Annotated in this window: 105 protein-coding genes and 2 tRNA genes (2 of these 107 only partly in view); 52 read left to right on the top strand and 55 right to left on the bottom strand. The window is 64.8% G+C overall.

All coding sequences use genetic code 11. The annotated features are described in order from the left end of the window. The 6 genes from J6525_RS05385 to J6525_RS05360 all read left to right on the top strand — a co-directional run. Positions 1-495, top strand: partial view of a LysR family transcriptional regulator gene (locus J6525_RS05385; protein WP_225642571.1) — the 3' portion only. Its footprint begins 459 nt before the window's first position; only the last 495 of its 954 coding nucleotides appear in the window; its start codon lies off the left edge, out of view; the stop codon is at positions 493-495. 80 nt (positions 496-575) lie between these two features. Then, a complete protein-coding gene (addB, locus tag J6525_RS05380; protein ID WP_225642568.1) occupies positions 576-3722 on the top strand; it encodes a double-strand break repair protein AddB in 3147 nt (1048 codons plus the stop codon). Continuing rightward, a complete protein-coding gene (addA, locus tag J6525_RS05375) occupies positions 3716-7192 on the top strand; it encodes a double-strand break repair helicase AddA (protein ID WP_225642566.1) in 3477 nt (1158 codons plus the stop codon). Before addB ends, addA begins: the two co-directional genes overlap by 7 nt. A gap of 116 nt (positions 7193-7308) precedes the next feature. Continuing rightward, complete coding sequence (gene trxA / locus J6525_RS05370) at positions 7309-7629, top strand: thioredoxin (protein WP_016847387.1); 321 nt, start codon at positions 7309-7311, stop codon at positions 7627-7629. Between the two features lie 96 nt (positions 7630-7725). Beyond that, complete coding sequence (locus J6525_RS05365; protein ID WP_283848611.1) at positions 7726-8790, top strand: ATP-dependent DNA ligase; 1065 nt, start codon at positions 7726-7728, stop codon at positions 8788-8790. A gap of 83 nt (positions 8791-8873) precedes the next feature. After that, on the top strand, positions 8874-9332 hold the full coding sequence (locus J6525_RS05360; RefSeq protein WP_225642564.1) for a DUF2231 domain-containing protein: 459 nt from the start codon (positions 8874-8876) through the stop codon (positions 9330-9332). A gap of 155 nt (positions 9333-9487) precedes the next feature. Here the strand turns inward: J6525_RS05360 and J6525_RS05355 are convergent, their stop codons facing one another. From J6525_RS05355 to aroA, 12 genes are all read right to left on the bottom strand, one after another. Beyond that, positions 9488-10228, bottom strand: a complete 741-nt coding sequence (locus tag J6525_RS05355) for a metallophosphoesterase family protein (protein ID WP_225642562.1) — start codon at positions 10226-10228, stop codon at positions 9488-9490. Between the two features lie 88 nt (positions 10229-10316). Further along, positions 10317-11561, bottom strand: coding sequence for a bifunctional folylpolyglutamate synthase/dihydrofolate synthase (locus J6525_RS05350; protein ID WP_225642605.1), 1245 nt, complete (start codon positions 11559-11561; stop codon positions 10317-10319). Between the two features lie 95 nt (positions 11562-11656). Beyond that, entirely contained in the window at positions 11657-12598 is a 942-nt protein-coding gene (accD, locus tag J6525_RS05345) for an acetyl-CoA carboxylase, carboxyltransferase subunit beta (protein ID WP_057020415.1), read from the bottom strand. Positions 12599-12702: 104 nt separating this feature from the next. After that, on the bottom strand, positions 12703-13539 hold the full coding sequence (trpA, locus tag J6525_RS05340; protein ID WP_092081071.1) for a tryptophan synthase subunit alpha: 837 nt from the start codon (positions 13537-13539) through the stop codon (positions 12703-12705). Then, a complete protein-coding gene (trpB, locus tag J6525_RS05335) occupies positions 13536-14753 on the bottom strand; it encodes a tryptophan synthase subunit beta (RefSeq protein WP_225642560.1) in 1218 nt (405 codons plus the stop codon). The genes trpA and trpB overlap by 4 nt, the downstream gene beginning before the upstream one ends. Continuing rightward, positions 14750-15409, bottom strand: a complete 660-nt coding sequence (locus J6525_RS05330) for a phosphoribosylanthranilate isomerase (protein WP_225642558.1) — start codon at positions 15407-15409, stop codon at positions 14750-14752. The genes trpB and J6525_RS05330 overlap by 4 nt, the downstream gene beginning before the upstream one ends. A 75-nt stretch (positions 15410-15484) precedes the next feature. Beyond that, positions 15485-15871 carry a LapA family protein gene (locus J6525_RS05325; RefSeq protein WP_225642556.1) on the bottom strand — a complete coding sequence of 129 codons (387 nt, stop codon included), beginning with the start codon at positions 15869-15871 and terminating at the stop codon, positions 15485-15487. 84 nt (positions 15872-15955) lie between these two features. Beyond that, a complete protein-coding gene (locus J6525_RS05320; protein WP_016847379.1) occupies positions 15956-16285 on the bottom strand; it encodes an integration host factor subunit beta in 330 nt (109 codons plus the stop codon). 174 nt (positions 16286-16459) lie between these two features. Next, on the bottom strand, positions 16460-17437 hold the full coding sequence (gene sppA / locus J6525_RS05315; protein WP_225642555.1) for a signal peptide peptidase SppA: 978 nt from the start codon (positions 17435-17437) through the stop codon (positions 16460-16462). A gap of 467 nt (positions 17438-17904) precedes the next feature. Beyond that, positions 17905-19614, bottom strand: coding sequence for a 30S ribosomal protein S1 (gene rpsA, locus J6525_RS05310; RefSeq protein ID WP_028337539.1), 1710 nt, complete (start codon positions 19612-19614; stop codon positions 17905-17907). A 394-nt stretch (positions 19615-20008) separates the two neighbouring features. Then, positions 20009-20638: a (d)CMP kinase gene (cmk, locus tag J6525_RS05305; protein ID WP_057020410.1), complete on the bottom strand. Its 630-nt coding sequence runs from the start codon at positions 20636-20638 to the stop codon at positions 20009-20011. Then, positions 20635-21972, bottom strand: coding sequence for a 3-phosphoshikimate 1-carboxyvinyltransferase (gene aroA, locus J6525_RS05300; protein ID WP_225642553.1), 1338 nt, complete (start codon positions 21970-21972; stop codon positions 20635-20637). The genes cmk and aroA overlap by 4 nt, the downstream gene beginning before the upstream one ends. A gap of 145 nt (positions 21973-22117) precedes the next feature. Here aroA and J6525_RS05295 point away from each other — a divergent pair, with 145 nt between their 5' ends. The 3 genes from J6525_RS05295 (at position 22118) to J6525_RS05285 (ending at position 23162) form a co-directional block, all read left to right on the top strand. Beyond that, positions 22118-22525, top strand: a complete 408-nt coding sequence (locus J6525_RS05295; RefSeq protein WP_057020408.1) for a TIGR02300 family protein — start codon at positions 22118-22120, stop codon at positions 22523-22525. A 95-nt stretch (positions 22526-22620) separates the two neighbouring features. Beyond that, positions 22621-22696, top strand: a tRNA-Ala gene (locus J6525_RS05290). 226 nt (positions 22697-22922) lie between these two features. Continuing rightward, a complete protein-coding gene (locus J6525_RS05285; RefSeq protein WP_225642551.1) occupies positions 22923-23162 on the top strand; it encodes a GIY-YIG nuclease family protein in 240 nt (79 codons plus the stop codon). 6 nt (positions 23163-23168) lie between these two features. Here the strand turns inward: J6525_RS05285 and J6525_RS05280 are convergent, their stop codons facing one another. Then, complete coding sequence (locus J6525_RS05280) at positions 23169-23630, bottom strand: MarR family winged helix-turn-helix transcriptional regulator (protein ID WP_057020441.1); 462 nt, start codon at positions 23628-23630, stop codon at positions 23169-23171. A gap of 168 nt (positions 23631-23798) precedes the next feature. Here J6525_RS05280 and J6525_RS05275 point away from each other — a divergent pair, with 168 nt between their 5' ends. The 8 genes from J6525_RS05275 (at position 23799) to J6525_RS05240 (ending at position 31025) form a co-directional block, all read left to right on the top strand. Then, the gene (locus J6525_RS05275; RefSeq protein ID WP_026192038.1) at positions 23799-24224 is read left to right on the top strand and encodes an organic hydroperoxide resistance protein; all 426 of its coding nucleotides are present in this window, start codon (positions 23799-23801) and stop codon (positions 24222-24224) included. Between the two features lie 189 nt (positions 24225-24413). Then, entirely contained in the window at positions 24414-25619 is a 1206-nt protein-coding gene (locus tag J6525_RS05270) for a CaiB/BaiF CoA transferase family protein (protein ID WP_076833791.1), read from the top strand. Between the two features lie 204 nt (positions 25620-25823). Next, complete coding sequence (gene ugpB, locus J6525_RS05265) at positions 25824-27140, top strand: sn-glycerol-3-phosphate ABC transporter substrate-binding protein UgpB (protein ID WP_225642549.1); 1317 nt, start codon at positions 25824-25826, stop codon at positions 27138-27140. Between the two features lie 157 nt (positions 27141-27297). Further along, the gene (ugpA, locus tag J6525_RS05260; RefSeq protein WP_028337532.1) at positions 27298-28179 is read left to right on the top strand and encodes a sn-glycerol-3-phosphate ABC transporter permease UgpA; all 882 of its coding nucleotides are present in this window, start codon (positions 27298-27300) and stop codon (positions 28177-28179) included. Continuing rightward, a complete protein-coding gene (ugpE, locus tag J6525_RS05255; protein ID WP_225642547.1) occupies positions 28179-29027 on the top strand; it encodes a sn-glycerol-3-phosphate ABC transporter permease UgpE in 849 nt (282 codons plus the stop codon). The genes ugpA and ugpE overlap by 1 nt, the downstream gene beginning before the upstream one ends. After that, entirely contained in the window at positions 29027-30109 is a 1083-nt protein-coding gene (locus tag J6525_RS05250) for a sn-glycerol-3-phosphate import ATP-binding protein UgpC (protein ID WP_092081087.1), read from the top strand. Before ugpE ends, J6525_RS05250 begins: the two co-directional genes overlap by 1 nt. A gap of 170 nt (positions 30110-30279) precedes the next feature. Then, positions 30280-30705, top strand: coding sequence for an Hsp20 family protein (locus J6525_RS05245; protein ID WP_021082592.1), 426 nt, complete (start codon positions 30280-30282; stop codon positions 30703-30705). Positions 30706-30755: 50 nt separating this feature from the next. Next, positions 30756-31025: a BQ00720 family protein gene (locus J6525_RS05240; RefSeq protein WP_016843536.1), complete on the top strand. Its 270-nt coding sequence runs from the start codon at positions 30756-30758 to the stop codon at positions 31023-31025. Between the two features lie 79 nt (positions 31026-31104). Here the strand turns inward: J6525_RS05240 and J6525_RS05235 are convergent, their stop codons facing one another. The 4 genes from J6525_RS05235 to J6525_RS05220 form a co-directional block, all read right to left on the bottom strand. Continuing rightward, entirely contained in the window at positions 31105-31452 is a 348-nt protein-coding gene (locus J6525_RS05235) for a DUF6665 family protein (protein WP_225642545.1), read from the bottom strand. A 106-nt stretch (positions 31453-31558) separates the two neighbouring features. Beyond that, on the bottom strand, positions 31559-33091 hold the full coding sequence (locus tag J6525_RS05230) for an AMP-binding protein (RefSeq protein ID WP_225642543.1): 1533 nt from the start codon (positions 33089-33091) through the stop codon (positions 31559-31561). Between the two features lie 123 nt (positions 33092-33214). Further along, entirely contained in the window at positions 33215-34345 is a 1131-nt protein-coding gene (locus J6525_RS05225; protein WP_225642541.1) for a DUF5938 domain-containing protein, read from the bottom strand. Between the two features lie 36 nt (positions 34346-34381). Further along, positions 34382-35185 carry an SDR family NAD(P)-dependent oxidoreductase gene (locus tag J6525_RS05220; RefSeq protein WP_172646240.1) on the bottom strand — a complete coding sequence of 268 codons (804 nt, stop codon included), beginning with the start codon at positions 35183-35185 and terminating at the stop codon, positions 34382-34384. A gap of 365 nt (positions 35186-35550) precedes the next feature. On the opposite strand from J6525_RS05220, the gene J6525_RS05215 reads away from it, so the two are divergent. Next, positions 35551-36156, top strand: coding sequence for a TetR/AcrR family transcriptional regulator (locus J6525_RS05215; protein WP_026192040.1), 606 nt, complete (start codon positions 35551-35553; stop codon positions 36154-36156). 155 nt (positions 36157-36311) lie between these two features. Here the strand turns inward: J6525_RS05215 and ptsN are convergent, their stop codons facing one another. From ptsN to J6525_RS05175, 8 genes are all read right to left on the bottom strand, one after another. Next, a complete protein-coding gene (gene ptsN, locus J6525_RS05210) occupies positions 36312-36773 on the bottom strand; it encodes a PTS IIA-like nitrogen regulatory protein PtsN (protein ID WP_016843543.1) in 462 nt (153 codons plus the stop codon). A 230-nt stretch (positions 36774-37003) separates the two neighbouring features. Continuing rightward, complete coding sequence (hpf, locus tag J6525_RS05205) at positions 37004-37603, bottom strand: ribosome hibernation-promoting factor, HPF/YfiA family (protein ID WP_028337939.1); 600 nt, start codon at positions 37601-37603, stop codon at positions 37004-37006. A 185-nt stretch (positions 37604-37788) separates the two neighbouring features. Next, on the bottom strand, positions 37789-39444 hold the full coding sequence (gene rpoN / locus J6525_RS05200) for an RNA polymerase factor sigma-54 (RefSeq protein WP_225642539.1): 1656 nt from the start codon (positions 39442-39444) through the stop codon (positions 37789-37791). Positions 39445-39649: 205 nt separating this feature from the next. Next, positions 39650-40630, bottom strand: coding sequence for an LPS export ABC transporter ATP-binding protein (gene lptB / locus J6525_RS05195; protein ID WP_028341724.1), 981 nt, complete (start codon positions 40628-40630; stop codon positions 39650-39652). Positions 40631-40971: 341 nt separating this feature from the next. Beyond that, positions 40972-41694, bottom strand: a complete 723-nt coding sequence (locus J6525_RS05190; RefSeq protein WP_376708432.1) for an LptA/OstA family protein — start codon at positions 41692-41694, stop codon at positions 40972-40974. Positions 41695-41699: 5 nt separating this feature from the next. Continuing rightward, positions 41700-42419 (bottom strand): LPS export ABC transporter periplasmic protein LptC, encoded by a 720-nt coding sequence (gene lptC / locus J6525_RS05185; protein WP_225642535.1) that lies wholly within the window; start codon positions 42417-42419, stop codon positions 41700-41702. Between the two features lie 154 nt (positions 42420-42573). Then, positions 42574-43188: a ribonuclease D gene (locus J6525_RS05180; RefSeq protein ID WP_225642533.1), complete on the bottom strand. Its 615-nt coding sequence runs from the start codon at positions 43186-43188 to the stop codon at positions 42574-42576. Positions 43189-43367: 179 nt separating this feature from the next. After that, entirely contained in the window at positions 43368-43553 is a 186-nt protein-coding gene (locus tag J6525_RS05175) for a hypothetical protein (RefSeq protein ID WP_225642531.1), read from the bottom strand. Between J6525_RS05175 and J6525_RS05170 the strand changes: the two genes are divergently transcribed. Beyond that, positions 43552-44820 (top strand): MFS transporter, encoded by a 1269-nt coding sequence (locus J6525_RS05170; RefSeq protein WP_225642529.1) that lies wholly within the window; start codon positions 43552-43554, stop codon positions 44818-44820. The genes J6525_RS05175 and J6525_RS05170 overlap by 2 nt on opposite strands. A 107-nt stretch (positions 44821-44927) precedes the next feature. On the opposite strand, the gene J6525_RS05165 is transcribed toward J6525_RS05170, so the two are convergent. After that, a complete protein-coding gene (locus J6525_RS05165) occupies positions 44928-48473 on the bottom strand; it encodes an NACHT domain-containing protein (protein ID WP_225642527.1) in 3546 nt (1181 codons plus the stop codon). A 900-nt stretch (positions 48474-49373) separates the two neighbouring features. Continuing rightward, positions 49374-49460: transfer RNA gene (locus J6525_RS05160), tRNA-Leu, on the bottom strand. 146 nt (positions 49461-49606) lie between these two features. On the opposite strand from J6525_RS05160, the gene J6525_RS05155 reads away from it, so the two are divergent. Beyond that, positions 49607-50575 (top strand): complex I NDUFA9 subunit family protein, encoded by a 969-nt coding sequence (locus tag J6525_RS05155; RefSeq protein ID WP_225642525.1) that lies wholly within the window; start codon positions 49607-49609, stop codon positions 50573-50575. 291 nt (positions 50576-50866) lie between these two features. Here the strand turns inward: J6525_RS05155 and J6525_RS05150 are convergent, their stop codons facing one another. Then, on the bottom strand, positions 50867-51673 hold the full coding sequence (locus J6525_RS05150) for an undecaprenyl-diphosphate phosphatase (RefSeq protein ID WP_028341730.1): 807 nt from the start codon (positions 51671-51673) through the stop codon (positions 50867-50869). A gap of 263 nt (positions 51674-51936) precedes the next feature. On the opposite strand from J6525_RS05150, the gene J6525_RS05145 reads away from it, so the two are divergent. The 3 genes from J6525_RS05145 to J6525_RS05135 are packed head-to-tail and all read left to right on the top strand — an operon-like array spanning position 51937 to position 54600. Continuing rightward, positions 51937-52629 carry a glutathione S-transferase family protein gene (locus J6525_RS05145; protein ID WP_092081119.1) on the top strand — a complete coding sequence of 231 codons (693 nt, stop codon included), beginning with the start codon at positions 51937-51939 and terminating at the stop codon, positions 52627-52629. Further along, entirely contained in the window at positions 52578-53768 is a 1191-nt protein-coding gene (queG, locus tag J6525_RS05140) for a tRNA epoxyqueuosine(34) reductase QueG (RefSeq protein WP_225642523.1), read from the top strand. The genes J6525_RS05145 and queG overlap by 52 nt, the downstream gene beginning before the upstream one ends. A 34-nt stretch (positions 53769-53802) precedes the next feature. After that, the gene (locus J6525_RS05135; RefSeq protein WP_225642521.1) at positions 53803-54600 is read left to right on the top strand and encodes an acyl-CoA thioesterase domain-containing protein; all 798 of its coding nucleotides are present in this window, start codon (positions 53803-53805) and stop codon (positions 54598-54600) included. A 106-nt stretch (positions 54601-54706) separates the two neighbouring features. Here J6525_RS05135 and J6525_RS05130 read toward each other — a convergent pair whose 3' ends face one another. Together J6525_RS05130 and J6525_RS05125 are read right to left on the bottom strand one after the other, a co-directional pair. After that, positions 54707-55174: a nuclear transport factor 2 family protein gene (locus J6525_RS05130; protein WP_225642518.1), complete on the bottom strand. Its 468-nt coding sequence runs from the start codon at positions 55172-55174 to the stop codon at positions 54707-54709. A gap of 178 nt (positions 55175-55352) precedes the next feature. Further along, positions 55353-56147 (bottom strand): alpha/beta hydrolase, encoded by a 795-nt coding sequence (locus tag J6525_RS05125; protein WP_092081127.1) that lies wholly within the window; start codon positions 56145-56147, stop codon positions 55353-55355. A 229-nt stretch (positions 56148-56376) separates the two neighbouring features. Between J6525_RS05125 and infC the strand changes: the two genes are divergently transcribed. The 3 genes from infC (at position 56377) to rplT (ending at position 57929) form a co-directional block, all read left to right on the top strand. Further along, positions 56377-56916, top strand: a complete 540-nt coding sequence (gene infC / locus J6525_RS05120; RefSeq protein WP_028337954.1) for a translation initiation factor IF-3 — start codon at positions 56377-56379, stop codon at positions 56914-56916. 378 nt (positions 56917-57294) lie between these two features. Next, entirely contained in the window at positions 57295-57495 is a 201-nt protein-coding gene (rpmI, locus tag J6525_RS05115; RefSeq protein WP_008539890.1) for a 50S ribosomal protein L35, read from the top strand. Positions 57496-57569: 74 nt separating this feature from the next. Beyond that, positions 57570-57929 carry a 50S ribosomal protein L20 gene (gene rplT, locus J6525_RS05110; RefSeq protein ID WP_018269297.1) on the top strand — a complete coding sequence of 120 codons (360 nt, stop codon included), beginning with the start codon at positions 57570-57572 and terminating at the stop codon, positions 57927-57929. Positions 57930-57944: 15 nt separating this feature from the next. On the opposite strand, the gene J6525_RS05105 is transcribed toward rplT, so the two are convergent. Beyond that, a complete protein-coding gene (locus J6525_RS05105) occupies positions 57945-58355 on the bottom strand; it encodes a hypothetical protein (protein WP_176936798.1) in 411 nt (136 codons plus the stop codon). A 207-nt stretch (positions 58356-58562) separates the two neighbouring features. Between J6525_RS05105 and pheS the strand changes: the two genes are divergently transcribed. The 5 genes from pheS (at position 58563) to J6525_RS05080 (ending at position 64666) form a co-directional block, all read left to right on the top strand. After that, positions 58563-59645 carry a phenylalanine--tRNA ligase subunit alpha gene (gene pheS, locus J6525_RS05100; protein ID WP_225642516.1) on the top strand — a complete coding sequence of 361 codons (1083 nt, stop codon included), beginning with the start codon at positions 58563-58565 and terminating at the stop codon, positions 59643-59645. Positions 59646-59827: 182 nt separating this feature from the next. Beyond that, positions 59828-60262 carry an endonuclease domain-containing protein gene (locus J6525_RS05095; RefSeq protein ID WP_225642506.1) on the top strand — a complete coding sequence of 145 codons (435 nt, stop codon included), beginning with the start codon at positions 59828-59830 and terminating at the stop codon, positions 60260-60262. Then, a complete protein-coding gene (pheT, locus tag J6525_RS05090; RefSeq protein WP_225642504.1) occupies positions 60259-62667 on the top strand; it encodes a phenylalanine--tRNA ligase subunit beta in 2409 nt (802 codons plus the stop codon). The genes J6525_RS05095 and pheT overlap by 4 nt, the downstream gene beginning before the upstream one ends. A 242-nt stretch (positions 62668-62909) precedes the next feature. Beyond that, complete coding sequence (locus J6525_RS05085; RefSeq protein WP_050383477.1) at positions 62910-63686, top strand: sulfite exporter TauE/SafE family protein; 777 nt, start codon at positions 62910-62912, stop codon at positions 63684-63686. 35 nt (positions 63687-63721) lie between these two features. Beyond that, complete coding sequence (locus J6525_RS05080) at positions 63722-64666, top strand: MBL fold metallo-hydrolase (protein ID WP_092081131.1); 945 nt, start codon at positions 63722-63724, stop codon at positions 64664-64666. Between the two features lie 363 nt (positions 64667-65029). Here J6525_RS05080 and J6525_RS05075 read toward each other — a convergent pair whose 3' ends face one another. Then, positions 65030-66442, bottom strand: a complete 1413-nt coding sequence (locus J6525_RS05075) for a flavin monoamine oxidase family protein (protein ID WP_225642502.1) — start codon at positions 66440-66442, stop codon at positions 65030-65032. Between the two features lie 199 nt (positions 66443-66641). On the opposite strand from J6525_RS05075, the gene J6525_RS05070 reads away from it, so the two are divergent. After that, entirely contained in the window at positions 66642-67523 is an 882-nt protein-coding gene (locus J6525_RS05070) for a YiiX/YebB-like N1pC/P60 family cysteine hydrolase (RefSeq protein WP_225642500.1), read from the top strand. A gap of 3 nt (positions 67524-67526) precedes the next feature. On the opposite strand, the gene J6525_RS05065 is transcribed toward J6525_RS05070, so the two are convergent. Beyond that, positions 67527-69731: a TonB-dependent receptor gene (locus J6525_RS05065; RefSeq protein WP_376708431.1), complete on the bottom strand. Its 2205-nt coding sequence runs from the start codon at positions 69729-69731 to the stop codon at positions 67527-67529. Between the two features lie 147 nt (positions 69732-69878). On the opposite strand from J6525_RS05065, the gene nikR reads away from it, so the two are divergent. Then, positions 69879-70316 (top strand): nickel-responsive transcriptional regulator NikR, encoded by a 438-nt coding sequence (gene nikR, locus J6525_RS05060; RefSeq protein ID WP_225642498.1) that lies wholly within the window; start codon positions 69879-69881, stop codon positions 70314-70316. A gap of 112 nt (positions 70317-70428) precedes the next feature. Here nikR and J6525_RS05055 read toward each other — a convergent pair whose 3' ends face one another. Continuing rightward, complete coding sequence (locus tag J6525_RS05055) at positions 70429-71376, bottom strand: hydroxymethylglutaryl-CoA lyase (protein ID WP_225642496.1); 948 nt, start codon at positions 71374-71376, stop codon at positions 70429-70431. A gap of 7 nt (positions 71377-71383) precedes the next feature. Further along, complete coding sequence (locus J6525_RS05050) at positions 71384-72553, bottom strand: CaiB/BaiF CoA transferase family protein (RefSeq protein ID WP_225642494.1); 1170 nt, start codon at positions 72551-72553, stop codon at positions 71384-71386. Between the two features lie 170 nt (positions 72554-72723). Between J6525_RS05050 and J6525_RS05045 the strand changes: the two genes are divergently transcribed. From J6525_RS05045 to J6525_RS05035, 3 genes are all read left to right on the top strand, one after another. Continuing rightward, positions 72724-73647 (top strand): LysR family transcriptional regulator, encoded by a 924-nt coding sequence (locus tag J6525_RS05045; RefSeq protein ID WP_225642493.1) that lies wholly within the window; start codon positions 72724-72726, stop codon positions 73645-73647. A gap of 258 nt (positions 73648-73905) precedes the next feature. Then, entirely contained in the window at positions 73906-75318 is a 1413-nt protein-coding gene (locus tag J6525_RS05040; RefSeq protein ID WP_225642491.1) for an MFS transporter, read from the top strand. Positions 75319-75422: 104 nt separating this feature from the next. Next, complete coding sequence (locus J6525_RS05035) at positions 75423-76175, top strand: sulfate transporter family protein (protein ID WP_225642490.1); 753 nt, start codon at positions 75423-75425, stop codon at positions 76173-76175. Here J6525_RS05035 and J6525_RS05030 read toward each other — a convergent pair. The 6 genes from J6525_RS05030 to nth form a co-directional block, all read right to left on the bottom strand. Then, positions 76172-77674 carry a DHA2 family efflux MFS transporter permease subunit gene (locus J6525_RS05030; protein WP_225642601.1) on the bottom strand — a complete coding sequence of 501 codons (1503 nt, stop codon included), beginning with the start codon at positions 77672-77674 and terminating at the stop codon, positions 76172-76174. The two genes, J6525_RS05035 and J6525_RS05030, sit on opposite strands and share 4 nt — an antisense overlap. 62 nt (positions 77675-77736) lie before the next feature. Beyond that, entirely contained in the window at positions 77737-78249 is a 513-nt protein-coding gene (locus J6525_RS05025; protein WP_225642487.1) for an isoprenylcysteine carboxyl methyltransferase family protein, read from the bottom strand. Beyond that, positions 78246-79298, bottom strand: a complete 1053-nt coding sequence (locus J6525_RS05020) for a type III polyketide synthase (RefSeq protein WP_225642599.1) — start codon at positions 79296-79298, stop codon at positions 78246-78248. Before J6525_RS05020 ends, J6525_RS05025 begins: the two co-directional genes overlap by 4 nt. Positions 79299-79451: 153 nt before the next feature. Continuing rightward, entirely contained in the window at positions 79452-81080 is a 1629-nt protein-coding gene (locus tag J6525_RS05015) for an MFS transporter (protein ID WP_225642485.1), read from the bottom strand. Next, the gene (locus tag J6525_RS05010) at positions 81067-82212 is read right to left on the bottom strand and encodes an HlyD family secretion protein (protein WP_225642483.1); all 1146 of its coding nucleotides are present in this window, start codon (positions 82210-82212) and stop codon (positions 81067-81069) included. The genes J6525_RS05015 and J6525_RS05010 overlap by 14 nt, the downstream gene beginning before the upstream one ends. Before the next feature lie 66 nt (positions 82213-82278). Beyond that, entirely contained in the window at positions 82279-83064 is a 786-nt protein-coding gene (nth, locus tag J6525_RS05005; RefSeq protein WP_225642481.1) for an endonuclease III, read from the bottom strand. A gap of 22 nt (positions 83065-83086) precedes the next feature. On the opposite strand from nth, the gene J6525_RS05000 reads away from it, so the two are divergent. Next, positions 83087-83647: a DUF2244 domain-containing protein gene (locus J6525_RS05000; RefSeq protein WP_225642479.1), complete on the top strand. Its 561-nt coding sequence runs from the start codon at positions 83087-83089 to the stop codon at positions 83645-83647. Between the two features lie 112 nt (positions 83648-83759). Further along, the gene (locus J6525_RS04995) at positions 83760-84656 is read left to right on the top strand and encodes a methylated-DNA--[protein]-cysteine S-methyltransferase (protein ID WP_028335763.1); all 897 of its coding nucleotides are present in this window, start codon (positions 83760-83762) and stop codon (positions 84654-84656) included. Positions 84657-84780: 124 nt separating this feature from the next. Here J6525_RS04995 and J6525_RS04990 read toward each other — a convergent pair whose 3' ends face one another. The 8 genes from J6525_RS04990 to dnaK all read right to left on the bottom strand — a co-directional run bounded on the left by J6525_RS04990 (position 84781) and on the right by dnaK (position 91899). Further along, a complete protein-coding gene (locus tag J6525_RS04990) occupies positions 84781-85404 on the bottom strand; it encodes a 2,3-bisphosphoglycerate-dependent phosphoglycerate mutase (RefSeq protein WP_028341753.1) in 624 nt (207 codons plus the stop codon). A gap of 47 nt (positions 85405-85451) precedes the next feature. Beyond that, positions 85452-86264 (bottom strand): 4-hydroxy-tetrahydrodipicolinate reductase, encoded by an 813-nt coding sequence (gene dapB / locus J6525_RS04985; RefSeq protein ID WP_016841511.1) that lies wholly within the window; start codon positions 86262-86264, stop codon positions 85452-85454. A 71-nt stretch (positions 86265-86335) separates the two neighbouring features. After that, complete coding sequence (locus J6525_RS04980; protein WP_057020363.1) at positions 86336-86632, bottom strand: DUF1330 domain-containing protein; 297 nt, start codon at positions 86630-86632, stop codon at positions 86336-86338. Positions 86633-86653: 21 nt separating this feature from the next. Then, positions 86654-87364, bottom strand: a complete 711-nt coding sequence (gene pyrF, locus J6525_RS04975; protein ID WP_225642477.1) for an orotidine-5'-phosphate decarboxylase — start codon at positions 87362-87364, stop codon at positions 86654-86656. A 6-nt stretch (positions 87365-87370) separates the two neighbouring features. Next, positions 87371-87949 carry an NADPH-dependent FMN reductase gene (locus J6525_RS04970; protein ID WP_225642475.1) on the bottom strand — a complete coding sequence of 193 codons (579 nt, stop codon included), beginning with the start codon at positions 87947-87949 and terminating at the stop codon, positions 87371-87373. A gap of 48 nt (positions 87950-87997) precedes the next feature. Further along, on the bottom strand, positions 87998-88600 hold the full coding sequence (locus J6525_RS04965) for a class I SAM-dependent methyltransferase (RefSeq protein ID WP_092081154.1): 603 nt from the start codon (positions 88598-88600) through the stop codon (positions 87998-88000). A 99-nt stretch (positions 88601-88699) separates the two neighbouring features. Then, entirely contained in the window at positions 88700-89827 is a 1128-nt protein-coding gene (dnaJ, locus tag J6525_RS04960; protein ID WP_057020359.1) for a molecular chaperone DnaJ, read from the bottom strand. Between the two features lie 170 nt (positions 89828-89997). Next, entirely contained in the window at positions 89998-91899 is a 1902-nt protein-coding gene (dnaK, locus tag J6525_RS04955) for a molecular chaperone DnaK (protein WP_026192053.1), read from the bottom strand. Positions 91900-92465: 566 nt separating this feature from the next. Between dnaK and J6525_RS04950 the strand changes: the two genes are divergently transcribed. The 4 genes from J6525_RS04950 (at position 92466) to J6525_RS04935 (ending at position 95567) form a co-directional block, all read left to right on the top strand. Further along, on the top strand, positions 92466-93401 hold the full coding sequence (locus J6525_RS04950) for a hypothetical protein (RefSeq protein ID WP_092081157.1): 936 nt from the start codon (positions 92466-92468) through the stop codon (positions 93399-93401). Between the two features lie 84 nt (positions 93402-93485). Next, the gene (gene pncA / locus J6525_RS04945; protein ID WP_225642473.1) at positions 93486-94196 is read left to right on the top strand and encodes a bifunctional nicotinamidase/pyrazinamidase; all 711 of its coding nucleotides are present in this window, start codon (positions 93486-93488) and stop codon (positions 94194-94196) included. 22 nt (positions 94197-94218) lie between these two features. Beyond that, positions 94219-95073 (top strand): AraC family transcriptional regulator, encoded by an 855-nt coding sequence (locus J6525_RS04940; RefSeq protein WP_225642471.1) that lies wholly within the window; start codon positions 94219-94221, stop codon positions 95071-95073. A gap of 68 nt (positions 95074-95141) precedes the next feature. Next, positions 95142-95567, top strand: a complete 426-nt coding sequence (locus J6525_RS04935) for a VOC family protein (RefSeq protein ID WP_028341762.1) — start codon at positions 95142-95144, stop codon at positions 95565-95567. Between the two features lie 49 nt (positions 95568-95616). Here J6525_RS04935 and grpE read toward each other — a convergent pair whose 3' ends face one another. Together grpE and hrcA are read right to left on the bottom strand one after the other, a co-directional pair. Beyond that, a complete protein-coding gene (gene grpE / locus J6525_RS04930) occupies positions 95617-96222 on the bottom strand; it encodes a nucleotide exchange factor GrpE (RefSeq protein WP_028341763.1) in 606 nt (201 codons plus the stop codon). Between the two features lie 165 nt (positions 96223-96387). Next, a complete protein-coding gene (gene hrcA, locus J6525_RS04925) occupies positions 96388-97476 on the bottom strand; it encodes a heat-inducible transcriptional repressor HrcA (RefSeq protein ID WP_092081165.1) in 1089 nt (362 codons plus the stop codon). A gap of 170 nt (positions 97477-97646) precedes the next feature. Between hrcA and rph the strand changes: the two genes are divergently transcribed. Genes rph through hemW form a run of 3 tightly spaced genes read left to right on the top strand, consistent with a single transcriptional unit; the run spans position 97647 to position 100151 of the window. Next, positions 97647-98360 (top strand): ribonuclease PH, encoded by a 714-nt coding sequence (gene rph / locus J6525_RS04920; RefSeq protein ID WP_092081167.1) that lies wholly within the window; start codon positions 97647-97649, stop codon positions 98358-98360. 11 nt (positions 98361-98371) lie between these two features. After that, complete coding sequence (gene rdgB / locus J6525_RS04915; protein WP_092081169.1) at positions 98372-99007, top strand: RdgB/HAM1 family non-canonical purine NTP pyrophosphatase; 636 nt, start codon at positions 98372-98374, stop codon at positions 99005-99007. Beyond that, positions 98994-100151, top strand: coding sequence for a radical SAM family heme chaperone HemW (gene hemW, locus J6525_RS04910; RefSeq protein ID WP_092081171.1), 1158 nt, complete (start codon positions 98994-98996; stop codon positions 100149-100151). The genes rdgB and hemW overlap by 14 nt, the downstream gene beginning before the upstream one ends. A 193-nt stretch (positions 100152-100344) precedes the next feature. Here the strand turns inward: hemW and J6525_RS04905 are convergent, their stop codons facing one another. Beyond that, entirely contained in the window at positions 100345-101550 is a 1206-nt protein-coding gene (locus J6525_RS04905) for a penicillin-binding protein activator (protein ID WP_092081173.1), read from the bottom strand. 323 nt (positions 101551-101873) lie between these two features. Between J6525_RS04905 and rsmI the strand changes: the two genes are divergently transcribed. The 4 genes from rsmI to J6525_RS04885 all read left to right on the top strand — a co-directional run bounded on the left by rsmI (position 101874) and on the right by J6525_RS04885 (position 105334). Next, positions 101874-102827: a 16S rRNA (cytidine(1402)-2'-O)-methyltransferase gene (gene rsmI / locus J6525_RS04900; protein ID WP_225642469.1), complete on the top strand. Its 954-nt coding sequence runs from the start codon at positions 101874-101876 to the stop codon at positions 102825-102827. Further along, positions 102814-103197: a YraN family protein gene (locus J6525_RS04895; protein WP_225642467.1), complete on the top strand. Its 384-nt coding sequence runs from the start codon at positions 102814-102816 to the stop codon at positions 103195-103197. Before rsmI ends, J6525_RS04895 begins: the two co-directional genes overlap by 14 nt. A gap of 30 nt (positions 103198-103227) precedes the next feature. Continuing rightward, positions 103228-104175, top strand: coding sequence for a glutathione synthase (gene gshB / locus J6525_RS04890; RefSeq protein ID WP_225642465.1), 948 nt, complete (start codon positions 103228-103230; stop codon positions 104173-104175). 187 nt (positions 104176-104362) lie between these two features. Then, complete coding sequence (locus J6525_RS04885; protein ID WP_225642463.1) at positions 104363-105334, top strand: MBL fold metallo-hydrolase; 972 nt, start codon at positions 104363-104365, stop codon at positions 105332-105334. Between the two features lie 95 nt (positions 105335-105429). Here the strand turns inward: J6525_RS04885 and fsrB are convergent, their stop codons facing one another. Then, a complete protein-coding gene (gene fsrB / locus J6525_RS04880; RefSeq protein ID WP_225642461.1) occupies positions 105430-106719 on the bottom strand; it encodes a siderophore utilization protein FsrB in 1290 nt (429 codons plus the stop codon). A gap of 26 nt (positions 106720-106745) precedes the next feature. Beyond that, a complete protein-coding gene (locus J6525_RS04875; RefSeq protein WP_225642596.1) occupies positions 106746-108737 on the bottom strand; it encodes a TonB-dependent siderophore receptor in 1992 nt (663 codons plus the stop codon). A gap of 700 nt (positions 108738-109437) precedes the next feature. Between J6525_RS04875 and J6525_RS04870 the strand changes: the two genes are divergently transcribed. The 3 genes from J6525_RS04870 (at position 109438) to J6525_RS04860 (ending at position 113982) form a co-directional block, all read left to right on the top strand. Then, positions 109438-110976 (top strand): YifB family Mg chelatase-like AAA ATPase, encoded by a 1539-nt coding sequence (locus J6525_RS04870; protein WP_225642459.1) that lies wholly within the window; start codon positions 109438-109440, stop codon positions 110974-110976. 131 nt (positions 110977-111107) lie between these two features. After that, entirely contained in the window at positions 111108-111629 is a 522-nt protein-coding gene (locus tag J6525_RS04865) for a hypothetical protein (protein ID WP_176936802.1), read from the top strand. A 103-nt stretch (positions 111630-111732) separates the two neighbouring features. Then, positions 111733-113982 (top strand): PAS domain-containing hybrid sensor histidine kinase/response regulator, encoded by a 2250-nt coding sequence (locus J6525_RS04860; protein ID WP_225642457.1) that lies wholly within the window; start codon positions 111733-111735, stop codon positions 113980-113982. Between the two features lie 167 nt (positions 113983-114149). Here J6525_RS04860 and coaA read toward each other — a convergent pair whose 3' ends face one another. Further along, positions 114150-114483: the 3' portion of a type I pantothenate kinase gene (coaA, locus tag J6525_RS04855; protein ID WP_026192056.1), read on the bottom strand. The gene runs 623 nt beyond the window's last position; 334 of the gene's 957 nt are visible here — the last part of the coding sequence; its start codon lies beyond the right edge, outside the window; the stop codon is at positions 114150-114152.

Raw genomic sequence — 114483 nt, 5'->3', positions numbered from 1 at the left:
AAGCTGGAACGCGGCGAGCTCGATGCGCTGATCGGCGGGCACCTGCCGGAATCGCCGCGCTGTGTCCGGCACCGGCTGTTCGAGGAACGCTTCGTCTGCGTCCGCGATGCACGCACGAACCGATCGGAGCGCCTCGGTCTGGAAGATTACGCGACCTTGCCGCACGCGCTGTTCTCGGCGGCCGGCGGCGACGGCCTGCCGAGCGTGATCGACGCGCTGCTGGCGCGCCATGGACTGAAGCGACGGGTGGCGGTGACGCTTGCGCATGTGGTGGCCGTTCCGTTCGCCGCGGCCGGCACCGATCTCATCGCCACGATGTCCGAGCGCATCGCCCGGCGCTTCACGCATCTGGCCGACATTGCCGTCGTCGCACCGCCGATCGACATCCCCGCCTTCGCGATCGACCTGATCCATACGAGCCGCGCCGCCCGGGATCCGGCGCTGCGCTGGTTCCTGGATGCCGCCGATCGCTGCGCCGGCCGATTGCGATATTGAGCGGTGACGGTTCTCCGACAGGGGTGGCTAACGACGGTCGCCGCTCCCTATATTGGCGCCGGATTCGAATCAGGCAGCCCATGCGCGTCTTCAGTGTTCCCGTTTCTGCGCCGTTCCTGCGGACCGTCATCTCGGCGCTGGTCGATGGCCGGCTGGTCGCGGGATTCGAGGCGCAGAGCGATCCGGCAAGGCTCGCCAACGCCACGCTGTATCTGCCGACCCGCCGTGCCGGACGGCTGGCACGGGAAATCTTCCTCGACGTGCTCGAGTCTGACGCCGCCGTGCTGCCGCGCATCGTCGCGCTTGGCGACATCGATGAGGACGAGCTCGCCTTCGCCGACCAAGGCGAGGACGTCGGCGGCGCCGCTCCGCTGGAGATTCCGCCAAGGCTGGGCGAGCTCGAGCGTCGGCTGACGCTGGCGCATCTGGTCGCGGCCTGGGCGAAGACGCCGGTGTCGGCGCCGCTGGTGGTCGGCGGGCCGGCCTCGACGCTGCAGCTCGCCGGCGACCTGGCGCGGCTGATGGACGACATGGTGACGCGCGGCGTCGACTGGCGCGCGCTCGACCGCCTGGTGCCGGACCAGCTCGACAAATATTGGCAGCACTCGCTCGACTTCCTGCGGATCGCGCGCGACGCCTGGCCCAGCTACCTCAAGGAGATCGGCCGGATCGAACCCGCCGCGCGCCGCGATCTCTTGATCGAGGCGGAAGCGGCGCGGCTGACCGCGCACCACGCGGGCCCGGTGATCGCGGCCGGTTCGACCGGCTCGATGCCGGCGACGGCGAAATTCCTGCACGCGGTGGCGAAGCTGCCGAACGGTGCCGTGGTGCTGCCCGGGCTCGACACCGATCTCGACGAGGACTCCTGGGACACGATCGGCGGCGAGCGCGGCGACGACGGCAGGTTCACCACACCGCCCTCGTCGAACCATCCGCAATTCGCGATGCACGCCTTGCTCGACCGCTTCGGCATCAAGCACCGCGACGTCGAGAGCCTTGCCGAGCCGGCGCCGCTCGGCCGCGAGGTGCTGGTGTCGGAGACGATGCGTCCCTCGACCGCGACCGCGCAGTGGCACGACCGGCTGGAACGGCCGGAGATCGTGGCGCGGATTTCCGCCGGGATGACCAACCTCACCGTGGTCGAGGCGCCCAATCCGGAAATGGAGGCGCTGGCGATCGCGGTGGCGATGCGCGAGGCGCGGCATCTCGGCAAATCGGCCGCGCTTGTGACGCCGGACCGCGCGCTGGCGCGCCGCGTGATGGCGTCGCTGACGCGCTGGAAGCTCGAGTTCGACGATTCCGGCGGCGATGCGCTGATCGAGACGCCGGCCGGCGTGTTCGCCCGCCTGACCGCGGAGGCGGCGGCCAAGGGGCTGGAGCCGCCGACGCTGCTCGCGCTGCTCAAGCATCCGCTGTTCCGGCTCGGGGGTTCGCATGGCGCGCTGCGGCGCGCGATCGAGGTGCTGGAGATCGCGCTGCTGCGCGGCACGCGCCCGCAAGCCGGGACCGGCGGCCTCGCCCGCGACTTCGCGCGCTTCCGCGCCGAGCTGGTCAAGCTGCACGGCGGCGAGACCTCGTCGCTGCATGCCATGGAGCCGCGCGCCCGGCTGCGCGACAACGAGCTCAACCGGGCGCAGGACCTGATCGCCAGATTGCAGGCGGCGCTGGCGCCGCTCGAAGGCATGGCGTCGTCAAAACCCCATGATTTCGCCGAGCTCGCCGCGCGCCACCGCGAGGCGCTGATCGCGCTGTCCGGCGACCAGAACGGCGTTGCCGTCGTGTTCGAGGAGCGCGCCGGTGCGTCGCTGGCGTCGGCGTTCGACGAGCTGCTCGCCAAGCAGCAGCCGAGTGGGCTGATGACGCCGCTCGCCGATTATCCCGAGGTGTTCCAGACCGCGTTCGCCGACCGCATGGTGCGGCGACCGGAATCGGCGCGCGCGCAGCTCAACATCTTCGGCCAGCTCGAAGCACGTCTCACCGAATCCGATCGCGTCATCCTCGGCGGCCTGGTCGAGGGCGTCTGGCCGCCGGCGCCGCGGATCGATCCGTGGCTGAGCCGGCCGATGCGGCACGAGCTCGGGCTCGATCTTCCCGAGCGCCGTATCGGGCTTTCCGCGCACGACTTTGCGCAGCTGCTCGGCCATGACGAGGTGATCCTCACCCACGCCGCAAAAGTCGGCGGCGCGCCGGCGGTCGCCTCGCGCTTCCTGCACCGGCTCGAAGCCGTGGCGGGCGAGGCGCGCTGGAAGGCCGCGACATCGGCCGGCGAAACGTACGTGCAATATGCCGCCGAGCTCGACCGGCCCGACAAGGTCGAGCCGATCCCGCAGCCGGAGCCGCGGCCGCCGCGCGAGGCACGGCCGTTGAAGATGTCTGTCACCGCGATCGAGGACTGGCTGCGCGATCCCTACACGATCTATGCGCGCTACATCCTGCGGCTCGATCCGCTCGACCCCGTCGACATGCCGCTGTCGGCGGCCGATCGCGGCTCGGCGATCCACGAGGCGCTCGGCGAGTTCACGCAGGTCTATGCCGACGCGCTGCCTGCCGACACCCTGCGCACGCTGCGCGACATCGGGGCCAAATATTTTGCGCCGCTGATGGAGCGGCCCGAGGCGCGGGCGCTGTGGTGGCCGCGCTTCCAGCGCATCGCAGGATGGTTTGCCGAATGGGAGCAGGCCCGGCGCGGCAATATTGCTGCGATCAAGGCCGAGATCCGCGGCGAGATCGGCATCCCGCTCGACGATGCCAGGACCTTCACGCTGTCGGCGCGCGCAGACCGCATCGAGCGACGCGATGACGGCAGCTTTGCGATCCTCGACTACAAGACCGGCCAGCCGCCGACCGGCAAGCAGGTGCGCATGGGCCTGTCGCCGCAGCTCACCCTGGAAGCCGCGATCCTGCGCGAGGGCGGCTTCGCCGACATTCCGGCCGACTCCTCGGTCGGCGACCTCGTCTATGTCAGGCTGAGCGGCAACAACCCGCCGGGCGAGCAGCGTTCGCTGGAACTGAAGATCAAGACCAGCGACACGCCGCAGCCGCCCGATGAGGCCGCCGACAGCGCGCGGCGCAAGCTCGAAGCCCTGATCCGCGCCTTCGACGACGAGCAGCAGGCCTACACCTCGCTGAACCTCTCGATGTGGGCGAACCGCTACGGCGCCTATGACGACCTCGCGCGCATCAAGGAATGGTCCGCAGCCGGCGGCCTGGGGATCGAGGAATGGTGAAGGCTATCAGGCCCATCCCGCCCGCGGTGCGCGACGCGCAGGCACGCGCGTCCGATCCGAAAGCGTCGACCTTCGTGTCGGCCAACGCCGGCTCGGGCAAGACCCATGTGCTGGTGCAGCGCGTCATCCGGCTGCTGCTGTCGGGCGTACCGCCGGAAAAGATCCTCTGCATCACCTTCACCAAGGCGGCTGCCGCGAACATGGCCGAGCGCGTCTTCACGACGCTCGGCCATTGGGTGACGCTCGACGACGCCGGGCTCGACGCCGCGATCCGCGAGGCCGGCATCGCGCATCCAGATTCGAAGCTCCGCAAGGAAGCGCGCAAGCTGTTTGCCTGCGCGCTGGAGACGCCCGGCGGCTTGAAGGTGCAGACCATCCACGCGCTGTGCACCCGCCTGCTGCAACAGTTTCCATTCGAAGCCAACGTGCCGGCGCGCTTTGCTGTGCTCGACGACCGCGACCAGAACGAGATGATGGAGCGCGCCAATCTCGCGGTGTTCCTCGAAGCGTCGCGGATTCCCGACAGCCCGATCGGCCGCGCGCTGCGGACGGCGATGGCAAATGCCGCCGACGTCACTTTCAAGGAGGTGGTCCGCGAAGCCTGCCTCAGCCGCGACCATTTCATGGCCTGGACCGATGCCGCCGGCAACGCCGCGGCCGCCGCCGCGCAGATGTCGGCCGCGCTCGGCGTCTCCTCTGACATTCGCATCGAGGAGGTCGAGCGCGAGATCGTCGACGGGCCGAACCTGCCGCGCGCGAGCTGGAAGGAGATGGCGACGCTGCTCGATACCAGCAGCAAGGCGGATCAGAAGCAGGCCGAACGCCTGCGGAGCGCGCTGACCTTCACCGGTGCAGCCCAGGTCGACGAATATCTCGGCGTCTTCCTGACCGATGAACGCGCCCCGCGCGCGTCTGTCGTCACCAACAGTTTCATCAAGAAGAATTCGGTCGCGGGCCATCGGTTCGAGGCGGAGATCGATCGGCTCGGTCCCTTGATCGAACGCCGCCACGCCGTGGTCGCGCGCGACCGCACCGAGGCGCTGATCCACATCGCGACCGCGGCCGCCGCGCACTATCGGCGCGAGAAGCTGGAACGCGGCCTGCTCGACTATGACGATTTGATCGACAAGACGCTGGCAATGCTCGACCGCGTCTCGTCGGGCTGGGTGCATTACAAGCTCGACCGCGGCGTCGATCACGTGCTGATCGACGAGGCGCAGGACACCAGCCCGCGGCAATGGGACATCGTCGCGCACATCATCTCGGAATTCACCTCCGGCGCCGGCGCGCGCGACGGCCTGGTGCGCACCGTGTTCGCGGTCGGCGACGAGAAGCAGTCGATCTTTTCGTTCCAGGGCGCGGCGCCGCGCGAATTCGACCTGCGCCGGCGCGAGCTGAAGCGGCGGTTCGAGGACGCCGGGCTGAAATTCGACCCGGTGTCGTTCACCTATTCGTTCCGCTCGGGGCCGGTGATCCTGCACTCGGTCGACCATGTGTTCCGCGAGCAGGACATCTTTCGCAGCATCCATGCGGTCGAGAATGGCTACCCGATCCACAATGCGATGGCCGATGCCGGCCCCAGCCAGATCGAGCTCTGGGATCTCGCGGTGGCCGACGATCGCCAGGACATCGAGGGCTGGCGCGCGCCGTTCGACGGCGTCTCGGTGACCAGCCCCGAGGTGAAGCTGGCAAGGCGCATCCAGGCCGAGATCAAGCGCCTCGTTGCCAGCGGCACCATGACCGGCAGCGCCGGCGGACGGCGGCCGCTCAGCTATGGCGACATGCTGATCCTGGTGCGGCGGCGCGGCAACGCCTTCGACGCGGTGATCCAGGCGCTGAAGCACGCCGGCATCCCGGTCGCCGGCGCCGACCGGCTGAAGCTGACCGAGCACATCGCGATCATCGACCTGATGAACCTCGCCGATGCGCTGCTGCTGCCGCAGGACGATCTGGCGCTCGCGGTGGCGCTGAAGAGCCCGCTGTTCGGCCTCGACGACGACGATCTGTTCAAGCTGGCGTATCAGCGTCGCGGCTCGCTGCGCGAGGCACTGGCCGCGCAGGCGCCGACCGACGAACGATTCTCGGCCGCGCTGCGCCGTCTCGAACAATGCGAGCGCCGCTTCGCCCAGGAGACGCCGTTCGCGTTCTACGCCTGGCTGCTCGGCGGCGATGGCGGGCGGGCGCGCATCCTGCGCCGGCTCGGCCATGAGGCCAACGACGCGCTCGACGAGTTCCTCGAGCTTGCGCTGAGCTATGAGCGCAAGGCGCCGGCCTCGCTGCAGGGCTTCGTCGCCTGGCTGCGCGCCGCCGACACCGAGGTGAAGCGCGACATGGAGATTTCGCGCGACGAGGTCCGCGTCATGACCGTGCACGGCGCCAAGGGCCTCGAGGCGTCGGTGGTGTTCCTGGTCGACACCACGACCTCGCCGTCGGACACGCAGCGGCTGCGGCTGATCCATCTGCCCCAGGGCAATGCCGCGCCGAACGCGCCCGGCGTCGTGGTGTGGGCCGGCAAGAAGGCCGAGGATCCGCCCGGCGTCGCCGATGCCCGCAAGGCGATGCTCGGCGACACCGAGGACGAATATCGCCGCCTGCTCTATGTCGCCATGACCCGCGCCGCCGATCGGCTGATCGTCGGCGGCTGCATGCCGGGCAACATGAACACGGTGCGGAAATCGTCCTGGTACGATCTGATCACCAAGGGCCTCGCCGGTTCCGGGCTCAAGCTCGAGGAGCTGGAGACGCCAGGAGGCAAGGTGATGCGCTATTCGCGGCCGGATGACGTCGCCGATCTCACCGGCGCGACTGCGTCGGCGGCCGCGGTGCCGATCGCGTTGCCGTCCTGGCTGCGTGCTGCGGCCGCACCGGAAGCATCGGCGGCGAGCATGCTGCGTCCGTCCGATCCGGCTGATGACGACAGCCATCCGATCCGAACCGGCGAATCGGTGCAGCTGCGCGCCCGCGCCCTGCAACGCGGCACGCTGGTGCACCGGCTGCTGCAGTCGCTGCCCGACGTCGCCCTCGAGCGGCGGCGCGCCGCCGCGCTCGGCTACCTCGCGCGCAATGCCGACGGCTGGAACGAACAGGAGCAGGTCGCGCTCGCCGATCAGGTGCTCGGCCTGATCGCCGATCCGCGCTTTGCCGCCGTGTTCGCGCCCGGCAGCCGCGCCGAGGTCTCGATCGTCGGGCGGCTGGAGCGGCCGGGCCAGCCGAAGGCGCTGGTGTCGGGCCAGATCGACCGCCTGGTGGTGACGCCGACCGACGTCCTGATCGTCGATTTCAAGACCAACCACGCTCCGCCCAGGACGGCAGCCGAGGCGCCCAGGGGCTACGTCCGGCAGCTCGCGCTATACCGCGCGGTGCTCGCCAGGCTTTATCCCCAGCTGCTGGTGCGGGCCGCCCTGCTCTGGACCGAAACGACTGAAATCATGGAGATTTCCGCCTCCGCGCTGGACGCCGCCCTGGCATAAGTTCATGTCGGCGTGAGCAAGCTTGACCCGGCAAGGGGGCGTTCATAGGTTTGACCCATGCTCCCGGGCGCGATTCCCAACCGCGCCCTTTTGTCTCAACCGAACGAGGTACTCACATGGCCGTTGGCAAGGTTTCTGACGCCGATTTCGAAGCCGAAGTGCTCAAGGCGACCGGGCCGGTGGTCGTCGACTTCTGGGCCGAGTGGTGCGGCCCCTGCCGCATGATCGCGCCCGCTCTCGATGAGATTTCCGGCGCGATGGGCGACAAGGTCAAGATCGTGAAGCTCAACGTCGACGAGAGCCCGAAGACGGCGTCGAAGTATGGCGTGATGTCGATCCCGACCCTGATGATCTTCAAGGGCGGCGAGATGGCGTCCCGTCAGGTCGGCGCCGCGCCGAAGGCCAAGCTGCAGCAGTGGATCACCGCTGCGGTCTGATCCCGCTTCTTCTGATTAATAAATTCGTGCACGGCCGGCGGATTCGCCGGCCGTTTGCGTTGGGACCGTGTGTGTTGCGTTTGAAGGTCCCGGCACTTGCCCTCCCCGCGTCAAAAGCCCGCTTCCAGGTCCACGCCGCTCGTTGCGATGGAGGCGCGCTCGGTCGATGCCATCCCGCGCGGGAAGGAGTGGCAGTACGAACCCAAGTGGGACGGCTTCCGCTGCCTGCTGAAACGCGAAGGCCGCAAAGTCGACCTGCGCTCGAAATCCGGCGAAGATCTCGGCCGCTATTTCCCGGAACTGGTCGCCGCGGCGCTGAGCGTGAAGGCAACGTCATTCGTGCTCGACGGCGAGATCGTGGTGCCGCACGGCCGGACATTCTCATTCGACGATCTCCTGCAGCGCATCCATCCTGCTGCCAGCCGGGTGACGCGGCTCGCACAGGAAACGCCCGCCTTGTTTCTGACGTTCGATCTCTTGGCCGCGCCAACCATGAAGAAGCTTTCCGGCCAGCCCTTGAGCAAACGACGACCGCAGCTCGAGGCGTTCGCCAAGTCGCAATTGAAATCCAATTCCAGCTTTCGGCTATCTCCCGCGACGACGAGCTACGCGCTTGCCAGGAAATGGCTGGCGCGATCCGGCGGCGGCTTCGACGGCGTAATCGCCAAGCGCCTGGACCTGCCCTATCAGGCCGGCAATCGCGACGGCATGCAGAAGATCAAAAGGTTCAGGAGCGCCGACTGTGTGGTCGGCGGCTTTCGCTACGCCACCAACAGGACCGGCGGCCGCCAAGTGGTCGGCTCGCTGCTGCTCGGCCTCTATGACGACGACGGCTTGTTGCATCATGTCGGCTTCACCTCCGCGATCAGGCAGCAGGAGAAGCTGGCGCTGATCGACCGTCTCGAGCCGTTGATTGCAAAGCCCGGCTTTACCGGGAATGCGCCGGGCGGCCCGAGCCGGTGGTCGACCGAGCGCTCGGCGCAATGGTGTCCGCTGAAGCCGAAGCTCGTGATCGAGGTCTGCTACGACCATTTCAGTGGCGATCGTTTCCGCCACGGCACCTCGATCCTGCGCTGGCGTCCGGACAAGGCGCCGAAGCAATGCTTGTTCGAGCAACTGAAGCAGAAGGCGGCCGATCCGATGAAGCTGCTGAGGGGGTAACGGCACTACTGGTGCGCTGCAGCGAATAGGAACCCGGACAGGTGGTCCATGTTGAGGGGTCAAATGGCCCTCAGGAGGGACCCATGTCGAACCCCAGATCAACCGCGCAGGTCGCGGGACATCCTATCCATCCGATGCTTATTCCGTTTCCGGTCGTATGCTTTGTTTTGACCTTCGTTGCCGATCTCGCATTCTGGAAGACGGGCACTGACTTCTGGGCCAGCGCCTCGCTCTGGCTGCTGGGTATCGGCCTGATCATGGCCGCGCTCGCCGCCGTCGCCGGCGTGATCGATTTCCTTGGAGACGATCAGGTCCGCAACCTCTCCGACGCGTGGCAGCATGCCGGCGGCAACGTCATCGCAGTGCTGATCGAGCTGTACAACTGGTATTCGCGCTTCGAGCACGGCACCTCCGCCATCGTGCCGACCGGTCTCGCGCTATCGCTCATCGTGGTCCTGATCCTGCTGTTCACCGGCTGGAAGGGCTGGGAGATGGTCTATCGCGAGCATGTCGGCGTCTCGGATGAGGCGCATATCCATTAGCGGAGCGTCGTCTCGATCAGGCTGAGGAAACCTGAATCCCGGTCGTCATGGCCGGGCTTGACCCGGCCATCCATCTGCATTCGAAAAATGCCCTTGCGAAGATTGATGGATACGCGGGTCAAGCCCGCGTATGACGAATCGACCTTGGGGCGCGGTTACCGAATCCACCCCGTCGCCAGCGCCGAGGCGAGTTCGGCCTGGCCGTGCTGGCGCGCCAGCGCCGCCATTGCCGCGTGGTCGTAGGGGATGTGGCGGAAGGTTACGTCCCAGCCACCATCGACCTGCTCGAGGATCGCATAGCGCGCATCGGGCGAACCGGCCTCCACGACATGCGGATGCGGCTTGCCGACGCGATAGCCGGGCGAGCCGACGCTGCCGGGATTGACGATCAACCGGCCGTCGCGAAGTCGCACGGCGCGCGCAGTATGCGTGTGTGCGCAGAGGATCAGCGATTGCGGCACGCCGGCCGCTCTCGCCTCGATCGCTTCCAGCGGGGACATGCAGACTTCGCCGCCCGGCAACACCGTCTCGAGCCAGTAGGTCTCGTCATCCTGGGGCGTTGCGTGACAGAGGAATACCTCGTCGCGATAGACCGAATTCGCCGGCAGCGTGCGCAGCCAGTCGAGATGCCGCGGCTCGAGCTGGGTATAGGTCAGCCGCTCCCAGGAGCCCATTTTCTCGTGCGGACGGTCGATCAGATAGCGGTCGTGATTGCCGAGCAGATGGACCGCATCGAGCGCCATCAGCATATCGATCGTGGGCCGGGCGTCGAGCGGCCCGCTCACCATATCGCCGAGGTCGACGATGTCCCGAATTCCCTGCGCGCGGATGTCCGACAGCACGGCTTCGAGCGCGAGATGGTTGCCGTGAATGTCGGCGATCGCAGCAAAACGCATGGTGTGTTGTCCTCCCGTAGCCCGGATGCAGCCAACGGGGCGCGCGTTCGCGCGACCCGTTGGCTCCATCCGGGCTACGACACCGCCATCATGCAGGAGGCGTGCCGTTGGCCGCAAGCACCGGACCGGCCAGATACAGCGAGCCGGTGATCAGGATGCGCGGCGGCACCTCATAGGCCAGCATCGCAAGCCGTTGCAGCGCGGCGGCGACGCCATCAGCGATCTCGACCCGCATGCCGAGCGCCCGCGCGGCGTCAGCCAGTCTGTCCGGCGCCATGCCGTTGTCGCGGCCGGGCACCGGGACCGCGATGATGTGGCGGGTCAGTCCGGCAAAATTGGCGAGGAAAGCGTTGGCGTCCTTGTTGGCCATCATCCCGACGATCACCACCAGCGGCCGCGACACGCGCTCCTCAAGATCGCCGAGCGCCGCAGCCGCGACGCGGCCGCCCTCGGCATTGTGCCCGCCGTCGAGCCAGACCTCGGAGCCCTGCGGCCCCTGTCCGACGAGAGTGCCGGAAACCAGCCGCTGCATTCGCGCCGGCCATTCCGCATTGACGATGCCGGCTTCAAAGGCCGCGATGTTGAGCTTGAATGCGTCGATGGCGCGCAGCGTCGCGATCGCAAGGCCCGCATTGTCGAACTGGTGCCGGCCGAACAGTTTTGGCGCGGCGAGATCCAGCAGGCCGCGCTCGTCCTGATAGACCAGCCGGCCGCGCTCGACGCCGACATGCCATTGCTGGCCGGCCGCATGCAGCGGCGCGCGCATGCGGTTCGCCTGCGTCTCGATCACGGCCATCGCATCCGGCGCCTGCTCGGCCGAGATCACAGGCACCTTGCGCTTGATGATCGCGGCCTTCTCGCCGGCGATCGCCGTCAGATTGTCGCCGAGGAATTCCATGTGGTCCATGCTCACCGGTGCGATCACCGAGGCGAGCGGCGCCTCGACCACATTGGTCGAATCGAGCCGGCCGCCGAGCCCGACCTCGAGCAATGCGACGTCGGCCGGATGCTTGGCGAACAGGCAGAACGCCACCGCCGTTTCCATCTCGAAGATGGTGATGGGACTATCGGCGTTGATGCGCTCGCAGTGCTCGAACGTCTCGCGCAGCTCATCGTCACCGACCAGCTTGCCGCCGCCGACGGCGCCCAGCCGGTAGCATTCGTTGATCCGCACCAGATAGGGCGAGGTGAAGACGTGCACGCGCAGGCCGGCGGCTTCGAGAATCGCGCGCAGATAGGCGATGGTCGAGCCCTTGCCGTTGGTGCCGGCGACATGGATCACCGGCGGCAGCTTGCGCTCGGGATGATCGAGCCGCTCCATCAGGCCGCGCATGCGATCGAGGCTGAGATCGATGCGCTTCGGATGCAGCGCCGATATCCGCGCGATCAACGCCTCGAACGAGGCTTGCGGTGGGGCGACGCTTGCGGTCACGCGTGCGGCGCGGCCGGCACCGTCTCAGGCGCCGTGACGATCTGGGCCGGCTCGGTGACCGCGGCCTTGGGCTTCGATGCGGATTCAAGCGCCGGCGCCTTGGTCAGCAGGCGGCACAGCCGCGCCAGCGTGGCCTTCATCTCGTGGCGGTGCACCACCATGTCGACCATGCCGTGCTCGCGCAGATATTCGGCGCGCTGAAAGCCGTCCGGCAACTTTTCGCGGATGGTCTGCTCGATCACGCGCGCGCCGGCAAAGCCGATCAGCGCACCGGGCTCGGCGATCTGGATGTCGCCGAGCATCGCATAGGATGCGGTGACGCCGCCGGTGGTCGGATTGGTCAGCACCACGATGTAGGGCTGGCGCGCCTCGCGCAGCATCTGCACCCCGACGGTGGTGCGCGGCATCTGCATCAGCGACAAGATGCCTTCCTGCATCCGCGCGCCGCCGGATGCGGCGAACACGATGAAGGGCGACTTCTTCTCGACCGCGAGCTCGAGCCCGCGCACCATGGCTTCACCGGCGGCCATGCCGAGCGAGCCGCCCATGAAATCGAAATCCTGCACCGCGACCACGACGCCGGCACCCTCCAACTTGCCGTAGCCGACCTTGATCGCGTCGTTCAGCCCGGTCTTGGTGCGGGCGTCCTTGATACGGTCGACATATTTGCGCTCGTCGCGGAATTTCAGCGGATCCGCCGTCACCTCGGGCAGCGCGACGTCGAACCAGGTCTCGTTGTCGAAGATCGACTTCAGCCGGGCCACCGCGCCCATGCGCATGTGGTAGTTCGAGCCGGGGATCACGAACTGGTTGGCCTCGACGTCCTTGTAGAACACGAGCTGCCCGGAATCCGGGCACTTGATCCAGAGGTTTTCCGGCGTCTCGCGCCGCAGGATGTTGCGAATCTTCGGCCGGACGACGTTGGTGAGCCAATTCATGGTTCGCTCCGAAATGCGGATCGGTTCCGCACCAGCTGGATATATGGCGGGCCGGGCGAGCCCGGCAAGCCGCCATCGGCGGCCTTGTTGCCGCAAAATGTGGCTTATTCAGCGGCCTGTTTGGCGCCCCGAACCCCCTGCGCCAGCGCCGAAACCAGGTCGGCCACCGCGCTCACGGTCTTCGGCGTCGCACGGCCCTCGGCATCGAGATTGGCACGCACCACATCGACGATCGCAGTGCCGACCACCGCGCCGTTGGCGTTCTCGGCGATCGCGCGCGCCGTCTCCGGGGTGCGGATGCCGAAGCCGACGCAGACCGGCAGCTTGGTGTGCCGCTTGATGCGGGCCACGGCTTCCGCGACCACCTTCGAATCGGCCGTCGCGGCGCCGGTGATGCCGGTGATCGAGACGTAATAGACAAAGCCCGAGGTGTTGGCGAGCACCGCCGGCAGCCGCTTGTCGTCGGTGGTCGGCGTCGCCAGCCGGATGAAGTTCAGCCCGGCCTTCATGGCGGGGATGCAGAGCTCGGTATCTTCCTCCGGCGGCAGGTCGACGATGATCAGACCGTCGACGCCGGCGGTCTTGGCATCGGCCAGGAAGCTGTCGACGCCGTAAATGTAGATCGGATTGTAATAGCCCATCAGCACGATCGGCGTGGCGTTGTCGTCCTTGCGGAAGTCGCGGACCATCGCCAGCGTCTTGCGCAGCGTCATGCCGCCCTTGAGCGCGCGCAGTCCGGCGGCCTGGATCGACGGGCCATCGGCCATCGGGTCGGTGAAGGGCATGCCGATCTCGATGACGTCGGCGCCGGCCTTCGGCAGCGCCTTCAGGATATCGAGCGAGGTCTTGGCGTCGGGATCGCCGGCCATCACGAAGGTAACGAAAGCGGAACGGCCCTGCTGCTTCAGCTCGGCGAAACGTGCGTCGATACGGGTGGTCACTTCTTCCTCGCCTTCAAGATGTCGCCGACCTGCGGCACGTCCTTGTCGCCGCGGCCCGAGAGGTTGATCACCATCAGGTGATCCTTCGGCCGCTGCGGTGCGAGCTCGGACAGTTTCGCGATGGCGTGCGCCGATTCCAGCGCGGGGATGATACCCTCGAGCCGCGACAGCAGCTGGAATGCGGCCAGCGCCTCCTCGTCGGTCGCCGAGAGATACTTCACGCGGCCGGTCTCGTGCAGCCAGGCGTGCTCCGGGCCGATGCCGGGATAATCGAGGCCGGCCGAGATCGAATGCGCTTCCTCGATCTGGCCGTCGGCGTCCATCAAGAGATAGGTGCGGTTGCCATGCAGCACGCCGGGACGGCCGCCGGCGAGCGAAGCGGCATGCAGCTGCGTCAGTCCGTGACCGGCCGCCTCGACGCCGAAGATCTCGATCAAGGGATCGTCGAGGAACGGATGGAACAGGCCCATCGCATTGGAGCCGCCGCCGATGCAGGCGATCAGCGAATCCGGCAGGCGGCCCTCGGCCTCCTGCATCTGCTTGCGTGTCTCGTGGCCGATGATCGACTGGAAGTCGCGCACCATCATCGGATAGGGGTGCGGACCCGCCACCGTGCCGATGCAATAGAAGGTGTTGTGCACGTTGGTGACCCAATCGCGCAGCGCGTCGTTCATCGCGTCCTTCAGCGTGCGCGCGCCCGACTGCACCGGGACGACTTTGGCGCCCAGCATCTCCATGCGGATCACGTTCGGCTGCTGCCGCTCGACGTCGACCGCGCCCATATAGACCACGCATTCGAGCCCGAACCGCGCGCACAGCGTCGCCGTCGCCACCCCGTGCTGGCCGGCGCCGGTCTCGGCGATGATGCGTTTCTTGCCCATGCGGCGCGCGACCATGATCTGGCCGAGCACATTGTTAACCTTGTGCGAACCGGTGTGGTTGAGCTCCTCGCGCTTCAGATAGATCTTGGCGCCGCCGAGATGCTCGGTGAGGCGCTCGGCGAAATAGAGCGGCGAGGGCCGGCCGACATAATCCTTCAGATAGACATTCATCTCGGCCTGGAACGCCGGATCGGCCTTGGCGTCGGCATAGGCTTTTTCGAGATCGAGGATCAGCGGCATCAGCGTTTCCGCAACGAAGCGTCCGCCGAAAATGCCGAAATGCCCGCGCTCGTCGGGACCGCTGCGGAAGGAATTGGGCAGATTTGGATTCATCGAACCATCAGTTCTTGGATTGCGCGCGCGGCGCGGATGAAGGCGCGGATCAATTCGGGATCCTTGACACCGGGCGTGCGCTCGACGCCCGACGAGACATCGACGCCACCGGCGCCCGTGACACGGACAGCTTCAGTGACGTTGTCGGCGTTGAGCCCGCCGGAGACCATGTAGGGCAGCGCGAGATCGAGATTTTCCAGCACGTGCCAATCGAACGGCGCGCCGAGGCCACCCGGCCGCGTGGCATCCTTCGGCGCGCGGGCATCGAACAGGATGCGGTCGGCGACGCCGGCATAGCCCGGCAACGAGGCGAGGTCGGCTGACGTCTCGACCGGCAGCGCCTTCATCAGCGGCAGGCCGAACTTCGCCTTGATGTCGCGCAGCCGCGCCGTGGTCTCCTTGCCGTGCAATTGCAGGATATCCGGCCGCAGCGTCTCGACGATGTTTTCCAGGGTCGCATCGTCGGCATCGACGGTCAGGGCGACCTTGACGGCGCGGCCCTTGGCGCGGCTGCCGAGCTCGCGCGCGGTCTCGAGGCTGATGTGACGCGGCGACGGCGGAAAGAATACGAACCCCACCATATCGGCACCGCCTTCAAGCGCGACGTCGAGCGTCTCGCGCGTGGACAGGCCGCAGATTTTGACGAGCAGGGGCATGGTCTCGAAACGGGTCTCAGAACGGGTTGTCGGGCGACCGGAACCGGGGTGAACCCTGGTCCGGTGGGGCGGGTTCTACAACGTCGCGCCCTGCTTGTCTCGCCCGGCGGCCCCGTAAAAGCCTGATAGCGCCGGGGCCGAACGGCGCTGCGCGTCGTCCCGGGAGGCGGCGGCCTTGAGGTCGGCGAGCTCGGCGCGGACATGGCGGGCGTCAGCCTCGTGCTGCCGGGCCGCGCGGCGCCAGCGCCCTTGCTTGAACCAGGTTCCGATGCCGCCCGCGATCACGCCCAGGATCGCGGAGGCGATGATGACGACGAACAACGGCAGCGTGACCGCAACCGTCGGGGTCACCGAATTGAAGGGATCAAACGACACCGTCACCCAGTGACGGTTAGCGACTGCAAAAATGATGAAGATCAGACCGAGCGGAACGACGACCACTGCCGTGAAGAACTTTCGCATGACCATCTCTCGCAGCGATGGAGCAAATGCGGGCATATCACCCGCAACACGGCAACGCCTGACGTCGCGCCTTAGGCGTCGGCCTTAAGCATCAGCCTTGGGCGCATCGACCTTGGCGGCGCCCGCCTCGGTCACGTCGCGGTTGAGGCGCTCGCGCATTTCCTTGCCGGTCTTGAAGAACGGCACGCTCTTCTGGTCGACCGGCACATGCTCGCCGGTGCGTGGATTGCGGCCGGCGCGCGCCGGGCGGTGCTTCACCGAGAATGCGCCAAAACCGCGCAGCTCGACACGGTCGCCACGTGCCAGCGCCGCGACGATTTCATCGAGAATCGCATTCACAATGTTCTCGACATCCCGCTGATAGAGGTGCGGGTTGTGCTCGGCGATACGCTGAACAAGTTCGGATTTGATCATCGAAAGTGGGATCCGGGCTCTTGCGGAAACCCATTTCCGTGAAAATGCCGTGCACTGTCAAGACGCTAAATCGATTTAGGGCGTCGTGAAATCACGTGACAAATAGCCCAATTGGGGCATGCGGCGATTCCCGCAAAGCGGGAATAGCCTGATGAGCACGCCTTTGGCAGCCGATCAGTTGGTTCCAGCCGGGCTCCACAGCGCCAGCATGCCGTCAAGCCCGAATCGGTCGACTGCCTCGGCCACGCCGCCCTGCTCGATCCGCCGCGCGATGGCACCAAGACCGAACGCATCGAGCGTCACGGACGCCGCCGTGCGCAGGAAGGTCAGGTCGCCGAAGCGCGGATTAAGCTTGTAATTGCGCACCGGCAGGTCGCTTTTGACCTTTTTCTCGGCAACCAGCCAGGCGATCGCGGTCTTCTCGTCCCCCAACTGATCGACCAGCTTGAGATCGACCGCCTGCCGGCCGGTGAAGACGCGACCGTCCGCGACCTTCTCCAGCAGATCATCGTCTATGCCGCGCCGTTGCTTCACCAATCCACGGAACCATGCATAGGAGTCCTTGACGAGACCGTCGATCGCGGCGCGGGCCTCCGGGCTGGTCGGTTCGAAGCCGTTGGGCGCGGCCTTCAGCGGGGAAGATTTGATCTCCTCCATCTTCACGCCGACAGTCTTGAGCAATTCCGAAACGTTCGGATACTGGAACAGAACGCCGATCGAGCCGACCAGCGAGGTCTGCTGGGCGACGATATGATCGGAGGCGATCGCCGTGATGTAGCCGCCCGAGGCGGCCAATCCCTCGACCACGACGACAAGCGGCTTCTTCGCCTTCAGCTGCATCAGCGAGTCGTAAAGCTGCTCGGAGCCCGCGGTGGTGCCGCCGGGCGAATTGATGTGCACGACAACAGCCGCATAGCTCGACTTGCCGAGCCGCTCCAGCGCCTCGACGCGATCCTGGTCGCTGCGGATCAGTCCGTCGATATTGACCCGCGCGATCGTGTTCGATGTCGAAAAGGTGCCGCGTCCGCCGGCGGCGACCACGCCCACGCCGACGATGGCCGCGATCGCAATGACCGCGGCGGCGACGCGCCAGAACGTCAGTTTGCGCCTGATGCGGCGGCGATCGACGATCACGTCTGAATCCAGCGACATCCGATCTCTCCAGAAATGGTCAGCGCGCAATCCGCGCGTTTTGCAGTCGCAGCGTCACTATCAGCTTAGCCAAATACATCAATTGCGACGCAATATGAAGAAAACAAGGCCCGGTATTCGGAGGCACTCGTAGCCCGGGTGCACGTGCGCTTGATCCCGGCCGCGCCCTAACCTCCCCTTGAAAAGGGGAGGTCGCTTTGCTCGCCAGAGCAAAGCGGGTGGGGATCAGCTCTCTCCATGAGCAGCATCGCCTGTGGCTGACCCCCATCCCGTCCTTCCCCCTTTCAGGGGGAAGGGGAAGACAAATCCGTAGCCCGGATGAAGCGAAGCGTAATCCGGGAGGCTTCAGCAGCACAGATAGAAAGTCCCGGATTTCGCTTCGCTTCATCCGGGCTACGGATGCCCCAAAGCAAAGGGCCCCGGCTTGCGCCGGGGCCCCGATTGTTCGCCTCAAATCGCGCGAACGCTTACTTGTCGGTGCCGCGGTTCTTCAGCGCGGTGCCGAGGATGTCGCCAAGCGTCGCCCCCGAATCGGAGGAGCCGTACTGCGCGATGGCTTCCTTCTCTTCGGCGACTTCCAGCGCCTTGATCGAGACCTGCACCTTGCGGGCCTTCTTGTCGAACTGGATGACGCGGGCATCGACCTTCTCGCCGACGGCGAAGCGCTCGGCGCGCTGGTCGTTGCGGTCGCGGGCCAGCTCGGACCGCTTGATGAAGGTGGTGAACTCGGTGCCCGAAATCCGGACCTCGATGCCGCTCTCCTTCACTTCGAGCACTTCGCAGGTCACGACCGCGCCCTTCTTGACGTCGCCCGGCTCGGCGAAGGGGTCGCCTTCGAGCTGCTTGACGCCGAGCGAGATGCGCTCCTTCTCGACATCGACATCGAGCACCACGGCCTTGACCATGTCGCCCTTCTTGAAGTTGTCGATGACCTGCTCGCCCGGAAGCTTCCAGTCGAGGTCGGAGAGGTGGACCATGCCGTCGACATCGCCCTCGAGACCCAGGAACAGACCGAACTCGGTCTTGTTCTTAACCTCGCCCTCGACCACCGAACCGACCGGGAACTTCTCGACGAAGACTTCCCAGGGATTGCGCATGGTCTGCTTGAGACCGAGCGAGATGCGGCGCTTGACCGAATCCACTTCCAGCACCTGCACTTCGACTTCCTGCGAGGTCGAAACGATCTTGCCGGGGTGCATGTTCTTCTTGGTCCACGACATCTCGGAGACGTGGATCAGGCCTTCGATGCCCGGCTCGAGCTCGACGAACGCGCCGTAGTCGGTGATGTTGGTGACGCGGCCGGTGAAGCGGGCACCCAGCGGGTACTTGCCTTCGATGCCCTGCCACGGATCATCCAGCAGCTGCTTCATGCCGAGCGAGATGCGGTGCGTCTCGTGGTTGATCTTGATGATCTTGACCTTCACGGTCTGGCCGATGGTCAGCACCTCGGTCGGGTGATTGACGCGGCGCCAGGCGATATCGGTCACGTGCAGCAGGCCGTCGATGCCGCCGAGATCAACGAACGCACCGTAATCGGTGATGTTCTTGACCACGCCGTCGATCACCTGACCCTCTTCGAGGTTCTGCACCAGCTCCTGGCGCTGCTCGGCGCGGGTCTCTTCGAGAACCGTGCGGCGCGACACTACGATGTTGCCGCGGCGGCGGTCCATCTTGAGGATCTGGAACGGCTGCGAATTGTTCATCAGCGGCGCAACGTCGCGGATCGGACGAATGTCGACCTGCGAGCGCGGCAGGAAGGCCACCGCACCGTCGAGGTCGACCGTGAAGCCGCCCTTGACCTGGTTGAAGATGACGCCGTTGACCTTTTCGTTGTTCTGGAACGCCTTCTCGAGCTTGCCCCAGCTTTCCTCGCGGCGCGCCTTGTCGCGCGACAGCACGGCTTCGCCGAGCGCATTCTCGATCCGGTCGAGGAACACCTCGACCTCGTCACCGACCTTAAGATCGCTTTCACGGCCGGGGCCGGCGAATTCGCGCAACGCGACGCGGCCTTCGGTCTTCAGGCCGACGTCGATGACGGCCATGTCCTTCTCAATTGCAACCACCTTGCCCTTGATGACCGAGCTTTCCTGCAGATTGCCGCCGGCAAAGGATTCATCAAGCATCGCCGCGAAGTCGTCGCGGGTGGGAGTATAGGAAGACGCAGAATTCGAAACCATTTGTTCTCCAGATGCGGGATCTCGCCGGCCGTTCGGGTTGATGGGCGCACCGTGCGTGAAGTGTCGGGGTTCCGCAAACCCTGACGACCGCTCATTGCAGGAGGTGCAACAGCGGGCCGGCAGCAAGACTGCACGTTCGGTACGTATGATTGATCCGGAGCCTGAAACGAAAATATCGACTGCAAGACCTGGGAGCGGGCGTTCCTCCAGATGCGGCGTTGGTTTCGTTTGAGGAATAGCTCAAACCCATCGCCGGCCCGCTCAGACACGGCCTCGACATCGTCGATGCTGCTCCGAACGGCGCTGATATAGCCCTGCATGCGACTTTCGGCAAGCAGGAAATGCCCAATTTTGCTGGGTTTTCGGGCCGAAAGCACCGCGGCGGCCCGCGATTCTAGCGCCTGGCGCGCGCCGCCTCGACGATGGCGATGGCGGCGCGGACGCCGGCCTCAATGTCCAGATTTGAATTGTCCAGCGTGTGGGCGTCCGGAGCCGGCCGCAGAGGCGCAATCGCCCGGTTCTTGTCCCGCTCGTCGCGCTTGAGGATGTCGGCGAGCACCGCCTCTTCGTCGGCGTCCTCGCCGCGGGCGCGCGCCTCCAGCGTGCGCCGCCGTGCCCGCACGCGGGGGTCGGCGACCACGAAGATCTTCACGTCGGCATCCGGGCAGATCACGGTGCCGATATCGCGTCCGTCCAGCACCGCACCGGGCGGATCGGCGGCGAACTGGCGCTGGAAGTTCACCAGCACCTCACGAACCTGCGGAATCGCCGACACCACGGAGGCGGCATCGCCGACCTTCTGGGTCTTCAGGATCGGATTGCCGAACTTTTCGGGGTCGAGCTCGAGCGCCGCAGCCACGGCCAGCACCTCGTTGCTGAGCTCGGCACCAGCTTGAATCATCGCATAGGCCACCGCACGGTAGATCACGCCGGTGTCGAGATGACGATAGCCGTAGTGGTGGGCGAGCCGCTTGCCGAGCGTGCCCTTGCCCGAGGCGGCAGGTCCGTCGATGGCGATGATCATGCGAAATCAGCTCCGAGCGCGCGCATCATCGGGATGAAATCCGGAAAACTGGTGGCGATGAAGGCGGTATCGTCGATTTTCACCGGCCGATCGGAGGCGCAGCCCATCACCAGCGCCGACATCGCGATGCGATGATCCATATGGGTGGCAACGAGACCGCCGCCTGGAACATGGCCGCGGCCCTCGACGATCAGATCGTCGCCGGACACCTCGACCTTGACGCCGTTGACCCGCAGCATGTCGGCGGTTGCTTCAAGGCGGTCGGATTCCTTGACGCGCAGCTCCTGCAGGCCGCGCATGATCGTGGTGCCCTCGGCGAAGGCGGCCGCGACCGCCAGCACCAGATATTCGTCGATCATCGACGGCGCGCGCTCCGGCGGCACCTCGACGCCCTTCAGCTTCGAGGCGCGCACGCGCAGCTGCGCCATCGGCTCGCCGGCATCGCCGCGCACATCGCTCTCCTCGATCGAGGCGCCCATCTCGCGCAGCGTGGTGAACAGGCCGGTGCGCAGCGGATTGGTCATCACGTCGGAGAACACGACATCGGAACCTGCGACGATCAGCGCGGCCACGATCGGGAATGACGCGGAGGACGGATCGGCGGGCACCACGACGCTGGCGCCGTGCAGCTCGGGCTCGCCGTGCAGCGAGATTCGCCTGCCGTGGCAGCCCTCTTTCTCCGAGGAGATCTCGGCGCCGAAATGCTTCAGCATCAGCTCGGTGTGGTCGCGGCTCGCCTCCTGCTCAATCACGGTGGTGATGCCGGGGGCAGACAGCCCCGCCAGCAGCACCGCGGACTTGATCTGGGCCGAGGCGACCGGCGTCTTGTAGACGATCGGCACCGGATAGCGGGCGCCGTGCAGGGTGAGCGGCAGCCGGCCGCCCTCCCTGATGTCGCTGGTTCGGGCGCCCATCAGCTCCAGCGGGTCGAGGATGCGGCGCATCGGCCGCGAGCGCAGCGAGGCGTCGCCGTCGAAAATGGCGGCGATCGGGCAACCGGCCACCGCGCCCATCACCAGCCGGCAGCCGGTGCCGGAGTTGCCGAAATCGAGCGGCGCGGCAGGCTGGGCGAAGCCGCCGACCCCGACGCCGGACACCGACCAGGTAAACGGCGCCGTCCGCTCCACTTTGGCGCCGAGCGCGCGCATGGATTTGGCGGTATTGAGGACGTCCTCGCCCTCCAGGAGGCCGGAAATGCGGGTTTCGCCGACCGAAAGCGCCCCCAGGATCAGGGCGCGGTGGGAAATCGATTTGTCGCCGGGAACGCGGACCGTGCCGGCCAGGGGGCCGCACGCGCGCGATTCCAGCGAGGTCGGGGTGTCAGAATGGGCCAAGATTGTGTCCTCTCGCGTCGCGGCAGGTATCACATAGGCAACACCGCGTCACGCGCCCGTCAAATGCGCGCAGACCGCTATTGACAGCGGCTCCTCAACTAGCCAAGTGAAGCTCCGTTTTTCAGGAAAATTCTGGGATTACCACGTGGCCAAGTCCGAGCTCGGAACCAAGCGCATTTGCCCGACCACGGGCAAGAAGTTCTACGACCTCAACAAGAATCCGGTGATCTCGCCCTATACCGGCGAAGTCGTGCCGATCGCGCCGATCGCCCCGCCGCGGGGCCGTGGCGCCACCGTCAGTTCGCCTGCGACCGCAGCCGACATGCCGGAGCCCGCCGAGGCCGAGGAGATGGTCTCGCTCGAGGAGGCCGATGCCGAGGAGAACACCGGGAAGGTCAAGGCCCAGGTTCCCGAATCCGAGGACGATATCGAGGTCGATGAGACCATCGACGACGATGACGACGACGATTCGACCTTCATCGCCGACGAGGAAGAGGGCGATGAGGACGTCACCGACATCATTGGTGACGTCGGCGGCGACGAAGAGACTTGAGATCGGCGCCGATCTATGATCAACGGTGCTGCCGCGCGAGTCGTCCAGGCCGCGCGGACCGGGATCGATCCCCCAGGATCATCCCAACTGGATAAGGGGCCATAGCTCAGCTGGGAGAGCGCTTGCATGGCATGCAAGAGGTCGGCGGTTCGATCCCGCCTGGCTCCACCACGCTTCGCCCTTCGGGCTACGCGTGGCGCAGCCACGAGTTGCCCGAAGGGCGAAGCGTGGTGTCCGGCGTAGCCCGAAGGGCGAAGACGGACTGGATCAACTGGCCGACTTATCTTATCAGTAACTGCGATGCGCTACTGGTACGCGTGGCGCAGCCACGAGTTGCCCGAAGGGCGAAGACGGACCGCCAAGGTCCTGTTGCCCGTCCGGCCATCCGTGGATGCGAATGTGGTACGTCTACATCATCCGCAGCATCAACTTCCCTGATCAAGAATATGTCGGCGCGACCGAAGATCTGAAGCGCCGGATTCCTGAGCACAACGCCGGCAAATCGGCGCACACCTCAAAATTTATGCCGTGGGAATTGGTCTGGTACTGCGCATTTCCCGACAAGTATAAAGCGTTGGCCTTCGAGAAATATCTCAAATCCCACTCCGGCCGCGCCTTCGCCAAGAAGCGCCTCTAACCGCCCCTACTCCCCCAGCACCGCATTCAGCCGGTCGCGCAGCGCGACGATCTCGTCCTTCATCGCCATCAGTTCGCCGACGGTGCAGTCCGAGGCCGCGAGGATCGACTGCGGCACGGCCTTGGCCTTTTCGCGCAGCGCGTGGCCCTGCGGCGTCAGCGCGATCAGCACCACCCGCTCGTCCGCGGTGCTCCGGGTCCGCTTGATCAACTCCGCCGCCTCCAGCCGCTTCAAGAGCGGCGTCAGCGTGCCGGAATCCAGGAACAGGCGCTCGCCGAGGTCCTTCACCGCGACGTCGTCGCGCTCCCACAGCGCCAGCATCACGAGATACTGCGGATAGGTCAGCCCGAGCCGGTCGAGCAGCGGCTTGTAGACGCGGTTGAAGGCGTGCGCGGTCGAATAGACCGCAAAGCAGATCTGATTGTCGAGCCGCAGCGCCTGATCCGCGGCCGTCGGTTTCCTGGCCATGATTCCCATCGAATCCATCTCGTTTCCGGGTCATTCTGGGCTCACGGGACCGCGGATTCAATTGCGAACAATTAAATGTGAGACCGCATATTTTATATTGCGCGCAATCTATTTGCGTGCAATACATGCATCATCGAATTCAAGCCCAACCCACCAAGGGAGACCACGATGTCTGTGAACGTGCTCTACAAGACCAGCGCCAAGGCAACCGGCGGCCGCGACGGCCATGCGGCGACGCTCGACGGCGCACTCGACGTCAAGCTCACGACCCCGAAGGAGCTCGGTGGCGGCGGCGGTGCCGGCAACAATCCGGAGCAGTTGTTCGCGGCCGGCTATGCCGCCTGCTTCATCGGCGCGATGAAGTTCGTGGCCTCGCAGGGCGGCCCCAAGGTTCCCGCCGACGCCTCGGTGACCTCGACGGTCGGCATCGGCCCGCGCTCGGAAGGCGGCTTCGGCCTCGCCGTCGAGCTCGCGGTGTCGCTGCCCGGCCTTGCGCGCAACGATGCCGAAGCGCTGGTCGAGAAGGCCCACCAGGTGTGCCCCTATTCCAACGCGACCCGCGGCAATGTCGACGTCAAGCTGAGCGTCGTCTAATTGCACATCACGCAATGGTCCGCCGCAACACGTGGCGGACCATTGCTCTTTCAGCGGCTGGTTCGCTTGGCGAACGCATGCGCCGCCTGCTGCATGGGCCTGCGCCGACGGAAGCATTGCTGGGTCGGCTGAAGACCGTTAGCTCTGGGACCCTCGTTATCTGATCCCAACTGAGCGAAGGTTGCTTCCATGAATACCCCAGCGGCTACGGGCGCGATGACCGGCCTGCGCGTGATCGATCTGACGCGCGTGCTCGGCGGTCCGTATTGCACCCAGATTCTCGCCGACCACGGCGCCGACGTGATCAAGGTCGAGCCGCCCGCCGGCGACGAGGTGCGCGATTGGGGTCCTCCGTTCCATGAAGAGGATGCGGCCTATTTCGTCGGCATCAACCGCAACAAGCGCTCGATCGGCCTCGACCTCGCTTCCGAGGGCGGACGCGCGGTGCTGATGAAGATGCTCGAGACCGCCGACGTGCTGATCGAGAATTTCAAGCCCGGCACGCTCGACAAATGGGGCATCGGCAACGACGTGCTGCGCGCGAAATTTCCGCGCCTCGTGCATTGCCGGATCTCCGGCTTCGGCGCCGACGGCCCGCGCGGCGGCAATCCCGGCTATGACGCGATCATCCAGGCGATGACCGGCATGATCGCGGCGACCGGCTCGCCGGAGAGCGGCCCGATGCGGATCGGCGTGCCGCTGGTCGACATCACCACCGGGCTCTACGCCACGATCGGCATCCTGATGGCGCTGTCGGAGCGGCAGCGCTCGGGGCTCGGCCAGTTCATCGAGACGACGCTGTACGAGACCGGGCTCGCGATCATGCATCCGCACACCGCGAACTACTTCATGCACGGCAAGCCGCCGTCGCTCACCGGCAACGAGCATCCCAACCTCGTTCCGTACGCGATCTTCCCGACCAAGACCGACAACATCTTCATCGGCGTCGGCAATGACGGAACCTTCCGCAAGCTCGCCAAGGAGATCGGCAAGCCAGAGCTCGGCACCGACCCGCGCTTTGCCCGCAACAAGGACCGCATCGCCAACCGCGATGCGCTCCGCGTCGAGCTGGCCGCGGTGTTCAGCCAGCACGAGGCCGAGCCACTGTGCAACCGGCTGCTCGCCGCCGGCCTGCCGGCCGGCCCGGTGCAGAAGATCGACCAGGCGCTGACCAACCCGCACACCATTCATCGCGGCGACGTCATCGAGAAGGATTGGTACAAGGGCGTCGCCTCGCCGATCCGCCTCGAACGCACCAAGCCGAACCTGCGCCGCACGCCGCCGAAGTTCAGCCAGCACGCTGCGGAAGTGCTCGGCGAGTTCGGCTACTCGAAGGACGAGATCAACGGCCTGGTTGAAAAGGGCGTGGTCTGCGGCCCCCAGCGCAAGCGCTAGCGCGACCATCCGTTAGCCCTGCGGTGCAACGTCGCGTTTGGCGCTGCACCGCACGGAGCCGGCTGCGGTCTTCGCCTTTTTTACCGCTTCCCTTCGCTTCGGCTTCCCCCCTACCATGACTTTCGTTTATACGGTCATTTGAACGTCATCCGGCGCTGATAACGCGCGCAACGAAAGATGATGTTCCAATTGGGAGGGGTTTTGATGTTCTTTCGACGACTAGGCGCTGCCGCGGCAGCCGCTGCCGCGCTTGCATTCGCGTCGCCCGCGTTCGCGGTGACCGAGATCCAGTGGTGGCACGCAATGACCGGCGCCAACAACGACGTCATCGTCAAGCTGGCCAACGACTTCAACGCCTCGCAATCCGACTATAAGGTGATCCCGACCTACAAGGGCGGCTACGCCGACACCATGAACGCCGGCATCGCCGCGTTTCGCGCCGGCAACGCGCCGCATATCATGCAGGTGTTCGAGGTCGGCACCGCGACGATGATGGCCGCCACCGGCGCCGTCAAACCGGTCTACAAGCTGATGGCCGACGCCGGCGAGAAGTTCGATCCGGGCGTCTATCTGCCCGCGATCACCGGCTACTACTCGACCTCCAAGGGCGAGATGCTGTCGTTCCCCTTCAACTCGTCGTCGACGGTGATGTGGATCAATCTCGATGCGCTGAAGAAGGCCAACATCGCGGAGATTCCGAAGACCTGGCCGCAAGTGTTCGACGACGCCAAGAAGCTGAAGGCAGCCGGCTACAACACCTGCGGCTTCTCCGGCTCGTGGGTCACCTGGGTCAATCTCGAACAACTCTCGGCCTGGCACAATGTGCCGCTCGCCAGCAAGGCCAACGGCCTCGACGGCTTCGACACCGTGCTCGAATTCAACGGCCCGCTGCAGGTCAAGCATCTCGAGAACCTGGTCGAGCTGCAGAAGGACAAGACCTACGACTATGCCGGCCGCACCAACACCGGCGAAGGCCGCTTCACCTCGGGCGAATGCCCGATCTACCTGACCTCGTCGGCGTTCTTCGGCAACGTCAAGGCGCAGGCCAAGTTCAACTTCACCGCAGCCCCGATGCCGTATTATCCCGACGTCAAGGGCGCGCCGCAGAACTCGATCATCGGCGGCGCCTCGCTCTGGGTGATGGGCGGCAAGTCGGCCGAGGAATACAAGGGCGTGGCCAAGTTCCTGACCTTCCTCTCGGACACCGACCGCCAGGTCTGGATCCACAAGGCCTCGGGCTATCTGCCGATCACCAAGGCCGCCTATGCCAAGGCCAAGGAAGAGGGCTTCTACAAGGACCAGCCCTATCTCGAGACCCCGCTGCTCGAGCTCACCAACAAGGAGCCGACCGCGAATTCCCGCGGTCTGCGCCTCGGCAACATGGTGCAGCTGCGCGACATGTGGTCGGAGGAGATCGAGCAGGCGCTGGCCGGCAAGAAGACCGCCAAGCAGGCTCTGGACGCCGCCGTCGAGCGCGGCAACCAGATGCTGCGGCAGTTTGAAAAGACCGCCGTCCGCTGACATGATGCCTTCGGGCATGAACCGGAAAAGCGCGAAGCGGTTTTCCACCATGCCCAGACGACAAGCTAAGGCGCGATGACGATCCAACCTCATCTCATCGCGCTTTAGGGCGATCAACCGGCAGGCCGCATCCGCGGCCTGCCCTTCTTCCGAGCCCATGCAAAAGCAAGCGATTTTCCAGTCAAAGCTGTTGCCTTACGCGCTGGTTGCTCCGCAGCTCGCGATCGTGCTGATCTTTTTCTACTGGCCGGCCGTGCAGGCGGTGATCCAGTCCTTCCTGCTGCAGGACGCCTTCGGCCTCTCCACCAGCTTCGTCTGGTTCGAGAACTATCTCGATCTGTTCAAGGAGCCGGCCTATTTCGCGGCGATCGTCCGGACCTTCGTGTTCTCGTTCGCGATCGCGGTCTCCTCGCTGTCCTTCGCGCTGCTGCTCGCTGTCATGGCTGACAGGCCACTGCGCGGCTCGACGCTGTATCGCACGCTGCTGATCTGGCCCTATGCGGTGGCTCCGCCGGTGGTCGGCGTGCTCTGGGTGTTCATGCTGCACCCCTCGCTCGGCGTGCTATCGCGCTATCTGCGCGCCATGGGCATCGACTGGAATCCGCTGCTCGACGGCGACCAGGCGGCGGCCCTGATCATCCTCGCCGCGGCATGGAAGCAGATCTCCTACAATTTCCTGTTCTTCCTCGCCGGGCTGCAGAGCATCCCGAAGAGCGTGATCGAGGCCGCCGCGATCGACGGCGCCCGGCCGATGCGGCGGTTCTGGACCGTGATCTTCCCGCTGTTGTCGCCGACCATCTTCTTCCTCTTGGTCATCAACATCGTCTACGCCTTCTTCGACACTTTCGGCATCATCGACACCATGACCCGCGGCGGTCCCGGCAAGGCGACCGAGACGCTGGTCTACAAGGTCTATACGGACGGCCTGCTCGGCGGCAATCTCGGCTCGTCGGCGGCGCAGTCGGTCATCCTGATGGTCATCGTCGTCATGCTGACGGCGATCCAGTTCCGCTTCGTCGAACGCAAGGTGACCTACTGATGGTCGAGGAGGAAGGCTTCCAGCGCTATCTGGCTCACGTCATCCTGTGGATCGGGATCGCGATCGTCGCCTTCCCGGTCTATCTCGCGCTGGTCGCCTCGACCCAGGACAACGCCGTGATCGCCAACGGCCAGATGTCGCTGCTGCCCGGCGGCCATTTCCTCCAGACCTACTACCAGACGCTGTTTGTCGGCACGAGCGGCTCGACCCGCGAGCCGGTGCTCAACATGATGCTGAACTCGCTGATCATGGCGCTCTTGATCGCGGTCGGCAAAATCGCGATCTCGATCATCTCGGCCTATGCGATCGTGTATTTCCGGTTTCCGTTCCGGATGGCGATCTTCTGGATCATCTTCATCACCTTGATGCTGCCGGTCGAGGTACGCATCTACCCGACCTACAAGATCGTCGCCGATCTGCATCTGCTCGACAGCTATGCCGGCCTCTCGCTGCCGCTGATTGCGTCGGCGACCGCGACGCTGCTGTTCCGCCAGTTCTTCATGACCGTGCCGGATGAATTGCTGGAGGCTTCCCGCATCGACGGCGCAGGCCCGTTCCGCTTCTTCTGGGATACGCTGCTGCCGCTGTCGCGCACCAACATGGCCGCGCTGTTCGTGATCCTCTTCATCCTCGGCTGGAATCAGTACCTCTGGCCGCTGTTGATCACGACGCGCGACGACATGCAGACCATCCAGGTCGGCATCCGCAAGATGATCACGACGACGGACGCGCTGACCGAATGGCCGATCGTGATGGCGACCGCGTTGCTCGCGATGCTGCCGCCGGTGTTCGTCGTCGTCGTGATGCAGAAACTGTTCGTGCGCGGATTGGTGGAGACGGAAAAGTAATGGCTAACGTCACGCTGCGCAGCGTCCGCAAGACCTATCCCGGCGGCTTCGAGGCCATCAAGGGCGTCGATGTCGACGTCGGCGACGGCCAGTTCTGCGTGCTGGTCGGCCCATCCGGCTGCGGCAAGTCCACGCTGCTGCGCATGGTCGCGGGGCTCGAGACCATCACCGGCGGCGAGATCGACATCGGCGGCCGCGTCGTCAACCAGGTCGAGCCCGCCGATCGCGACATCGCGATGGTGTTCCAGAACTACGCGCTCTATCCGCATATGAGCGTCTACAACAACATGGCCTACGGCCTGCGCAACCGCGGCATGGCCGAGGCCGAGATCAAGACCCGCGTCGAGGAAGCCGCGCGCGTCCTCGAGCTCTCGCCGATGCTGGAGCGCAAGCCGCGCCAGCTTTCCGGCGGCCAGCGCCAGCGCGTCGCGATGGGCCGCGCCATCGTGCGCCAACCGAAAGTGTTCCTGTTCGACGAGCCGCTGTCGAACCTCGACGCCAAGCTGCGCATCGCGATGCGGGTCGAGATCCGCAAGCTGCAGCGCCGGCTCAACACCACGTCGATCTACGTCACCCACGACCAGCTCGAGGCGATGACGCTCGCCGACATCCTCGTCGTCATGAACGGCGGGCAGGTCGAGCAGATCGGTAATCCCCTGGACATCTACCAGAAGCCGGCGACCACCTTCGTCGCCTCCTTCATCGGCGCGCCGCCGATGAACCTGATGCCGCTGCGCGCGGACGAGCTGAAGTCCCAGATCACGGGCGCCGACGGCGCCGGCATTGTCGGGATCCGGCCGGAGGATTTCGTGATCTCGAGCGAGACCGGATCCGGCGGCGTCGCGCTTGGCCTCACGGTCGAGGCGATCGAGCATGTCGGCGCCGAGACCTTCGTCTATGGCAGCCGCCAGCGCGAGGAGCAGGGCGTTGCCACCAATCCGGGCGAGCTGCCGCCCGGCGAGGTGATCGTCCGGGTTCCCGGCGTCTCGGGTCCCGCCATCGGCGAGCGGATCCGGGCCGTCGCCCCCCGCGACAAGCTGCATCTTTTTACCGCCGACGGCCGCAAGCGCGTCGGGGAGTAACCGATCGGGAAGAATTTACCCTCATGTTGCGGGCGCTTAGGCTGGTTTCGGGGCTGCTTGAACGCTATCCAGATCGCCCCCATATCCCTCACTGACCGGAGGCCAGACGGCCCGCCGGTTGCATGGGGCGCCGCAAGGGCCCCTCAAAGTCGCTTCGAGAGGACTTTGTAATGTCTCGTGTTCCATCGTTGTCCAGTCCGTTCCTTCTGGGATTCGACGAGATCGAGCGTGCGCTCGACCGCGTCGTGAAGGGCGCCGACGGCTATCCTCCGTATAACATCGAGCGGTGCGACCGTACCAACGGGCAGCCTGAGCGGCTGCGCATCACGCTGGCGGTGGCGGGCTTCACCCGCGACCAACTCGATGTAACTATTGAGGAAAATCAGCTCGTCATCCGCGGCCGCCAGCAGGACGACAAGGCTCGGCAATACATCCATCGCGGCATCGCCGCGCGCCACTTCCAGCGCACCTTCGTGCTGGCGGAGGGGATGCAGGTGCTGGGCGCGGATCTGAAGAACGGGTTGTTGTCGATTGATCTGGCCAGGCCGGAACCTGAACGGGTCATTAAGACAATCGCGATCAATGAGCACGAATAATAGAAACAACGAGCGGACTCGACCGCTTATCTGACTGAGGAGTCGAGACCATGAGTGAACTGAGTACCACCACCATCGAATCCGAGAGCGTCACGCCGGAAGCGCTGGCCCATCTGGGCGAAGGTCATATCGCCTACGTGAAGCAGGTCCGCTCCGAGGACGTGCCGGATCTCTTTCCGCAGGCGCCGAAGATCGCGCCGGGCCTCAAACTGTTCGCACTGCACGCCGCCGACGGCACGCCGATCATGCTGACCGACAGCCGCGAAGCCGCGGTCGCGAACGCATGGAGCAACGAGTTGCAGGCCGTCAGCGTCCACTGACGCAAATCTACGGCTGAATTCAGCATCCGCGAATTCAATGCGCGGGCCTGCTTCGTCACCGAGGCGGCCCGCGCATTTTTTATGGCGATGTGGTCGACGTGGCGAGCAGAGGGCCCATGCTGAGCTGCACCTCGCCGGGCACGTTGTAGTCGCGCATCAGCATGCGGTTGTTGCGCAGCCCGCAGGCCTCCCGCTGCACCACGAACATCCAGAGCGCATGGCCGGCCTCCCGCACCAGGAGGCGCCGTGCCTGCTGTGTGGGCGCAGGTGCTTCAGTGTGCGGATGGGCGGCATCGAACTCGCGCAGCCTGGCGAGCGCCTGTTCCAGCGCGCGGCCCATGCGGCCGAGCGCACTCGCCCTCTCTTCGGCGAGCTCGTAAGCGAGAACGTCGACGGGAACGCGATCAAGGCGAAAATCGCGGGACATCAGTCATCCCTGGTTCGCACACGCGATGTTGCGCGCGTCCGTCTTCCGGCGTCATCGGCTGGTTGTCAATACATGTTCAGGACAAGGCACTTTCGCGCGAAGCGGATCAGAACCGCGGCTCGAGTCGCTTGCGGATGTCCGGCTTCAGCACCTTGCCGACCTTGGAACGCGGCAGATCGTCCCAGACCTCGATCTGCTTCGGCGTCTTGATGCTGCCGATCTGCTGCTTGACGAAGGCGGCGAGCGCGGTCGCATCGACAGTGTGGCCGACGCGCGGCTGCACCACGGCGACGATCCGCTCGCCCCATTTGTCGTCGGGCAATCCGATGACGGCGCAATCCTGCACCGCCTCGTGGGCGCGCAACGCGTTCTCGACCTCGATCGAGTACACATTGAAGCCGCCGGTGATGATCATGTCCTTGGCGCGATCGACGATATAGAGATAGCCGTCGCCGTCGATGTAGCCGATATCGCCGGTGTGGTGCCAGCCATGCGCCGAAGCCTCGCGCGTGGCCTCGGGGTTCTTGTAGTAGCCTTCCATGACCAGCGAACCGCGCACCACGATCTCGCCGCGCGATCCTGCCGGCAACAGCTTGCCGTCGCCATCCATGATGCCGGCCTGCACAAGCGGGCCGATCCGCCCGGCCGACGAGAGTCGTTCCATCGCGATGGTGCCGTCCGGATTGTAGTGATCGGCGGGCGGCATCATCGAGATCATCATCGGCGCCTCGGTCTGGCCGAACAGCTGCGCCATCGGCCCGATCCGCTTCAGGGCTTCGGCGAGCCGCGTCGCCGAGATCGGTGCCGCGCCGTACCAGAAACATTGCAGCGAGCTGCGATCGGCCGCGTCGAGCCCGGGATGATCGAGCAGCATGTAGATCACGGTCGGCGGCAGGAAGGTATGGGTGACGCGATAGCGCGCGATCAGCGCCAGGAACGCGCCGATGTCAGGGTGGTGCATGATCACGACGCGGCCGCCCAGCGTCATGATGGGGAAACAGAGCACGCCGGCGGCATGCGTCAGCGGCGCCAGCGCGAGATAAATCGGACGGCCCTTGAACGGGTAGCCCATCAGGGTCAGCGCGGTCATCGCCTCGATGTTGCGTCCCGACAGCATCACGCCCTTCGGCTTGCCGGTGGTGCCGCCGGAGCCCGGGATCATCGCGAGATCGTCGATCGTGGCGCGCTGATAGACATCGTCGGCGAGCCCACCGAGCCAGCGGTCGAATGACGGCGCGAACGGCAGCTCGGCGTCGAGACAGACCAGCGCACGCAGCTTGGGCAGGTCCTGCCGGACCGCTTCGACCATCGGCGCAAAGCTCGAATGAAACAGCAGCAGGCTGCAATCGAACTGATCGAGGATGAACTTGTTCTCAGGCGCCTCGTTACGCGGATTGATCGGACACCACACGGCAGCCGCGCGCGAGATGCCGAACACGCAGGCGAAGGCGAGCGGATCGTTGCCGGACAGGATCGCGACCTTCTCGCCGGGAGCGATGCCCGACCGGTCGAGCCCGCGCGCGATCCGGTAGCTCAGCCGCTGCACCTCGCCATAGCTGAGGTCGCGTCCGTCCATCGTGAGGCATGGCGCGTCAGCGCCGAGCGAGGCACCCTTGTCGAGATAATCGATGAAGCGCATGGCAGGTCTCGCGCAAGAGGCGGGTGACGCGCTACTGCGTCACCCGCGGAAGGTGCGTTTTCGAGCAAAACGAAAACGCTTCAGGGAAGGAGTGTCGAGCCCCGATCCGAGCGGGGCTCAAGCTCAATCATGCACGGTCAGGACCGGCTTGCCGACCAGCCCAAAACTGCGCAATTGCCCGAGCAGCTCGCGATGGCCGAACGCCTGACAGCCGGAGGCGAAGCCTACACGCTTGGGCGGCTGCTGCAGCAGATGCGCGGCAGCATAGGCCTGCAACATGCCGGTCTGCTTGTAGTTGCTGTTGCCGTAGATGACGCAGTGCGCGCGCCCCAGCGGGCCGGAGGCATACACCGAATCCAGCGACTTGTTGACGCGTGGGTTCTCGCGCGGCGGCATGGTGTTCATCACGCCGGCAGCGGTCTGCGCCAGCGCGGCGTAGCGGTCGTCGGGCTTCATGTCCTTGGTCGCCTCCAGCGCGGCGGCGACGATCTGCGGCACGCCCAGCATCAGCGCGCGATTGAACACGCCGCCCAGCACCTTCACGTTGGCGACGCGCGGATCTTGCTTGAACCACACCGGGTGCGAGGTGCCGCCCCACGGCAGCGCCAGCGCCAGCTCGTGCTGGCCGGGGATGGCGAGGTTGTAGAGGCCGGCGTCGGGCTGATGCTCGACGTACTTGTTCTGCTCCAGGTAGTAGGCCTTGGCCATCGCGGCGTTGACCAGGATGGTCTGCGTCGAGGCGATGGTCGGGCTGCCGCCCCAGAACACGGCGATATCAAGCGTGTCGAGGCCGGGCGTTTCCAGGCACAGCTGCGCAGCGATCTCGCCGGTGGTGTACATCTGCGCGATGCCCGGCGCCAGCAGCAGGCCGGCATTGGCGAACCTCGTGCCAAACTCATGTTCGAGCGTGATCAGCCAGTCCTGCTCGCCGGTCGTATCCGTATAGTGGCACTTGGCAGCTAGGCAGGCCTGTACCACCTCGCCGCCGAACTTGGCGAAGGGGCCCACAGTGTTGAGCACCACGGAGGCGCCCTTGAACAATTCGGTCAGCGCGGCCACGGTGTGCGGCACCGACACGACCTCATAGTCGGCGGTCTCGATGCCGGCCACGTTCGACTTCATCGCGGCGTTGAGCTTCTCGGCGCTGCGGCCGGCGGCGATGAAGGGGATGTTGTACTCGCGCAGATATTCGCAGACCAGCCGGCCGGTATAGCCGGATGCGCCATAGACGATGACGGGCTTCTTGTCGCTCATTGCGATCCTCCGAAATGCTTGTTGTCGGCTTTGTTGCTACATGCCCATGCCGCCATCGACCGGCAGGCCGATGCCGGTGATGAATCGCGCATCGTTCGAGCACAGGAACACGGCGGCGTCGGCGATGTCGGAGACCTCCGCGAGTTTGCCGAGCGGCGTCTGCTCCACCACCGAGCCGACAGCGGCGTTGACGTCGGGCGCGAGACCGATCTTCACGATGTCGTTGGCGAGCTGCAGGCCCATGTCGGTCGGGATCAGGCCTGGATAGATGCAGTTGACGCGCACGCCATAGCCGAGCTTGCCGGCTTCCATCGCGCCGACCCGCGTCATGCGGTCGACCGCGGATTTGGTGCCGGAATAGACTGCGATGCTCGGGAAGGCGATCGTCGCCGCGACCGAAGCGATATTGACGACCGCGCCGCCCTTGCCCGCGGCGCCGCCCGGCCGCATCGCGCGGAAGGCGTGCTTCATGCCGAGCACGGTGCCGACGATGTTGACGTCGCACATGCGGCGCGCGTCCTCGGCCTTGATGTCGGCGACCAGCGAGGTGATCTCGATGCCGGCATTGTTGATCAGGATGTCGAAGCCGCCGAGAGTTTCGACCGTCGCTGCGGCGGCCCGCTCCCATTGCCCATCGTCGGTGACGTCGAGCTTGACGAAGCCGGTCTTGACCCCGGCCTTGGCGATCTCGGCGGCGCTGGCCTTGCCGGCGTCATCCAGAATGTCACCGATCATCACCGCGGCGCCGGACCGCGCCAATGCCTGCGCGATCGCCGCGCCGATCCCCCGGGCGCCGCCGGTGACCAGGGCTTTCCTGCCTTCAAGGCTCTTCCCACTCATGACGTAGTCCTCCCTTTGCTTGCCGATTGATGGTGGTGCTGACAGAGGCAGCGCGGGCCGGGGCCTGCGCATTTGGAGCGCAATGGTGATCGCGGCCGGCGTCGGCAGGGCGCAGCGTTGGCGCGCCCCGGCGGTGCATTTCCTCCTAATTTGTCGATTGGTCAGCCGTCTTGACGGTTGTCCAAATTATTTCGCCAACCCTCGTCCAGGAACTTGACACTTGTCAAGTCTGAATTTGACAAGTGTCAAAGAGGATGGTTGTGAAGAGATGGAGCGCGCCGCGGTCGTCGCGGTATAGTTGCTAGAGGGAAGAAGCAGAGGAAAGGCACGGAATGGCGCGGCAAGCGACAGGAGCGGCCCAACGCGTGGCCGTAGCGGCCGAGGCGCTGCGCGACGAGAAGTTCAACGCGCGGCGCGTCGAGCTCGCGGAGGCCGCGCTGGAGACGCTTGGCGAGCTTGGCTTCGCGCGCACCAGCCTGCGCGAGATCGCGCAGAACTCCGCATTCACGCACGGCGTGTTTCACTACTACTTCAGCGACAAGCTCGATCTGATCTGCTGCTGCGTCCGCCACTACAAGGCGAAATGCGTGACGCGCTATGACGAGGTGGTGACGACAGCACGCAGCCGCGACGAATTGACCGAAGGCTTCCTCGCCAAGCTCGCGGCAACGCTCGAGAACGAAGCGCGCATGCATCGGCTCTGGTACGATCTGCGCTCGCAGGCGATGTTCGAGCCGGCGTTCCGCAAGGACGTGCTCGAGATCGACAAGAGCCTGGAAGCGATGATCTGGCGCATCGCCACGCGCTACGCCGAGCTCGGCAACAAGCGGCCGGCATCGTCCCCGGCGGCGCTGTACGCGCTGTTCGACGGCCTGTTCCAGAGCGCGCTGCTCCGGCATCTCGCCAATGACGAGAAGGCTATCCCCGATCTGCTCGACGAGGTCCGCCGTCTGCTGCCGACGATCTGTTGAGAGACTTGCGAACGCTCCGTAGCCCGGATGGAGCGCAGCGTAATCCGGGCTACGGGGCCTGAACGATCGACAACGCATTGGCGCACGGCAGCGCGTGACGCACTGGCTACGCCCTGATGACAATGGCGCGAAAACGAATTCGCGAATTCGGATGATTACGCCGCGCTCGCCGGCGGCAGTGCGAGCACCGAGTAGATCGCCTGGGCGTCGCGTGAGGCACGCAGCTTCTTGGCGACGTCCTGGTCGCGCAGCAGACGGGCGATCCGCGCCAGCGCCTTGAGGTGGTCGGCGCCGGCGCCTTCGGGTGCGAGCAGCAGGAAGATCAGATCGACCGGCTGGCCGTCCATCGCCTCGAAATCGATCGGGCGCTCGAGGCGGGCGAAGAAGCCGAACAGCTTCTCCAGCTTGGGCAGCTTGCCGTGCGGAATGGCGACGCCATAGCCGACCGCCGTGGTGCCGAGCTTCTCGCGCTGCAGCAGCACCTCGAAGATGGCGCGCTCATTCTGCCCGGTCAGAGCGGAGGCACGCGCGGCGAGTTCCTGCAGCGCCTGCTTCTTGCTGATGACTTTCAAAGCCGGGAGAATCGCCTCGGGTGCGACCAAATCGGTAATCGGCATTGGGACGTTCCGAGGTGAATGACCGTCAGGTTGCGAAATAGGCTTTACAGCGGCGGCGTCAAGAAGATGAGGTGGGATGCGGGCTTAGCCCGGGTCCGTTGGCAGGGCTTCTACTCCAACGTATCGGCGGTGCCAACACCTGCGAACCCTGTTCCGCCCCCCTTGTTCCTGGAGGCGGCGGACCATAAGCAGGGCCGGCTTCGGACGTCAATGCCATCTGCCAACTATCCTCAAGGGCTCACCGCCGGCGGATCGACCCAGCCGACATTGCCGTCCGTACGACGGTAAATGATGTTCAACCGGCCGCTGCCGCCATGCTGGAACACCAGGCAGGAGGCGCCGGTCAGATCGAGCTCCATCACGGCTTCGCTGACCGACAGCCGCTTTAGCGCGGTGGTTGCCTCGGCAATGATCACCGGGCTGTATTCGGTGACCTCGTCCTCGTTCTCGGGCGCCTCGATGACGTAGCTCGGCGCGTCGAGCCCGACGCCGTTCAATTCGGCAAGCGCGGCAGTCGCGGCATAGGTCTTGCGGGCGGAGCGATCCTTGAGCCTGCTCTTGTAGCGACGCAGGCGCTTCTCGATCATCAAGAGCGCGGCGTCCGCGCTGGCATAGGCGTCGGTGGCGTTGGATTCGGCTTCCAGCGTGATGCCGGAATCCAGATGCAGCGCGCAATCGGTTCGAAAGCCGAAGCCATCCTTGCTCAGCGTGATGTGACCCGAATAGTTGCCATCAAAATACTTTCGCAGGACCTCGTCGGTGCGCTCGCTGACGCGCGCGCGAAGCGCCTCGCCGATGCTGATGCTCTTTCCCGAGATTCGAAGGGTCATTTGATGCCTCAATTGCTGGATGCCTCGATCACTCTTGCAGGAGCATGATGCTTGCTGGGCTTCCGGTTACCTCCCTTTCTGGACGACGCTCGACCTGGAAAGATTGAGACTATCCCGATTTGGCGCGAACGCAACGCGCGCATGGCCCGATCCGTACCCGAACGGGGTCACGCTCAAGAAGTAACCTAAACGGAGGCTGTGTCGCGCGACCGGTCGGACGAGGAGGCAGGAGCCGAAAGGGCATTACCGAGCATGCTCTGTTTGTCACGGCGGCGCTGCACCGAGGATGGTATCCGCATCGCCTCGCGATACTTCGCGACGGTACGGCGGGCGATATCAATGCCCGAGGCGCGCAAACGTTCCACGATCGTGTCGTCGGACAGGATCGCCGACGGGGCCTCGCCGTCGATCAATTGCTTGATGTGGTGACGCACCGCCTCGGCCGAATGCGCCTCGCCGCCGTCGGCCGACGCGATCGAGGCGGTGAAAAAATACTTCAATTCAAAACTGCCGCGATTGGTCGCCATGTATTTGTTGGCGGTGACGCGCGACACCGTCGATTCATGCATCTGGATCGCGTCCGCGACCGCCTTCAGATTGAGTGGCCGCAAATGCGCGACGCCATAAGTGAAGAAACCATCCTGCTGGCGGACGATTTCGGTCGCGACCTTCAGGATGGTGCGGGCGCGCTGATCGAGCGCGCGGACCAGCCAGGTCGCATTCTGCAGGCAGTCGGTGAAGTACGACTTGTCACCGTCCTTGCGGATCGTCTTCGACAGCTCAGCGTAATAAGTCTGATTGACCAGCACGCGCGGCAGAGTGTCGCTGTTGAGCTCGACATGCCAGCCGCCGTCGGGACCCGGACGCACATAGACGTCGGGCACCATGGTCTGCGTCCGCGCGGTGCCGAACTTCAGCCCGGGCTTCGGGTCGAGCCGGCGGATCTCGGCGATCATGTCGGTGATGTCTTCGTCGTCGACGCCGCAGAGCTTTCGCAAGGCCGCGATGTCGCGCTTGGCGAGCAGGTCGAGATGCTCGACCAGTGCCTGCATCGCGGGATCGTAGCGATCGAGCTCGCGCAGCTGGATTGCGAGGCATTCGCTCAGGTTTCGCGCGCATACGCCCGGCGGATCGAACTTCTGCAGCACGGCGATGACCTCGTCGACCGCTTGCTGCGACGCACCGAGCCGCTCGGCGGCCTGGCCGAGATCGGCCGGCAGGTAGCCGGCGTCGTCGACCAGGTCGATCAGATACTGCCCGATCATGCGCTGCGCCGGCGCCGAGAACGCCACCGCGAGCTGTTCGGCGAGGTGGTCGGCAAGCGTCAGCTCGGCGGCCACGAAAGCTTCGAGATTGTACTCGTCGTCGCTGGAGGCGCCGCCGCCCCATTCGGTGTAGACCGATGGCGGCGCATCCTGCGCGGCACGCGCCGCGGCTTCCGCCGGCTCCTCGGAAAACACGTTGTCGAGGCGGGTATCGAGCGTCTGCTCGATCTCGGCACGGCTGCCGAGGTCGCGGTTCAGCCATTCCTCCTGGTCGGGCTCGAAGCCGGCCTCACCGCCCGGGCCTGCGGCCATGTCGGAGGCGTCGCCGTCGTCCCCATAGCTACCGGAACCGTCGGAATCGCCGTAGTCCGGCCGCTCCATGGCGGGCTCGCCGGCCACCGGCGGCTCCGGTCCGTCGGCGGCCCGCTCCAGCAGCGGATTGCGCTCCAGCTCTTCCTCGACAAAGGCCGACAGATCCAGGTTCGACAGCTGCAGCAGCTTGATCGCCTGCATCAGCTGCGGCGTCATCACCAGCGACTGAGACTGGCGGAACTCTAGTCTTTGGGTCAGCGCCATGGAGGCAAGAACGATCCTAAAAGTTGGCTCGATTCTTGCTTATATTAGTCCGAAGCCCTTGTACACGGCTTGACGGATTGGAAAATAGCGATAAGCGCGATCAGCAAAAGTGGACGCCCCGGTTTTGCGTCCGATCGCGCGTCAAATTCTTTAATTAGCGCATGATCTTATCGCCAAACCGCTTCACACTTTGGCGGATCATGCGCTACAGGCGGAATTCCTCGCCAAGGTAAAGCCGACGTACATCGGGATCATTAACGATCTCCTCCGGGCTTCCCTCAGTCAAGATTTCACCGGCATAGACGATATAGGCGCGGTCGGTCAGGCCGAGCGTCTCGCGGACATTGTGGTCGGTGATGAGCACGCCGATGCCGCGGTTGGTGAGATGGCGGACGAGGTCCTGGATGTCGCCGACCGCGATCGGGTCGATGCCGGCGAACGGCTCGTCGAGCAGCATGTAATTGGGGCGCGTCGCCAGCGCGCGCGCGATCTCGACGCGGCGGCGCTCGCCGCCGGACAACGCGATCGACGGGCTCTTGCGCAGCCGCGTGATGTTGAACTCGTCGAGCAGCGAATCCAGCTCGTGCTCGCGCTTCTTCTTCGAGGGCTCGACCACCTCGAGCACCGCGCGGATGTTCTGCTCGACCGACAGGCCGCGGAAGATCGAGGCTTCCTGCGGCAGATAGCCGATGCCAAGGCGCGCGCGCTGATACATCGGCAGCTTGGTGACGTCGTGGCCATCGAGCTCGATCGCGCCGCGATCGGCCTTGATGAGCCCGGTGATCATGTAGAACACGGTGGTCTTGCCGGCGCCGTTGGGCCCGAGCAAGCCGACCGCCTCGCCACGGCGCACATAGATGCTGACGCCGCGCACGACCTGGCGGCTGCCAAAACTCTTTTCCACGCTATGCACAGCCAGATAACCCGGCCGCTTGATCAGCTGCGGCGCGGCGGGAGCGCTGTTCCTGGCCGGCCTCGCACGCGCCGGCGCTGCTGCCGGTTGGGATCGCGGCAGCTCGACGCCGGGAGCCGACGCGGCGCGCGCCATCGGCGGCGCGTCACGCACTGGAGACGTCAGCATCTCGCCGAACTGGTCATCGAGCGCCGTGATGTCGTCATGCGAGCGCGCAAATCCGGTACTGCGTTTCGCAGAGCGCCGCCGGAACATGCCGAGAAAATCCACCATCCCCGCTTCGCTTCAGCCTTTCACGGTGATCCCGCGACCTCGCCTGCGCATCGATCGATTCGCGTGCGAAGCCGCAAGCATGAGCCGGAAATCTGAATACCGGCCTTCCCGCGCGACAAAAGCGGACGCGTTTGCGCGGAGATCATGCTCGAACAACACGGCAAAGCGCGATCACCCGCGCCTTGAATGAATGGATGCCCCTGTCCCGGCCAACATATTCCCCTCGAGGCGCATTGTTCGGCCGGGCCGCTGCAGTAGATACAGTCTCGCCCCGCCGGCTTCAACCACACGACCGCAGAATATTATCTAACTGATTGATTCTGCTTGACCTTACGTGAGGCTTACTTGGACTTGCTGCCGGGAATCAGCTGCAGCGGCGACGGGGCCGGGGCTGAGCCGGGGGCGGCCGGCGCGCCGCACTTGCCGCTCTGTCCGCCTGGCGACTGGATGAACAGGCCCTGCACCTTGCCATTGTCGGCTTCGACGCGCGAGACGCCAGTGGTCATGTCGACCAAAAGGCGGTCGCCGCGCAGCACATTCTGGCACTGGGTCAGCACCACCTGGCTGCCGCCGCCGCCGAGCATCGTGATCAAATTGGTCTTGGTGTCGAAGATCGCGGTCTCGCCGGTGACGACCTGATCCTTCTGGGTCACGACGACATTGCCCTTCGCCTCCAGCCGCTTGATCGAGGAGGCGCCGCCGGGACCCGGGGTTGCCGTCTGCATCGGCGCGGCGCCCTTGGCGGCTGCCCCCTTGGTGCCGGCCGGGGCGGGCGCCGGCGCCTGGGTCGATTTATCCTCGTAGAACACGACAAGCGTCTTCGACGTCATGGTGGTGTCGCCCTGCACGACCTTCACATTGCCGGCGAAGGTCGCCTCCTTTTTCTTGTCGCGCATTTCGAGCGAAGCAGCCTCGATCTGAATCGGCTGGTCGCGGTTCTGCGAGAAGCCCTGCATGGCGTTGGGCACGCCGCTCATCGAGCCTTGCGCGGACGCAGCGCCCGCGGCGAAAAGCGCGAGCAGGAACGCCGCAATTGCCATGCCGTGCGGAAAACGTCTCATCATCAAAATCATTTCGTGTTGGCGGATTTGCGCGGCTTCGGCGGCGGTGGAGCGGGCTCGGCAGGCGGGGCAGCATTGTTGTCGCCAAGCTTGTCGAGATTCATCACGACATTGCCTTCGAACCGCACCAGCTCGCCGCTGTTGTAGATCCGGAGCCTGTCGGCGGTCAGCGTGCCGTCGAGCAGCTTGACGTCGACATGCTCGTCCGACGACACGTTGCCCTTGTTGATGTCGACGAAGGCCTGCGTCAGCCTGGCCTCATAGCCGGTGGACGACTGCAGGAAGATGTCCTGGCGCAAGTCGAGCAGCTGCTTCTTGTTGTCGAAGAAGCCGGTGCGCGCATCCATCGTCACCGTCGACTGATCCTGTTGCGCCACCTTGGCGCGGATTGTCTTCAGCTCGACATGGTCGGGATCGGTGACATCCTGGATCGCCGCCTTGGCCCACATTTCGTAGGGCCGTCCGTCGTTGGAGAAGCCGGCGATATGCGGCGCTTCCATCGTGATCTTGGTGCCGGACACGACGAGATTATCCATCTCGAGCGGCAGCTTGGGGATCAGGTCGTGGAACGGATTGAAGAGCGCGATGTAGATGATCACGGCCATCGCCAGCCCGACCATCGCGGGAACCGCGACGCGCAGGATCCGCACCATGCGGCTGTGCCGCGCGGCGGCGGCAAAGCGCGCCTCGAGGCCCGTGACATAGGCTGGATTCTGAACCGAATTCACCTGAGCTCCAGAGGCGCGAAACTGCCCCTATTCTAGCCGGAGCCGCCCAAATATGCAGCCCGGACCTCACCTCGCGCCCCCGCACCGGACCACGCGTGAACAGTTTGGCCGAAACGGGGCGGAATTGCCCCGGCCGCGACGAATTCGGCGCTCATCATGAATGGGCGAAAATGTCCTCGGCCTCCCAGCCGTCGAGATCGAGCCTGGCGCGGGCGGGAAGGAAATCGAAGCAGGCCTGGGCGAGATCGGTCCGTCCCTCGCGCGCGAGCATGACATTCAACTTGTCGCGCAGCGCATGCAGATGCAGCACATCGGAGGCGGCGTAGGCGAGCTGGGCTTCACTGAGGCTTTGCGCGCCCCAGTCGCTCGACTGCTGCTGCTTCGACAATTCGACGTTCAGCACCTCGCGCACCAGATCCTTCAGGCCGTGGCGATCGGTGTAGGTGCGCGACAGCCGCGAGGCGATCTTGGTGCAATAGACCGGCGCCGGCATCACGCCGAAGGTGTTGTAGAGCACCGCGACGTCGAACCGTGCGAAATGGAAGATCTTGGTGATCTTGGGATTGGCGAGCAGCGCCTTCAGGTTCGGCGAATCGGTGTGGCCCTTCGGAATCTGGATCACGTCGGCGGTGCCGTCGCCGTTCGACATCTGCACCACGCAGAGCCGGTCACGGTGCGGATGCAGCCCCATGGTCTCGGTGTCGATCGCCACCGAGTCGGTGTAGCGGGACAGATCGGGCAGGTCGCCGCGATGCAGGCGGATGGTCATGAAATAAGGCCTCGGGTCTCGGTTCGATTCGACTGGCGACACTAGCCCCCAAACGCCCGGGATGCGAGCGGATAGGCGGTCTCCGGGTCGCTCAGGTGCGGGTTTTCCGCCCAGTTCTGCCATACCCGGACGCGGTCCGGCAGCGCACGACCTCTGTTGCATTTGGATCACGCTGCAATTCAAACGATCAGAGACGGGATGATCAGACGCCGTGCCATTCCTATATGGAAGAGCAGGAAATTTCGCGGTTCTTGATCACACTTCTGCGCATTTTTTTGCGTTTCGGCGACGATGAAATCCACGAATGGCGATCCCATCTGTGCCCAGCCGCTCGCACCCTTCGCATCATCACGAATGAGCCTCATGTCGGAACAGACCATCGCCGCGCCGATCAATGACGAGCCGCAGGAGCGCGGCTTCTCGCGCTACCAATCGTTCCTGATCGCGCTGCTCGCCTTCACGCAATTCACGCTGATCCTCGACTTCATCATCATGTCGCCGCTCGGCGCCATCCTGATGCCGTCGCTGAACATCACGGCCGGGCAATTCGGCGTCGCGGTCTCGGCCTACGCGTTCGCGGCCGGGATTTCCGGCGTCCTCGCCGCCGGCTTTGCCGATCGCTTCGACCGCAAGCGGCTGCTGCTGTTCTTCTATGTCGGCTTCATGCTCGGCACCGTGCTCTGCGCGCTGGCGCAGAATTTTCACGTGCTGCTGCTCGGCCGCATCGTCACCGGCGTGTTCGGCGGGGTGATCGGCTCCGTCGTGCTTGCCATCGTCACCGACCTGTTCCCGCTGCAACAGCGCGGCCGCGCCATGGGCATCCTGCAGACGGCGTTCGCCGCGAGCCAGGTGCTCGGCGTCCCGGCCGGCCTGTTCCTGGCCAATCACTGGAACTGGCACATCTGCTTCGTGGCCATCGTCGGCCTGTCGATTGCCGCGATCGCGGCGATTGCGATCGCGATGCACCCGGTCGATGCCCATCTCAAATTGCAGCACGACAGCAATCCGTTCCGCCATCTGATCGCGACCGTCGGCCAGCCGCGCTACACGCTGGCCTTCCTGGTGACCACGCTGCTCGCGACCGGCGGCTTCATGCTGATGCCGTTCGGCAGCGCCTTCACGGTGCATAATCTCGGCATCGACATCGTCCACCTGCCGACGATCTATCTCGTCTCGGGCCTGTTCAGCATCATCATCGGGCCGCTGGTCGGCCGCGCCAGCGATGCGTTCGGCAAATATCCGACCTTCGTGTTCGGCTGCGTGGTGTCCGTCATCATGGTGCTGATCTACACCAACCTCGGCCACGTCTCGCTGCTGACCGCAATCCTGGTCAATGTGCTGATGTTCATCGGCATCTTCTCGCGCATGATCCCGTCCCAGGCGCTGATGTCGGCGATTCCCGACGCCAGCCAGCGCGGATCGTTCAGCGCGATCTCGGCCTCGGTGCAGCAGCTGTCGGGCGGGCTGGGCTCGGTCTTTGCGGCGGCGATCATCGCGGAAAATCCCGACGGTTCGCTGCTGCATTTCGACCGGCTGGGCTACATCGTCGTCGCAACGACCATCATTTCGATGATCGCGATGTATTTCGTGCAGCGGCCGATCGCGCGACGCGCGGGCCGGCGCGTCGTCTGAGGGGGCTGCCGGACGCGAACCGGATAGCGAATCTTAGTCGGCGCATCGAAGCGCGAAAAATCCTCGAGAACTTGAAATTTACGACCCTCTTCGGCGACACTTAAGGCTCATGCGACTTCCGTCCCAAAAATTAGCCCGCCCCGCTTCTGTACAGGAGCCCGAGACTCTTCCCGCCAGCGCGAAAGCAATCCGTTTAGCCGGTACCGCCCTTCAAAATCCCCCATCCCGATTCGGATCATCCTGCCCATGGCGCCGACCGCGATCGGATCATCCACTAAGATTGCCGAATCAAGAGCGACGCCAGCCGCTCTTAGATACCAATTGTTCAGCTTGGGCCGATAGCAGTCGACAATCGTATCAATGAATTCAAGCGATTGAGTCTCGTCGCATTGTGGATGCAAGAGAGCCATCATGGCCGCTGCACCGCGAATGCTTTCGTTGAATTGATCACTTCTGGCAATCGCGCATAGCGAAGAAACATCGGGTGAAAACTGCTGAACAGCAAGTTGGGCGGGTGGTTCATTCACGCTAGTTTCTGAAGAGCTGACGAAAGGTAGGCATGCCATAAGGGGAGGAAGCATTGCAGCTTCTCCCGGCAAATCCAGCAGGAATGCATCATAGTCATCCCCACCGATAGACCAATCTCCTTCCGATCCTGCTGCTCTCAAGATCGCCGGTCTAATGTCCTGCCCCACCTTCTCTGTCAATTTGATCAGCCTGCCCCAGTTCCCGACCACTCCCCTAAGCACCTCAGGTCGTTCCAGACATGCTGCCACCAAGACAGCGCTGCCTTCGGGCGTCTCGAGAAAGTCCGACAGGCTGCCATCGTCGAATCGTACATCGAAGGAGTATAGAGCCAACGTGGGATGAGCTCTGATTACACCAGCGAGATCGGCACCTTGAAATTCTGGTTTCACATCCCTGTAATATCCTGGTTTGTAGCGCCACACCGGCGTTATGGGTCCATGCTGATTGTCACAGCCGGTTCCAAAGAAATCTTCGGATTGCAGATCGCTCGGCAAGAACGCGGCCAGCCCAGTGGGTAGGCAAGTCAAGAATTCACGACTGGGACCTTCAAGAAGGTCCTTCACTTCGCCCGACACTTCCTTCTCGTAGGCAAGTTTAAGGATCGGTTTAATGAGTTCGAATACCCCGGTTGCGCCATCTAGCGCGTTCCACTCATTGTCGGTCCAATTCTCAAGCCGGAGCGACGCCTCGGGCGGATAGTAGGCCGTCGGAAAGAACTTCTCGATCGTCTGATGTTCAGGTTCTGCCTCCATTGAACGGCTTAGTATCGCCGTAACTATCTCCGATAAGGCCTCGTTGAATCCGACAGAACGCGCCGCATCAGGCAGCAATTCGCCCTTGAATTGAAGGAGGGTGAAAGCTGTTCGAACTCCCTCAGAACTCAGCTCGCGCCAACCTGGCGAAGCAAGTAACTTCATCAGCCAGCAAGCGACCCACGACGTCGCCCCTGGGCTTTGCGGCCTGCGAAAATCTGCGAGGTGATATTTGTGCCAGAGGAGATCGAGCAAACAACAAACATAACCAGGACTCTTAGTTGCCATGCTCGCAATGACTTCAGCAGTCCGAGGATGGTCATCAGGCATAGCGACGCATAAGAGATAGGCGGCGCCGACACTTTCACTTTCGGTCTGTTCTCCCAAGCAATCCGCAGCTATGTCGAGAAGCCAAGCGAGAGACTCTCCGGATAATACAGTCGCAAGAGGCTCAAGAAGCTCGACTTCAGTCGAGCCAAATATTGGCTCGATGCAACGACGAAACTGATGTCGAATTCGCCGATCCTGCTCCAGGACCCCCTCGTTGAGCAGCCGTGCTGCTACCATTCCGCCAACGCATAATCGGCGATAAAGGGAACGGCTTGCGCCATCACCACGATCGTTGGCATTCGAAAGATTTTCAATTGCGACGACCAACTCGGTCTGCCGCGAGTTTTCGATTAACGCACTGAGTAGGAAGTGCACGACTTCCCGCCAATGAGCATCCGCCGAAATTATCTCGAGCCGTTGTCCAAGCACCCCTGCTTGAACGTCTTCGTAAAGATACTCCGCCGCAAAGAACTCTTGAAGGGGTCGAATGTCGAACCGCACTTGATCGCTCGTCTCTGGCGTTGTCACCAACACAAGGCGATCCGTTGTAGCCGTCATCAGAGTTCGTATGGTCTCATCTACATTCGATTCTTGGAGCTGTCTTACAGTCTGATCTACGACTTCGCCCAACTCTTTTCTAGCAAGTGACGTCTGAGCGCCGGACTTGGTCTCCGCTCGAAAGTGCAGTTCGAACCCCAGGCGATTGTGGAGTGACTTAAGGAGCTTTTCGCCCGCCCTCAAAAGCACCGACAGCCGCTTGTCGGGTAGATTTCTGTTGGCCTCCCTTCGCTTGATGGTCTGATAGAAATTGGTGAAGAGTTTCCACTTGCGATCGGGAGGTCTTCCACCATCCCGAACGACGACTGCCATAATATGAGCCTGCAAGGGCGTTCTCATGATTTCGGCAATGGCAGGAGTTTGCAAGGCTTCGGCAAGGGTCTCCGAATATTGCTGCGCCTCTTCTTCAGTTCGATCGATTCTGAGAACTGGTCCAGCGCATTCAAGCGCTAGTTTAGGCCAAAGAGAAACAAGTTCGACGGCTGCCATGGACAGCTCGTCGAATTGGCCGGAGTAGCCTTGGGGTCGGGATGAACAAATGACAAGGGCGTCGGAGTTTTGGGCGATAAGGAGATCGTCAACGAAAGAAACGACCTCCGCTGCTACCAACCCTTTCACGTCACTAGGAACCTCGTCCAATCCATCGAAGACAAACAACCAGCGAGCTCGCGCGAAGGCCCTCTTGAGGGTACCCGACTGGACCGGCTGCTCAATTCGTTGCGATAGGCGCTCGGACAAATAAGTCAGGACGCCTTTTGGTTGTGTTTCGTTTCTATCGCCAAACCACTTGGCAAATTCTTTGAGTTCGACTGAAACTGGAATTCGCGGTGCAGCTGGCCAAAATCCCGCCGATTGAGCGACGGTTGCAACTTCACGGGCTACATCTCTCTGCTGAGGCGTAGTTGAGGGCGAGTCCGGCAAGAGCATAAGCGCTGCTCGCTGTATCTGGCAAAGGAATTGCGAAATCGTGGATTTGCCATTTCCTGGACCGCCTTTGATGAACCAAGCTCTAGCGCGAGGCGGATGGCGCTGCCAGGTTGTCCAATGCTTACCTTCGGGCCAATCGCTTTTTACAGTGTGATTTTGCGCAACCGCTCTGGAAAGATCGCGAACCGCAAAGCCAACGTATCCTGTCTCCCGACAAAGAAACGGAAGATCGGTGAAAAGCTTCTGTATACCTGGACGCTGATCTGACGGCGAGCCCGCTTGCTCCAGTTTCGTGTGCTGTTGCTCGGTAAATTGAGTTACAACAAGATGACGTACGATCGCCTCAACACTCGCTTGCGAGTCATGAAGCTGATCGTACATCTGTTTGAGAACGTGGCCGGGCGTCAAAAAGTGGCCATAATACCCCGCGATCTCTGGATAGTCCGCGAGTAGCTGCACCACCTTTGCGCCGCCCCAAATATGGAAACGTTCGGCTAGTTGAGGCCGTGCATCCAAGACAATTTGCTTGGCAGAGTCGAACGCCCCCGTTTCCGGCACACCTGATGGATCTATATTGGTGACGATGATCCAGTTGTCGGGCCATTTGCGATTGGTTTCAGGTTTACCGAATTCCTTCAGTTCATCCTTGATCTTCTCAATCAGCCATTTTTGCGCGTCGTGTGTTAGGTGCCGGCCTGTGGAACTTGCACTGAATGTACCATTTCCCGCGCCAGCGGTTCACTACGCTTGGATACGGTGCCTCTCCCTCGAAAAATCCATCCCGCCCTCCGTCGCTGCCCGGCCCGAAGCCGGTATGTCCAGCGCCTAAGACCTTGAGAGCTAGGAAATTTGCGAGATGTTCAAACGAATGCTCGTCAAGCTTAGTTAGATCATAGCTGTGTGACACACATGCTCCCGAACTCAAGTTGCGGAGTTCATAACGACACAGCTTGTAGTTGGGATCAATTCCTGTGCAGCGGCGCCAGACCAAAGTAGTGGGTAGGCAGCTATGGAAAGGCCTCAAGCGAACAGCGCGTCAGTCTTTGCCCACAAGTGTTTTACCGACATCCCGCGAACCCTGTGGGCGCTGAGCGATCTGCCCGCCGTCACGCAGCGATTTGGTGACATCGGCCCCACGCTGGCCATGGGTCAGGGGTTCGGGCTGGGCTTTGCCGTCCGGACCGAGACGGGGGAAAATCAGCTCCCGGGCTCAACCGGGTCGTATTACTGGACAGGGATCTTCGGCACGACGTTCTTCGTCGACCCCCAAAGGCACCGTCTCCCGCGAACGCATTCTACCGCCACACGGTACGACACCTCGCCTACCAGACTCTCTTGCCACTGAGAGCCATTGCCGAGTCGGATCGGGCGCGCTCCGCCGAGATCCGGCTTCACGCGCCGATCGGTGGCCCTATCCCGTTGGAGATACTGAGCGATTTCAATCGCTTAAAAAGGGGGTGGTGCCCAGGAAAGGACTCGAACCTTCACGGCCGTTAAGCCACTGGCACCTGAAGCCAGCGCGTCTACCAATTCCGCCACCTGGGCATGTGGAGCGGCTTAGTAAGGATCGGTTGCGCGCTTGTCAAATTCGCGATTGGAAATTCAAATACCCTGTACAGGATAAGGCCGATGGCGTATCGCCAGACGGTTAACCTACGTCAATCGCTCTCGAATCCCACAGGAATCACCCCATGGCATCGAACCTGGACACGCTGGTCACGGTCTTCGGCGGATCGGGTTTTCTGGGGCGGAACGTGGTCCGGGCGCTCTGCAAGCGCGATTACCGCGTCCGAGTCGCGGTGCGGCGGCCCGAGCTGGCCGGCCATCTGCAGCCGCTCGGCCGGGTCGGGCAGATCCATGCCGTCCAGGCCAATGTGCGCTACCCGGCCTCGGTCGAGGCGGCGATGCGTGATTCGCATATCGCCATCAACCTGGTCGGCATCCTGGCCGAGGGCGGCGGGCAGAGCTTCGATGCCGTGCAGGTGAAGGGCGCCGAGACCATCGCCAAGGCGACGGCCGCCGCCGGCGGGCGGATGGTCCATGTCTCGGCGATCGGGGCCGACGCGGATTCGCCCTCGAGCTATTTCCGCGCCAAGGCGGGCGGCGAGGCAGCGGTGCTGGCGGCCTTGCCGTCGGCCACCATCATGCGGCCGTCGCTGCTGTTCGGGCCCGAGGATCAGTTCACCAACCGCTTTGCGGCGCTGGCACGGATGTCACCGGTGCTGCCGCTGGTCGGCGGCGGGGTCAACACGGTGCAGCCGGCCTATGTCGGCGATGTCGCGGACGCCGTTGCCCATGCCGTGGACGGCAAGGCGAAGCAGGGCGCAGCTTACGAGCTCGGCGGGCCGGAAGTGCTGACCATGCGCGAGGTGATGCAGATCATCCTCAAGATCACCCAGCGCGATCGCATGCTGGCGCCGCTGCCGTTCGGCCTCGCCAAGTTCCAGTCGTACTTCCTGCAGTTCGCGCCGGGGCCGTTCACGCTGACGCCGGACCAGGTCGAGATGCTGCGTTCGGACAATGTGGTGTCCGACGCCGCCAAGGCCGCCGGCCTGACCTTCGCAGGCCTCGGCATCTCGCCGGATTCGATGGAAGCGATCGCCCCGCAATATCTCTGGCGCTTCCGCGCGACGGGTCAGTTCCAGAAGAAGAGCGCGTAGGCAGCTCTCTCATCCCGGCGAAGCCAGCGGGTCGCGCGAACGCGCGCCCGATGACAGGCTCCGCGCGAGCCGGCACGGCACCACTACGTTTTTCCCACGCTACCAAGCCCTTCCCCGTCATCCCCGCGCAAAGGCTTTGCCTTTGTCGCTGGAGGTGCGAGCCTTGCGGCGCAATTGCGCCGCTGGGCGAGCCTCGAAGGATGAACGGCCGGGATCGGGGCCGTCGCCCTTCGAGACGGCCGCTTTGCGGCCTCCTCAGGGTGACGGTGATGGGATGGTGTCCGTCGCGCCTTACCGTCCCATCGCCAGCGCGATCAGGCCGAGCGTGCCGACGATCACGCGCCACCAGGCGAAGAAGGTGAAGCCGCGTCGGGTGACGAAGTTGAGGAAGGCCCGCACCACGATCATCGCCGTGATGAACGACACCACGAAGCCGACCGCGATGACGCTGAGATTGTCGGAGGTGAAGTCGGCCCGGTTCTTGTAGAAATCATAGGCGAACGCGCCGACCATGGTCGGGATCGCGAGGAAGAACGAGAACTCCGCCGCCGAGCGCTTGTCGGCGCCGAGCAGCATCGCCGCGACGATGCTGGCGCCCGAGCGCGACACGCCGGGAATCATCGCCAGGCACTGCGCGACGCCGATCCAGAAATACATCAGCAGCGGGAAGCGCGTCGCATCGTCCTCGTAGACCTTGAGATCGAGCTGATCGACCCACAGCAGCACGGCGCCGCCGACGATCAGCGTGAAGCAGACCACCCACGGATTGAACAGGAACTCCTTGATGTATTTGCCCGCGATCAGGCCGATCACGACCGCGGGCAGGAACGCCACCAGCACGCCGATCACGAAGCGGCGGTCGTCGGGATTGGTGAACATGCCGAGCGCCACGCGCCACAATTTGACGAAGTAGAGCGCGAGGATCGCGAGGATCGCTCCGAGCTGGATCAGGATCGCAAAGCTCTTCCAGAAATTGCCTTCGCCCAGATTGAAGAAGCGCTCCGCAAGCAGCAGGTGGCCTGTCGAGGAGACCGGCAGGAACTCCGTGACGCCCTCGATGATGCCGAGAATCACCGCCCGCAGCATATCCGTCATCATGTTGTGGCCTGCCCTGTGTGGAAAACCAGATTCTTCTCGCTTATTCGCACATTGGCCGCAATCGCAAAAAATCGTCAAACAATGGGTTACCCGACTGATTTGCTGAGCTATAGCGTTTTTGTGACCCGCACCATCTGCGGGGGTGGCTACCGGTTTGCGTGCTGACGCGACATAGAGACGACCGGAACTGGTCTGGCCAAAGCACAGGTCCAGGCCGCACAGGTTGATGATTTCTTAAGCGCCGCGAAACTACCAAGGGCTTCATGTACACGCTGTATCACCATCCGTTCTGTCCGCATTCGCGCTTCATTCGGCTCGTGCTCGGCGAGTATGGGCTCGATTTGCGTCTTGTGGAGGAACGGGTGTGGGAACGGCGCGAGGCGTTCCTGGCGCTCAATCCGGCAGCCACCACGCCGGTGTTGATCGCCGAGAGCTTTCCGCCGATTCCGGGTGCGCCTGTGATCGCCGAATATGTCGACGAGGCGCACGGCCTCGATGCCGGCGACCGGCGGCTGTTGCCGACGTCGACGGCCGAGCGCGTCGAGGTGCGGCGGCTGATGGCGTGGTTCAACGAGAAATTCTTCGAGGAAGCCTCCAACCCGCTGGTGACCGAGCGGATCTACAAGCGCTTCATGAGCGAGGACAATGGCGGCGGCCCGCCGGCGCCCGACATCATGCGCGCCGCCAAGGTCAATGTGCGCTATCATCTGAGCTATATCGGCTGGCTGGCGAAGACGCGGAACTATCTCGCCGGTGACCGTCTGACCTACGCGGATCTCGCCGCCGCGGCGCATCTCTCGGCGATCGACTATCTGGGCGACGTGCCATGGAGCGAGGACGACGCGGCAAAGTCGTGGTACGCGCGGGTGAAGTCCCGCCCGTCGTTCCGCCCGCTGCTCAGCGAATGGCTGGCGGGGGTGCCGGCGTCGCGCACCTATGTGGACCTCGACTTCTGAACCCGGCGCTCAGGCTCTCCCCTTCCGATCTCAAGGCAGCGCTTCAGCGCGAGGCGCATGCGCTCGGCTTCGACGCCATCGGCTTCACCGCGCCTGATGCGACCAGCGAGGCCGGAAAATATTTCCTCGAATTCCTCGGCTCCGGCGGCCATGGCGACATGGACTGGCTCGCGGCCAATCCGGAGCGGCGCGCCGACCCGCGCGTGCTGTGGGGCGGCGTGCGCTCGATCATCATGCTCGGCGTCAATTACGGGCCCGACGACAACCCGCTCGACATCCTCGCGCGACGGTCGCATGGCGCGATCTCGGTCTATGCGCAGGGCGACGACTATCACGACGTGATCAAGAAGCGGCTGAAGGTCCTGGCGCGCTGGCTCGCCACGATCACCGGCGATGAGGTGAAGGTGTTCGTCGACACCGCCGCAGTGATGGAGAAGCCGCTCGCCCAGGCCGCCGGCATCGGCTGGCAGGGCAAGCACACCAACCTCGTGTCGCGCGAATTCGGCTCGTGGCTGTTTCTCGGCGCGATCTATTCCGCCACCGAGCTGCCGCGCGATGATGCCGAGGCCGATCATTGCGGCAGCTGCCGCGCCTGCCAGGACATCTGTCCGACCGCGGCGTTTCCCGCGCCCTACAAGCTCGATGCGCGGCGCTGCATCTCGTATCTGACGATCGAGAACAAGGGCCCGATCCCGCACGAATTCCGCAAGAGCATCGGCAACCGCATCTATGGCTGCGACGATTGCCTCGCGGTGTGTCCGTGGAACAAGTTCGCGCAAGCGGGGCGCGAGCAGAAGCTCGCCGCGCGCGATACGTTGCGGGCGCCCGCGCTCGCTGATCTCGCACGGCTCGATGATGCCGCATTCCGCGCGCTATTCACAAAGTCGCCGGTCAAGCGCATCGGCCGCGACCGCTTCATCCGCAATGTGCTGATCGCGATCGGCAACTCCGGTGACGCAAGCCTTGTCGGCGAAGCGCGGCGTTTGCTCGACGATGTGAGCCCGCTGGTGCGCGGCGCCGCGGTGTGGGCGCTGTCGCAACTGATCGCCCGCGATGCGCTCGCGGCGCTGGCATCGCGCGCCGGCGGCGAGCCCGACCTCACCGTGCAGCAGGAGTGGCACGCCGCGGCGGCCTCTTGATTTCATCGCGCCATTCCCGTCATGGTCGCACGCCATGACAAACCAGCCCTTCTTCACCAGGCACGGCGACGGCTTCATGCCGACGGCCGTTGCGAACGGACCGTGGAGTCCGGAATCCCTGCACGGCCGCGTCGTGATCGGCCTGCTCGCCTTTGTCATCGAGGAGCGCCACGGCTCCGACGAGTTCGTCCCGGCGCGGCTGACAATCGACATGTTCCGGCTGCCCAACATCACGACGCCGATCGAGGTGACGACCAAGCTGGTGCGCGACGGCATGCGGATCAAGATGATCGAGGCCGAGTTTGTCTCCGGCGGCACCAGCATGGCGCGCGCCTCCTGCCAATTGTTGCGCCGGACGGAAAATGCCCCCGGCAATGTGTGGTCGCCGCCGAACTGGCGGGTGCCGGCGCCGGCGGAGATTCCAAAGCCGACCGATCCGAGGCTCGGCATGAACGGCAAATGGGAGACGCGGCCGATCGTCGGCCATATGGGCTCGCTCGGCGAGCGACGGCTCTGGATGAGCGAGGTGCGCGAGCTCGTCGCGGGCGTGAAGATGACGCCGTTCGTCCATGTCGCGACCGGGGCGGATTTCGCCAGCCCCTTCGCCAATGCCGGCGACCAGGGGCTCGGCTACATCAACAGCGACGTCACGATCTATCTGCATCGCTTGCCGGTGACCAACTGGATCGGCTTCGAGGTGGTCAACCATCACGCTACGGACGGCATCGCGATCGGCGAATGCTGGCTCTATGACGAAAAGGGTCCGATCGGCACCTCCACGGTGGCGGCGATCGCCCAGCGCAAGCCGATGACCAATCCGCCGCCGCCGTAGGCTGTCACCGTCGTCATTGCGAGCGAAGCGAAGCAATCCATGTCTCGGCTTGCCGAGGCGTGGATTGCTTCGTCGCTTCGCTCCTCGCAATGACGACGGAGAGTCCTCACGCCAGATGCCGCTGCATCTCCGGCCGCGCTTTCAGCTCCGCGCCCTGCTTGCCGACAATCTTGGCGATGCGCTCCGGCGCGAAGTTCAAATCGACGAAGGCCGGCGCGGTGTTGGCGACCTCGTGGTATTCCGTGATCTTGCCGTCGCGCAGCCGCATGATCGCGACACCCTCGAACATCGCACGCGCGCCCCTGGCTTCCGGCAAGGTCGAGCGGTAGCTAAACGTGTAGCGCGCGTAGAGCGTCGTGCCATCGCTCACGGGATCATGCATCACCCAGCGAAAATCGGTCGCGGTCCGGTAGAACCAGTCGTCGATCATCTCGCCGATTTTGCCGTGGCCCTTGAAGGCACCGTAGAACACATCGTGATAGACGCCGTCCTCGGTGAAGAGATTTGCAAAGGCCTTGCCGTTGCGCTGTTCGACAGCGTCGCAGAACGCGCGCAGCATCGTTGTCGTGTCCATTGGTATTCTCTCCCGGCTCCTCGCTTCTTCTTCCCTCTCCCCTTGTGGGAGAGGGTGGATCGAATGAGCGAGAGCTCATTCGAGACGGGTGAGGGGTCTGTGTCCGCGGAGAGAACCCCTCATCCGGCGCGGACATCGTCCGCGCCACCTTCTCCCACAAGGGGAGAAGGAAAAAAGCTTAGCCGATCTCCGCCACCGCGGCGATGATGCGGGCGATGTCCTGCGGACGCGACAAGCGATGGTCGCCGTCCTGGATCATGGTGAGCACGACGTCCTCGGCCGGCAGGCGGTGCACGAGCGCGAAGGCGTGCTTCCACGGCACGTCAGGATCCTGCGCGCCCTGCAGGATGCGCACCGGGCAGCCGACGTCGATCTTGCTTCCGAGCAGCAAATGATTGCGGCCCTCCTCGATCAGGTTGCGGGTGATCGGATAGGGCGTGCCGTCGCCATATTCGGACGGACGCAGCCACATGCCCTTGGCCTCGATCTCGGCGCGGACCTCCGGCGAGAAGGCCTTCCACATCAGCTCCTCGGTGAAGTCGGGCGCCGGCGCGATCAGCACGAGGCCGGCGAGCTGTGCTTTCGCGTTCCCGCGCCGCATGATCTCACGCGCAAGCAGCAGCGCCATCCAGCCGCCCATCGAGGACCCGATCACGACCTGCGGCCCGCTGCAGAACTGCGAGAACACGGCCACGCTCTCCTCGAGCCAGCGGCCGATGGTGCCGTCGGCGAACTCGCCGCCGGATTCGCCATGGCCGGAATAGTCGAACCTGACGCAGCCGCGGCCGCGCTCGGCCGCCCATGCATCGAGCGCCAGCGCCTTGGTGCCGGCCATGTCGGACTTGAAACCGCCGAGCCAGATCAGTCCGGGGCTGCCGCCAGCACGGGCGCGCACCGCGATCCGGCGCGCGTCGCTGCCCTCGCCGACCTCGATGAAGGCAGGTTCCTGTTCCGATGCGGCGGTTTGGCTCATGGTTCGGTCACTCGCGTGTCAGACATCTGCTTTTCAATTGTCGCGCGGCACCGGTCAACGGCTGCGACCCCCGCCTTGCGGAGCAGACGAGCCCGCTATATGTGGCGGGCGTGGCCAAAATGCCTCGCAATTGGCGGTTTTGCCGCTTAAAGAAGCGAGTTCGCTTGCCCGTTGCAGCATCTTGCTTCAAAATATCCGCCTTCCCTTTCACAACTTTGGAGAGTTACCCATTCGCCGTCCCAATAGAGCCCCGCCCACAGTCGCCAAAGAAGGGCCGCGCACCAATGACGAGATTCGCAACGCGCAGATCCAGCTGATCGATGCGGATGGTGTCAATCAGGGCACCGTCGAAACCATGGTGGCCATCAAGATGGCCATGGAAGCCGGCATGGATCTCGTCGAGATTTCGCCGAATACCAGCCCTCCCGTCTGCAAGATCATGGACTACGGGAAGTACAAGTATTCCGCGCAGAAGAAGGCTGCCGAAGCTCGCAAGAAGCAGAAGGTCGTCGAGATCAAGGAGATCAAGCTCCGCCCGATGATCGACGATCACGACTATGACGTGAAGATGCGCGCGATGCAGCGCTTCTTCGAGGAAGGCGACAAGGTCAAGATCACCTTGCGCTACCGCGGTCGTGAGATGGCGCACCAGGAGATCGGCACCAAGCTGCTGGACAAGGTGAAGGCCGACGTCGCCGAATTCGCCAAGGTCGAGCAGGACGCGAAGTTCGAGGGCCGCCAGGTCGTGATGGTGCTGGCGCCGCGCTAGTTCGAATTTGTCGCTTTGTTGAAACGAAATGGCCCGTCAGGCGATCTGGCGGGCTGTTTCGTTTCCGTAGCCCGGATGGAGCGCAGCGCAATCCGGGGGCCGGAGCGTCCGCGGCGCGACCTGCCCCGGATTGCGCTTCGCTCCATCCGGGCTACCCGGTTCCGGCCCCGATTCCCCGCCTGAAACGTTGCAAAACCGCCGATCCTCTGTCATAAGCCGGGCCTTCGCCGCCCGGCTGATCAAGGGCTGCCGTGGCGACGTCTGGTGCAGGTTCTTTCAATTCGGAAAAAACTCTAGCACTTTCAACGCTCTAACGAGCATTTTAGCCGGCCGGACGCCTCTCGGGGCGATTTTCGTGCTGTGCGACAGGAGAGCCAAATGCCCAAGTTGAAGACCAAGTCGGGCGCTAAAAAGCGCTTCAAGGTGACCGCCACTGGCAAAGTCATGCACGCCCAGCGCGGCAAGCGCCACGGCATGATCAAGCGGACGAAGAAGCAGATCCGTCAGCTCCGCGGCACCCGCGTGCTGTTCAAGACCGACGGCGACAACGTCAAGAAGTACTTCTTGCCGAACGCCTGATCGCACCGATCGCTTGAACCCTCGCCGCGACTGCGCGGCGCCCCGTCACCTCTTCCAGATCAAGGATTTCCGTCATGTCTCGCGTCAAACGCGGTGTGACCGCTCACGCCAAGCACAAGAAAGTCTACAAGGCCGCCAAGGGCTATTACGGCCGCCGCAAGAACACCATCCGCGTCGCCAAGCAGGCCGTCGAAAAGGCCGGCCAGTACGCTTTCCGCGACCGCAAGCGCAAGAAGCGCACCTTCCGCGCGCTCTGGATCCAGCGCATCAACGCCGCGGTCCGTCCGTTCGGCATGACCTACAGCGTGTTTATCAACGGCCTCTCCAAGTCGGGCGTCGTCGTCGACCGCAAGGTGCTGTCGGATCTCGCGATCCACGAGCCGGTTGCGTTCCAGGCGATCGCCGAGAAGGCCAAGGCTGCGCTGGCCGCCTGACCCTAGCGGGCGGCCCTAACGCGATTTGGGGCCCGCCTTCAGCGCCTTCTGCGAATAGCGCTGGGCGACGATCGCCCGGCAGAACGCCGTGAACGAGCGGTACATGGTGCCGCTCTCGTTGTCGTATTTGTGGTCGCAGCGCTTGAGCTGGCCGGCATAGGCCTTCTTCTGCGACGCTCCGAGGCCGGACAGGAAATCCCCCTCGCACCTCTTCTCGATCACGGCGCCGAACTGGACGTCGCCGCTGGCGCCGTACTCGCACGCCTCGAAGATCTTCATCGCGCGGTTGCAGCTCGGCGCCTTCTGAAGCTCCGCGATGATGTCGTCCATCTGGGTTGATTTGGCGGGACATTCCTCGGTCGCGGCATGCGCCGTGGTGAGCATCAACAACACCGCCGGCACGGCCAGGCAAGATCGCAGCAACATCGCATGGGCCTCCTTGAACTCCCCTTGGGTAGCCCGGCCTCCGCGCGGGGTTCAATGCTGCCGGCCATCGGCCCGAAATGACCGGCTTTTTGCTTGACGTTACCGCCTTCGGGCGGCGACAACCCAGCCGAATTTTGGCGCATGGTACCGGTTCGGGCAGCGGTTCTTCCCACCGGGTCATGCTCCGCTCAAGCGCAGGAATTGACCGTGTCCGACCTCGCAACGCTCGAACAATCCATCTTCGACCAGATCGCCTCAGCCGCTGACGAGGCCGCCCTCGAGGCGGTCCGCGTCTCGGCGCTCGGCAAGAAGGGCTCGATCTCGGCCTTGCTCGCCACCCTCGGCAAGATGTCGCCGGAGGAGCGCAAGACCGAAGGCGCCAAGATCAACCTCGCCAAGGATGCGGTGACGCAGGCGCTCGCGGCCAGGCGCGACGTGCTGAAAGCGGCCGCGCTCGATGCGCGCCTCGCCGCCGAGACAATCGACGTCACGCTGCCGCTGCGCGAGGCCCCGGCGGAGACCGGCCGCATCCATCCACTGAGCCAGGTCTGGGACGAGCTCACCACGATCTTCGCCGACATGGGCTTTGCGGTCGCCGAAGGTCCCGACATCGAGACCGACGACTACAACTTCACCAAGCTGAACTTCCCCGAAGGCCATCCGGCGCGCGAGATGCACGACACCTTCTTCTTCAACCCGAAGGAGGACGGCTCGCGCATGCTGCTTCGGACCCACACCTCGCCGGTGCAGGTACGCACCATGCTGACCCAGCAGCCGCCGATCCGCGTGATCTGCCCGGGCCGCACCTATCGCATCGATTCCGACGCGACGCACACGCCGCAATTCCATCAGGTCGAGGGCCTCGTCATCGACAAGGGCTCGCATCTCGGCCACCTCAAATGGATCCTGCACGAGTTCTGCAAGGCGTTCTTCGAGGTCGACCACATCAACATGCGGTTCCGGCCGTCGTTCTTCCCGTTCACCGAGCCGTCGCTCGAGGTCGACATCCAGTGCCGCCGCGACAAGGGCGAGATCCGCTTCGGCGAGGGCGAGGACTGGCTGGAGATTCTCGGCTGCGGCATGGTGCACCCCAACGTGCTGCGCGCCTGCGGCCTCGATCCCGACGTCTACCAGGGTTTTGCCTGGGGCATGGGCATCGACCGCATCGCGATGCTGAAATACGGCATCGCGGACCTGCGGCAATTGTTCGACAGCGACGTGCGCTGGCTCAGCCACTACGGCTTCAAGCCGCTCGACATCCCGTCGATCGCGGGAGGCTTGAGTTCGTGAATCCTGTCTTCGGTCCCATTGTGGAGAAAGCCCCCACCCTAACCCTCCCCCGCAGGCGGGGGAGGGAATAGATGGAGCGCGCTCACGTGGATACGAAGACTTCACCGCCGCGAACGGTCAGGCTCCCTCTCCCGCTTGCGGGGGAGGGCTGGGGTGGGGGTGTCTCCACAAAGGGGCTGGCAATGGTCGATCCCGAACATCCGGGCTGGAAAGTTTCGCCAAGACTGCGTTCTAACGCACGCGCGCTGCGCAGAAACTCGACCAACGTGGAACGGATCCTCTGGTCGGAGCTGCGCGGCAATCGCCTGAACGGCGCAACCTTTCGCCGTCAGGTACCAATCGATAATTACGTCGCCGACTTCGTCTGCCACGCGGCAAAGCTGGTGATCGAACTCGACGGCGGTCAGCACTTTTCGGATGAAGGCGAACGCGCCGATGCCGCGCGCTCCGCCGTCATCGAAGCCAAAGGTTTCAAGGTACTTCGCTTCAGCAATCTCGACGTCGCGACAAATCGCTCAGGCGTCCTTGAAACAATTGCCGCTGCCATCGCGGAGAGAGCCCCCACCCTAACCCTCCCCCGCAAGCGGGAGAGGGGACTGGAGAAGTCATCGTCATGAAGTTCACCCTCTCCTGGCTGAAGGAACATCTCGAGACCGACGAGCCGCTCGACAAGCTCGCCGACAAGCTCACCATGATCGGGCTCGAGGTCGAGAACATCGAGGACAAGGCGAAGGCGCTGGCGCCGTTCACCATCGCGCGCGTGATCTCGGCCGAGCAGCATCCGAATGCGGACCGGCTGCGTGTCTGCATGGTCGACACCGGCGACGGGGCTGAGCCGGTGCAGGTGGTGTGCGGCGCGCCGAATGCGCGTGCCGGACTGATCAGCGTGTTCTCGCCGCCCGGCACCTACATCCCCGGCAAGAACATCACGCTCGGCGTCGGCACTATCAGAGGCGTCGAGAGCCGCGGCATGCTGTGCTCGGCGGCCGAGCTGCAGATCTCCGAGGATCACGACGGCATCATGGAGCTGCCGGCGGACGCGCCGCTCGGCAAGGGCTATGCCGACTGGGCCGGGCTCGGCGATCCCACCATCGAGATCAATTTGACGCCGAACCGGCAGGACTGCACCGGCGTGCACGGCATCGCGCGCGATCTGTCCGCCGCCGACATGGGCAAGTTCAAAGACCCCGGCATCAGACCGATCAAGGGCGAATTCCCCTGCCCGGTCGAGGTGAAGGTGGAAGACGCCACGCTGTGTCCGGGCTTCGCGCTGCGGCTGGTGCGCGGCGTGAAGAACGGCCCGTCGCCGGAATGGCTGCAGAAGCGGCTGACCTCGATCGGGCTGCGCCCGATCAACGCGCTGGTCGACATCACCAACTTCATGACCTACGACCGCGCCCGCCCGCTGCACGTGTTCGACGCCAAGAAGGTGCAGGGCAACCTCACCGTCCGCCGCGCCAAGGACGGCGAGACGCTGCTCGCGCTCGACGGCCGCACCTATACGCTCGACAGCAACATCTGCGTGATCGCCGACGAGCACGGCGTCGAATCGCTCGCCGGCATCATGGGCGGCGAAGCCTCGGGCTGCGACGACAACACCACCGACGTGCTGATCGAATCGGCGCTCTGGAACGAGATCAACATCGCGCAGACCGGCCGCAAGCTCGGCATCAATTCGGACGCGCGCTATCGCTTCGAGCGCGGCGTCGATCCGGCCTTCATGGTGCCCGGGCTCGAGCTCGCGACCAAACTGGTGCTGGCGCTGTGCGGCGGCACGCCGTCCGAGAACGTCGTGGTCGGCAAGCAGTTCGGCGAGGATCGCGTCATCGACTTCCCGCTCAGTGAAGTGAAGCGCCTCGCCGGCATCGAGGTGCCGCTGGTCGAGGTGAAGCTGATCCTCACCCGGCTCGGCTTCATGCTGGCCGGCAACGGCCCCGTGGTGAAGATCGCGATCCCGTCCTGGCGCACCGACGTGCACGGCAAGGCCGACATCGTCGAGGAGATCGTGCGCATCGTCGGCGTCGACAAGGTGCCGATGACGCCGTTCGAGCGCGGCGAGGAGCCGCGCAAGCCGGTGCTGACGCCGATGCAGCTGCGCACCCGCCGTGCCAAGCGCGCGCTCGGCGTGCGCGGCATGGTGGAAGCCGTGACCTGGTCGTTCATCACCAATGACGCGGCAAAACTGTTCGGCGGCGGCCAGAGCGAGCTCGTGCTCGCCAACCCGATCGCGGCCGATCTGTCCGACATGCGGCCGAGCCTGCTGCCCGGCCTCGTCGCGGCGGTTCAGGCCAACATCAACCGCGGCTATCCTGACGTGGCGCTGTTCGAGGTCGGCCAGGTGTTCCGCGGCGACCGACCGGAGGACCAGCTCGTGGCCGCCTCCGGCGTACGCCATGGCTTCGCCTCGTCGAAGGGGATCGGACGGCACTGGACCGGCTCGGCCGTGGCGGATGCGATGGATGCCAAGGCCGACGCCTTCGCCGTGCTGGCGGCCGCCGGCGCGCCGATGCAGGCGCTGCAGATCGTCCCCGGCGGTCCGGCCTGGCTGCATCCGGGGCGCTCCGGCACCATCCAGATCGGCCCGCAGAACGTGCTCGGCACTTTCGGCGAGCTGCATCCGCGTGCGGCCGAGGCGCTCGGCGCCGACGGCCCGATGATCGTGTTCGAGGTGATCCTCGAGCGCATCCCGCAAGGCAAGCAGAGGGCGACGCGCGCCAAGCCGGTGCTGGAGCTCTCGGCATTCCAGCCGGTGTCGCGCGACTTCGCCTTCATCGTCGATCGCAGCGTCAAGGCGGGCGACATCGTCCGCGCGGCGCAGAATGTCGACAAGAAGCTGATCACTGATGTGACCGTGTTCGACGTCTACGAAGGCAAGGGCATCGATCCCGACAAGAAGTCGATCGCGATCGCGGTGACGATCCAGCCGCGCGAGAAGACCATGACCGACCAGGAAATCGACGCCGTCGCGGCCAAGGTCGTCGCCGAGGTGACCAAGAAGACCGGCGGCACGCTGCGCGGGTGAGGCGGGCCACAGGCGGCTTATTGTACCGTCACCCTGAGGAGGCCGCGTAGCGGCCGTCTCGAAGGGTCGACGGCCCCGTCTGTGGCCGTGCATCCTTAGAGGCTCGCTCCGCTCGCACCTCCAGCGACAAAGGCGAAGCCTTTGCGCGGGGATGACGGTCTGACAGAAGTGCCGTTGCGTTAGAACCGTAGTGCGGGCGGGCACGCCGGACAGCAAATCGAACCTCACTTCCAGCCTCCCGGATGACCTCCTTCAGCCTGATCCCCTCCGACATCTCGACCAGCATCGCGCTCGCGATCTGCGCGATCGCCTTCGTGTCGGGCACGGCGCGCGGCTTCTCGGGCTTCGGCTCCGCGCTGATCTTCATGCCGCTCGCGAGCAGCGTCGCGGCGCCGCGGCTGGTGGCGGCGCTGCTGCTCGTCATCGACTTCATCGCCGCCACGCCGCTGCTGCCGAACGCGTGGACCCATGCCGACCGCAAGGCGACCGCGGTCATGGTCGCCGGCGCGCTGGTCGGCGTTCCCATCGGCACCTACTTCCTGACCGTGCTCGAGCCTGTCACGACGCGCTGGATCATCTCCTGCTTCGTCGCTGCGCTGCTCGCACTGCTGCTGTCGGGCTGGCGCTATCACGGCAAGGAGCACGTCGCCCTCTCCGTCGGCGTCGGCGGCCTCTCCGGCTTCTGCAGCGGCCTCGCGCAGACCGGCGGCCCGCCGATCGTCGCCTACTGGCTGGGCCGCCCGATCTCGTCGGTGATCTCGCGCGCCAATATCGTGCTGTTCTTCGGCGCCTCGGACTTCTTCTCGCTGGTCAGCTACTGGTTCACCGGCTTGATCACGATCGAATCGGTTAAGTTCTCGCTGATCGTCGGCCCGATCTACGGCATCGGCGTCTGGTTCGGCGCCGCGCTGTTCGGCAAGGCGAGCGAAAAAGTGTTTCGCGCGATCTGCTACGCGCTGATCGCGGCTGCCGTCATCGTCGGCCTGCCGGCGCTTGATGGCATCCTGCGCGGCGGCTAGGGTCGCAGCATTCAAAAGAGACCAGGGAGACACCGATGATCGATCGCCGCAACGCATTGAAACTGGCGCTCGGCAGCGCCGCCGTGCTCGCGGCGCCTTACGTGCGCGCGCAAACCGACAAGGCGCGGACCCGCATCGTGTTCCTCGGCACCAAGGGCGGGCCGCGCGTCGGCAACGGCGCTTCGAACCCTGCCAATCTCGTCGTCGTCAACGATACCCCGTTCGTGATCGATTGCGGCATGGGCGTCAGCCGCCAGCTTGTGCGCGCGGGCGTGCCGATCCCGCAGGTCAAGTACATCTTCATCAGCCATCATCATTCCGATCACAATCTGGAATACGGCAATCTGTTCTACAACGCCTGGGCGGCCGGCCTCTCGACGCCGATCCATTCGTTCGGCCCCAAGGGCATCGAGGCGATGACCAAAGAATATTGGGAGCTGAACAAGTTCGACGTCGAGACCCGGATCGAGGACGAAGGCCGGCCCGACCCGCGCAAGCTGCTGATCGCGAAAGACATCACCGACGATGGCGTGGTGCTGAAGACATCGGATGTCACCGTGACCGCGTTCCGCACGCCGCACCCGCCGATCACGGATAACTTCGCCTACAAGTTCGAGACCCCGGATGGCACCATCGTGTTCTCCAGCGACACGGCCTACAACCCGAAGCTCGCCGAGTTTGCCAAGGGCGTCGACGTGCTGGTGCACGAATGTCTCTACGTCCCCGCGGTCGATCGCCTGGTCGCCACGACCAAGAACGGCGCCACGCTGAAGAAGCATCTGCTCGACAGCCACACCTCGACCGAGGACGTCGGCCGCATCGCAGCCGCCGCCGGCGTGAAGACGCTGGTGCTCAGTCACTTCGTCCCCGGCGACGATCGGCAGGTCACCGACGATGACTGGACGAGCGACGTGAAGAAGAACTATTCCGGCCGCATCGTGGTGGCCAAGGATCTGATGGAGCTAAAGCTGCCGGTGTGATCGGGTAAATCATGTCGCGAGAACGCGGATGTGTGACCACCGGCCGCGCAACATCCTCGGTGTCGTCCCTGCTTTCGCACTAGCGTATATACATATCCTCCGCAGTCTTTCCGGAGTCTTCTCAAAGAGTTGGCCGAAAACCGCAGAGAACTTACTCATCTGCACTAGGGTTGCGCCCGCCGATTTCGGCTCTCGCCTAGTAGCTAACCCCTTGATGATGAGTCGGTTTTCTAGCCTCGAAGAGATGTGTAAATGCCCTAGTGCTTTCGCAGGGACGACACCGATTGTACGGCAGCACTCGCCACCAATCACCGCACACACCACGGTAGGCCGACCACGCTCAACCGTCTCCTCTCACGATCATCAATTCATCGCCCCGGAGCGAGGCGGCGTGCGGCGCTTGTGTTTTGCGGCGGGCGCTGCGGGCGCCGGTGTTGCTTCTTTCGCCCCGCCGATCCTGCGCAGCGCGGCCTCGGCGGCGCGCTCGCCGCTGTCCCAAGCGCCGTCGATCGTGCCCCACAGCGTCTCATGGGTGGCCTCGCCCGCGAGATATATCGCGCCGATCGGCTCAGCCAGGATTCGGCGCGAGAATTGTGCGCCGGGTGCAGCAGCCGACATCGCGCCGAGGATGAAGGGCTGTGCATTCCAGCGCGTCGCGCTGGTCTTCTTAACGGCGGCGCCGACCTCGCTGCCATAGAGCTTGGTCAGCCATTCGACCGCGAAAGCCGACATCGCCTGCTCGCCCTGCGCCGACAGGTCGCGGCCGAACGAGCCTGCGACGTCGATCGTGCACAGCGAAGAGCCTGCGATATTGCCGTAGAGCAGCGCTGTCTTGGTCGAATTGCTCTGCTCGATGATGACGTCATCGCGCGACAGCCCGAGCGGATTGCCGGGGATCTGCAGCGCGATGCGATCGTAGCTGCCGAGGCTGAGCTTGGCGGCGGCATCGAGCGCGCGCTTCGGTAGCTCCGGCGCGAACTTGATGTTGCCGCTTGCAAGCACGTTGCTCGACACCGTGACGATGGCGGCACGCGCGGTGATCTTGCCGGAGGGCGTCTCGACCATGACGTCGCGATTGCTCCACAGGATACGCTGCACCGGCGTCGACAGCGCCAGCGGCAGTCCCTCACCGAGCTTTGCGATCAGCGCGCCGAGCCCCTGCCGGCAGGCGATCGCGGTGTTGCGATCCTGCGCGCGCACCTTGTCGACGGCGGAAAGATCCTTCAGATCCTTGCCGCAGAAGTTGGGCCCGAGCAGGAATTCCGCAGTGCCGGCCCAATCGCCGAGGTCCTTCGGCATCGCAGCGGCGCAGGCGATATCAGCCTTGCGCGCAGCGTCGTCGATCGCGCGATTGGCGCGCACCAGCGCCGCCAAAAACTCCTCGGTCTCTCCGGGACGAGCATAGCGCCGGCCGATGCGAATCTTTTGCCCCGCAGGCGCCGTGACGATGTCGAGGCCCGCGGAGCGGGCCAGCCGGATCATCGGATTGGTCTCGGGATTGTGCATCCAGCACGCGCCGCGGTCGAACGGCACGCCGAATGTCGATGCATCGGTCTGGCAGCGACCGCCGACCTGGCCCGCCGCCTCCACCACGATCACCTTGCGGTTCGCGGCAACGATCCGTCGCGCCGCGGCAATGCCTGCGGCACCCGCGCCGATCACGACGATGTCGGCCTCGCGCGGCGGCGGCTGCGCGGCAAGAACCCGGCCGCCCAGCGCAGGCACCAGCGCGAAAGCTGCGGACGCCGACAGGAAATCGCGGCGGGTCACTGTCATGACATAGCTTCTGGCATGGTTTCCGGGCACTTGCGGAGAACGGGAACGCTTCGCGAACTGTGCCGCATCTCACCGACTGCAGCAACCATCATGGTAAATCAATCATGATTGATCCGCCGATGGCATGAACTAAATTGCAACAGCTTGCGACCATGATTAAGTGAAACACAAGCGGTCATAGAACCGCTGGGGGGAATCCATGGGCGTGATGCTCGATACCGTCGGTAAATGGATCGCGGGGTACCTGCAGAAGGAAGTCCCCGGCTACGAGCCGTTCACGCCGAGCGATCCGGACCATCTGCGGAGCATCATGCAGCCCGGCGACGTGCTGCTGGTCGAAGGCAACAACCGGATTTCCGGCATCATCAAATACCTCACGCAGTCGACCTGGTCGCACGCCGCGCTGTTTGTCGGACCGATCGACGGCGCGTTCGAGCCTGACGGCGAACAGCATGTGCTGATCGAGGCCAATATCGGCGAGGGCGTGACCTCCGCGCCGCTGTCGAAATATCTCGCCTACCACACCCGCCTCTGCCGTCCGGTCGGCCTGTCGTTCGAGGACCGCACCACGGTGTGCCGCTACGCCATCAACCGCATCGGCTTCGGCTACGACACCAAGAACATCGTCGATCTCGCGCGCTATCTGTTTCCGCTGCCGATCCCGCAGCGCTGGCGCCGCCGCATGATCGCGTTCGGCTCCGGCGATCCGACCAAGATCATCTGCTCGGCGCTGATCGCGCAGGCGTTCGACGCCGTGCGCTATCCGATCCTGCCCAAGATCACGCGCGCCGCCAGCCGCAAGGCGCGACGCGAGATCCTGCATATCCGCGATTCCTCGCTCTACATGCCGCGCGACTTCGACATCTCGCCCTATTTCGAAGTCGTCAAACCCACCATCGTGCACGGTTTCGACTACACGGCCCTGCACTGGGCCGACAAGCAGAAACCGCTCCAGGAGGTGGCGGGCGAATTCGGTGTGTTTCCAGAACCTAAGTCGCCGCCGCTTGTTCCTGAAGCGACTGACGAAGAGACGGCGCTTCCGGCTGCGGAAATGACCGCGGAAGGTCGCGCGCCGGTGTGACGATCAGAATGTTGCCGCAAGCGTCAGCCGAACGGCAAGCGGCTCGGCAGGATGCACATGGCGGTCGGCGACGCCATCGATCGGTTCGCCCGGCAGCCGCGACAGATAGTAGTATTCGATCTGGTTGGTCTGCGCGTTGAAGAGATTGAGGACGTCGAGCTGCAGCCGCATCCCGTTGTCGAATTTGTAGCCGGCGCGGGCGTTGACGATGAATGACGACAGTGAGCGCACGCTGTCGTCCTCGATCAGCGGGCGCGGGCCGAAATAGCGGGCGCGCAGGCTGCCGAACCAGCCGGTCTCGCGGCCGAAGGTGACGCCGCCACTGGCAACCCACGCCGGCGCACCCGGAATGAAATTGCCGGCCGGATCGACATCCGTGAAGCGGGCGCGGGTATAGGCGAGGTCGAAATCGATGCTCACCCACGGCAGGAGCTTGTACTGGTTGGTCCACTCGACGCCGACGCGCCGGCTCGGCCGGCTCGGCTCGGTGGTGCCGGCATCGCCGACGAACAGCAGTTCGGAATCGAAGTCGAGCACGAACACGGCGAGCGACGAGGTGAGGCCGTCGATCGCCCTGGTGCGGATGCCGAGCTCGGCGCCCTTCGAGCGCACCAGCAGCGGCACGCGATCGAGCGGCGTCACCTTGTCATTGGGATCGACGGTGATGGTCGCGCCCCTGATGTCGTTGGAATGCAAGCCGAAGCCGGCATTGCCGTAGAACTCGGTCCTGGACCAGGGGCCGAGCACGATGCCGGCCTTCGGGCTCGTCATCACCGCCTGGGCGTTGCCCGAATTCTGCGGCGTGTCGCTCAGCACATGGCCGGCGAAATAATCCTCGCGGATGCCGACCGTGGTGCGCAGCCAGTCGGTCCAATGCGCGGTGGTATCGGCCCACAGCGCGACGCTGCCCTCCTGCACCTGGTCGTTGCGCACGGTGGACAGGATCTCGCGCTGCACGGTCTTGAACAGGCCGACATTGATGTCGTCGTAGCGGGTCTGCACGCCGACCCGGGTCTGCGTATCGACGCCGGCGAAACGAAGGTCGAAGGCATGGCTGGCGTCGAGGCCATAGACGGTGCGCCTGTCGGTCTGGCTGAACTGGTCACCGTTGACGGGGTCGTCGAGGAAATAGGTGAAGTTGTTGTCGAGCTGCAGCGTGGAGCGGATCACATAGGCGTTGAGCTTGCTCTGCCCGTAGTCGCTGGACTGCGCCCAATTGCCGGACAGGCTGAAGCGGCTGGCGGTGCCGCCATCGGTCGGATCGAGCGTGCCATAACGGCCGATCAGGCCCTGGTCGATCGCACGTTGCGCGACCTGGTCGGTCGAATTCCAGCCATTGGAATAGGCCATCGCGGTCAGCGAGAAGCCGTCGGTCGCGGTACCCTGGCTATAGCGCAGCACCCCGTCGAGCTTGCGAATGTCGTCCGGCACATCCCACGGGCCGTTATATTTGTTGGCCTCGAAGGCTGCGAGCAGCGTGCCATCGCCGGCCTTGGCCGAGCTGGCTGTCATCGCGCGCAGATAGCCGAAGCTGCCAACCGTCAGCTCGGCGATGCTCTTCGGCAGTCCGTTCAGATAATTGATGTCGACCGCGCCGGCGGAAGCGAAGTCGCCCTTGTCCGCGTAGTATGGACCCTTGCGGACGTCCATCGACCGGATCAGTTCCGGGATCAGGAAATTGATATCGGCATAGCCCTGGCCGTGACCGTGGGTCGGCATGTTGACCGGCATGCCGTCGACGGTGATGGCGAGGTCAGTGCCGTGATCGAGATTGAAGCCGCGCAGAAAATATTGATTGGCTTTGCCCTCGCCGGAATGCTGGGTGACGATCAGACCCGGCACCACCTCCAGAACTTCGCCGACGCGCGAGATCGGCCGCGCATTCACCTCGTCGCCGCTGATCTGCCGCGCGCTGGCGGCGGTCGGTTGCAGATCGGACGCGGACACGGTCGCCGAGCCGCCGGTGATTCCGTCGCTCGCAGCGGTGGGTTGGCTTGGTTGGAGCGCGGCAGGCTTGCGGCTGCCGCCGGCGACATGGCGCGGACGCCGGGACGGTCTGGCGTGCCTGGGTGGCGCCTGGTCCGGCGACGTTACCGTCACCGGCGGCAACTGGCCGGGCACGGTAGCGACCGTCTGCGCTTCGGCGGCCGGCGCGAATGCTGCAATGGATGCGGCGGCGGGAAATATCCGCCATGCAGTACGACGCAACGCCCATGCCCCCGCATGATACCTGTTACAGTCACGCGACGACCGCACCAGTCCAACCGACCCCGGCAAAGCGACGCTAGCAAGCACAGTATGACGTTACAAGAAAAATGTCATACCGCCAGGCAATCGAGCCACCACGGATAATCCATGCAACGCATCACCATCACCATCGAGGATGATCTGCTCGCGGAGATCGACGCCGCCGCCGAGGCGCGCGGCTATCAGAACCGCTCCGAGATCATCCGCGATCTCGCACGCGCCGGCTTGCAGCAGAGCACGGAGAACGCGCCGTCAGGGCAGTGCGTCGCCGCATTGGTCTATGTCTACGACCACGCCGCGCGCGATTTGTCGAAGCGGCTGGTGCAGAATTTCCACGGCCATCACGACCTGTCGCTGGCGACGCTGCACGTCCATCTCGACGACGACAGCTGCATGGAGGTGACGGCGCTGAAGGGTGCCAGCAGCGAGGTCCGCCATCTCGCCGATCACGTCATCGCCGAGCGCGGTGTGCGTTACGGTCGCGTCGTGATGATCCCGACCGCTCCGGACAAGAAGCCGCGCAAGCGGGGGCACGGGCACGATTGAGAGCGTGTCGTCTCGTAGCCCGGATGGAGCGCAGCGAAATCCGGGAAGCTCGGTCCGCGGGCGCAAGGCCCCGGATTTCGCTGCGCTCCATCCGGGCTACGCAATGAATACGCTACGCCGCCCTCGCCTTGGTGCCACGCGGCAGGCCGGCGCGGGCGAGGCCGCCATAGAGCGCCTCGTTCGGCATCTCGGATTTCAGGATCGCGCGCACCTCGACCAGGCGATCGAGATCGATGCCGGTCGGAAATCCCTTGCTCTCGCAGAGAAAGACGAGGTCCTCGAACACGACATTTCCGGTGGCGCCCGGCGCGAACGGGCAGCCGCCGAGGCCGCCGAGCGAGCCGTCGAGCACGCGGGCGCCCTCGTCGAGCGCGGCGGAGGCATTCGCGATGCCCATGCCGCGGGTGTCATGCAGATGGACGCAGACCGGCTTGGAGCCTGCGATCTTCACCGCGCCCCGCGTCAGCTCGCCGACCTGCTTCGGCCCGGCATAGCCGACGGTATCGGCGATCGCGACCATGTCGACGCCGACCTCGTAGAGCTTCTCGGTGAGGCGCAGCACCTCGTTCGGATCGACGGGACCGACGATCGAGCAGCCCAGTGCCATCGAGATCGCGGCATTGACCAGCGGCTTGTGCGCGCTGGCGTCGCGCAGCTCGCAGAGGCGCTTGATGTTCCCGATCGCCGATTCGCGCGAGCGGTTGGCGTTGGCCTGGCTGTGCTCCTCGGTCGCCGACACCACCGACGCGATCTCGGCGACGCCGGAGGCCAGCGCCTCGTTGACGCCGCGCTCGTTCAGCGCCAGCGCAACGCCGTGCGCGCCGGGCAGCGCGGCGATGGTGGCGACCACGTCGCGGACATCGACGAATTGCGGAAAGGTCTTGGCCGGCAGGAACGAGCCGACCTCGAAATGCCGGACGCCGGCGGCGTATTCATCGCGCACCCAGCGCTGTTTCGCCGCGGTCGACGGGAACGTCTTCACGAGCTGCAGCCCGTCGCGCAGGCCGACTTCGCGCAGGCTCACCTTGTCGGTGGGATAGATATCGTGGACGCGGGTCATGTCAGCCTCACGCAGCGTTTCCGGTTGATGAAATCTTCTGTTGTGCGAGTTCGGCGCGCACCGCTTCGGTATCAGCGCCGAGCACCGGCACCTTCAGACCTTCGCCGATATTGCGGCCGTTCCATTCGAGCGGCAGTGCGGGGACGCGGAACGGCTTGCCGTCGGCGTTCACGTTGTTGACCAGCCCGCCGGGACGCAGCACATGCGGATCCCCGAGCAGATCCTCCGGCCGGTTGATCGGCGAGAAGCAGATATTGAGCGCATCGAGCCTTGCCGAGAGGTCCGCCACGTTCCAGTCCTTAATCACCGCGGCAACGCGCGGAATGATCCGGTCGCGCGCCATGATGCGGTCCGTGGTCGAGCGCAGCGTCGGATCGTCGGCGAATTCCGTGAGGCCGAACTCGCGGCAGAAGCTCTGCCAATGACCTTCGGTGACGACGCCGATGAAGATGCGATCGCCGCCGGCGGTATCGAAGATGTCGTAGATCGGCCAGGCATGCTCGCGTTCCGGCATCGAGCGCGGCTTGCGTCCGGTCATCTCGTACTCGACCATGTGCTGGGCGACCAGGAACAGGCAGTTCTCGAACAGGCCGATGCGGATGTCGGCGCCATCAGCCTTGCCGCCACGCTTCTGATAGAGCGCGGCGAGGATCGAGATCACCCCGAACATGCCGCCCATGATGTCGTTGGCGGAGGACCCGACGCGCTGCGGCTTGTCGCGCGTGCCGGTCATCGCCGCGAGCCCCGACATCATCTGCACGACCTCGTCGAGCGCCGGGCGATGATCGTAAGGACCGGAGAGAAAGCCCTTGTGGCCGGCGATGATCAGATGCGGATATTTCGTGCGCAGCTCTTCTGCGCCAAGCCCCTGCTTGTCGAGCTGACCATCGCGGAAATTCTCCAGGAACACGTCGGCGCTGGCGAGCAGCCGGTGCATGGTGTCGCGGTCCTCGGGCTTGGCGAAGTCGAGCACGACGCTGCGCTTGCCGCGGTTGAACAGCGGGAAGAACGAGACGCCCATGCCGCCCAGCGAACGGGTCTTGTCGCCGGCGGGCGGTTCGACCTTGATCACCTCGGCGCCGAGTTGCGCCAGGATCATGCCGCAGGTCGGCCCCATCACCATGTGGGTCATCTCGACGACCCTCACGCCTTCCAGCGGCAGTCCGTTCCCGGTCATCGGTTTCTCCGTGCTCGTTGCGCTCTTGTTCTGACGCGTTTCTTCACGCGAACCGGTACCCACTTCGCTCGAAAACGCTTTGTGATCGGCGCAGGTTAGGCTTCCGCACGCTATCTGAAAAATATAATCTGTCGAATAGAGTATTCGTGGTTCTAGAACGCTGAACCCTCATGGATTCGCGCCAGCTTCGCTATTTCATCGCGGTTTACGAGCAGCGAAACCTGTCGCGGGCCGCGGACCAGGCCAACGTCGCGCAATCCGCGCTCAGCCACCACATCGCCAATCTCGAGGCGGAATTCGCGACGCCGCTGTTCGAGCGCAAGCCGCGCGGCATGGAACCGACCGCGGCGGGCGAGCGGCTCTATGAACATGCCCGCATCATCCTGCGCGCGATGGCGGCGGCCGAGCGCGAGATCAAGGAAGGCGCCAGCGTGATCGCCGGCGACATCTCGATCGGCATGGCCAATTCCGGAATGAAGGCGATCGGCGTGCCGCTGATGCGCACCGTGCTGACGAAATATCCGAACCTGAAGCTGTCGCTGACCGAGAGTCTCTCCGGCGCGACGCTGCTGCATCTGCTGAGCTCCGAGGTCGACCTCGCGCTGGTCTACAATCCGCCGTCGGAAAAGGACTTGGTCGCCGAGCCGGTGCTGGAGGAGCAGATGTTCTGCGTCGGCACCGAGAAGCTGATCGGCAAGAAGACGCCAATTCCCTTCGAGGAGGTGACGCGGCTGCCGCTGATCCTGTTGCGGTACGGACTATCGGCGCGCGCGCTGCTGGATGACCCCGTGCTGCTGAAGCGGCTCGAGGCCAATGCGATCATGCATCTCAACTCGACCAGCGGCATGATCGGCGCGCTGACCGCGGGTCTGGGCTGCACGATTGCGACGACCCATTTCGTCAGCGAGCCGTTGAAGGCCCGACTGCTCGTCGCGCGCGAAGTCATCGAACCAAAACTGACCCGCACGCTCTATCTTTGCCGCTTGCGCAACCGCCCAATGACCTACGTCATGGAGGAGATGTGCCGCCTGATCCGCGCGCTGATCGCAGACCAGGTGGGCCGCGGCGCCTGGGAGGCGACGCTTCTGATCTGAATGTATGACCCAGTGGTTGCATAGCAGGTTCGGTGTCGTCCCTGCCTAGTGCGCAATTGCGCACTAGGCAGGGACGACAGTTGAACAAGCTGTTTGACAGGTGAATCAAAGCAACCCTTCCCCCCCCCAAAAGTTCGAAAATATCGAACGATCCCTTCGATATGTTCGTCTGGATTTCTGGCATCCGGCTGCCAAACATGCGCAACCAGCACGCCTTCGCAAGAAGGGCGGCCACTGGACCATTCGGGGAGGACTTCCATGAGCGCCGTCGAACTCGGCTCGGTCGCCGATCTCGCCAACACGACAAGCGGACCAGACGAGATTTCGCGACGGCTCGAGGCGCTGCCCACCTCCGGCCTTGTCTGGCGGCTGGTGATCCTGCTCTCGCTCGGCGGCTGCTTCGAAATCTACGATCTGTTCTTCACCGGCTATATCGCGCCGGGCCTCGCCCGCAGCGGATTGATGACCACGACGACGCAGGCGTTCTTCGGCTTCTCCGGGATCGGCGCCTTCGTCGCGGCGACCTTCGCCGGCCTGTTCGTCGGCACGTTCTGCCTCGGCTTCCTCGCCGATCGCTTCGGGCGCAAGGCGGTCTTCACCTGGTCGCTGCTGTTCTACAGCGCAGCATCCGTGATCATGGCGTGCCAGACCACACCCGGCGGCCTGCTGCTGTGGCGCTTCATCGCCGGGATCGGGATCGGCATCGAGGTCATCACCATCGACGCCTACATCACCGAGCTGGTGCCGAGCTGGATGCGTGGCCGGGCGTTTGCGATCAACCAGGCGGTGATGCTGTCGGCAGTGCCGATCGTCGCAGCACTTGCGTGGTGGCTGGTGCCGCTCTCGCCTCACGGCATCGACGGCTGGCGCTGGGTGGTGCTGATCGGCGCCGCCGCCAGCATGATCATCTGGGTGCTGCGGCTCTACGTTCCGGAAAGCCCGCTCTGGCTGGCCCGCCATGGCCGCGCCGCCGAGGCCGAGCAGATCATGCGGACGCTCGAGGCCGCATCGCCGACGGCTGCGCCGCGCCCCGCCGCCACGGCGGCGATGGTGCCGGCACGTGCGCCAGTCGAGACCGGCTATGCCGACCTGTTCAGGCCGCCCTACGCCTCGCTCGTCGTGCTGTTCATGATCTTCAATCTCTGCCAGGCATTCGGCGTCTACGGCTTCTCCAACTGGGTTCCGGCGCTCTTGGTGCAGAAGGGCATCAACGTCACCAAGAGCCTGCAATATTCCTTCATCATCGCCTTCGCCTATCCGCTCGCGCCGCTCCTGGCCGCAACCTTCGCCGACCGCTTCGAGCGCAAATGGATCATCTGCGGCGCGGCCGCGGCGATCTCGGTGTTCGGCCTCGCCTTCTCGCAGCTCACCGAGCCGGTGCTGCTGATCGCCAGCGGCGTGCTGGTGACGGGGGCCAACATGACGCTGTCCTACGCCTATCACGCCTACCAGACCGAGGTGTTCCCGACCGCGATCCGGGCGCGCGCCGCGGGCCTCGTCTATTCGATGAGCCGGCTCAGCGCGACCTTCTCCGGCTTCATCGTGGCGTTCATGCTGAAGGAGGCCGGCGTCGGCGGTGTGTTCGGGCTGATCACCGCGGCGATGGTCATCGTGATCATTGCCATCGGTGTCTGGGGACCGAACGTCCGCGGCAGGCCGCTCGACGCCTAGAGCAATTCACTCGAAAACGCTCTCGCCGCGGCACAAACGGCACTTGCCGAAGCCATATTGGGTGTCTACCTCTCGCGGGTCATTTGTGCAGAGGTAACCCAGTCATGTTCGCCGCCGCCGTCAAGGCGCTTTCGCAAATCCTGTCGCCGCCGATGCGCTCGATCCTGTGGCGCTCGATCGGGCTTGCGCTGGTGCTGATCACCGTGCTGGCAATCGGATTGCAGCGGCTCCTGAGCTGGTTTGCCGACACCGGCGAGGTCTGGGCCGAAGGCATGCTCGGCCCCAATTTCCATTCCACGCTGCACGTGCTGTCCTGGATCGTCTCGATCTCGGCGGGCCTTGGCGTCGTGCTCGGCGGCATCTTCCTGATGCCGGCGATCACCTCGCTGGTGGCGAGCCTGTTTGTCGACGACGTCGCCGACCATGTCGAGCGCGAGCATTATCCGGCCGACCATCCCGGCGTGGCGCTGCCGGTGACGCTCGCGACGATCGAGGGCGTCAAGACCGCGCTGCTGACGATCCTGGTCTATTTGGTCGCGCTGCCGTTCGTGCTGTTCGCGGGCGCGGGCTTCATCATCTTCTTCATCGCGACGGCCTGGCTGCTCGGCCGCGAATATTTCGAGCTTGCGGCGATGCGGTTCCGCTCCCCTGATGACGCCAAGGCGATGCGCAAGGAGAACGCAGCGACAGTCTTTACCGCGGGCCTGTTCATCGCTGCCTTCGTCTCGATCCCGATCGTCAATCTGGCGACGCCGCTGTTCGGCATGGCCTTCATGGTGCACATGTACAAGCGGCTGTCGGGCCCGCGGCGCGAGCTGATCGAACCGGCGCGGCGAACCAACGTGTCCTCGGTCTAGGTGTTATCCGGAAGCTCGGGCAGCGATGCCGGCACCCGATCGCTTGCGAAGGGCACGAGCAGCAGTCCGACGATCGCCACGCAGGCGAGCATCGCCCATGCCTCGTTCGCGGTGAGTGCGAGCGAGGCCCGTTCGACCAACGGCCGGATGAACGCCACCGTGGCATCGTCTGGCAGACCCGGCGGCCGGTCGATCAGCAACTTCGGATCGAGCCCGATCGCCTGCGCCGCGGTGACATCCCCCGCCAGCAGGCGCACGCGGAAATCCTCGCCATAGATCGGGCTTCGCCCATAGAGGATGGTATCGATCAGGGCGATCCCGATCGCGCCGCCCAGATTGCGCATCAGATTGAACAGTCCGCTGGCGTCGGCAATTTCCGCCTCCGGCAGCGCGCCCAGCGCAATGCGCGTCGGCGGCAGCAGGCAGAACATGATCGCGACGCCGCGCACGACCTGTGGCCAGAACATCTCGCCAAAATCCGCCGTGCGCGGCTGAATGGCGCTCCAGCCGAGGCCGAGCGCGAACAAGGCGAAGCCCGCGCCGGTCAACCGCCGCGCGCCGACGCGGCTCTCCAGGACCGCCGCGAGCGGCGCCGCGACGAGCTGCGCAACCCCCGTGACCAGCATGATCGTGCCGATCTCGAAGGCGTCATGGCGGCGGACGAAACCGAGGAATACCGGCATCAGATAGGTCGATCCATACAGTCCAATGCCGAGGCAAAAGCTCAGTGCGCAACCGATCGCGAACGGACGCCGCTTGAAGAGCGTCAATTGCGCGATCGGATAGGCCGCGCGGAGCGTGCGCCGGATCAGCAGCGCCAACCCCGCAATGCTTCCGATGAGCAGGCCGAGGCAAGGCATCGAGGCCCAACCGCGTTGCGGCGCTTCCTTCAGACCGATCATGAAGCTTGCGAGCGTCGCTGCGAGCAGGACAAGCGACCATTTATCCAGTCTGGAGAACGCCCGAAGCTGCACGCCTTCCCTCGGAAGCAGCAACGGCGTGACCGCGGCTGCCACCGTTCCCGGAACCAGATTGATCAGGAACAGCCATGGCCACGACCAGGTCTGCGTGATCCAGCCGCCGACGACGGGTCCAACGGTCGGCGCGAGCACCGCGACGACGCCGCCGATCGTGGTGGCTACAGGATGAAGCCGCGCCGGGAACAGCATGAACACGGCGGAGAACACTGCGGGGATCAGCACGCCGCCGGAAAATCCCTGCAGCACGCGAAACGCCAGCAGCGCGGCAAAGCCGCCGCTGAGGGCGCAGCCGACCGAGGCGACGGTGAACAGGCTCACCGCAAGCGCGAACAGCCACCGCAATGACAGCGCATGCGTGAACAGGCCGGTCAGTGGGATCGCGATCACTTCCGCGATCAGATAAGCGGTCTGGATCCAGCTCATCGCCGCCGGCGAGATCGCAAGCGCGGGCTGGATCGTCGGCAACGAGGTTGCGACGACCTGGATGTCGAGAATCGCCATGAACATGCCGAAGCACATCAGGAGGAAGCCGGCCCAGGTTGCAGCCGATGGGCCGTCGGTTCGGTGATCCGCGCCCTTGCTCATGGCGTGCTTGTGCGTGGCCAGTCGGAAACGGAGAGCGCGCGGTTCTCGACCCGAATCCGGACCGCAAGCACCGCGAGATTGAGGAGAGTAAAGATCAGCGCCAATCGCGGCAGGTGGAGCGCGAGGGGTAGAAGCGCGATTTCACCGACCACGACGGCGTAGTTTGGATGCGGGAAATATCGATACGGCCCGGATGCGACCAGCGGCGCGCCCGGCAGCACGACAATTCGCGTGGTCCATCGCGGGCCGAGTGCGGCGAGGATCCACACCCGCAGGCCTTGCAGCAGCAGAAAACCCACCAGCGCGGCCAGATTGACGTCCTGGTCGCGGCCCCAGATCCACAGCGCGGTCAGCCAGCCGGCGTGAACCAGGACAATGACCGGGTAGTGATTGGCGCCGACCTCGACCGCGCCTCGTGCGAGAAGCCGCTCGGTGTTGCGACGTGACAGCACGAGTTCGCCGAGACGCTGCAGCGTGACCAGAGCGAGGATGACCGACGCGAAGCTCACGCCGCGTGCCTGAGCGCAACGCAGCTGAGCGTGAAGCCCGGCCCGAGCGCCGTGAGCAGCGAGCGCGGCGGCAATCCCTTGGCGCAGGCTCGTTCGAGAACAAAGAGAACCGTCGGGCCCGACATGTTGCCGCAAGCCGCGATGACGTCGCGTTCGTGATCGAGCGTGCCCTGATCGAGCGCGAGTGCCCGCTCCAGCGCGGCGATGACCTTGGCGCCGCCGGGATGGCAGAGGAAGCGGTCGACGTCATCGGCCGTCAGCTGCATCCGCGCCAGGATTTCGGCGACGGCCGGCCCAACGTGGTCGCGGACGAAATCCGGAATGGTTCGCTGAAAGACCACGCCGAATCCTTCCGGATCGACCGTCCAGCCCATGATGTCGAGCGTATCCGGCCACAGCTTTTCGCCCGTCGCCTCGATCCGCGTCGCACCACCGTCCCCGGCGCGCAGCACGATCGCGGCCGCGCCATCGCCGAACAGGCTGGCCGCAACGATATTTGCCTTGGTGAGCTCGTCATGCCGGACCGCGAGCGTGCAGAGCTCGAGCGCAACCAGCAGCACGTTCGCTCCCGGCCGCGCTTCGGCCAGCCGCGCCGCGATCGACAGGCCGGACACTCCGCCCGCGCAGCCCAGGCCGAACACCGGCACGCGCGACACATCCGTCCGCAGACCGAGCTTGCCGGCGACGCGCGCCTCCAGCGTCGGCGTGGCTATACCCGTCGAGCACACCGTGACCACGATATCGATGTCCCCGCCGGTCAGGTCGGCGCGCGCAATCGCCTTGCGGGCCACGTCGACGTACAGCGTCTCCGCGCCCTCCAGGAACGCCAGCGTTCGCTCCGGCCAGCCGCGCCGTTCGAGATACCATTCGATCGGCTTGACGCCGTAGCGATGCTGGATGCCGGTGTTGGCGAACAGGCTGGAGAGCGTCTCGAATTCGGCATAGCGGTCGGCGAGGAGATTGCGCGCGGCCTGCAGGACCTGTCCCTGATGGAATAGATGCGGTGGAACCGCCGTCGCCAGGGAAACAAGCGCGGCCGTCTGCTTCATCTCGATCATCGTGGCTCCAATTCCCCCGCTCTTGGAACCGCGCGATGAGCAAAATATTTCAACACGCCTGCGACATAGCGCGAGCGCCGCATTCACTATAAATTGACCCGATAAGTTGACCTGGCGCCGATATCCGCGCCGCCTCTTCGCAAATCAGGAAGCGGTGGCGCCCAGCCTGCGCATCACGCTCTTCACCAAGCCGAGCGGCGCCGGCGACAACGGGCCCTGCGGCGCGCGCGTGATCAGGGCAACCAGGACCAGCGCCAGAATCGCGAGCCAGAAGCACAGCCAGAAGCCGTCGATATAGGCGAGCGTGTTGGCCTCGCGCTGCACCAGCGCCGCCAGCGTGCCGACGGCGCGCCCGGTCGCTGTCCCGATGCCGTGGCCGGAAAATTCGCCCGCCAGCCGCTTGAGCAGGTTCACGACGTCGATATCGCCGTTCTGGACGTGCTGTCCGAGATAGTTGGAATGGATCTGCTCACGAACGCGCAGCCAGGTCCCCATCAGCGCGACGCCGATCTCGGCGCCGCCGAGGCGCATGATCTGGATATAGGCCGCGAACGCCGTCGCCCGCGACGGATCGGAATTCGACAGCGCCATGATGATGATCGGCAGCAGCGTGAACGCCTGCCCGATCGACGTGAGCAGGACGATGCCGACAAAGTCGTCGCGTGCCCAGACATGGCTCAGCTGCGTGCCCCACAGATTGGCGGCCGCGAATGCAGAGAAGCCAAGCACCACGACGATGCGCGGATCAAGGTGGCGCAGCAGCAGAATCGAGATCGGCACCAGCACGAACATCGGCAGCGCGCCGTAGGTGAACAGCAGCACGCCCGACTGCTCCGGCCGCAGCGCGCCGACGGTGCCGAGGAAGTTCGGCACCAGCGACGAATTCGACAGGCTGGTCAGTGTGTACAGCAGGATGACGACCAGCGAGAGGCCGATATTGCGCGAGAACAGCACGTTGAAATGCGCCCACGGCCGGCGCGCGACCATTTCGTTGATCATGAAGGCGACAATCAACAGCCCGCCGCCGATCAAGAGCGCCATCACCGTGCCCGACGACAGCCAGTCCAGTCGGTTGCCCTGATCGAGCCCGGCATAGACCATCGACACCCCGGCGCCGAGCAACAGCATGCCGCCCCAATCGGCATGGTGCAGCAGGTCGCGATTGACGGGTTCTTTCGGGGTGCCGAGATACACCATCAGCCCCATCAGCGGCGCGATCACCACGCCCTGCCAATACAGCCACTGCCAGCCGAGATGCTCGACATAGAAACCGACCAGCGAGCTCGAGGAGTCGAGCGCGAAGCCGACGCGGATCGAGTACATCGCAATCGCCGGCAACCACCATCGGATCGGCAAATTGCGCAGGATGATCATCAGCGTCGCCGGCACGAAGGTGCCGAGCAGCATGCCGTGGGCGATGCTGAGCGCGATCAGCGTCGTGTAGTCGCGCACGAACGGAATGGTCAGCGAGACCACCGCATAGACCAGGCTCGGAATGCCGAGCACCCGGCGCAGGCCGAACACGGTGGCAAGCCAGGCCACCGCAGGCGCGACGAAGATCTGCGAGCCGATGGCAGCCGTCGAGAGCCAGGCGCCCTCGTCGAAGCTGAGCGAGAACGCGCCGCGCAGATCGGGCAGGCCGACCGAGGTCAGTCGGCTGTCGAAATTCGCCAGGAACGCGCCGAGCAGCACGGCGACGACCGCGAACAGCGGATAGCGCGCGACGTCGCCGCGCGAGACCGGACCACGGTCGCGGTCGTCACTTTCCGCCATTGGCGACCGCCTCGCCGGTGTCGATCCGCGTGACGACCGACATGCCCGGCAGCAGGCGCTCGAGCAAGGGCTGGCCCTTGTCGAACTGGATCCGCACCGGAATGCGCTGCACCACCTTGGTGAAATTGCCGGTGGCGTTATCGGGCGGCAGCAGCGCGAATTGCGATCCGCTCGCCGGCGCGATGCGCTCGACGACGCCGCGCAGCTTCTGGCCCGCGAACGTATCCACGGTGACCTCGACCGGCTGGCCCGGCTTGACGTTGGTCAGCTGGGTCTCCTTATAGTTGGCAATCACATAGACGTTCGGCAGCGGCACGACGTTGATCAGATTGGCGCCGATGTTGACGTAGTCGCCCGGCTGCACCTGGCGCTCGCCGGTGACGCCGTCGAACGGCGCGACGATCTTGGTGTAGCCAAGCTTGAGCTTGGCCGATGCCAGCAGCGCCTTGGCGGCGTCGAGGTCGGCGGCACGCTGCTTCTTGGTGCCTTGCAGGACCTCGAGTTGATGGCGCTGTGCCGCGATGACGGCGCGGCTGGCGCGCACGTCGGCCTCCGCCTTGGCGTAGGATGCGGTCGCCTGCTCGAGCCGCTGCCGCGTGCCGGCGTCGGTTTGCGACAGCGACTGCTGACGCTCTTCCTCCTGGCGTGCCAGGGTCTGCTGCGCCTCCGCGGACAGCCGCGCAGCTTCGGCCTGCGCGATGGTCGCATATTGCAGCTCGACCTGGTTGTTGAGGTTGTCCAGCACGGCCTGGGCGCCGACCACGCCGGCCTCGGCCTGCGCCACCTGCGCCTGGTAATCGGCGGGATCGATCTGCACCAGGAGATCGCCGGCCTTGACGCGCTGGAAATCGGAGACGGCGACGGTGAGCACCTCGCCGGACACGCGGCTGGAGAGCTGGGTCAATTCGGCGCGCACATAGGCATCATTGGTGGTCTGGATCGTGGCGCTGCCGACCCAGGCATCCCAGCGGCTGGTCGCCACCGCGACGAACACCAGCGCGACGAGCACGGCAAACAGCGGAATCGCGAAACGGCTCCAGAAGCCGCTTGCCGAAGGTTGCGGCTTGGCAGGTGCCGCAGCAGGCGCGGTCTGGCTGGCGGGTGACGGACCATCTTCAACCTGCTCTGCCACACCACACTCCTCAAGCACGCGTACAAACGCCGGACGAACCTATTAGCACATGACGACGATCATGCCTCAGACGGTCTTTTCCGGCCACCGGCAGAGATCGTTGATCAGACACACTTCGCAACGTGGACCGCGGGCGAGGCAGGTGTAGCGGCCATGCAGGATCAGCCAGTGATGGGCGTGCAGCATGAACTCGGTCGGGATCACCTTTTCCAATCCCAGCTCGACCTCGAGCGGCGTTTTGCCAGGCGCGAGCCCGGTGCGGTTGCCGACGCGAAACACATGGGTGTCGACCGCCATCGTGTGCTCGCCGAATGCCATATTGAGCACGACATTCGCGGTCTTGCGGCCGGCGCCGGGCAGCGATTCGATCTCAGCACGCGTGCGCGGCACCTCGCCGCCGAACTCGGCGATCAGCTTCTGCGAGAGCGCGATGACGTTCTTCGCCTTGTTGCGATAGAGCCCGATGGTCTTGATGTAGTCGCGCACCCTGTCCTCGCCGAGTTCAAGCATCTTCTCCGGCGTGTCGGCGACCGCGAACAGCGCTCGCGTCGCCTTGTTGACGCCGGCGTCGGTCGCCTGCGCCGACAGCACCACCGCAACCAGCAGCGTGTAGGGATTGAGGTGCTCGAGCTCGCCCTTGGGCTCGGGATTGGCTTTGCGGAACCGGTCGAAAGCCTCGTAGACCTCCTCCGATGTCCATGGCTTCGGCTTTACCGTTCGCTTGGCGGCCTTCTTGGCCGCCTTCTTTGCCCCGCGTTTGGGCAGCAGCCTTGCCGCTTTCGCAGGCTTCTTCTTCGGAGCAGATCGAACGCTTGATGTGTTGGCGCGTTGAGAGCGGATGATTTTGGCCATGAACCGGATATACTGATACGTCATGACCGCAGGCAACGACTTTGATCCGGGCGAAGACCTCAGGGCCAATGACCTCGCGGCTGATGTCGCTGAGGCCGAGCCCAAACTGTTCTCGGCATTGCTGACGCCGCACCGCTCGCTGAATCGCACCGGCTTTATCGTGCTGATGTCGTTCGTCACCGTGGTCAGCTTCATCGCCGGCGCGGTGTTCTGGTGGCTCGGCGCCTGGCCGATCTTCGGCTTCTTCGGCCTCGACGCGCTGGTGATCTATTGGGCGTTCAAGGTCAATTTCCGCTCCGCCAAGGCGAGCGAGGAGATCACCGTCACACCGTCGGAACTGCGGGTGCGCAGGATCAGCCATCGCGGCCATGTGGCCGAATGGGTGCTCAATCCGCTCTGGGTGCGGTTCGAACAGATCTCGCATGAGGAGTTCGGTATCGAGCGGCTCTATCTGGTCTCCCGGGGCCGCCGGGTCAGCGTTGGCAGCTTCCTCGGACCGGACGAAAAGGCCAGCTTCTCCAAGGCCTTGACGGCGGCGCTCAACGCCGCGAAACGCGGCCCGACTTACAACCCCATCCACTAGTCGAGCTTACTTTTGAGCATGATCTCGTCGGAAAACCGGTCCCCACTTTTCCGGATCATGCTTGTCAGAAATCGGGTGGTTTGGAGGCGCCATGGCTCCTAAATCAGACACCATGATGACACTCGCCATACACGACCAGCGCCTGGCCAAGCCGGGCCTCCAGAGCGCCGCGCTGCGCGACTATGATTCGGTTCGGCGCGCCATCGCGTTCATCTCGGAGCATTGGCGCACGCAGCCGACCATCGAAGCGATGGCCGATGCCGCCGCCGTCACGCCGGATGAATTGCACCATCTGTTCCGCCGCTGGGCCGGGCTGACGCCGAAGGCTTTCATGCAGGCGCTGACCCTGGACCACGCCAAGAACCTGCTGCGCGATTCCGCCAGCGTGCTCGATGCGGCACTCGACTCCGGCCTGTCAGGGCCGGGACGGCTGCACGACCTGTTCGTCACGCATGAGGCGATGTCGCCGGGCGAATGGAAGACCGGCGCCGGCGGCATGACGCTGCGCTACGGCTTCCATCCCTCGCCGTTCGGCACCGCGATCGTGATCGCGACGGATCGCGGGCTTGCGGGGCTTGCCTTCGCCGATCACGGCGACGAGCAGACCGCATTCGCCGACATGAAGCGGCGCTGGCCGAACGCGACCTATGTCGAGGACACCGACGGCACCACCGCGCTGGCGCAGCGCGTGTTCGATACAAGGTTGTGGCGGGCGGACCAGCCGCTGCGCGTCGTCTTGATCGGCACCGACTTCGAGGTGCGAGTGTGGGAGACGCTGCTCAAGGTCCCGATGGGCCGCGCGGTCAGCTACTCCGACATCGCCTGCAAGATCAACAGCCCGAAAGCCTCGCGCGCGGTCGGCGCTGCGGTCGGCCGCAATCCGGTGTCGTTCGTGGTGCCCTGCCATCGCGCACTCGGCAAGAGCGGCGCGCTGACCGGCTATCACTGGGGCATCACCCGCAAGCAGGCGATGCTGGGCTGGGAAGCCGGCCAGGTCGGATTGCACTAACCTCTATCTCGTCATTCCGGGATGGTCCGAAGGACCAGACCTCAGGTGCGCAGTTGCGCACCGGGGAATCTCGAGATTCCGGGTTCGATGCTGCGCATCGCCCCGGAATGACAACATCAAACCTCTACCCCGCGAGATCGACCTTGGACGCAACGGTGGAATCGGCATTGAGCCGATAGACCACCGGCGCGCCGGTCGCGAGTTCGCGCTTGAGGATCTGCTCCGGCGTCAGCTTCTCCAGCACCATGATTAGCGCGCGCAGCGAATTGCCGTGGGCGGCGATCAGCGTGCGCTGGCCGCGCAGCACGCCGGGCAGGATCTCCTGCACGTAATAAGGCAGCGTGCGCGCCAGCGTATCCTTCAGGCTTTCACCGCCGGGTGGCGGCACGTCGTAGGAACGGCGCCAGATCAGAACCTGATCCTCGCCCCACTTCTTGCGCGCGTCGTCCTTGTTGAGGCCGGAGAGATCACCGTAATCGCGTTCGTTGAGCGCAAGGTTCTTCGTGGTCGGCAAACCGGTCTGGCCGATCTGCTCCAGCATCAGCTTCAGCGTGTGCTGCGCACGGGTAAGATCGGAGGTGAACGCGACATCAAACGACAGGCCCTGCGCCTTCAGCTTGCGGCCGGCCTCGTTCGCTTCGTTGACGCCCTGCTCGGTGAGATCAGGGTCCTTCCACCCGGTGAACAGGTTCTTCAGATTCCAGTCGCTCTGACCGTGACGAACGAGCACAAGGAGACGATCACTCATTTCAGATTCCGTTTTCGCTTAGCTGGATTTCATTCCGTCGAGCGGTGTCAGTCGCTCAACCCGAGGACGTCGGCCATCGAATACATGCCGGGCTTCTTGCCATGCGCCCACAGCGCTGCCTTCAGCGCGCCCTGCGCGAACAGCGCGCGATCCTCTGCATGGTGCGAGAGCGTGATGCGCTCGGAGGGGCCGGCAAAGATCACGCTGTGATCGCCGGCCGCAGTGCCGCCGCGCAACGAGGCAAAGCCGATATCGCCCGCGCGCCGCGCACCGGTGAGGCCATCGCGGCCGCGCGCCGAATGCTGATCGAGCGCGATTCCGCGTCCCGCGGCCGCGGCTTCGCCGAGCATCAAGGCAGTGCCCGACGGCGCATCGATCTTGGACTTGTGGTGCATCTCGAGAATTTCGATGTCGAAGCTCTGGTCGAGCGATTGCGCGACGCGCTTGACCAGCGCGGCGAGCAGATTGACACCAAGGCTCATATTGCCTGATTTCACCACGATGGCGCGGTTGGTCACGCTGCGGATCACCGCATCGTCGGACGGCGACATCCCGGTGGTGCCGATGACGTGAACGAGGCCGCGCTCGGCCGCGATCGCGACGTTGGCGATGGTCGCGGCCGGCACGGTGAAATCCAAGATGCCGTCGGCGCCGGCCGACATCGACCACAGATCGGCCGACAGCTTGACGTCATTGGCGGGGAGGCCGGCGAGCACGCCGGCGTCCTTGCCGAGCAGTTCCGAGCCCGGCGCTTCCAGCGCGCCGACCAGCACCGCCCCCGGGGTTTCGGAAATCACCCGGGTCAGCGTGCGGCCCATCCGGCCGCCGGCTCCCGCAACGATCAAACGCATGTCAGCCATGGCTCACCTCTCCACGCGATATAGCGAGCCAAGGCTGTTCCGGCAACCGAACCGGCTACCCGATGTGCGGACTATGGGCTGTCGTGCCCCTCGATGATGATGAGGTCGGCGATCGAATGCGGCTGCCGCACCTTGATGTTGGCTTGGTATTCCGGCGATTGGTAGCAAGCGAGCGCGGTCGCGTAATCGGGGAATTCGATCACGACATTGCGGGAGCGGCTCTGGCCCTCCACGCCGGTGAACTTGCCACCGCGAACGATGAACTTGCCGCCGAATTTCTGGAAGATGGCGGGGTTGGCCGCCATGTAGGGCTTGTAGCCTTCCTCATTGTGAACGTCGACGCGTCCAATCCAGTATCCCTTCGCCATCTCTGTTCTCCCTCTTGTTGTTCAGGCGAGCGCCTGGGCGATTTCGGCGTGAATGGCTTCGGCTGATGCCTTCGGGTCGGCGGCTTCCATCACCGGACGTCCGACCACCAGATAGTCGGCGCCGGCGGCGATGGCGCGGGCCGGCGTCATGATGCGCTTCTGATCGCCGGTCGCCGAGCCTGCGGGGCGGATGCCTGGCGTCACCAGGTTCATCTGATCGCCGACGATCTTGCGCAAGGCGGCGGCCTCCTCCGGCGAGCTGACGAGCCCGTCAACACCGAGCGCCTGCGCCTGTTTGGCGCGCGCTTCGACGAGATCGGAGACGTTGAGGCGATAGCCCGCCGCATGCAGATCGGTGTCGTCGTAGGAGGTCAGCACCGTCACCGCGAGGATCTTCAGGCCGGAGCCGGCGCGGGCCTCGACCGCCGCCTTCATGGTCTGCGGGTAGGCATGCACGGTGAGGAAGGTCGCGCCAAGCCCGGCGACGCTTTCGACCCCGCGCGCGACGGTGTTGCCGATGTCGTGCAGCTTCAGATCGAGGAAGACCTTCTTGGCGCTGCCTGCAAGCTGCTTCGCCAGGATGAGGCCGCCGGCATAACCGAGCTGATAGCCGATCTTGTAGAAGGTGACGGCATCGCCTAGCCGGTCGATCATCGCCTCGGCGCTGGCGACAGACGGCAGATCGAGCGCCACGATCAACCGGTCTCTTGGAGCGATCCTGGCTGGCTGCATGTCACCTCACATCATGCGTTGGGATTGGTCGATCAGCTGCCGCACCAGCGCCTGCATCGCGTCGATGTCGGCCTGGTGCTTCAGATGATCCATATCGTCATAGGCCTGCTCGGCAAATGACAGCGCGAGCTGGTTCGGGATCACGGTGGCGCGGCACGCCGTCAGGATCAGGCGCAGCGCAGCCAGCGCGCGGGTGCCGCCGAGCCGGTTGCCGGATGCGGCTGAAATCGCGAACGCGCGGCCGTGGAACACCTGACCTCGCACCTCATGCGGATCCTGCACGCGGCTCACCCAGTCGATCGTGTTCTTCACCAGCGCCGGCACCGAGGAATTGTATTCCGGCGTCACGATCAGCACGCCATGATGGACGCCGATCATCCGCTTCAGATTCACGGCATGCTGCGGCACGCCGGATTTCGCCTGCAGGTCGCCATCATAGATCGGCAGCGGATAATCGCCGAGCGAGATGCGGGTGACGTCGGCGCCGGATTGCGCCAGTTCGTGCGCCAGCACGGCAGCCAGCTTGGCATTGAGCGAGCCTGACCGAAGCGATCCGGGGATCACGAGGATTTTCAGCGCGGACATTTTGAAATCGCAGGTAAGGCGCACGCCCGGCGCGACGGCGCCGGATGCTCAGCCCTTGCGATACACCCAGACCCGCGCGGGCGGAAGGTTCATCCAGATCCGCTCGGAGGCCTCTGTGGACACGCCCGGCAGCGACTTCGGAATCGGAGGCACCACCGAATAGGTGAACTGAATGAACGGCGCGCCGGGTGCGAGCGCCAGGAAGGCGTCACGGACCAGCCTCAGGCGGGTCAGCATAGGCTTGGTGACGAGCGGCAGGCCGGAGACCACGGCCGAGGCGGGAGATTTCATGACATCCCACAGCGTGTCGCGGAGCCTGTAGGCGTCGCCCTGGACCACCTTGGCCTGCGGATAGCGTTCGCGCAGCAAGGCGCAGAAGCCGGGATTGTATTCGACCAGGACGAGACGCTTCTGATCCACGCCGTGCTCGATCAGCGCGTTGGTAATCGCCCCGGTGCCGGGTCCAAGTTCGACGACCGGCCCCTCGGCGTCGGGATCGACATATTGCGCCATGGTGCGGGCGAGCAGCCGTCCGGACGGCATCACCGCGCCCATATGCAGCGGCTTCTCCATCCATGAACGGAGAAATCGAACCTCGTCGTCGAGACGGAGGGGCTTCTTCGACGCACGCACGGACGATTGCAAAGGCATGTCGCTACCAGGCGGGGACCGCACAATCGAGCGGTTGTCAGAAAACAGTCACAAAGACGTATAGGTCGAAGTCGTTACGGTCAAGCATAACGACTGCGGCTAGACGGAGCGATTGCCAAAGAAGTCCTTGACCTTAGAGAAGAAACCCGCGGCCTCCGGCTGGGTTGCGCCGGACGACAGCTTTTCGAACTCCATCAGCAGTTCTTGCTGCTTCTTGGTCAGATTCTGCGGCGTTTCGACCACGACCTGGACATACATGTCGCCGGTCTGGCGCGAACGGAGCACCGGCATACCCTTTGATGCGATGCGGAATCGCCGGCTGGACTGGGTGCCGGCCGGCACCTTCACCTTGGTCTTGCCCTTGTCGATGGTCGGCACCTCGAATTCACCGCCGAGCGCTGCGGTCACCATCGAAATCGGCACGCGGCAGTGCAGGTCGGCGCCGTCGCGCTGGAAGAACTGGTGCGTGGTCAGCGACAGGAAGATGTAGAGGTCGCCGGGCGGCCCGCCGCGAACACCGGCCTCGCCTTCACCGGCGAGACGAATGCGGGTGCCGTCCTCGACGCCCGGGGGAATGTTGACCGACAGCGTGCGCTCGCGCGTCACCCGGCCGGAACCGGCGCAGGAGGTGCAGGCATCCTCGATCATCTGGCCGCGGCCCTGACAGCCGGGACAGGTCCGCTCCAGCGTGAAGAAGCCCTGGGCCTGCCGGATACGGCCGGCGCCGCCGCAATGTGAGCACGTCTTCGGCTTGGTACCGGCCTTGGCGCCGGTGCCCGAGCAGGATTCGCAGGTGACCGAGACCGGGATCTCGATCTGCGCGGTCTTGCCCTGGAAGGCCTCCTCGAGCGTGATCTCCATGTTGTAGCGCAGGTCGGCGCCGCGCTCGCGGCCACCGCCGCGGCGCTGCCCGGCCATGCCGAACAGGTCTTCGAAAATGTCGGAGAAGGATGAGGCGAAGCCGGCGCCGAAGCCGGGACCGCCGCCGCCCATGCCCTGCTCGAAAGCGGCATGGCCGAAGCGGTCATAGGCGGCGCGCTTGTCGCCGTCCTTCAGCACCTCATAGGCTTCGTTGATTTCCTTGAACCGGACTTCGCTGGTGGCGTCGCCCGGATTCTTGTCCGGATGCCATTTCATCGCGAGCTTGCGGAAAGCCGATTTCAGCTTGGTCTCGTCCGCGTTCCGCTCAACCTCGAGGGTCTCGTAATAGCAGCGCTTGGTGGACATCCTTCAATTCCGTCCGAAGTTCATCGCGAACGCCAAAGATTGCGCCAAGGATTGCGTAAAGGATTGCGCCTGTCTGGAAGATGCAGCGATCGCCTTAAAGAAAAATGACCCCCACTCCTCCGAGACGCGGCGCGTGCTCATTGGTGTGAGGGTCATGATCGCAAATCCGCTTAAGCAGACTTCTTGCTGTTCTTGTCGTCGTCGACCTCGGTGAACTCCGCGTCGACAACGTCATCCTTAGCAGCGTCCTTGGCCGCATCGGCCTCGGCCTGCTGCTTGTACATGGCCTCGCCGAGCTTCATCGAAGCCTGCGCCAGCGTGTTGGTCTTGGCCTTGATCGCCTCGGCGTCGTCGCCCTTCAGCGCTTCCTTGAGGTCGCTGACGGCGTCTTCGATCGCGCGGCGCTCGGTGTCGGCGATCTTCGAACCGTGTTCGGCCAGAGCCTTCTCGGTCGAGTGAACCAGCCCGTCGGCATGGTTCTTGGCGTCGACAGCCTCGCGGCGCTTCTTGTCCTCGGCCGCGTTGACCTCGGCGTCCTTGACCATCTTGTCGATGTCGGCTTCGGACAGACCGCCGGATGCCTGGATCCGGATCTGCTGTTCCTTGCCGGTCGCCTTGTCCTTGGCCGAGACGTTGACGATACCGTTGGCGTCGATGTCGAAGGTCACCTCGATCTGCGGCATGCCGCGCGGAGCCGGCGGAATACCCATCAGGTCGAACTGGCCGAGCATCTTGTTGTCGGCCGCCATTTCACGCTCGCCCTGGAAGACCCGGATGGTGACAGCGCCCTGATTGTCTTCGGCGGTCGAGAACACCTGGCTCTTCTTGGTCGGGATCGTGGTGTTGCGGTCGATGATGCGGGTGAACACACCGCCCAGCGTCTCGATGCCCAGCGACAGCGGGGTCACGTCGAGCAGCAGCACGTCCTTGACATCGCCCTGCAGCACGCCGGCCTGGATCGCAGCGCCGATCGCGACGACCTCGTCGGGATTGACGCCCTTATGCGGCTCCTTGCCGAAGAACTGCTTCACGACTTCCTGGATCTTCGGCATGCGGGTCATGCCGCCGACCAGCACCACTTCGCCGATCTCGCCGGCGGTCAGGCCGGCATCCTTCAGCGCCTTGCGGCATGGCTCGATGGTCTTCTCGACGAGATCGGCCACCAGCGCCTCGAACTTGGCGCGGGTCAGCTTCATCGTCAGATGCTTCGGACCGGTCTGGTCAGCCGTGATGAACGGCAGGTTGATTTCGGTCTGCGTGGTCGACGACAGCTCGATCTTGGCCTTCTCCGCAGCTTCCTTCAGGCGCTGCAGGGCAAGCTTGTCGTTGCGCAGGTTGATGCCCTGCTCCTTCTGGAATTCGTCGGCGAGATAGCCGACCAGGCGCATGTCGAAATCTTCACCGCCCAGGAAGGTGTCGCCGTTGGTCGACTTCACCTCGAACACGCCGTCGCCGATCTCGAGGATCGAGACGTCGAAGGTGCCGCCGCCGAGGTCGTACACGGCGATCGTGCCGGACTTCGACTTGTCGAGACCGTAGGCGAGCGCGGCAGCCGTCGGCTCGTTGATGATGCGCAGCACTTCGAGGCCGGCGATCTTGCCGGCGTCCTTGGTGGCCTGACGCTGCGCGTCGTTGAAATAGGCGGGAACCGTGATGACGGCCTGCTCGACCTTCTGGCCGAGATGCGCCTCAGCGGTCTCCTTCATCTTCTGCAGAATGAAGGCCGAGACCTGCGAGGGCGAATAGGTCTTGCCATCGGCTTCGACCCAGGCGTCGCCGTTCGATGCCTTTACGATCTTGTAGGGAACGAGCTTCTTGTCCTTCTCGACCATCGGGTCGTCATAGCGGCGGCCAATGAGGCGCTTCACCGCAAAGAACGTACGCTCGGGATTGGTCACCGCCTGGCGCTTCGCCGGCTGGCCGACGAGGCGCTCGCCATCGTCAGTGAAAGCAACGATCGACGGCGTCGTTCGCATGCCCTCGGCATTCTCGATCACCTTGGCGTTCTTGCCATCCATTACGGCGACGCACGAATTCGTGGTGCCGAGGTCGATCCCAATGACCTTACCCATGGTTTTGATATCCTCTTTGCTACGGCAGGTTGGTTGGGCCCTGACGGCGCTCCGTACCGAACCCCCAGACGTTCACATACTCGCGATATTGCGACGGTGAGCCTGATATAGGAGAGAGGGTCCTGCCCGCAAGGACTGGACGCAACGTTGAGGCCTGAAAAGACTGACGTTTGAAAGATTGTGTCAGCCCGGCTGCAGCGCCGGTTCAAGCCCGATCCAAGTTAACAAATCGGCAATGATGCGGCACGCCGTCGACCGCGAACATCCGCCACGCGACGTCCGCGCTGTTGAGTGAACACTCACAAACGTCGTATGCGGAAGCGGGCGCAGGCCGAGGGCGCGCTGTTTGGCCGCTGGTGGCCGATCGTCGGAAACGTCGGGAAACTGGAAAGTGCCAGCCAATCGGGACGAAAAGCCCATGGAATCGGGCCTGCAGGCCCGGAGCGCGGCTTTGGCGGCCTGTTGCAGGGTCATCAAAACCGCTAAAAGCGGTCCGACTGAAAGAGGCCATCCAGCCCTGCACCGGCCCCGTTGCGCGGCCACCAAGCAAAACCGGTAGATTCCCCATGACGCCTTTTCGACTTCTCGTTGCGGTTGCCTTGCTGCTTGCTGCCACCTGTCGTGGCTTTGCCGCCGACGTGGTGTTTCCGCCGGGCGCGCATGTCGGGATGAAGCCGCTGGTGGGCCTCAACCGCGCCAAGTCGTTCATCGGCTTCGAGACCGAGGACCAGGGCGTGAAGGTCTTGATCGCCGATCTGCCCGCGGACGCCTACAACGAGGTCGTGAGCGCCTTCAAGGCCAACCCGGCTGGTAGCGGAAACATCAAGCCGGAGAGCCTCGAGACGCCGGCCGGCCTCGCCTATTACACCGTGGAGAGCGCGCGTGACGGCACCACCAATGTGCGGCGCTATTCCATGATCCTGCCGGGACCGACCTTCTCCGGCTATGTCGCGGTCCAGGTGCCGGAGAACGCCAGCAAGATCTACACCGACGACGCCGTGCGGCAGATGTTCGCCACCGCCCAGATCCGCAACGAGGTGCCGGTCGACGAACAGCTCGGCATGATGCCGTTCAAGGTCACCGAGCTCAGCAGCTTCAAGAATGTCCGCATGCTGGCGCCGGGCGCCGCGCTGCTGATGGCTGACGGCGACGACAAGGGCCTTGAGACCAAGCCCTTTATGCTGCTTGGCATCATCGGCTCGGCCCCGGCCACACCGGATGATCGCGGCCGCTTCGCCCAGCAGATCGCCACCACGATCCCCGGCGTGCGCGACGGGCGGATCACCATGTCCGAACCGATCCGGATCGACGGCCAGCCCGGCTTCGAGACGCGCATCGACGCCGTCAGCGGCAAGGACAATACCCCGGTGACCATCGTGCAGTGGCTGCGGTTCGGCGCGCAGACATCGATGCGCATCATCGGCAGCTCCCCGCGCACCGATTGGGAGAAGGCCTTCCCGCGCTTCCGCGCGGTGCGCGACGGCATCCAGCCGCGCAGCTGACAGGCCCGCCGAAAAATCGGACTTTCGCAGCTCCACGAACGGAACTAGCCTCCTCGCGCTGTTATCAGAGCGAGGAGGGGCGCGATGTTGGATCGACGACAGGTCGTTGCAGGGCTCGGTACACTGGCGCTTGCCGCGCTGGTTCCAAAACACCTCTGGGCGGCTGCGATCAAGCCCGACGACGGCTCCGCGCTGCTCGTGATCGACGTCCAGAACTGCTTCCTGCCCGGCGGCAGCCTCGCGGTGAAAGACGGCGAGCAGGTGGTGCCGGTGATCAACCGGATCGCCAAGAGCTTTGCCAATGTGGTGATGACGCAGGACTGGCACACGCCCGGACACATCTCCTTTGCCTCGACCCATTCCGGCAAGAAGCCGTTCGAGATCGTCGATCTTGCCTATGGCAAGCAGGTGCTGTGGCCCGACCACTGCGTCCAGGGTACCGACGGCGCCTCGCTGTCGAAGGAACTCGCGATCCCGCAGGCCGAGCTGATCATCCGCAAGGGTTTTCACAAGGACGTCGACAGCTACTCCGCCTTCACCGAGGCCGACGGCAAGACCACCACCGGGCTCGCCGCCTATCTGAAGGCGCGCAACGTCGAGCGGGTTTTCGTGGCCGGGCTCGCCACCGATTTCTGCGTGGCATGGACCGCGCTCGATGCGCGCAAGGCCGGCTTCGAGACCTATGTGGTGGAAGATGCCTGTCGCGGCATCGACACCCAGGGATCGCTCGCCAAGGCCTGGGACGACATGGCCAAGGCTGGCGTCAAGCGCATCCAGTCCTCGGATATCGCGTAAGACGCAGCCTCGCGAGATTCGCATGGCCGAGTCTACGTCACCTCTTGCATTCGATCTCGCGCAGCGCCTGCCATCGCCGCGCCTGGCGGGCCTGATCGTCCGGATCACCGGTTATCGCGAGACCGCGACGGGCCGGTTCGCACAACGGCAGACCGCGCCGCTGATCGTCCCGCTGATCATCAGTTTCGGCTCGCCGTTCCTGATCGCGCTGTCGCGCGAGCCCAGTGCGGCCGATCGTCAGCTCAGCTTCGCCGCCGGCCTGCATGCCGGGCCTGTCTACATCGAGTCCGACGGGCGCGCCGCCTGCGTGCAGGTCGATTTCACCCCGCTCGGCGCCTACAGCTTCTTCGGCGGCGTCGTGACCGACCTGGTCGGGCGCATGGTCGATATCGACGATGTGCTCGGCCATGATGGCCGTCGTCTGCGCGAACAGCTCGGCGCCGTGACGTGCTGGCAGCGCCGCTTCGACCTGATCGAGGCGTTCGTGCTGCGGCGCGCCGGCCACATGCCGTCTCCCGAAATCGCGTTCGCCTATCGAAAACTGGCGCGTTCGGCCGGCGCTATCAGCATCACGGCATTGGCCGACGAGATCGGCTGGAGCCGCAAGCATCTGGCCGGCCGGTTTCGGTCCGAACTCGGCCTCGCCCCCAAATCGCTGGCGCGCATGATGCGGTTTCACCGGGCGAGCCGGCTGGCACAAAGCGGCGCTGCGCTTGGCTGGGCGGGGATCGCGGCGGAAAGCGGCTATGCCGACCAGGCCCATCTCGCCCGCGAGTTCGTCGAATTCGCAGGCGAACCGCCAACCGCCTGGGCGCGCCGCCAGGCGCTGACCGACCGCCGGCTGGTTCACGCCGGCGATGGGCTGGCGGACTGGTAACAAACCTTCAAGCCGACGCCGCGTTGCCTCGTGCAGGATGGCGCCGTCAGCCAAGGAGGTGAGCGACCATGACGCACGACATCGAACCGCCCCGCATCTACCCGACCCTGCGCTGCAAGGACGCCGAGGCGATGACCAATTGGCTCACGACGGTGCTTGGGTTCACCGAACACGTCGTCTACCGCGATGGCGGCGTGATCCATCACGCCGAGCTCGCCTATGGTTCCTCGATGCTGATGCTGGGCCAGAGCCGCGACGACGCATATGGCAGGCTGGTCGGCGACCTCGACAACCGCCGCACCGACTCGATCTATATCGCGGTCGACGATCCCGACGCGCTGCACGCGAAGGTCAAGGCTGCCGGCGCCAAGATCGAGATGGAACTGCGCGATACCGACTATGGCAGCCGCGACTTCGCCTGCCGCGATCCGGAAGGAAATCTCTGGAGCTTCGGCACCTATTGGCCGAAGGCACACGAGAAGCCGCGACCGTGAGCCCGCGCAATCCGCGAGCTCACAAACGCGCAGCCGGGATCGGGATGGATCAGGCGGTGATGTCGGCGGTCGGGGCGGCCTTGGCGCCGCCCTTGGAGACGCCGACCAGTGCCGGGCGCAGGATGCGCTCGCCGATCATGTAACCGGCCTGCACGACCTGCACCACGGTGCCCGACGGCACCGACGGATCAGGCACCTCGAACATCGCCTGCTGGAAGTTCGGATCGAACTTCTCGCCGATCGGGTCGAACTTCTTGACGCCGTTCTTCTCCAGCGCGTTGAGCAGCGAACGTTCGGTCAGCTCGACGCCTTCGATCAGCGCCTTCAGGCCGGGATCGGCGGCTTCCTTGGTCTCGGCCGGCACCGCATCGAGCGCGCGCTGCAGGTTGTCGGCGATATCGAGCACGTCGCGGGCAAAGCCGGTGATGCCGTAGGTCTTGGCGTCGGCGACCTCGCGGCGGGTGCGCTGGCGGAGATTCTCCATCTCGGCCAGGGTGCGCAGCGTCCGGTCGCGCGCCTCGGCGAGTTCCTTGGTCAGCGCCTCCGCCGATCCGGCCTCGGGCTCGTCAGGCATGATGTACGGCTTCGAGACCACGGGCTCACCCGTCGGCGCCGAATTCTCGGTGTTGTCATTGGCCCGGTTCGGATCGGTCATGGCTTGCCTTCTCGAAAACTCGCGTCGGTTCAAATCTTGGGGATTGCTTGCCGGGATATCGTGCTTTGGGCGGCGAAAATCAAGCGCAACATACCGGTCTCGGGAACTGGGATCTCCGGCTTGGGTGAAGAAAACCCGTCAAATGAAAGCGAAATCGCCCTCCGGTCAGCCGCCCAGCATCTTGCTGACGATGCGCGCGGCATAATCGACGGTCGGGATCACCCGCGCATAGTTCAGCCGCGTCGGTCCGATCACGCCAAGAACGCCCACGATCCGCCCCTGGGCGTCGCCATAGGGCGCGATGATGGTCGAGGAACCCGACAGCGAGAACAGCTTGTTCTCCGAGCCGATGAAGATCCGCACGCCCTCGCCGCGTTCGGCGCGGCCGAGCAGATCGATCACGCCGCGCTTGGTTTCGAGATCGTCGAACAGCGATTTGATGCGCTCGAGATCGTCGAGCGCATGCAGGTCCTCGAGCAGGTTGGCGTGACCGCGCACGATCAGCTGGCGGTCCTCGTTCTCGCCGCCGGACCAGCTCGCGATGCCCGCCGCGACCACCTTTTGCGTGAGCTGATCGAGCTCGGCGCGATTTTGCGTCAGTGCCGTCTCGAGCTCGAGCCGCGCTTCGGCCAGCGTCCGGCCGCGGATCCGCGCATTGAGGAAATTGGTCGCCTCGGTCAGGGCTGAGGATGGAACACCCGGCGGCAGTGCCAGCACGCGGTTTTCGACCTGGCCGTCTTCGCCGACCAGCACGACCAGCGCCTTTTCCGGCTCCAGCCGGACGAACTCGATGTGCTTCAGCCGCGCATTCGACTTTTGCGTCAGCACCACCGCCGCGGCGCGGGTCAGCCCCGACAGCCGCGTCAAGGCTTCGCCAAGCGCGGCCTCGACGGATTGCCCGCGGCCGACGGCAGCAAGCTGGGTCTGGATCGACTGACGCTCGGCCTCGGTGAGGTCGCCGACCTGCATCAGCGCATCGACGAAGAAGCGCAGCCCGAGTTCGGTCGGCAACCGGCCGGCGGAGGTGTGCGGCGCATAGATCAGGCCGAGCTGCTCGAGATCCGACATCACGTTGCGGACCGAGGCCGGCGACAGCGGTAATGCGATCAGGCGCGAAATGTTGCGCGAACCGACCGGCTCGCCGGTCGCGAGATAGCTTTCGACGATTTGACGAAAAATGTCGCGCGAACGCTCGTTGAGCTGGGCGAGCCCGGCATGCGGCGCGATCAGGCCAATCGGATCGTGGTGAGTCACACTCCAGTCCCTCACAATTACTGCATAATTTGTCGATCCGGGAGGCCGATGACAAGCATGCATTCGGCCCCCTCGTACCGGACCATACCGGGGCCGAAAACCCTTGCCGCTGCCCCTTCCCGCTCCTACAAGCACGGCCAGCCAATTTTCTCGGATTTCTGGAGGATTTCATGCGGCCAAGCCGCCGTGCACCCGATGAACTGCGTCCCGTGTCGCTGGAACGCGGCGTCGTCAAATATGCCGAGGGTTCCTGCATGGTGAAGTTCGGCGACACCCATGTGCTGGTGACCGCCACGCTGGAAGAGCGGTTGCCGCCGTGGCTGAAGGGCCAGGGCCGCGGCTGGGTCACCGCCGAATACGGCATGCTGCCGCGTGCCACCCTGGAACGCACCCGCCGCGAGGCCTCGGCCGGCAAGCAGGGCGGCCGCACGGTCGAGATTCAGCGGCTGATCGGCCGCTCGCTGCGCGCGGCCGTCGATCTCGAGGCGCTCGGCGAGCGCCAGATCACGGTCGATTGCGACGTCATCCAGGCCGACGGCGGCACCCGCACCGCCTCCATCACCGGTGCCTGGGTGGCGCTGGCCGACTGCATCAACTGGATGAAGACCCGCAACATGCTGAAGACCAACGTGTTGCGCGACAATGTGGCGGCGATCTCCTGCGGCATCTACCAGGGCACGCCGGTGCTCGATCTCGACTATGCCGAGGATTCCGAAGCCGATACCGACGCCAATTTCGTCATGACCGGCGACGGCCGGATCATCGAGGTGCAGGGCACCGCCGAGAAGACGCCGTTCTCGGAAGGTGAATTCCTGGCGCTGATGACGCTGGCGCGCAAAGGTGTCGCGCGTCTGGTCGACTTGCAAAAGATCGCGGTGGCGTAGTCAGATTGGTCATGCACCGCCGAATCACCGGAAGGCTCGTCATCGCCACCCATAATCCCGGCAAGCTTGCCGAGATGCGGGAACTGCTGGCGCCGCACGGCGTGGAGGTGGTGTCGGCCGGCGAGCTCGACCTCGCCGAGCCCGAGGAGACCGGCGACAATTTTCGCGCCAACGCGGCGATCAAGGCGATCGCGGCCGCGAAGGCGACCGGACTGCCAGCCTTCGCCGACGATTCCGGCCTCGTGGTCGACGCGCTCGACGGCGCGCCCGGGATCTACTCGGCGCGCTGGGCCGGCGAGGGCAAGGATTTCATGGCGGCGATGACGCGGATCGAGCGGCTGCTGCGGGAGCGCGGCGCCACGACGCCGGACCGGCGCAAGGCACACTTCGTGTCGGCGCTGTGCGTGGCCTGGCCCGACGATCATCTCGAGGAGGTCGAGGCCCGCGCCGATGGAACCCTGGTCTGGCCGCCGCGTGGCACTGCCGGCTTTGGCTACGATCCGGCCTTCCTGCCGGACGGCTACACGCGGACCTTCGGCGAGATGACCAGCATCGAGAAGCACGGCCTGCCGCCGCTCGGGCTCGGCCTGTCGCATCGCGCCCGCGCCTTCGTGAAGCTCGCGGAGATCTGCCTTGAGCCACGCTGACCGAGAGGCCTTCGGCGTCTACGTGCACTGGCCGTTCTGCCTGTCGAAATGCCCGTATTGTGATTTCAACAGCCACGTGCGGCATGCGCCGGTCGACGAGGAGCGTTTCGTGCGCGCGTTCGCCCGCGAGATCGAGACGACGGCCGCGCGCGTGCCGGGGCGGCAGGTGTCCTCGATCTTCCTCGGCGGCGGCACGCCGTCCTTGATGCAGCCACAGACCGTCGGCGCCGTGCTCGATGCCATCGGCAAGCACTGGCAGGTCTCGCGCGATGTCGAGGTCACGCTCGAGGCCAATCCGACCAGCGTCGAGGCGACGCGCTTTCGCGGCTATCGCGCAGCCGGCGTCAACCGCGTCTCGCTCGGCGTGCAGGCGCTCGATGACGCCTCGCTGAAGGCACTGGGCCGCCTGCACAGCGCGCGCGAGGCACTCGACGCGGTCGCGATCGCGCGCTCTGCGTTCGACCGTTACTCGTTCGACCTGATCTATGCCCGCCCCGACCAGACGCCGCGGATGTGGGCCGATGAACTGAAGCAGGCGATCTCGGAAGCGGCCGAGCACCTGTCGCTCTACCAGCTCACGATCGAGGAAGGCACGCCGTTCTTCGGGCTGCATGCTGCCGGCAAATTGCAGACGCCGGATGAAGCGACCGCGCGCGCGCTCTACGACGTGACGCAGGAGGTCTGCGCCCGCGAGGGATTGCCGGCCTATGAGATCTCCAATCACGCCCGCGCCGGCGCGGAGTGCAAGCACAACCTCGTCTACTGGCGCGGTGAGGAATATGCCGGCATCGGCCCCGGCGCACACGGAAGGCTCGACATCGATGGCGTCAGGCACGCGACCGCAACCGAGCGGCGCCCCGAGGCGTGGCTGTTGAACGTCGAGGAGCGCGGTCACGGCGTCGTCAGCGATGACAGCCTCAACAGCGAAGAACGCGCCGACGAGTTTCTGCTGATGGGGCTGCGGCTCGCCGAGGGCATCGATCCCAAGCGCTATGCGAAGCTCTCCGGCCGCCAGCTCGACCCGCACCGGATCGCGATGCTGCGCGAGGAAGGCGCGATCGCCGTCGACGCCGACGGACGACTGCGGGTGACGACGTCGGGATTCCCGGTGCTCGACGCGGTCGTTGCGGATCTCGCCGCCTAGAGCCTATCCCGTTCCGATTGAATCGGAACGAGGCTCTAGATTCTTGTTTTGACGCGTTTTCTTCACGCGAACCGGTATCCACTTCGCTCGAAACCGCTCTAGGTGCACGCTGCCAAAATATCGAAAACAACCCCATGCAAAGGAGCTGGCGGGTGCCGGCGCTCGACAAGGCAGCTTGACCGCCCGACAAAAATCAAGCGCCAAAACTCTTCGGCGAGCCTGCGACCGGCGTGCTGCCGCCTGAGGCCACCTTCATGACCGCAAGGCCACGCTCATTGGTGCCGTCGGAGCGGAAGCGGAACAGACCGTCGATACCGGCAAAGCCGGACGGATTGGTCAACGTCTCCGGCGCAAAGCGCTGCGCCCCTTGCGTGCGCGCGAGCGCCGCCATCAGCGCCACGGCATCATAGGCAAGCGTCGCGGTGCGCACCGGCTCGCCGCCATATTTGCTGCGGTAGCGGCCGGCGAAGCTGCGGAAGCCGGACGGATCGGGCGCGGCGTAGAGGCCGCCCTGCAAGACGGGGCTCGCGAACACCCGCGGATTGTCCCACAGCCCGGTGCCGAGCAGCTGGATGTTGCGCAGATTGGCGCCGGCTGCGGTCAAGGCATCGGCGGTCGCGACCACCGAATCACCATCGTCGGCGATCAGCAGCGCATCGGCCTGGCCGAGCGCCTGCGCCACGGTTCGCGCCGGCGTCGCGCGGTCGGCGCCGTATTTCTCGAATGCGACGACGCGGCCGTTCTTGCGGCCGACCGCCTGCTTGAAGGCGGCCTCGACCACGTTGCCATAGGCGTTGTCCGGCACCATCGCGGCGAACGAGCGCTTTCCGATCCCCGCCGAGTAGTCGACGATGCGATTGATGTCGGACTCCGGCAGGAAGCTCAGCAGATAGACGCCGCGCCCGGCCACGCTCGAATCGGTCGAGAACGCGATCACCGAGGTTCCCCGTGGCCGCGTCAGTTGCGCGACGGCGGGCACCGAGCCTGCGAACAGCGGTCCCAGAATGATCTCGGCGCCTTCGGACAGTGCCTGCTGGGCACCCTGCGATGCGCCCTGCGGGCTGCCGCCATCGTCCTTGATCAGGAGCTGGATGTTCGGGTTCTGAAATTCCGCCAGCGCCATTTCGGCCGCGTTCCGCATCGACTGGGCGGCGAGCCCGGCATTGCCGGACGCCGACAGCGGCAGGATCAGCCCGATCTTGACCTGCCCGGTGCCGACCGCCTGCGGCTGCTGCTGCGGGCCGGCAGGACCAGCTTCCGGGTTGCTGCTGGAAAATTGGCTCAAGCTCTGCTGGATGCCGGAACAGGCCGTCAGCAACGGCGCGCCCACGATGAGGCCGAGCGCGGTCCGCCGGGTGGTGCCCGACGGCGGGGACTTGCGGTGATGCGGGCCTTCCATCGTCTCTCTTCTCTTGGCCGACTGTGATCAGCCAGGACTCCATCCAGCTCTGATGAGGCGGGTGGATTCAGGCATATTCTCGGCGAATAGTTAACTAAAACAAAAGGATTATGGCCCCGCGGCGCCCTTGCCGCGGCCTCCATTTCCCCCGTCAGCCAGCGTTCCGTCACCGCCGTTTGCGGATGTGGCGCAAGCGCTGCCATCCCTCTAGAGCCTTATCCCGTTCCGATTGAATCGGAACGGGGCTCTAGATTCTCGGTTTGACGCGTTTTCTTCACGCGAACCGGTACCCACTTCGCTCGAAAACGCTCTAGATTGGCATTATGCGCGCAAAAGCCAGTTCCCTCCACAGTTCGGATGCCACGACAGGCGCTGCGGCCAGAACCTTTTCGATCGGCGGCCAGCAATTGGCCGCGCCCAGGGCGGCACCCGGGCTCCATCTGGTCGCGACCCCGATCGGAAATCTCGCCGACATTACCCTGCGCGCGCTGGAAACGCTGGCCGGTGTCGACGTCATCGCCTGCGAGGACACAAGGATCACGCGCCGGCTGACCGAGCGTTATGCGATCGCCGCCGAGCTTGCGCTCTACCACGAGCACAACGCGGCCCAGGCCCGCCCCAAGATCCTGGAGCGCCTGGCGCAGGGCGCCGCGATCGCGCTGGTTTCGGACGCCGGCACGCCACTGATCTCCGATCCCGGTTTCAAGCTGGTGCGCGACGTCTGCGCCGCCGGGCATGCCGTCATCGCGGTGCCGGGGCCATCATCGGTGCTGACGGCGCTGTCGGTCGCGGCATTGCCTACCGACCGGTTTTTCTTCGAGGGATTTTTGCCCGCGAAGGAGCACGCGCGTCGCGCCCGGCTCAACGAGCTGGCGAGGGTCGATTCGACGCTCGTGATGTTCGAATCCGGCAATCGCGTACAGGACACGCTGCGCGATCTCGCTGCGATCATGGCCGGCCGCGATGCCGCGATCTGCCGCGAGCTGACCAAGCTGCACGAGGAGATCACGCGCGCGCCGGTCGCCGAGCTGGCGGCAGGCGCGGACGCGCTGGAAACACGCGGCGAGTTCGTGCTGGTCATCGGACCTCCGGCCGATGATGCCGGGGTGATGGACCAGGATGCGCTCGACGATCTGCTGCGGGCGCAGCTCGGCCGCGGCAGCGTCAAGGATGCGGTCGCCCATGCGGTCGAACTGTCGGGCCGGCCGCGCCGCGAGGTCTACGCCCGTGCCCTCGAGCTTGCGAAGATCATCGGGGACGGCAATGGCGAAGACTGACAGCGCCTCGCCTGAGCGCGTCGCGGCGTTCCGGACCGGCATCTCGGCGGAGAGCCGCGCCGCAGCGCTTCTGATCGCCAAGGGCTATCGCATCCTGGCACGACGCTTCCGTACCCCCTTTGGCGAGATCGACCTGGTGGTGCGCCGGCGCAATCTGCTGGCCTTCGTCGAGGTCAAGGCCCGTGCCAACCTCGACGACGCCGCCTATGCGGTGACGCCGCGGCAGCAGCTGCGCATCATCAATGCCGCCCAGGCCTGGCTGATGGCGCATCCCGAACATGCCGAATTCGAGCTCAGATTCGACGCCGTGCTGATTGCGCCGAAGAGCCTGCCGCGCCATTTGTTAGCGGCATTCGATGCAAGCCCTTAACGTTATCCTCAGACCTCGCGGAACATGTCTATGAAATTGAAGATCGCCGTCCAGATGGATCCCATCGCGCGCATCAATATTCGCGGCGATTCGACCTTTGCGCTGCTGCTCGAGGCGCAAAAGCGCGGCCACGGCATTTCCTACTACACGCCCGACAAGCTGTCGCTGCGCGGCGAGGAGCTGGTGGCGCCGGTGCAGCCTCTCACCGTGCGCGACGAGGTCGGCAATCACTTCACGCTGGGCGAGCCGAAGCGCGAGGCGCTCAACGGCTTCGACGTCGTGCTGCTGCGCCAGGATCCGCCGTTCGACCTCGCCTACATCACCTCGACCCATTTCCTCGAGCGCATCCATCCGAAGACCTTGGTCGTCAACGACCCGGCCAGCGTGCGCAACGCGCCGGAAAAGCTGTTCGTGATGAACTTCCCGCAGCTGATGCCGCCAACCCTGATCTCGCGCGATCTCGACGAGATCAACGCATTCCGAGACCAGCATGGCGCCGTCGTCATGAAACCGTTGCACGGCCATGGCGGCGCCGCCGTCTTCCGCGTGATGCCGCAGGACATGAACTTCGGCTCGCTGTTCGACATGTTCTCGGTCACGTTCAAGGAGCCCTGGGTGATCCAGCGCTTCCTCCCCGAGGTGAAGCATGGTGACAAGCGCATCATCCTGGTCGACGGCGAGTTCGCCGGCGCCGTCAACCGCGTGCCGGCGGCGGACGATCTGCGCTCCAACATGGTCCGTGGCGGCGCAGCCACGGCGACCGAACTCTCGGATCGCGAGCGCGAAATCTGCGCCACGCTCGGACCGGCGCTGCGCGAACGCGGCCTACTGTTCGTCGGCATCGACGTGATCGACGGCAACCTGACCGAGATCAACGTCACCTCGCCGACCGGCATCCGCGCAATCCAACGGCTCAATGGCCCCAACGTCGCGGCGATGATCTGGGATACCATCGAGAAGAAGCGCGCCGCGAAATAATCCTCCCTTGTGCGCCGCACAGCTGGCTGAAATTTTAGCCAGCGTTCGATCGCGCATGCGTTCTCCTTATTCTTCTTGCCAGCTTGCGCGGGCGAGGGCAGCATCCGCTTGCCTGCGTCAGGTCAAGCAGCGGGTCAACGCGCGGGCACAACGCGAAAATCTTATAAAAATTCTGGAGGAAGACGTTATGACGCTCAATGTCTCACGACGATCCTTGCTCGCGCTCGGTGCCGGTCTCGGCGCCAGCACCCTGCTCGGGGGCACCGCACAGGCACGCGCGCCGAAGCTCGGCACGCAGACACCCTACTGGCACCGCTTCATGCTCGGCGAAGCCGAAGTGACCGTCGTATCCGACGGGCCGCTTCCGCTCGGCGACCCCTCCGGCACCTTCACCGGTGTGCCGAAGGAGGAGGTGAAGAAGATGCTCTCCGACAACTTCCTCTCGCCCGACAACGTCGTGCTCGAGCAGAATTCGCCGATCGTCAACACCGGCGACAAGCTGATCCTGTTCGACACCGGCATGGGCACGTCGCAACTGTTCGGCAAGACCACCGGGCGGCAGCAGAAGAGCATGCAGGAAGCCGGCATCAAGCCGGAGGACATCGACGCCGTCGTGCTGTCGCACGCGCATATCGATCATATCGGCGGCATCGTCGGCGCCAACGACAAGCCGTTGTTCCCGAATGCGCAATACTACATCGCGCAGAGCGATCTCGAGTTCTGGACCGACGAAGGCAAGATGGGCAGCCCGTTGAAGGATTTCATCGTGCATGCCCGCAAGAACCTGCTGCCGGTGCGCGACCGCATCGTGTTCTTCAAGGACGGCCAGGAATTCCTGCCCGGCGTGACGGCAATCGCAGCGCCCGGCCACACCGTGGGCCACACCATCTTCATGGTGAGCTCGGGCGGCAAATCCTTCGCCTTCCTCGGCGACCTCTCGCATCACGCGGTGCTGCTGCTGGAGCGTCCGCGGATGGAGTTCTCCTACGACACCGATCCGAAGCAGGCGGCGGCGTCGCGGGTCAAGCTGCTGGAAATGCTGGCCGCGAACAAGACGGCCGTGATGTCCTATCACTTCGCCTGGCCGGGCTACGGCCACGTCGCCAAGGTCGGCGAAGGCTTCCACTATTATCCGGAGCCGATGCAGATGAACCTGTGACGGACTGATTGCGAAGACGGACTGCCTCGGGAGCGGCCGCCGCCGCTCCCGAATGCATTTGCCGCCCGGTTTAAGAAGCCCACGGGGCGCCCGGCCTATTCCGCCGGCGCAAGGCGGCTCTCGGGGCGTGTGCGCATCGTCTCTCGCGCGCCAATCCGCGCACGACGTTTGCGCCACCAGATCACGACGCCCGTCACCGACAGCGCCGCAACCACCAATCCCATCAGCGAGATCAGGATGCGCCCGGGCAAGCCGGCGATCCGGCCGGAATGCAACGGAAACTGCATCTGCACGAACACGTCGGCCGCGGTGCCGACCCATGGCAGCCGCTCGCCGAGCGGACGGCCGTCCTCGCTGTCGTAGTAAAGCTGCGCCGGCCCGACGCCCGCGGCGCCATGTTCGTCGCCCGGCCCGAAGAATGCGACCGCATAGACGCCATGGGCCGGACCATAATTGATCGAACCGATCGGCGTGGTCCAGCCGCGCGCCTTGCCGTCGGCCGCGGCCCGCGCGGCGATCTCCGCATAGGTCATCCTCGGCTCGATCGGATCGTCAAGATGACGGTATGGCCGCTGTTCGTAGGGTGTCGGCGTGTAGTTGGACACGGTCTTCATCAACGGCGAGAACACCTCGAAATAGAGGTTCAGCGAGAATGCCGTGAATGCGATCACGAACAGCAAGGACCAGGTCCACAGGCTGAAGGCGCGATGAATGTCGAAATTGATTCGATAGGCGCTGCCTGAGGTCTTGATCTTCCAGGCCGGCGCCCAGCGGGTCCAGAAACCCTTGCCGCGCGGGCCTGATATCGCCGACGCCCGCTGCGCCCTTGCGCGCCGCCGCGACGGCAGGGTCAGGTAGAAGCCGACGAAACAATCGATCGTCCAGATGACGGCGATGACACCGAGGAAGCGCATGCCCCAGCGATCGCTGCCCCAGAATTCGGGGATGTGCATCGTGTAATGCAGCTTGTAGAGGAACGAGACGAAGTTTTCGCGGGTCACCGGCCAGACCGCGCCCCAATAGCGGCGTCCGAGCTCGGCGCCGGTGTTGGGATCGAGGAAGACCTGGTTGTAGTCGAGCGCGTAACGCTTGCCGGTCGCCGGATCGATCCGCGGCAGCACGAAGAACCACAGCGACTCGCCTTTCTCCGCCGTCATGAACATGTGGATGACGCGGGCGCGATGATCGCGCTGCTCGATCAGCCGGGCGAGCTCGACCGACGGGATCGCCGGTCCGGAGCTCGTCACCTCGAACAGCTTCCTGTTGAGCACATCGTCGATCTCGTGGTCCCACGAGATGATCGCGCCGGTGATGCCCGAGAAGAACAGGAAGGCCGCGGTGACAAGACCCGCCCAGCGATGCAGTCGTCCGAAGATGGGTCTCATGGGGATTTCAGCAAGTTGTGGGGTGATCACCAGCGATAGGTCAGCTTCGCGATCGCCTTGCGGCCCTCCGCGTAGAAGCAGCTGGTGTTGCCGTAGCAGGCTGCCACGTAGCGCGTATCGGCGAGGTTGGTGACGTTGAGCGAGAGGCGATAATTGTCCCTGGTATAGGCGACGAGCGCATCGACGACCGTCGACGCCGGCACCTTGAAGGTGTTGGCGTCGTCACCGAACGTCGATCCGACATAGCGGACGCCGGCCCCGAACTGGACGCCGGCGAGCGGGCCGCCCTGAACGGTGTAATCGCCCCACAGCGAGAAACGGTTGAGCGGCACCGTGGTCGGCGCCTTGCCGACATTGACGGGATCCTTGGTGACTTCAGCGTCGACATAGGCGTAGCCGCCGCGGATGTTGACGCCCTCGACCAGCGTCGCGGTGCCTTCGAGCTCAACGCCGCGCGACCTGACTTCGCCGGTCTGCTCGGCGAAATAGAACGGCGGGGCGTAGGTGACGACGTTGGATCGGGTCAGATCGAACGCAGCCAGCGTGATCAGTGCATTGATGCCGACCGGCTGGTACTTGACGCCGACTTCGTACTGCACGCCGGACTCCGGCTTCAGCAGCTCGCCGGCGGCGTTGACGCTCAGCACCGGCAGGAATGATTCCGAATAGCTGAAATAGGGCGCGATGCCGTTGTCGAAATTGTACATGACGGCGGCGCGGCCGGTGAATGCCGAGGCATCGGTCGAGGTCGACGTTTTCGCGAGATTGTTGTCGAGGTCGGTGGTGACGAAATCCTGCCGCCCGCCAAGCAGGAACGACAGCCGGCCGAGCCTGATCTGGTCCTGCAGATAGAGGCCGGCCTGCGACTGCTTGATGCCGGTGTCGTCATACGGTCCGTTGTTGGTCCAGCTGTTGGTATAGACCGGCGCAAAGACGTTGAGCTTACCGGTGCTGTAGCTCGAGGCCATGTCGCGGAACGAGGTGTTGCGGTAATCGACGCCGAACAGCGTCGTGTGGCTCAGCATGCCGGTGACGAACTTGCCCTGCAGCTGGTTGTCGACCGCGAAGGAATCGATCGTCGAGCTGCCGCCGGCGCCGCCGCGCGACAGCAGGCCCGCGGCCTCGTCGGCCGCCGACGCATAGCCGGTGCCGTAGAAGCTCTTCTGCTCGTTGTGCATCCACGAATAACGCAGGTTCTGGCGGAAGGTCAGCGCGTCGTTGATGTCGTGCGACAGCATGTAGCCGACCGAGGATTGCTCGGTGTCGAACTGGTTGAAGCCGGGCTCGCCGACGAAGCGCGTGTTCGGAATGTAGCGGCCGTTATTGGCCCAGACGGTGCCGGACGGCGGCAGGAATTGCAGGCCCCAGCCGGTGCGTTCCTTCTGGTAGTTCGCGAGGAAGGTGATCGTGGTGCCCTCGTTCGGCTTCACGGTGACGGCGGGTGCGATGAATACGCGATTGTCATTGGTGTAGTCGACCTGGGTCTCACCATCGCGCGCGACGCCGGTCAGGCGCCACAGCACCGTTCCTTCCTTGTTGGCGCGGCCGCCGATGTCGAACTCGCCCTGATAGCGGTTGAAGCTGCCGCCGGACAGCGACACTTCCCCGAACTCGCGCGCGGTCGGCAGCTTGCTGACATAGTTGAGGATGCCGCCGGTGCCGCTGCCGCCGAACATCGCCGAGGATGGCCCCTTCAGGACCTCGAGGCGCTCGGCTCCGTACGGATCGAGCCCGAGGAAGTGCACATAGTTGCTGCTCGGCAGCCGCAGGCCGTCGAGATAGAGGCCCGGCATCGTCATGTCGAAGCCGCGGATCTGCAGGCCGCCGAAGCGGGTGTCCGAGCCGCCATTCACGTCGCCGCTGACGCCTACGGTGTAGCGCAATGCCGCGCCCACCGATTCCGCACCCTGGTTCCTGATCTGGTCCGTCGTGACGACCGAGATCGATTGCGGGATTTCGATCAGCGGCGTGTCGGTCTTGGTCGCCGTGCCCGAACGCGTGGCAACGAACCCGACCACCGGACCGCCGGCTCGCTCGCCGGCGCCGGCACCGGATCGTGCCGCCGCTTGCGGCGTCGCCTGCTGGGATCGAGCCACGCGGTTGGCGCGGCTCGCGCGTGCGGTCACCGGACGACGAACCGGTTTTGCATTCGCAGTGATCGCGCGCTGCTGAGGCGCGTCCACGCTCACCGGCGGCAGTTCCGATTGCGCGTCGGCGCGTTCGGTCGCGACTCCGGCGGCAAGGACGGCGGCGGTACACAGACCGATCGTTCGCAGCGCTGGATGTTGACGGGTGGAATGCGAAACAAGTCGATCGATCACGCGAAGGCGCCCCTGATATCAGCCTGGATGGATTTGTGATCCGGCTCTACAGCGCGGGGCTCGCGAGTACAGACCTCGGCAGTTGGAATAGATCGAGACTGCGCGCGCGATCAGTGTGCGATCACTGAAGCAGCAAGGAAATCGACGACGCGCTGCGACAATAAGCGCGCGATGCTCGTCGTGCTGGAATGATTCTTGAAAATGATTCCTGCAGTTGTCGACGACGCGAGCTGTGTTCGATCGCGCGAGGCGCGCGTCATCGCGAGTGACGCCTGACGCTTCCGCACCGGCGGAAGCGGATGCGCCGCGCGGTGAATTGGCGCCGCGAATGTTCCTGTAATGTTCTTGCACTCGTCGCGCGGTTCCGCTACCCTCGATTGCGGAAGATAGGGGCAGCATGGTTCAGCGCGTTTCCACCGTCGCATTCGAGGGGATCGAGGCCCGCGCGGTCGACGTGCAGGTCCAGGTTGCGCCGGGATTGCCCGCATTCGCGATCGTCGGCCTGCCCGACAAGGCGGTGTCGGAAGCCCGCGAACGCGTGCGTTCGGCGCTGATCGCCTCCGGCCTCGCGCTTCCCGCCCGCCGCATCACCGTCAACCTCGCACCCGCCGACCTGCCCAAGGAGGGGAGCCATTACGACCTGCCGATCGCGCTCGGCCTGATGGCGGCGATCGGCGCGATCCCGCCGGATGCGCTGAACGGCTTCACCGTGCTCGGCGAGCTCGGGCTCGACGGCTCGCTCGCGCCGGTGGCGGGCGTGCTGCCCGCGGCAATCGGCGCCAATTCGCGCGACGAGGGATTGATCTGCCCGGCCGCCTGCGGTTCGGAAGCCGCCTGGGCCAGTCCGGACATCCAGATCATCGCGGCACAATCGCTGATCCAGATCGCCAACCACTTCAAGGGCACGCAGGTGCTGTCGCGCCCGCAGCCGAAGGTGCACGAGCGCGAGGAAGCGCTGCTCGACCTGCGCGACATCAAGGGCCAGGAGAGCGCGAAACGTGCGCTCGAAATCGCCGCTGCCGGCGGTCATCATCTGCTGATGATCGGCTCGCCCGGCGCCGGCAAATCGATGCTGGCGGCGCGACTGCCCTCGATCCTGCCGCCGCTGTCGCCGTCGGAGCTGCTCGAAGTCTCGATGATCGCCTCGGTTGCCGGCGAGATCCGCGACGGCGCCTTGACCGCGCGACGCCCGTTCCGCAGCCCGCATCATTCCGCCAGCATGGCCGCGCTGACCGGCGGCGGCATGCGCGCCAAGCCGGGCGAGATCTCGCTGGCGCATCAGGGCGTGCTGTTCCTCGACGAATTGCCGGAGTTCGATCCGCGCGTGCTGGATTCGCTGCGCCAGCCACTGGAGAACGGCGAGGTATCGGTGAGCCGGGCCAACCACCGCGTCACCTATCCGGCGCGCTTCATGCTGGTGGCGGCCATGAACCCGTGCCGTTGCGGCCATGCCTATGAGCCCGGCTATTCCTGCAAGCGCGGCCGGCTCGACCGCTGCACCGCCGACTACCAGATGCGGATCTCCGGTCCGCTGATGGATCGCATCGACCTGCGGATCGAGGTGCCCGCCGTGACCGCGGCCGATCTGATCCTGCCGCCGCCGGCAGAGGGATCGGCCGAGGTCGCCGCACGCGTTGCGGCCGCGCGCGACATCCAGCTCGCGCGCTATGCGGCGGCCGGCATGCCGCATGTCCGCACCAATGCGGAAGCGCCGAGCTCGCTGCTCGAGACCATCGCGCAGCCCGACGCGCATGGGCAGAAGCTGCTGCGCGAGGCCGCCGACACCATGCACCTCACCGCGCGCGGCTATCACCGCGTGCTGCGGGTGGCGCGCACGCTTGCCGATCTCGACGGCGCCGAGACGATCGGCCGGCTGCACCTTGCCGAAGCGCTGTCCTATCGTGCATTGGCCGACGATCTGCGCCGCGCCGCGTGATCCGAACCGCAGCCATGACCCGATTCGTGCCGCGATGCCCCGCGTCAACGCGGCGGTAACGAGTTTTGTTTACGCTCCGCAAACCATAAGCACCGCGATCGGCGGCAAGCTTGGGTCGAGCGAGTTGTGTCATGTTGCGTTTGAAGATTTTGACCTCGGTGGTCCCTCTTGCCGTGGCCGCGGTCCTTGCCCGCGCCGAGTTCCTGCCGGGCCCGCGGCCCTGCATCGAGGTGGGTGGCGCCACGATGCAGATCGCATCGATCCCCTGGCTGGCGCAGCGTCACGTCAGCTTCACTGACGACCCCAGCCAGGCCACCGTCCGGGTCCAGATCGCCGACAGCGCCGACGCCGCCGACTTCACCGTGATCGACGACATCGACGATGCCGAGGCCGGCGCCTGCGAGCGCAGCGCGGCGGCGCAGCTGATCGGGATTTCCGGCGATGCCTCGGCAACCGGCCCCGTCATCTATCTGACGCGTGATGCTGGCCCGTCCGACTACCGTGTCTTCGTGCAATCGAAGACGTTCTCGGTGCGGGATGCCGCGGCCTTGATCGTCAGCGCCCGCGGCGGACACCGCCGACTTGAAGCCGCATCGCCCGCAGCTGACACGCGCGTCCCGAACCGGGTCATGGCGGAGTTAACCCCCCGCTAACCCTGTTCTGAGGGCAGCGCGAAATGGCCACCAATTTCAAGCACTTTGCAAGCTGGCCGACGCATCGTCAGCGCCAGATCAAGCTGTTTCAGGGTCACCATTGATGGGGCGTTTCTTCCGGATCAAGTTGCGCCTTCGCCGCTTCCTCCGGCGCCATTCCTGGGTCGCGACGATCGTCCGTTCGTTCACGATCTTCTCTGTCGCGTTCGGCAGCGCCTTCGGGTTCATTTCGGGCGCGCTCTCGCAACAGAGCGGCTACGATCCCAATGCATTCGCGATCGGGGTCAGCTTCCTGTTCGCGATCGCCTGCCTTTGGATCGTGACGCTCGGCATCCGCCTGCGGCTGATGCGCAAGCGGCTGCGCACCATCGCCATGCACAATGAAGCGATGGCCGACCGCAACTGGGAACTGCAGGAGGCCGAGCAGCGCGCCTCCACCCTGTTCGAGGCGCAAGACGATCTGATCGTGCTGCGCGACCTCGACGGCCTCATCACCTATGCCAACGATGCCTATTGCGAGCTGGCGCAGAGGCCCCGCAGCGAATTGATCGGCAGCACCGCGACGCTGAAGGTGCTCGAACAAGGCGACACCGCGCTCGAATCCAACGGCACGCGGGTCTACGACCAGAAGATCGAGGGACCGCTCGGACCGCGCTGGATCGCGTGGCGTGAAGGCCTCGTGCGCAACGATGCCGGCGCGCCTGCAGAGATGCAGAGCGTCGGCCGCGACGTCACCGACCGCACCGAGAGCGAGCACGCGCTCGCCGAAGCGCGCGATCAGGCCGACGCCGCCAACCGCGCCAAGTCGCGCTTCCTTGCGATGGCGAGCCACGAGATCCGCACTCCGCTCAACGGAATCATCGGCATGAGTGGATTGCTGATGGATACGCAGCTGACGTTGGAGCAGATGACCTACGTCAAGGCGGTCAAGACATCGGGCGACGCGCTGCTCGCGCTGATCGAGGAGCTGCTCGACTATTCCAAGATCGAGGCCGGCAAGATCGATCTCGAACACCGCGCGTTCGCGCTGTCCGGCCTGATCGAGGACATCACCGAGCTGCTGGCGCCGCGCGCGCAGACCAAGGGCATCGAGATCGCCGCCTATGTCGACGAACGGCTGCCGATGCAGGTGACCGGCGACGCCGCGCGGCTGCGTCAGGTGCTGCTCAATCTCGCCGGCAACGCCATCAAGTTCACCGCGACCGGTGGCGTGGCGCTGATCGTCGAGCCCGGCATCTGGCCGAACGAGATCAGCTTCCTGGTTCGCGACACCGGTATCGGCATCGCACCGGAAGCGCAGCAGCGCATTTTCCGGGAGTTCGAGCAGGCCGACGACCGGATCGCGCGCAGCTATGGCGGCACCGGCCTCGGCCTTTCGATCAGCGACCGCATCGTCAAGCGGATGGGCGGCCGCATCACGCTCGCAAGCACGCCGGGCGCCGGATCGACCTTCGAGGTTTCGATCCCGCTCTCCGCCGCCGATGCCGGCGAGGCCAGCGGCTTCGCCGCGCCCGACTTGACGGAGCAGTCGATCATGCTGGTGGCGCCGCACAGCATCGAGGTCTCGCTGATCTCGCGGCGGTTGCAGCGCTGGGGCGCACAGACCTGCATCGTGTCGGATGCCAACGTCGCCGAGGCGCTGCTGCCGGAGCGGAGCTGGCATGCGGTGCTGATCGATCACACGCTCGGCACGCCGGCGATGGAGACGTTTGCCGACGCCGCCCGCCTCCATGCAACCCATCGCATCGTGATGTTCACGCCGGCGACGCGGCAGGACCTTTCGGCTTCCGAGTCAGCCATGTTCACCGGCTACCTGGTGAAGCCATTGCGCGCGTCGTCGCTCGCCGCGCGCCTGACCGCGTCTCCGGAAATCGCTGCGCCGAGCCTCGCGATCGAGGCGGCCGCCGAGTCCGCGCCCGCTGCGCCTGCATCCGCGCTGCCGGACAAGGGGCTCTCGATCCTGGTCGCCGAGGACAATGAGATCAACGCGCTGTTGATGCGCTCGCTGCTCACCCGGCTCGGCCATAACGTGGTCATCACCACCAACGGCGAGCAGGCGATGGAGTCCTGGCTGTCGGCGACCTCGGCCGGCACGCCCTATGATCTCGTGCTGATGGACATCCAGATGCCGCGCCTCAACGGCATCGAGACCACCAAGCAGATCCGCGCCCATGAAGCGGCACAATCCGTCCGCCGGACCCCGATCCTGGCACTGACGGCAAATACGCTGGTGGAGGACCGCTATGCCTGCTTCGAAGCCGGCATGGACGGCTTTCTGATCAAGCCGCTCGACCGCGAGAAGCTGGAAGAAGCACTCGCGGGCCTCGCCGCCGCACGGCACATTCCGGCGTAGCAGCGAAAAACTCCGCGTCGTCCCGGCGAAGGCCGGGACCCATAACCACGACTGCAAATTGGTGAACAAACGTCTCGCCGCCTGCCCTTTGCAGGGGCCGCGGAGTATGGGTCCCGGCCTACGCCGGGACGACGCCGTTGATGTGGTCCGCTTTAACGGGTCAGAACTTACAGCCGGCGCAGCGCGACCGACTGCACCACGTGGTCGGCGCCCTTCTTCAGGATCAGCGTCGCGCGCGGGCGGGTCGGCAGGATGTTGTCCTCGAGATTGGCGAGGTTGGTGCGCTCCCAGATCGCGATCGCGGTCGCCGTTGCTTCCTCGTCCGACAGCGGCGCGTAGCGGTGGAAGTAGGACCTCGGATCGGTGAACGCGGTGTCGCGCAGCGCCAGGAAGCGCTTGATGTACCACTCCCGCAGCACGGCCTCGTCGGCGTCGATATAGACCGAGAAGTCGAAGAAGTCGGAGACGAACGGCACCGCCTTGCCATCGCGCGGCAGCCGC

Origin of the sequence: Bradyrhizobium australafricanum, assembly GCF_020329495.1 — a bacterium.
Classification (GTDB): domain Bacteria; phylum Pseudomonadota; class Alphaproteobacteria; order Rhizobiales; family Xanthobacteraceae; genus Bradyrhizobium; species Bradyrhizobium australafricanum.
Note: the sequence above shows the minus strand (reverse complement) of the source record. Positions and strands in the feature narration are given on the sequence as shown.

Bases quoted from the DNA above. Each gene is read 5' to 3' on its own strand.
- addB (WP_225642568.1), top strand. From the start codon at position 576: ATGCGCGTCTTCAGTGTTCCCGTTTCTGCGCCGTTCCTGCGGACCGTC.
- addA (WP_225642566.1), top strand. From the start codon at position 3,716: ATGGTGAAGGCTATCAGGCCCATCCCGCCCGCGGTGCGCGACGCGCAG.
- trxA (WP_016847387.1), top strand. From the start codon at position 7,309: ATGGCCGTTGGCAAGGTTTCTGACGCCGATTTCGAAGCCGAAGTGCTC.
- J6525_RS05360 (WP_225642564.1), top strand. From the start codon at position 8,874: ATGTCGAACCCCAGATCAACCGCGCAGGTCGCGGGACATCCTATCCAT.
- J6525_RS05355 (WP_225642562.1), bottom strand. From the start codon at position 10,228: ATGCGTTTTGCTGCGATCGCCGACATTCACGGCAACCATCTCGCGCTC.
- J6525_RS05350 (WP_225642605.1), bottom strand. From the start codon at position 11,561: ATGCGCGGCCTGATGGAGCGGCTCGATCATCCCGAGCGCAAGCTGCCG.
- accD (WP_057020415.1), bottom strand. From the start codon at position 12,598: ATGAATTGGCTCACCAACGTCGTCCGGCCGAAGATTCGCAACATCCTG.
- trpB (WP_225642560.1), bottom strand. From the start codon at position 14,753: ATGAATCCAAATCTGCCCAATTCCTTCCGCAGCGGTCCCGACGAGCGC.
- J6525_RS05330 (WP_225642558.1), bottom strand. From the start codon at position 15,409: ATGCCCCTGCTCGTCAAAATCTGCGGCCTGTCCACGCGCGAGACGCTC.
- J6525_RS05325 (WP_225642556.1), bottom strand. From the start codon at position 15,871: ATGCGAAAGTTCTTCACGGCAGTGGTCGTCGTTCCGCTCGGTCTGATC.
- J6525_RS05320 (WP_016847379.1), bottom strand. From the start codon at position 16,285: ATGATCAAATCCGAACTTGTTCAGCGTATCGCCGAGCACAACCCGCAC.
- sppA (WP_225642555.1), bottom strand. From the start codon at position 17,437: ATGTCGCTGGATTCAGACGTGATCGTCGATCGCCGCCGCATCAGGCGC.
- rpsA (WP_028337539.1), bottom strand. From the start codon at position 19,614: ATGGTTTCGAATTCTGCGTCTTCCTATACTCCCACCCGCGACGACTTC.
- cmk (WP_057020410.1), bottom strand. From the start codon at position 20,638: ATGATCATCGCCATCGACGGACCTGCCGCCTCGGGCAAGGGCACGCTC.
- J6525_RS05285 (WP_225642551.1), top strand. From the start codon at position 22,923: ATGTGGTACGTCTACATCATCCGCAGCATCAACTTCCCTGATCAAGAA.
- J6525_RS05280 (WP_057020441.1), bottom strand. From the start codon at position 23,630: ATGGCCAGGAAACCGACGGCCGCGGATCAGGCGCTGCGGCTCGACAAT.
- J6525_RS05275 (WP_026192038.1), top strand. From the start codon at position 23,799: ATGTCTGTGAACGTGCTCTACAAGACCAGCGCCAAGGCAACCGGCGGC.
- J6525_RS05270 (WP_076833791.1), top strand. From the start codon at position 24,414: ATGAATACCCCAGCGGCTACGGGCGCGATGACCGGCCTGCGCGTGATC.
- ugpB (WP_225642549.1), top strand. From the start codon at position 25,824: ATGTTCTTTCGACGACTAGGCGCTGCCGCGGCAGCCGCTGCCGCGCTT.
- ugpA (WP_028337532.1), top strand. From the start codon at position 27,298: ATGCAAAAGCAAGCGATTTTCCAGTCAAAGCTGTTGCCTTACGCGCTG.
- ugpE (WP_225642547.1), top strand. From the start codon at position 28,179: ATGGTCGAGGAGGAAGGCTTCCAGCGCTATCTGGCTCACGTCATCCTG.
- J6525_RS05250 (WP_092081087.1), top strand. From the start codon at position 29,027: ATGGCTAACGTCACGCTGCGCAGCGTCCGCAAGACCTATCCCGGCGGC.
- J6525_RS05245 (WP_021082592.1), top strand. From the start codon at position 30,280: ATGTCTCGTGTTCCATCGTTGTCCAGTCCGTTCCTTCTGGGATTCGAC.
- J6525_RS05240 (WP_016843536.1), top strand. From the start codon at position 30,756: ATGAGTGAACTGAGTACCACCACCATCGAATCCGAGAGCGTCACGCCG.
- J6525_RS05235 (WP_225642545.1), bottom strand. From the start codon at position 31,452: ATGTCCCGCGATTTTCGCCTTGATCGCGTTCCCGTCGACGTTCTCGCT.
- J6525_RS05230 (WP_225642543.1), bottom strand. From the start codon at position 33,091: ATGCGCTTCATCGATTATCTCGACAAGGGTGCCTCGCTCGGCGCTGAC.
- J6525_RS05225 (WP_225642541.1), bottom strand. From the start codon at position 34,345: ATGAGCGACAAGAAGCCCGTCATCGTCTATGGCGCATCCGGCTATACC.
- J6525_RS05220 (WP_172646240.1), bottom strand. From the start codon at position 35,185: ATGAGTGGGAAGAGCCTTGAAGGCAGGAAAGCCCTGGTCACCGGCGGC.
- ptsN (WP_016843543.1), bottom strand. From the start codon at position 36,773: ATGCCGATTACCGATTTGGTCGCACCCGAGGCGATTCTCCCGGCTTTG.
- hpf (WP_028337939.1), bottom strand. From the start codon at position 37,603: ATGACCCTTCGAATCTCGGGAAAGAGCATCAGCATCGGCGAGGCGCTT.
- rpoN (WP_225642539.1), bottom strand. From the start codon at position 39,444: ATGGCGCTGACCCAAAGACTAGAGTTCCGCCAGTCTCAGTCGCTGGTG.
- lptB (WP_028341724.1), bottom strand. From the start codon at position 40,630: ATGGTGGATTTTCTCGGCATGTTCCGGCGGCGCTCTGCGAAACGCAGT.
- J6525_RS05190 (WP_376708432.1), bottom strand. From the start codon at position 41,694: ATGATGAGACGTTTTCCGCACGGCATGGCAATTGCGGCGTTCCTGCTC.
- J6525_RS05180 (WP_225642533.1), bottom strand. From the start codon at position 43,188: ATGACCATCCGCCTGCATCGCGGCGACCTGCCCGATCTGTCCCGCTAC.
- J6525_RS05170 (WP_225642529.1), top strand. From the start codon at position 43,552: ATGTCGGAACAGACCATCGCCGCGCCGATCAATGACGAGCCGCAGGAG.
- J6525_RS05175 (WP_225642531.1), bottom strand. From the start codon at position 43,553: ATGAGGCTCATTCGTGATGATGCGAAGGGTGCGAGCGGCTGGGCACAG.
- J6525_RS05155 (WP_225642525.1), top strand. From the start codon at position 49,607: ATGGCATCGAACCTGGACACGCTGGTCACGGTCTTCGGCGGATCGGGT.
- J6525_RS05150 (WP_028341730.1), bottom strand. From the start codon at position 51,673: ATGATGACGGATATGCTGCGGGCGGTGATTCTCGGCATCATCGAGGGC.
- J6525_RS05145 (WP_092081119.1), top strand. From the start codon at position 51,937: ATGTACACGCTGTATCACCATCCGTTCTGTCCGCATTCGCGCTTCATT.
- queG (WP_225642523.1), top strand. From the start codon at position 52,578: ATGGCTGGCGGGGGTGCCGGCGTCGCGCACCTATGTGGACCTCGACTT.
- J6525_RS05135 (WP_225642521.1), top strand. From the start codon at position 53,803: ATGACAAACCAGCCCTTCTTCACCAGGCACGGCGACGGCTTCATGCCG.
- J6525_RS05130 (WP_225642518.1), bottom strand. From the start codon at position 55,174: ATGGACACGACAACGATGCTGCGCGCGTTCTGCGACGCTGTCGAACAG.
- J6525_RS05125 (WP_092081127.1), bottom strand. From the start codon at position 56,147: ATGAGCCAAACCGCCGCATCGGAACAGGAACCTGCCTTCATCGAGGTC.
- rpmI (WP_008539890.1), top strand. From the start codon at position 57,295: ATGCCCAAGTTGAAGACCAAGTCGGGCGCTAAAAAGCGCTTCAAGGTG.
- rplT (WP_018269297.1), top strand. From the start codon at position 57,570: ATGTCTCGCGTCAAACGCGGTGTGACCGCTCACGCCAAGCACAAGAAA.
- J6525_RS05105 (WP_176936798.1), bottom strand. From the start codon at position 58,355: ATGTTGCTGCGATCTTGCCTGGCCGTGCCGGCGGTGTTGTTGATGCTC.
- J6525_RS05095 (WP_225642506.1), top strand. From the start codon at position 59,828: ATGGTCGATCCCGAACATCCGGGCTGGAAAGTTTCGCCAAGACTGCGT.
- pheT (WP_225642504.1), top strand. From the start codon at position 60,259: ATGAAGTTCACCCTCTCCTGGCTGAAGGAACATCTCGAGACCGACGAG.
- J6525_RS05085 (WP_050383477.1), top strand. From the start codon at position 62,910: ATGACCTCCTTCAGCCTGATCCCCTCCGACATCTCGACCAGCATCGCG.
- J6525_RS05080 (WP_092081131.1), top strand. From the start codon at position 63,722: ATGATCGATCGCCGCAACGCATTGAAACTGGCGCTCGGCAGCGCCGCC.
- J6525_RS05075 (WP_225642502.1), bottom strand. From the start codon at position 66,442: ATGACAGTGACCCGCCGCGATTTCCTGTCGGCGTCCGCAGCTTTCGCG.
- J6525_RS05070 (WP_225642500.1), top strand. From the start codon at position 66,642: ATGGGCGTGATGCTCGATACCGTCGGTAAATGGATCGCGGGGTACCTG.
- nikR (WP_225642498.1), top strand. From the start codon at position 69,879: ATGCAACGCATCACCATCACCATCGAGGATGATCTGCTCGCGGAGATC.
- J6525_RS05055 (WP_225642496.1), bottom strand. From the start codon at position 71,376: ATGACCCGCGTCCACGATATCTATCCCACCGACAAGGTGAGCCTGCGC.
- J6525_RS05050 (WP_225642494.1), bottom strand. From the start codon at position 72,553: ATGACCGGGAACGGACTGCCGCTGGAAGGCGTGAGGGTCGTCGAGATG.
- J6525_RS05045 (WP_225642493.1), top strand. From the start codon at position 72,724: ATGGATTCGCGCCAGCTTCGCTATTTCATCGCGGTTTACGAGCAGCGA.
- J6525_RS05040 (WP_225642491.1), top strand. From the start codon at position 73,906: ATGAGCGCCGTCGAACTCGGCTCGGTCGCCGATCTCGCCAACACGACA.
- J6525_RS05035 (WP_225642490.1), top strand. From the start codon at position 75,423: ATGTTCGCCGCCGCCGTCAAGGCGCTTTCGCAAATCCTGTCGCCGCCG.
- J6525_RS05030 (WP_225642601.1), bottom strand. From the start codon at position 77,674: ATGTGCTTCGGCATGTTCATGGCGATTCTCGACATCCAGGTCGTCGCA.
- J6525_RS05020 (WP_225642599.1), bottom strand. From the start codon at position 79,298: ATGAAGCAGACGGCCGCGCTTGTTTCCCTGGCGACGGCGGTTCCACCG.
- J6525_RS05015 (WP_225642485.1), bottom strand. From the start codon at position 81,080: ATGGCGGAAAGTGACGACCGCGACCGTGGTCCGGTCTCGCGCGGCGAC.
- nth (WP_225642481.1), bottom strand. From the start codon at position 83,064: ATGGCCAAAATCATCCGCTCTCAACGCGCCAACACATCAAGCGTTCGA.
- J6525_RS05000 (WP_225642479.1), top strand. From the start codon at position 83,087: ATGACCGCAGGCAACGACTTTGATCCGGGCGAAGACCTCAGGGCCAAT.
- J6525_RS04995 (WP_028335763.1), top strand. From the start codon at position 83,760: ATGATGACACTCGCCATACACGACCAGCGCCTGGCCAAGCCGGGCCTC.
- J6525_RS04990 (WP_028341753.1), bottom strand. From the start codon at position 85,404: ATGAGTGATCGTCTCCTTGTGCTCGTTCGTCACGGTCAGAGCGACTGG.
- dapB (WP_016841511.1), bottom strand. From the start codon at position 86,264: ATGGCTGACATGCGTTTGATCGTTGCGGGAGCCGGCGGCCGGATGGGC.
- J6525_RS04980 (WP_057020363.1), bottom strand. From the start codon at position 86,632: ATGGCGAAGGGATACTGGATTGGACGCGTCGACGTTCACAATGAGGAA.
- pyrF (WP_225642477.1), bottom strand. From the start codon at position 87,364: ATGCAGCCAGCCAGGATCGCTCCAAGAGACCGGTTGATCGTGGCGCTC.
- J6525_RS04970 (WP_225642475.1), bottom strand. From the start codon at position 87,949: ATGTCCGCGCTGAAAATCCTCGTGATCCCCGGATCGCTTCGGTCAGGC.
- J6525_RS04965 (WP_092081154.1), bottom strand. From the start codon at position 88,600: ATGCCTTTGCAATCGTCCGTGCGTGCGTCGAAGAAGCCCCTCCGTCTC.
- dnaJ (WP_057020359.1), bottom strand. From the start codon at position 89,827: ATGTCCACCAAGCGCTGCTATTACGAGACCCTCGAGGTTGAGCGGAAC.
- dnaK (WP_026192053.1), bottom strand. From the start codon at position 91,899: ATGGGTAAGGTCATTGGGATCGACCTCGGCACCACGAATTCGTGCGTC.
- J6525_RS04950 (WP_092081157.1), top strand. From the start codon at position 92,466: ATGACGCCTTTTCGACTTCTCGTTGCGGTTGCCTTGCTGCTTGCTGCC.
- pncA (WP_225642473.1), top strand. From the start codon at position 93,486: ATGTTGGATCGACGACAGGTCGTTGCAGGGCTCGGTACACTGGCGCTT.
- J6525_RS04940 (WP_225642471.1), top strand. From the start codon at position 94,219: ATGGCCGAGTCTACGTCACCTCTTGCATTCGATCTCGCGCAGCGCCTG.
- J6525_RS04935 (WP_028341762.1), top strand. From the start codon at position 95,142: ATGACGCACGACATCGAACCGCCCCGCATCTACCCGACCCTGCGCTGC.
- grpE (WP_028341763.1), bottom strand. From the start codon at position 96,222: ATGACCGATCCGAACCGGGCCAATGACAACACCGAGAATTCGGCGCCG.
- rph (WP_092081167.1), top strand. From the start codon at position 97,647: ATGCGGCCAAGCCGCCGTGCACCCGATGAACTGCGTCCCGTGTCGCTG.
- rdgB (WP_092081169.1), top strand. From the start codon at position 98,372: ATGCACCGCCGAATCACCGGAAGGCTCGTCATCGCCACCCATAATCCC.
- J6525_RS04905 (WP_092081173.1), bottom strand. From the start codon at position 101,550: ATGGAAGGCCCGCATCACCGCAAGTCCCCGCCGTCGGGCACCACCCGG.
- rsmI (WP_225642469.1), top strand. From the start codon at position 101,874: ATGCGCGCAAAAGCCAGTTCCCTCCACAGTTCGGATGCCACGACAGGC.
- J6525_RS04895 (WP_225642467.1), top strand. From the start codon at position 102,814: ATGGCGAAGACTGACAGCGCCTCGCCTGAGCGCGTCGCGGCGTTCCGG.
- gshB (WP_225642465.1), top strand. From the start codon at position 103,228: ATGAAATTGAAGATCGCCGTCCAGATGGATCCCATCGCGCGCATCAAT.
- J6525_RS04885 (WP_225642463.1), top strand. From the start codon at position 104,363: ATGACGCTCAATGTCTCACGACGATCCTTGCTCGCGCTCGGTGCCGGT.
- fsrB (WP_225642461.1), bottom strand. From the start codon at position 106,719: ATGAGACCCATCTTCGGACGACTGCATCGCTGGGCGGGTCTTGTCACC.
- J6525_RS04870 (WP_225642459.1), top strand. From the start codon at position 109,438: ATGGTTCAGCGCGTTTCCACCGTCGCATTCGAGGGGATCGAGGCCCGC.
- J6525_RS04865 (WP_176936802.1), top strand. From the start codon at position 111,108: ATGTTGCGTTTGAAGATTTTGACCTCGGTGGTCCCTCTTGCCGTGGCC.
- J6525_RS04860 (WP_225642457.1), top strand. From the start codon at position 111,733: ATGGGGCGTTTCTTCCGGATCAAGTTGCGCCTTCGCCGCTTCCTCCGG.